Annotated in this window: 101 protein-coding genes and 6 pseudogenes (2 of these 107 cut by a window edge); 41 read left to right on the top strand and 66 right to left on the bottom strand. The window is 67.1% G+C overall.

Annotated elements, in window-relative coordinates:
- The 3 genes in view from J2S53_RS04595 to J2S53_RS04585 are tightly spaced (at most 5 nt apart) and all read right to left on the bottom strand, a layout consistent with a single transcriptional unit that may run on beyond the window.
- Positions 1 to 136 carry the start of a nucleoside recognition domain-containing protein gene (locus tag J2S53_RS04595; RefSeq protein ID WP_456239903.1) on the bottom strand. Its footprint begins 1,280 nt before the window's first position, so 136 of the gene's 1,416 nt are visible here — the first part of the coding sequence; its start codon is at positions 134 to 136; the stop codon falls past the left edge of the window.
- On the bottom strand, positions 133 to 981 hold the full coding sequence (locus tag J2S53_RS04590; RefSeq protein WP_456239902.1) for a FeoB small GTPase domain-containing protein: 849 nt from the start codon (positions 979 to 981) through the stop codon (positions 133 to 135). The genes J2S53_RS04595 and J2S53_RS04590 overlap by 4 nt, the downstream gene beginning before the upstream one ends.
- Positions 982 to 986: 5 nt before the next feature.
- Complete coding sequence (locus tag J2S53_RS04585) at positions 987 to 1,262, bottom strand: FeoA family protein (protein ID WP_456239901.1); 276 nt, start codon at positions 1,260 to 1,262, stop codon at positions 987 to 989.
- A 127-nt stretch (positions 1,263 to 1,389) separates the two neighbouring features.
- Here J2S53_RS04585 and J2S53_RS04580 point away from each other — a divergent pair, with 127 nt between their 5' ends.
- Positions 1,390 to 1,917: a hypothetical protein gene (locus tag J2S53_RS04580; RefSeq protein WP_456239900.1), complete on the top strand. Its 528-nt coding sequence runs from the start codon at positions 1,390 to 1,392 to the stop codon at positions 1,915 to 1,917.
- A 54-nt stretch (positions 1,918 to 1,971) separates the two neighbouring features.
- Here the strand turns inward: J2S53_RS04580 and J2S53_RS04575 are convergent, their stop codons facing one another.
- The 6 genes from J2S53_RS04575 to J2S53_RS04550 all read right to left on the bottom strand — a co-directional run bounded on the left by J2S53_RS04575 (position 1,972) and on the right by J2S53_RS04550 (position 10,661).
- Positions 1,972 to 3,534: an ArnT family glycosyltransferase gene (locus J2S53_RS04575; RefSeq protein ID WP_456239899.1), complete on the bottom strand. Its 1,563-nt coding sequence runs from the start codon at positions 3,532 to 3,534 to the stop codon at positions 1,972 to 1,974.
- 74 nt (positions 3,535 to 3,608) lie between these two features.
- Positions 3,609 to 4,076: a hypothetical protein gene (locus J2S53_RS04570; protein WP_456239898.1), complete on the bottom strand. Its 468-nt coding sequence runs from the start codon at positions 4,074 to 4,076 to the stop codon at positions 3,609 to 3,611.
- A gap of 419 nt (positions 4,077 to 4,495) precedes the next feature.
- Positions 4,496 to 5,536, bottom strand: coding sequence for a family 2 encapsulin nanocompartment cargo protein polyprenyl transferase (locus tag J2S53_RS04565; RefSeq protein WP_456239897.1), 1,041 nt, complete (start codon positions 5,534 to 5,536; stop codon positions 4,496 to 4,498).
- A gap of 72 nt (positions 5,537 to 5,608) precedes the next feature.
- Positions 5,609 to 7,006 carry a family 2B encapsulin nanocompartment shell protein gene (locus J2S53_RS04560; RefSeq protein ID WP_456239896.1) on the bottom strand — a complete coding sequence of 466 codons (1,398 nt, stop codon included), beginning with the start codon at positions 7,004 to 7,006 and terminating at the stop codon, positions 5,609 to 5,611.
- Between the two features lie 96 nt (positions 7,007 to 7,102).
- Positions 7,103 to 9,247, bottom strand: coding sequence for a terpene synthase family protein (locus J2S53_RS04555; RefSeq protein WP_456239895.1), 2,145 nt, complete (start codon positions 9,245 to 9,247; stop codon positions 7,103 to 7,105).
- 4 nt (positions 9,248 to 9,251) lie between these two features.
- Positions 9,252 to 10,661, bottom strand: a complete 1,410-nt coding sequence (locus J2S53_RS04550; protein ID WP_456239894.1) for a family 2B encapsulin nanocompartment shell protein — start codon at positions 10,659 to 10,661, stop codon at positions 9,252 to 9,254.
- 553 nt (positions 10,662 to 11,214) lie between these two features.
- Here J2S53_RS04550 and J2S53_RS04545 point away from each other — a divergent pair.
- The 3 genes from J2S53_RS04545 to J2S53_RS04535 are packed head-to-tail and all read left to right on the top strand — an operon-like array spanning position 11,215 to position 13,463.
- On the top strand, positions 11,215 to 11,505 hold the full coding sequence (locus tag J2S53_RS04545) for a helix-turn-helix domain-containing protein (protein WP_456239893.1): 291 nt from the start codon (positions 11,215 to 11,217) through the stop codon (positions 11,503 to 11,505).
- On the top strand, positions 11,506 to 12,276 hold the full coding sequence (locus J2S53_RS04540) for a bestrophin-like domain (protein WP_456239892.1): 771 nt from the start codon (positions 11,506 to 11,508) through the stop codon (positions 12,274 to 12,276). It abuts the gene before it with no gap.
- Positions 12,273 to 13,463 carry a DUF6923 family protein gene (locus J2S53_RS04535; RefSeq protein WP_456239891.1) on the top strand — a complete coding sequence of 397 codons (1,191 nt, stop codon included), beginning with the start codon at positions 12,273 to 12,275 and terminating at the stop codon, positions 13,461 to 13,463. Before J2S53_RS04540 ends, J2S53_RS04535 begins: the two co-directional genes overlap by 4 nt.
- A 36-nt stretch (positions 13,464 to 13,499) precedes the next feature.
- Here J2S53_RS04535 and J2S53_RS04530 read toward each other — a convergent pair whose 3' ends face one another.
- Complete coding sequence (locus tag J2S53_RS04530; protein ID WP_456239890.1) at positions 13,500 to 14,312, bottom strand: metal-dependent hydrolase; 813 nt, start codon at positions 14,310 to 14,312, stop codon at positions 13,500 to 13,502.
- Positions 14,313 to 14,570: 258 nt separating this feature from the next.
- Between J2S53_RS04530 and J2S53_RS04525 the strand changes: the two genes are divergently transcribed.
- Positions 14,571 to 15,830 carry an MFS transporter gene (locus tag J2S53_RS04525; RefSeq protein WP_456239889.1) on the top strand — a complete coding sequence of 420 codons (1,260 nt, stop codon included), beginning with the start codon at positions 14,571 to 14,573 and terminating at the stop codon, positions 15,828 to 15,830.
- 39 nt (positions 15,831 to 15,869) lie between these two features.
- On the opposite strand, the gene J2S53_RS04520 is transcribed toward J2S53_RS04525, so the two are convergent.
- Together J2S53_RS04520 and tnpA are read right to left on the bottom strand one after the other, a co-directional pair.
- On the bottom strand, positions 15,870 to 16,124 hold the full coding sequence (locus J2S53_RS04520; protein WP_456239888.1) for a hypothetical protein: 255 nt from the start codon (positions 16,122 to 16,124) through the stop codon (positions 15,870 to 15,872).
- Between the two features lie 226 nt (positions 16,125 to 16,350).
- A pseudogene (gene tnpA, locus J2S53_RS04515) lies at positions 16,351 to 16,656 on the bottom strand (IS200/IS605 family transposase); the annotation flags it as partial.
- A 45-nt stretch (positions 16,657 to 16,701) separates the two neighbouring features.
- Between tnpA and J2S53_RS04510 the strand changes: the two are divergent.
- Together J2S53_RS04510 and J2S53_RS04505 are read left to right on the top strand one after the other, a co-directional pair.
- On the top strand, positions 16,702 to 16,809 hold the full coding sequence (locus tag J2S53_RS04510; protein ID WP_456239887.1) for a helix-turn-helix domain-containing protein: 108 nt from the start codon (positions 16,702 to 16,704) through the stop codon (positions 16,807 to 16,809).
- A gap of 129 nt (positions 16,810 to 16,938) precedes the next feature.
- Complete coding sequence (locus J2S53_RS04505) at positions 16,939 to 17,529, top strand: pyridoxamine 5'-phosphate oxidase family protein (protein WP_456239886.1); 591 nt, start codon at positions 16,939 to 16,941, stop codon at positions 17,527 to 17,529.
- Positions 17,530 to 17,762: 233 nt separating this feature from the next.
- On the opposite strand, the gene J2S53_RS04500 is transcribed toward J2S53_RS04505, so the two are convergent.
- The 3 genes from J2S53_RS04500 to J2S53_RS04490 form a co-directional block, all read right to left on the bottom strand.
- Positions 17,763 to 18,176, bottom strand: a complete 414-nt coding sequence (locus J2S53_RS04500; RefSeq protein WP_456239885.1) for an AAC(3) family N-acetyltransferase — start codon at positions 18,174 to 18,176, stop codon at positions 17,763 to 17,765.
- Between the two features lie 134 nt (positions 18,177 to 18,310).
- A complete protein-coding gene (locus tag J2S53_RS04495; protein ID WP_456239884.1) occupies positions 18,311 to 18,892 on the bottom strand; it encodes a dihydrofolate reductase family protein in 582 nt (193 codons plus the stop codon).
- A gap of 66 nt (positions 18,893 to 18,958) precedes the next feature.
- A complete protein-coding gene (locus tag J2S53_RS04490) occupies positions 18,959 to 19,798 on the bottom strand; it encodes a helix-turn-helix domain-containing protein (RefSeq protein ID WP_456239883.1) in 840 nt (279 codons plus the stop codon).
- Between the two features lie 48 nt (positions 19,799 to 19,846).
- On the opposite strand from J2S53_RS04490, the pseudogene J2S53_RS04485 reads away from it, so the two are divergent.
- Positions 19,847 to 19,963 (top strand): annotated as a pseudogene (locus J2S53_RS04485) (recombinase family protein); the annotation flags it as partial.
- Here J2S53_RS04485 and J2S53_RS04480 read toward each other — a convergent pair.
- Positions 19,921 to 20,085, bottom strand: a complete 165-nt coding sequence (locus J2S53_RS04480; RefSeq protein WP_456239882.1) for a hypothetical protein — start codon at positions 20,083 to 20,085, stop codon at positions 19,921 to 19,923. The pseudogene J2S53_RS04485 and the gene J2S53_RS04480 sit on opposite strands and share 43 nt — an antisense overlap.
- A gap of 184 nt (positions 20,086 to 20,269) precedes the next feature.
- Here J2S53_RS04480 and J2S53_RS04475 point away from each other — a divergent pair, with 184 nt between their 5' ends.
- The 3 genes from J2S53_RS04475 to J2S53_RS04465 all read left to right on the top strand — a co-directional run bounded on the left by J2S53_RS04475 (position 20,270) and on the right by J2S53_RS04465 (position 23,115).
- On the top strand, positions 20,270 to 21,022 hold the full coding sequence (locus J2S53_RS04475) for an NPP1 family protein (RefSeq protein WP_456239881.1): 753 nt from the start codon (positions 20,270 to 20,272) through the stop codon (positions 21,020 to 21,022).
- Between the two features lie 470 nt (positions 21,023 to 21,492).
- Positions 21,493 to 22,077 carry a dihydrofolate reductase family protein gene (locus J2S53_RS04470; protein ID WP_456239880.1) on the top strand — a complete coding sequence of 195 codons (585 nt, stop codon included), beginning with the start codon at positions 21,493 to 21,495 and terminating at the stop codon, positions 22,075 to 22,077.
- 288 nt (positions 22,078 to 22,365) lie between these two features.
- On the top strand, positions 22,366 to 23,115 hold the full coding sequence (locus J2S53_RS04465) for a methyltransferase (protein ID WP_456239879.1): 750 nt from the start codon (positions 22,366 to 22,368) through the stop codon (positions 23,113 to 23,115).
- Positions 23,116 to 23,300: 185 nt separating this feature from the next.
- Here the strand turns inward: J2S53_RS04465 and J2S53_RS04460 are convergent, their stop codons facing one another.
- Both J2S53_RS04460 and J2S53_RS04455 read right to left on the bottom strand, forming a co-directional pair.
- A complete protein-coding gene (locus J2S53_RS04460; RefSeq protein ID WP_456239878.1) occupies positions 23,301 to 24,305 on the bottom strand; it encodes a LacI family DNA-binding transcriptional regulator in 1,005 nt (334 codons plus the stop codon).
- A 347-nt stretch (positions 24,306 to 24,652) separates the two neighbouring features.
- Positions 24,653 to 27,655, bottom strand: a complete 3,003-nt coding sequence (locus J2S53_RS04455; protein WP_456239877.1) for a glycoside hydrolase family 3 C-terminal domain-containing protein — start codon at positions 27,653 to 27,655, stop codon at positions 24,653 to 24,655.
- A 429-nt stretch (positions 27,656 to 28,084) separates the two neighbouring features.
- Here J2S53_RS04455 and J2S53_RS04450 point away from each other — a divergent pair, with 429 nt between their 5' ends.
- The 4 genes and pseudogenes from J2S53_RS04450 (at position 28,085) to J2S53_RS04435 (ending at position 34,349) form a co-directional block, all read left to right on the top strand.
- Complete coding sequence (locus J2S53_RS04450; protein ID WP_456239876.1) at positions 28,085 to 28,774, top strand: GH12 family glycosyl hydrolase domain-containing protein; 690 nt, start codon at positions 28,085 to 28,087, stop codon at positions 28,772 to 28,774.
- Between the two features lie 147 nt (positions 28,775 to 28,921).
- Positions 28,922 to 31,732 (top strand): beta-L-arabinofuranosidase domain-containing protein, encoded by a 2,811-nt coding sequence (locus J2S53_RS04445; protein WP_456239875.1) that lies wholly within the window; start codon positions 28,922 to 28,924, stop codon positions 31,730 to 31,732.
- A gap of 194 nt (positions 31,733 to 31,926) precedes the next feature.
- A pseudogene (locus tag J2S53_RS04440) lies at positions 31,927 to 32,283 on the top strand (LacI family DNA-binding transcriptional regulator); the annotation flags it as partial.
- 200 nt (positions 32,284 to 32,483) lie between these two features.
- The gene (locus J2S53_RS04435; protein ID WP_456239874.1) at positions 32,484 to 34,349 is read left to right on the top strand and encodes a glycoside hydrolase family 3 protein; all 1,866 of its coding nucleotides are present in this window, start codon (positions 32,484 to 32,486) and stop codon (positions 34,347 to 34,349) included.
- An 85-nt stretch (positions 34,350 to 34,434) separates the two neighbouring features.
- Here J2S53_RS04435 and J2S53_RS04430 read toward each other — a convergent pair whose 3' ends face one another.
- From J2S53_RS04430 to J2S53_RS04415, 4 genes are all read right to left on the bottom strand, one after another.
- Positions 34,435 to 35,367, bottom strand: coding sequence for a CPBP family intramembrane glutamic endopeptidase (locus J2S53_RS04430; protein WP_456239873.1), 933 nt, complete (start codon positions 35,365 to 35,367; stop codon positions 34,435 to 34,437).
- A gap of 216 nt (positions 35,368 to 35,583) precedes the next feature.
- Positions 35,584 to 36,819 (bottom strand): kynureninase, encoded by a 1,236-nt coding sequence (gene kynU, locus J2S53_RS04425; RefSeq protein WP_456239872.1) that lies wholly within the window; start codon positions 36,817 to 36,819, stop codon positions 35,584 to 35,586.
- Positions 36,812 to 37,855 (bottom strand): amidohydrolase family protein, encoded by a 1,044-nt coding sequence (locus J2S53_RS04420; protein WP_456239871.1) that lies wholly within the window; start codon positions 37,853 to 37,855, stop codon positions 36,812 to 36,814. The genes kynU and J2S53_RS04420 overlap by 8 nt, the downstream gene beginning before the upstream one ends.
- A 197-nt stretch (positions 37,856 to 38,052) precedes the next feature.
- Entirely contained in the window at positions 38,053 to 38,988 is a 936-nt protein-coding gene (locus tag J2S53_RS04415; RefSeq protein ID WP_456239870.1) for a DUF389 domain-containing protein, read from the bottom strand.
- A 196-nt stretch (positions 38,989 to 39,184) separates the two neighbouring features.
- Between J2S53_RS04415 and J2S53_RS04410 the strand changes: the two genes are divergently transcribed.
- Positions 39,185 to 40,717: an AMP-binding protein gene (locus J2S53_RS04410; protein WP_456239869.1), complete on the top strand. Its 1,533-nt coding sequence runs from the start codon at positions 39,185 to 39,187 to the stop codon at positions 40,715 to 40,717.
- Positions 40,718 to 41,229: 512 nt separating this feature from the next.
- Here J2S53_RS04410 and J2S53_RS04405 read toward each other — a convergent pair.
- Both J2S53_RS04405 and J2S53_RS04400 read right to left on the bottom strand, forming a co-directional pair.
- A complete protein-coding gene (locus J2S53_RS04405) occupies positions 41,230 to 42,168 on the bottom strand; it encodes an SDR family oxidoreductase (protein ID WP_456239868.1) in 939 nt (312 codons plus the stop codon).
- A 256-nt stretch (positions 42,169 to 42,424) separates the two neighbouring features.
- Positions 42,425 to 43,705, bottom strand: a complete 1,281-nt coding sequence (locus tag J2S53_RS04400) for a tyrosine-type recombinase/integrase (protein ID WP_456239867.1) — start codon at positions 43,703 to 43,705, stop codon at positions 42,425 to 42,427.
- A 134-nt stretch (positions 43,706 to 43,839) separates the two neighbouring features.
- Between J2S53_RS04400 and J2S53_RS04395 the strand changes: the two genes are divergently transcribed.
- The 5 genes from J2S53_RS04395 to J2S53_RS04375 all read left to right on the top strand — a co-directional run bounded on the left by J2S53_RS04395 (position 43,840) and on the right by J2S53_RS04375 (position 48,301).
- The gene (locus tag J2S53_RS04395) at positions 43,840 to 44,988 is read left to right on the top strand and encodes a hypothetical protein (RefSeq protein ID WP_456239866.1); all 1,149 of its coding nucleotides are present in this window, start codon (positions 43,840 to 43,842) and stop codon (positions 44,986 to 44,988) included.
- A 158-nt stretch (positions 44,989 to 45,146) separates the two neighbouring features.
- On the top strand, positions 45,147 to 45,641 hold the full coding sequence (locus tag J2S53_RS04390; RefSeq protein ID WP_456239865.1) for a hypothetical protein: 495 nt from the start codon (positions 45,147 to 45,149) through the stop codon (positions 45,639 to 45,641).
- 558 nt (positions 45,642 to 46,199) lie between these two features.
- Complete coding sequence (locus tag J2S53_RS04385) at positions 46,200 to 47,147, top strand: NAD(P)H-dependent flavin oxidoreductase (RefSeq protein WP_456242702.1); 948 nt, start codon at positions 46,200 to 46,202, stop codon at positions 47,145 to 47,147.
- A 96-nt stretch (positions 47,148 to 47,243) separates the two neighbouring features.
- Positions 47,244 to 47,897: a TetR/AcrR family transcriptional regulator gene (locus tag J2S53_RS04380; protein WP_456239864.1), complete on the top strand. Its 654-nt coding sequence runs from the start codon at positions 47,244 to 47,246 to the stop codon at positions 47,895 to 47,897.
- A 203-nt stretch (positions 47,898 to 48,100) separates the two neighbouring features.
- On the top strand, positions 48,101 to 48,301 hold the full coding sequence (locus J2S53_RS04375; RefSeq protein WP_456239863.1) for a ferredoxin: 201 nt from the start codon (positions 48,101 to 48,103) through the stop codon (positions 48,299 to 48,301).
- Here J2S53_RS04375 and J2S53_RS04370 read toward each other — a convergent pair.
- The 3 genes from J2S53_RS04370 to bla form a co-directional block, all read right to left on the bottom strand.
- On the bottom strand, positions 48,298 to 49,266 hold the full coding sequence (locus J2S53_RS04370; protein WP_456242701.1) for a MerR family transcriptional regulator: 969 nt from the start codon (positions 49,264 to 49,266) through the stop codon (positions 48,298 to 48,300). The two genes, J2S53_RS04375 and J2S53_RS04370, sit on opposite strands and share 4 nt — an antisense overlap.
- A 300-nt stretch (positions 49,267 to 49,566) precedes the next feature.
- The gene (locus J2S53_RS04365) at positions 49,567 to 49,902 is read right to left on the bottom strand and encodes a tRNA-binding protein (protein WP_456239862.1); all 336 of its coding nucleotides are present in this window, start codon (positions 49,900 to 49,902) and stop codon (positions 49,567 to 49,569) included.
- Between the two features lie 99 nt (positions 49,903 to 50,001).
- Complete coding sequence (bla, locus tag J2S53_RS04360) at positions 50,002 to 50,913, bottom strand: class A beta-lactamase (protein ID WP_456239861.1); 912 nt, start codon at positions 50,911 to 50,913, stop codon at positions 50,002 to 50,004.
- Positions 50,914 to 51,015: 102 nt separating this feature from the next.
- Here bla and J2S53_RS04355 point away from each other — a divergent pair, with 102 nt between their 5' ends.
- From J2S53_RS04355 to J2S53_RS04345, 3 genes are all read left to right on the top strand, one after another.
- Entirely contained in the window at positions 51,016 to 51,912 is an 897-nt protein-coding gene (locus tag J2S53_RS04355; protein ID WP_456239860.1) for a LysR family transcriptional regulator, read from the top strand.
- A complete protein-coding gene (locus tag J2S53_RS04350; RefSeq protein ID WP_456239859.1) occupies positions 51,909 to 52,811 on the top strand; it encodes a serine hydrolase in 903 nt (300 codons plus the stop codon). Before J2S53_RS04355 ends, J2S53_RS04350 begins: the two co-directional genes overlap by 4 nt.
- A 170-nt stretch (positions 52,812 to 52,981) precedes the next feature.
- A complete protein-coding gene (locus J2S53_RS04345) occupies positions 52,982 to 53,749 on the top strand; it encodes a dienelactone hydrolase family protein (protein ID WP_456239858.1) in 768 nt (255 codons plus the stop codon).
- A gap of 90 nt (positions 53,750 to 53,839) precedes the next feature.
- Here the strand turns inward: J2S53_RS04345 and J2S53_RS04340 are convergent, their stop codons facing one another.
- From J2S53_RS04340 to J2S53_RS04325, 4 genes are all read right to left on the bottom strand, one after another.
- A complete protein-coding gene (locus J2S53_RS04340) occupies positions 53,840 to 54,616 on the bottom strand; it encodes a MerR family transcriptional regulator (protein WP_456239857.1) in 777 nt (258 codons plus the stop codon).
- 3 nt (positions 54,617 to 54,619) lie between these two features.
- Entirely contained in the window at positions 54,620 to 55,447 is an 828-nt protein-coding gene (locus tag J2S53_RS04335; RefSeq protein ID WP_456239856.1) for an alpha/beta fold hydrolase, read from the bottom strand.
- Positions 55,448 to 55,680: 233 nt separating this feature from the next.
- Complete coding sequence (locus tag J2S53_RS04330; protein ID WP_456239855.1) at positions 55,681 to 56,970, bottom strand: MFS transporter; 1,290 nt, start codon at positions 56,968 to 56,970, stop codon at positions 55,681 to 55,683.
- A gap of 162 nt (positions 56,971 to 57,132) precedes the next feature.
- On the bottom strand, positions 57,133 to 57,792 hold the full coding sequence (locus tag J2S53_RS04325; protein WP_456239854.1) for an ArsR/SmtB family transcription factor: 660 nt from the start codon (positions 57,790 to 57,792) through the stop codon (positions 57,133 to 57,135).
- 78 nt (positions 57,793 to 57,870) lie between these two features.
- On the opposite strand from J2S53_RS04325, the pseudogene J2S53_RS04320 reads away from it, so the two are divergent.
- The 6 genes and pseudogenes from J2S53_RS04320 to J2S53_RS04295 form a co-directional block, all read left to right on the top strand.
- Positions 57,871 to 58,008: pseudogene (locus J2S53_RS04320) on the top strand (MBL fold metallo-hydrolase); the annotation flags it as partial.
- Between the two features lie 68 nt (positions 58,009 to 58,076).
- Positions 58,077 to 59,360, top strand: a complete 1,284-nt coding sequence (locus J2S53_RS04315; RefSeq protein WP_456239853.1) for an MFS transporter — start codon at positions 58,077 to 58,079, stop codon at positions 59,358 to 59,360.
- 316 nt (positions 59,361 to 59,676) lie between these two features.
- Positions 59,677 to 59,769: pseudogene (locus J2S53_RS04310) on the top strand (XRE family transcriptional regulator); the annotation flags it as partial.
- 255 nt (positions 59,770 to 60,024) lie between these two features.
- Positions 60,025 to 62,814 (top strand): ABC transporter substrate-binding protein, encoded by a 2,790-nt coding sequence (locus J2S53_RS04305; protein WP_456239852.1) that lies wholly within the window; start codon positions 60,025 to 60,027, stop codon positions 62,812 to 62,814.
- Positions 62,815 to 62,945: 131 nt separating this feature from the next.
- Positions 62,946 to 63,560, top strand: a complete 615-nt coding sequence (locus J2S53_RS04300; RefSeq protein ID WP_456239851.1) for a hypothetical protein — start codon at positions 62,946 to 62,948, stop codon at positions 63,558 to 63,560.
- Positions 63,561 to 63,562: 2 nt separating this feature from the next.
- Complete coding sequence (locus tag J2S53_RS04295; RefSeq protein ID WP_456239850.1) at positions 63,563 to 64,792, top strand: MAB_1171c family putative transporter; 1,230 nt, start codon at positions 63,563 to 63,565, stop codon at positions 64,790 to 64,792.
- Here J2S53_RS04295 and J2S53_RS04290 read toward each other — a convergent pair.
- Positions 64,786 to 65,304 (bottom strand): 2'-5' RNA ligase family protein, encoded by a 519-nt coding sequence (locus tag J2S53_RS04290; protein ID WP_456239849.1) that lies wholly within the window; start codon positions 65,302 to 65,304, stop codon positions 64,786 to 64,788. The two genes, J2S53_RS04295 and J2S53_RS04290, sit on opposite strands and share 7 nt — an antisense overlap.
- Positions 65,305 to 65,427: 123 nt before the next feature.
- Here J2S53_RS04290 and hrpB point away from each other — a divergent pair, with 123 nt between their 5' ends.
- Positions 65,428 to 67,908, top strand: coding sequence for an ATP-dependent helicase HrpB (gene hrpB, locus J2S53_RS04285; protein WP_456239848.1), 2,481 nt, complete (start codon positions 65,428 to 65,430; stop codon positions 67,906 to 67,908).
- Between the two features lie 9 nt (positions 67,909 to 67,917).
- Here hrpB and J2S53_RS04280 read toward each other — a convergent pair whose 3' ends face one another.
- From J2S53_RS04280 to J2S53_RS04260, 5 genes are all read right to left on the bottom strand, one after another.
- Positions 67,918 to 68,475, bottom strand: a complete 558-nt coding sequence (locus tag J2S53_RS04280; protein WP_456242700.1) for a dihydrofolate reductase family protein — start codon at positions 68,473 to 68,475, stop codon at positions 67,918 to 67,920.
- 53 nt (positions 68,476 to 68,528) lie between these two features.
- Positions 68,529 to 69,305, bottom strand: coding sequence for a GNAT family N-acetyltransferase (locus J2S53_RS04275; protein WP_456239847.1), 777 nt, complete (start codon positions 69,303 to 69,305; stop codon positions 68,529 to 68,531).
- Positions 69,306 to 69,386: 81 nt separating this feature from the next.
- Complete coding sequence (locus J2S53_RS04270) at positions 69,387 to 70,247, bottom strand: SDR family oxidoreductase (protein ID WP_456242699.1); 861 nt, start codon at positions 70,245 to 70,247, stop codon at positions 69,387 to 69,389.
- 76 nt (positions 70,248 to 70,323) lie between these two features.
- Positions 70,324 to 73,518, bottom strand: coding sequence for a UvrD-helicase domain-containing protein (locus tag J2S53_RS04265; RefSeq protein WP_456239846.1), 3,195 nt, complete (start codon positions 73,516 to 73,518; stop codon positions 70,324 to 70,326).
- A gap of 170 nt (positions 73,519 to 73,688) precedes the next feature.
- Positions 73,689 to 74,675, bottom strand: a complete 987-nt coding sequence (locus J2S53_RS04260; protein ID WP_456239845.1) for a malate dehydrogenase — start codon at positions 74,673 to 74,675, stop codon at positions 73,689 to 73,691.
- 233 nt (positions 74,676 to 74,908) lie between these two features.
- On the opposite strand from J2S53_RS04260, the gene J2S53_RS04255 reads away from it, so the two are divergent.
- Positions 74,909 to 75,628 (top strand): 3-keto-5-aminohexanoate cleavage protein, encoded by a 720-nt coding sequence (locus J2S53_RS04255; RefSeq protein ID WP_456239844.1) that lies wholly within the window; start codon positions 74,909 to 74,911, stop codon positions 75,626 to 75,628.
- 716 nt (positions 75,629 to 76,344) lie between these two features.
- Here J2S53_RS04255 and J2S53_RS04250 read toward each other — a convergent pair.
- Positions 76,345 to 77,811, bottom strand: a complete 1,467-nt coding sequence (locus J2S53_RS04250) for an MFS transporter (RefSeq protein ID WP_456239843.1) — start codon at positions 77,809 to 77,811, stop codon at positions 76,345 to 76,347.
- A 69-nt stretch (positions 77,812 to 77,880) separates the two neighbouring features.
- Positions 77,881 to 78,189, bottom strand: a complete 309-nt coding sequence (locus J2S53_RS04245; RefSeq protein WP_456239842.1) for a DUF6221 family protein — start codon at positions 78,187 to 78,189, stop codon at positions 77,881 to 77,883.
- A 209-nt stretch (positions 78,190 to 78,398) separates the two neighbouring features.
- Between J2S53_RS04245 and J2S53_RS04240 the strand changes: the two genes are divergently transcribed.
- Positions 78,399 to 78,659, top strand: coding sequence for a Prokaryotic metallothionein (locus tag J2S53_RS04240; RefSeq protein ID WP_092926716.1), 261 nt, complete (start codon positions 78,399 to 78,401; stop codon positions 78,657 to 78,659).
- 118 nt (positions 78,660 to 78,777) lie between these two features.
- On the opposite strand, the gene J2S53_RS04235 is transcribed toward J2S53_RS04240, so the two are convergent.
- The 8 genes from J2S53_RS04235 to J2S53_RS04200 all read right to left on the bottom strand — a co-directional run bounded on the left by J2S53_RS04235 (position 78,778) and on the right by J2S53_RS04200 (position 89,139).
- Positions 78,778 to 79,290, bottom strand: a complete 513-nt coding sequence (locus tag J2S53_RS04235) for a DinB family protein (RefSeq protein WP_456239841.1) — start codon at positions 79,288 to 79,290, stop codon at positions 78,778 to 78,780.
- A gap of 96 nt (positions 79,291 to 79,386) precedes the next feature.
- Positions 79,387 to 79,878, bottom strand: coding sequence for an STAS domain-containing protein (locus J2S53_RS04230; protein ID WP_456239840.1), 492 nt, complete (start codon positions 79,876 to 79,878; stop codon positions 79,387 to 79,389).
- A gap of 171 nt (positions 79,879 to 80,049) precedes the next feature.
- On the bottom strand, positions 80,050 to 82,017 hold the full coding sequence (locus J2S53_RS04225) for an aconitate hydratase (RefSeq protein WP_456239839.1): 1,968 nt from the start codon (positions 82,015 to 82,017) through the stop codon (positions 80,050 to 80,052).
- 163 nt (positions 82,018 to 82,180) lie between these two features.
- Entirely contained in the window at positions 82,181 to 83,179 is a 999-nt protein-coding gene (locus J2S53_RS04220) for an SMP-30/gluconolactonase/LRE family protein (RefSeq protein ID WP_456239838.1), read from the bottom strand.
- A 90-nt stretch (positions 83,180 to 83,269) separates the two neighbouring features.
- On the bottom strand, positions 83,270 to 84,094 hold the full coding sequence (locus J2S53_RS04215) for an SAM hydrolase/SAM-dependent halogenase family protein (RefSeq protein ID WP_456239837.1): 825 nt from the start codon (positions 84,092 to 84,094) through the stop codon (positions 83,270 to 83,272).
- On the bottom strand, positions 84,091 to 86,523 hold the full coding sequence (locus tag J2S53_RS04210; RefSeq protein ID WP_456239836.1) for an ATP-dependent Clp protease ATP-binding subunit: 2,433 nt from the start codon (positions 86,521 to 86,523) through the stop codon (positions 84,091 to 84,093). Before J2S53_RS04210 ends, J2S53_RS04215 begins: the two co-directional genes overlap by 4 nt.
- Positions 86,524 to 86,621: 98 nt before the next feature.
- Positions 86,622 to 87,287, bottom strand: coding sequence for a phosphoribosyltransferase (locus J2S53_RS04205; RefSeq protein WP_456239835.1), 666 nt, complete (start codon positions 87,285 to 87,287; stop codon positions 86,622 to 86,624).
- Between the two features lie 121 nt (positions 87,288 to 87,408).
- The gene (locus tag J2S53_RS04200) at positions 87,409 to 89,139 is read right to left on the bottom strand and encodes an ABC-ATPase domain-containing protein (RefSeq protein ID WP_456239834.1); all 1,731 of its coding nucleotides are present in this window, start codon (positions 89,137 to 89,139) and stop codon (positions 87,409 to 87,411) included.
- A 170-nt stretch (positions 89,140 to 89,309) separates the two neighbouring features.
- On the opposite strand from J2S53_RS04200, the gene J2S53_RS04195 reads away from it, so the two are divergent.
- A complete protein-coding gene (locus tag J2S53_RS04195; RefSeq protein WP_456239833.1) occupies positions 89,310 to 90,104 on the top strand; it encodes a lysozyme in 795 nt (264 codons plus the stop codon).
- Between the two features lie 81 nt (positions 90,105 to 90,185).
- On the opposite strand, the gene J2S53_RS04190 is transcribed toward J2S53_RS04195, so the two are convergent.
- A complete protein-coding gene (locus tag J2S53_RS04190; protein ID WP_456239832.1) occupies positions 90,186 to 91,298 on the bottom strand; it encodes an LCP family protein in 1,113 nt (370 codons plus the stop codon).
- Positions 91,299 to 91,483: 185 nt separating this feature from the next.
- Between J2S53_RS04190 and J2S53_RS04185 the strand changes: the two genes are divergently transcribed.
- Positions 91,484 to 92,968 (top strand): NAD-dependent succinate-semialdehyde dehydrogenase, encoded by a 1,485-nt coding sequence (locus J2S53_RS04185; RefSeq protein WP_456239831.1) that lies wholly within the window; start codon positions 91,484 to 91,486, stop codon positions 92,966 to 92,968.
- A gap of 70 nt (positions 92,969 to 93,038) precedes the next feature.
- Here the strand turns inward: J2S53_RS04185 and J2S53_RS04180 are convergent, their stop codons facing one another.
- Entirely contained in the window at positions 93,039 to 93,728 is a 690-nt protein-coding gene (locus tag J2S53_RS04180; protein ID WP_456242698.1) for a GntR family transcriptional regulator, read from the bottom strand.
- Between the two features lie 742 nt (positions 93,729 to 94,470).
- Here J2S53_RS04180 and J2S53_RS04175 point away from each other — a divergent pair.
- Both J2S53_RS04175 and J2S53_RS04170 read left to right on the top strand, forming a co-directional pair.
- Positions 94,471 to 95,394 carry an LLM class flavin-dependent oxidoreductase gene (locus tag J2S53_RS04175; RefSeq protein WP_456239830.1) on the top strand — a complete coding sequence of 308 codons (924 nt, stop codon included), beginning with the start codon at positions 94,471 to 94,473 and terminating at the stop codon, positions 95,392 to 95,394.
- 117 nt (positions 95,395 to 95,511) lie between these two features.
- Positions 95,512 to 96,504: a DMT family transporter gene (locus J2S53_RS04170; RefSeq protein WP_456239829.1), complete on the top strand. Its 993-nt coding sequence runs from the start codon at positions 95,512 to 95,514 to the stop codon at positions 96,502 to 96,504.
- 111 nt (positions 96,505 to 96,615) lie between these two features.
- Here J2S53_RS04170 and J2S53_RS04165 read toward each other — a convergent pair whose 3' ends face one another.
- Positions 96,616 to 97,344 carry a pectate lyase gene (locus tag J2S53_RS04165; protein WP_456242697.1) on the bottom strand — a complete coding sequence of 243 codons (729 nt, stop codon included), beginning with the start codon at positions 97,342 to 97,344 and terminating at the stop codon, positions 96,616 to 96,618.
- Between the two features lie 325 nt (positions 97,345 to 97,669).
- On the opposite strand from J2S53_RS04165, the gene J2S53_RS04160 reads away from it, so the two are divergent.
- A complete protein-coding gene (locus J2S53_RS04160) occupies positions 97,670 to 98,479 on the top strand; it encodes an SAM-dependent methyltransferase (RefSeq protein ID WP_456239828.1) in 810 nt (269 codons plus the stop codon).
- Here the strand turns inward: J2S53_RS04160 and J2S53_RS04155 are convergent.
- Positions 98,452 to 99,792, bottom strand: coding sequence for an MFS transporter (locus tag J2S53_RS04155; RefSeq protein WP_456239827.1), 1,341 nt, complete (start codon positions 99,790 to 99,792; stop codon positions 98,452 to 98,454). The genes J2S53_RS04160 and J2S53_RS04155 overlap by 28 nt on opposite strands.
- A gap of 59 nt (positions 99,793 to 99,851) precedes the next feature.
- Between J2S53_RS04155 and J2S53_RS04150 the strand changes: the two genes are divergently transcribed.
- Positions 99,852 to 100,559 carry a GntR family transcriptional regulator gene (locus tag J2S53_RS04150; protein WP_456239826.1) on the top strand — a complete coding sequence of 236 codons (708 nt, stop codon included), beginning with the start codon at positions 99,852 to 99,854 and terminating at the stop codon, positions 100,557 to 100,559.
- 611 nt (positions 100,560 to 101,170) lie between these two features.
- Here J2S53_RS04150 and J2S53_RS04145 read toward each other — a convergent pair.
- The 10 genes and pseudogenes from J2S53_RS04145 to J2S53_RS04100 form a co-directional block, all read right to left on the bottom strand.
- Positions 101,171 to 102,226 (bottom strand): methyltransferase domain-containing protein, encoded by a 1,056-nt coding sequence (locus J2S53_RS04145; protein WP_456239825.1) that lies wholly within the window; start codon positions 102,224 to 102,226, stop codon positions 101,171 to 101,173.
- A 725-nt stretch (positions 102,227 to 102,951) separates the two neighbouring features.
- The gene (locus J2S53_RS04140; protein WP_456239824.1) at positions 102,952 to 103,116 is read right to left on the bottom strand and encodes a hypothetical protein; all 165 of its coding nucleotides are present in this window, start codon (positions 103,114 to 103,116) and stop codon (positions 102,952 to 102,954) included.
- Between the two features lie 2 nt (positions 103,117 to 103,118).
- Positions 103,119 to 104,129, bottom strand: a complete 1,011-nt coding sequence (locus tag J2S53_RS04135) for a TerC/Alx family metal homeostasis membrane protein (protein WP_456239823.1) — start codon at positions 104,127 to 104,129, stop codon at positions 103,119 to 103,121.
- A 267-nt stretch (positions 104,130 to 104,396) separates the two neighbouring features.
- Positions 104,397 to 104,720 carry a hypothetical protein gene (locus J2S53_RS04130; protein WP_456239822.1) on the bottom strand — a complete coding sequence of 108 codons (324 nt, stop codon included), beginning with the start codon at positions 104,718 to 104,720 and terminating at the stop codon, positions 104,397 to 104,399.
- Positions 104,721 to 104,885: 165 nt separating this feature from the next.
- Positions 104,886 to 104,936, bottom strand: a pseudogene (locus tag J2S53_RS04125) (hypothetical protein); the annotation flags it as partial.
- Positions 104,937 to 104,953: 17 nt separating this feature from the next.
- Positions 104,954 to 105,247: an NAD(P)H-binding protein gene (locus J2S53_RS04120; RefSeq protein WP_456239821.1), complete on the bottom strand. Its 294-nt coding sequence runs from the start codon at positions 105,245 to 105,247 to the stop codon at positions 104,954 to 104,956.
- 187 nt (positions 105,248 to 105,434) lie between these two features.
- A complete protein-coding gene (locus J2S53_RS04115) occupies positions 105,435 to 105,782 on the bottom strand; it encodes a hypothetical protein (protein ID WP_456239820.1) in 348 nt (115 codons plus the stop codon).
- A gap of 223 nt (positions 105,783 to 106,005) precedes the next feature.
- Positions 106,006 to 108,396, bottom strand: coding sequence for an ATP-binding cassette domain-containing protein (locus J2S53_RS04110; RefSeq protein ID WP_456239819.1), 2,391 nt, complete (start codon positions 108,394 to 108,396; stop codon positions 106,006 to 106,008).
- Positions 108,397 to 108,587: 191 nt separating this feature from the next.
- Entirely contained in the window at positions 108,588 to 108,998 is a 411-nt protein-coding gene (locus J2S53_RS04105; protein WP_456239818.1) for a VOC family protein, read from the bottom strand.
- 6 nt (positions 108,999 to 109,004) lie between these two features.
- Positions 109,005 to 109,478 (bottom strand): helix-turn-helix transcriptional regulator, encoded by a 474-nt coding sequence (locus J2S53_RS04100; RefSeq protein ID WP_456239817.1) that lies wholly within the window; start codon positions 109,476 to 109,478, stop codon positions 109,005 to 109,007.
- 190 nt (positions 109,479 to 109,668) lie between these two features.
- On the opposite strand from J2S53_RS04100, the gene J2S53_RS04095 reads away from it, so the two are divergent.
- Positions 109,669 to 110,274, top strand: a complete 606-nt coding sequence (locus J2S53_RS04095) for a DUF421 domain-containing protein (protein WP_456239816.1) — start codon at positions 109,669 to 109,671, stop codon at positions 110,272 to 110,274.
- A gap of 68 nt (positions 110,275 to 110,342) precedes the next feature.
- Here J2S53_RS04095 and J2S53_RS04090 read toward each other — a convergent pair whose 3' ends face one another.
- From J2S53_RS04090 to J2S53_RS04075, 4 genes are all read right to left on the bottom strand, one after another.
- Positions 110,343 to 111,320, bottom strand: a complete 978-nt coding sequence (locus tag J2S53_RS04090; RefSeq protein ID WP_456239815.1) for a hypothetical protein — start codon at positions 111,318 to 111,320, stop codon at positions 110,343 to 110,345.
- 156 nt (positions 111,321 to 111,476) lie between these two features.
- Positions 111,477 to 112,670 (bottom strand): SPFH domain-containing protein, encoded by a 1,194-nt coding sequence (locus J2S53_RS04085; RefSeq protein ID WP_456239814.1) that lies wholly within the window; start codon positions 112,668 to 112,670, stop codon positions 111,477 to 111,479.
- 10 nt (positions 112,671 to 112,680) lie between these two features.
- Positions 112,681 to 113,121 (bottom strand): NfeD family protein, encoded by a 441-nt coding sequence (locus tag J2S53_RS04080; RefSeq protein WP_456239813.1) that lies wholly within the window; start codon positions 113,119 to 113,121, stop codon positions 112,681 to 112,683.
- 87 nt (positions 113,122 to 113,208) lie between these two features.
- Entirely contained in the window at positions 113,209 to 114,042 is an 834-nt protein-coding gene (locus tag J2S53_RS04075; protein WP_456242696.1) for a DUF3097 domain-containing protein, read from the bottom strand.
- Between the two features lie 148 nt (positions 114,043 to 114,190).
- Between J2S53_RS04075 and J2S53_RS04070 the strand changes: the two genes are divergently transcribed.
- Positions 114,191 to 114,985: a hypothetical protein gene (locus J2S53_RS04070; protein WP_456239812.1), complete on the top strand. Its 795-nt coding sequence runs from the start codon at positions 114,191 to 114,193 to the stop codon at positions 114,983 to 114,985.
- Between the two features lie 22 nt (positions 114,986 to 115,007).
- Here the strand turns inward: J2S53_RS04070 and J2S53_RS04065 are convergent, their stop codons facing one another.
- Positions 115,008 to 115,343 carry the 3' portion of a ferrochelatase gene (locus J2S53_RS04065; RefSeq protein WP_456239811.1) on the bottom strand. 705 nt of this gene lie beyond the right edge of the window, so only the last 336 of its 1,041 coding nucleotides appear in the window; the start codon falls outside the window, past its right edge; it ends in the stop codon at positions 115,008 to 115,010.

The following is a 115,343-nucleotide window of genomic DNA, read 5'->3' as shown; positions in this document are numbered from 1 at the left end:
CGTGGCGTTCGGTGACGCTGGTTTCGGTGATACGCGCGGCGTCGCTGTAGAGGGATTCGACGATCTCGTCGCGGAATCCCTCGGGTAGGCCGTCGCGCAACCGTGCGGCGTGGTCGAGGATCGAGGAGCTGGTCATGTCCCCGGCGTTTCAGAGGAGACGGCGTGTGGTGTCGGGCTACTGAGCCGGTCCAGGGTGCCGTCGGTGACGGCGCGTTCGATGCCCGGATCACCTTCCAGCAGGCGCAACGCGATCCACCTGGTGTTGGCCAGGCCGGGGTGGTCCCGGCGGAGTCGCGCGGCCAGTTCGGAGACGGCGCGTTCGGTGCGGTCGTCGCCGTGGCGGACGCGCCGGGCCCGGGTGGCCACCGTCCCCAGCGCGACCTGTTCGATCGCCTCCAGCAGCGTGTCCAGTCCTTGGCGATTTCGTGCCGTCACGGGTACCACCGGCACCCCGAGCTCGCGTGCGAGGTGGCGCTGGTCGAGCGAGAGACCGTGCCGATGGGCCTCGTCGACCAGGTTGAGCGCCACCACCACCCGGCCGGTGATCTGCAGGATCTGCAGCACGAGGTTGAGGTTGCGTTGCAGGCGGGTGGCGTCGACGACGACCACTGTCACGTCCGGCTGGCCGAACAGCAGGAAGTCCCGGGCGACGTCCTCGTCCTGGCTGTCGGACAGCAGTGAGTACGTGCCGGGAAGATCGACGAGCTTGTAGTGTCGTTGGCGATACCCGAATCCCCCCTCGGCGCCGGTGACGGTCTTGCCGGGCCAGTTGCCGACGTGCTGGCGCAACCCGGTCAGCGCGTTGAACACCGTGCTCTTGCCGGTGTTCGGGTTGCCCGCCAGTGCCACCACGTGGTCGTGTCCGGAGACGTCGACGCCGAGCGCACGCAGCTGAGCGGCGTTGTTGAACACGCAGGTCCCGCATGCCGCGCTCGCGGCGGATGGTGGGCTCGCGCTCGGGACGGGTAGGTCTTCTGCCACGGTGGTCACTCCTGTTCGACGGTGATGTGAATACCGCGGGCCTGTTCGCGGCGCAGTGCGATCACGCTGCCCCGCACGAGATAGGCGGTGGGGTCGCCGAGCGGGCTGACCCGATCGATGTGGATCCGGGTCCCGGGCAGCACCCCCAGATCCATCAGGCGTCGTCGCTGGGGCCCGTGGATGTTGACCGCTGTCACCGTGGCCGTCTGGCCTCGCTTGAGCCGGTCCAGCGTCGTGGCCGTGCTCGCCGCCTGCTGCCCCTCTGCTGCTACGTCGTGCACAACCAAAAGTTTAGGCGGGGCGAAAACTCTTGTTAAGGTGGGACGCAAAACTCGGGTGGCCATGCTGAAAACAGTTCGTGACAGGCGATTCGCCCACACCGGGCGTGGTCGATGACAACATCGGTACGTGTTCCGAACAGCATGGACCCGCCGATCGGTATTACTCGGTTGCCTCACGCTGACCGGCTGCGGGATCGCACCGGCCCCGGGTGACGATTCGGGCATTCCACCGTCGATGATCAGCTCGCAGGCGCCGTCGGCCTCCGGAACGATCGCCCAGGCCGAACCGACCCGGATGACGGGACCGCGGACGGACCGGGCCCGCCAGCACGCCGAGAACCGTGGTTTTCGGGAGCGCTATCCCCTGAACAGCCAGCAGCGACGAGCGGCCGTCGAGCCCGTGGCGCTGCTACGGTCCGAGCTGGTAGGTCTCGACGATCACCAGCGGCTCAGCCCCGGTTCAGTGGACGGTGCGCTGCGCCGTGCGGGACTGCGACCGCGTGAAGTGACCGCCGTTTCCGGCGGTGTCCACTTCTGGTCGACCGCCGGGAACGGCATCTGCGTCAACGGCGAGATCGATGACCACGACGTGTCGATACGGGCCGAGGGCCCGAGTTCGGACGGCGGCTGCGCGGAGCCCGACGGCGGTCACTGAGGCATCGGCCCGTGAGCTTCGCGGGTCACCCCGGGCAGAGGACTACCGCGGCGTTCACCACAGGCTCATGTGATGCAGGCGGGGCCAGATCTGTGACCAGGGAAGTTTCGGGTCCCGCAGCACCCAGATACGCATGTTGTCGTAGTAGGTCCGAAAAGCCGGATCCTTCTCGACCGATCCCGCCGCACGGACCGTGCCGAACAGTTGGCGCAGTTGTTGTGGATCGCCACCCAGGTAGACCACACGACGCACCGCGTCGTCGGGTCTGCCGAAGTACCAGAAGCCACGGCTGGGGCTGTAGACCTCGGAAACACCGCGCTCCGGTCCGTAGTGATGCAGTGCTCCCGCCGACCAGTAGTCATGCGTGATCACCGCGGTCGGCACGCCGTCGTCGGGCAGTTCGCGGTGGACCCGTGCCACCTGCTCGGTGATGCCGGGCCAGCCGAGGCTGGCCGTGACGACCACGTTATGAGGACTGACCCGCGAAACCGGGGTCAGTGGCAGCGTGTTCACGGCCGCGCTCAGGCTCAACGCACAGCCCCCCAGCGCCACCAGCGGCAGCGACCACCGCGTCCACCGGTACCGCGAAGTGTCGAGACGCCACCACCACTGTTGCACCACTACGGCACCGGCACCGAACAGCACGGCGTAGAGCCCGGCGGTGTAGTAGGAACGGCCGCTGAGCAGTATGAACACCAGCGTGACCACCAGTGCGCTCACACCGAGGAACCGGTACGGACGCAACCTCGGGCTGATCAACAGCCCGCACAGTCCCAGCAACGCCAATACCGTGCCCGCGGGGCCGAGCTGATTGACCGAGGCGTTGAGAAACGCCCACGCACCGTCGGTTTCGCTGTCGACGACCCGGCTCATGGCCAGCTGAGGCCAGCCGTGCCGTGCCTGCCACCACACTCCAGGCAGGACGGAGACGATCGCGATCGCACCGCCTGCCCACAGTCCGGGGCGAAGCGGTAATCGACGAGGACCGAACAACACCGCCACCGGGAGAACGACCAGCCACAGCACGGGGATGAGGAGTTTGAACTGGACCGCGACGGCGGTGGCCACCCCCGCGGCCACCAGGGTCGAATTCGCGGGTTCTCCGGCGTGGTGGCGGCGTGCCCAGCGAAGCAACAGCCATACGACCCATGCCCACAGCGTCTGGTCGAACGAGTAGGTCACCAGCAGGTGCGCCGACGCCACCAGATGTGGGGTCAACGCGGCCACCCCGGCCACGCACACCTGTGTCACGCGTGTGGCACCCAGTTCGCGGGCGCTCAACGCGGTCAGCACGATGTAGCCGACCGCGGCCAGCAGTGACGGGGCTCGCAACGCGTTCAGCGATTCGGGGAACAGGGCCTGCATGGCGCTGGCCAGCAGCGGCACACCGGGGGGCTGGTCGACGTAGCCGAACGCGGGGTGATGGCCCGCCGCCAAAAAGTAGAGCTCGTCCCCGAAGTAGCCGTAGCGGCCCGTGGTCAACGCGCACACCACGGCGAAGACGACGGCGATCACACCAACGGAGACCGCGGCGAACGGCAACCGCCCGATGTCTCGGGAGCCGGGAGCGGGCAGGGTATCGACTCTGCCGGCAGTGGCCGGTGGTGCTGTGGACAATGCGCTCCCTGGCGACAGAGGAATCGGTCGAGTGTGGACCGTTCCGATTATGCCCGATCCCAACCGAAGACGATTCAGCGTTTCTTCGGAGCCGGATCCTTGCGAAGCAGGTCCGGGCCGAGGATCCGTCGCACGACACGGCGGGCGAGGCTGCGTCGTTTCTGCGGTTGTCCGACCTCGGCTCCGTTCGACGGGGTCGAGGTTTCGGTGGTCTCGCTGGGCACGGCCGGCTGCGGTTCTCCCACTGGCGTGGCACTGACTGTAGGAGAGTCGTCCGGTGGGTGGGGAGCGGCGGTCACCGGTTCGGCGGTCAACCGTTTGGCGAACTCCGGAGTTTGGTCACGGATCGCGGGGATGAACGGCTGGGTGACTTCGAGCCGTTCCGCCCAGGGAGCCGGGGTCGGTGGCTGTTCAGGGAAGACGAGTTCCCCCTCGATCCGGGTGGTCAGCGGCCCGGCGTCGCCTGCGGCATCCCTGTGCGGTTGTTCGGTTGGCACCATGGGCTGGAACCAGGTCCGAGCACGGTCGTCTTGAAGTGTCATCCGTCTTGACTCGTGATAGGAGCAACGGTCAGTAACACCGGTGGGTGATCCCGTCCGGTGTGACAGAGCCTACCGGTAACACTGCGATAAAGCACCACCCGTCTGCGCTGGACAACGACACAGCAAGATCACAGCGGTGCTGCGGACCTCTTCGAGATCCCGCTGAGCTGGTATTGCGCGGTTCGGAGGAGGGGAGTGTGGCACTGGTTACCTCTTGTCGCCGCCGCGACGATCGGGCGTGTTCCGTGACCGTGCCGCGACTTTCGGTGCCCATGTCGACAGCACCGACACATCGGGCGGGCCCTGCGGTCACGAGGCGCGCGACCGTGGCGATCACGACCCCACGGCAGTCCACGCGCCCACCGGGGGCGAGGCTATCCCGTGTCCGAGTGGGGGATCAACGGACTTCCTCGTTCGAGTCAACGATCCCGCCGAGTGACCACCCGGGCCAGTTCCGCCAGTTCCGAACCGGCTCTCCGCTCCGTTCCCGCGGTGGCCAGCTCGGCCAATGCCAACGACAACAACCGATCGGCCTCGTCGAGACTGAACTGCCTACCACCGGCCGACTCGACGAGTTCGGCCACCCGGGCCAGTTCCGGGGCCGACAGCGGATGCCCGCCGTAGTACAAGGTGCGCAACTGCTCGGCAGCAGGGGTGGCGGTGCTCAGCGCGGCCAACACCGGCAGGGTCTTCTTCCTGGCCCGCAGGTCGGAGTGGACGGGTTTTCCGGTGCTCCGCGGATCGCCCCAGATACCGAGCAGGTCGTCGACGTGCTGGAACGCCAGTCCGAGAGACTCGCCGAAGGCGCGTAGTTTGTCCACGCGCGATCCTGTCGCACCCCCGAACGAGGCCCCGAGCGCACACGCGCATCCCAACAGCGAACCGGTTTTGGCGGTGGCCATGCTTTCGCACTCGGCCAGGGTTACGTCGTGGCGACGCTCGAAGTCCATGTCCGCGCTCTGTCCCTGTATCAGGGTGTGTACCGCGTTGCTGAGGGTGCGCACGGCTTCGGCGGCCGCGGGGTGTTCGCTGGCTACGAGCACGTCGGTGGCCGTGGCCAGCAAGGCGTCCCCGGCGAGGATCGCCTCTCCGGAGCCGAACACGGCCCAGGCGGTACGGCGGTGTCGTCGGGTTTCGTCGCCGTCGATGACGTCGTCGTGCAGCAGGGAGAAATTGTGCACCAGCTCCACGGCCACCGCCGCGGGCACGGCCGCCTCGGCAGAACCGCCCATCGCTTCGGCGGTGAGCAGCACCAGCGCCGAACGCAGCGTCTTGCCGCTCTGGCCGTTGACCGGTGTGCCGTGTTCGTCCCGCCAGCCCAGGTGATAAGTGGTCACGGCGCGGGCTGCCGGGGACAGTTGCTCGACGGTGGCGCGCAGGGCGGGAAGTACCAATTCACGGGTGGAATCGAGTATCTCGGCGCTGGATCGGATGCTGCCGGTGTCTTCGACGGTGGCCAAGGTGATCATCCCTTGCGAGGAGGGGCTCGCGGGCCGGTGGCGAAACGAGTGGTTGAGGTCGAGCCGAAGGGTTCAGCGTCCGATCTCGACGTGTTCGAGGACGCCGAGTGCGTCGGGGACCAGCACGGCCGCGGAGTAGTAGGCGCTGACGAGGTAGGAGATGATGGCCTTGTCCTCGATACCCATGAAGCGCGCGTTGAGGCTGGGGGCGCATTCGTGGGGTATGCCGGTCTGGTGCAGCCCGACGACGCCCTGACTGTCCTCACCGGTGCGCATCACCAGCACGGAGCTGGTCGCGGTGTCGCTGATCGGGATCTTGTCGCAGGGCAGCAGCGGAACGTCGCGCCAGGAAAGCAGGGTGACACCGTCACGTTGTGTGGTCGCTGGATAGACCCCCTGTCGGTTGCATTCCCTGCCGAACGCGGCGATGGTGCGCGGGTGCGCCAGGAAGAATTCCGATTTGCGGCGGCGGGAGAGTAGTTCGTCGAGGTCGTCGGGGGTCGGTGGGCCGGTCCGCGTGTGAATCCGCTGCGACAAATCCGCATTGTGCAACAACCCGAACTCACGATTATTGACCAGCTCCTCCTCCTGACGCTCCCGCAACGCCTCAATCGTCAACCGCAACTGCTGCTCAGTCTGATTCATCGGCTGGTTATACAAATCAGCCACCCGACTGTGCACCCGCAACACCGTCTGCGCCACACTCAACTCATACTCCCGCGGCGCCACCTCATAATCCACATACGTCCCCGCCAACAACGACTCACCCCAATGACCCGACGCCACATCAATCGACGCCTCACCGTGTTTGTTGTGGGGTGGGATCGGCTGGGACTCGGCCTGTCGTAGGTACCGGGACAGGTTCTCGAAGCGTTCGGTCACCTCACGCGCGTCCTGTCGGGACAGGGTGAGCACGGTGCAGGGGGTGATGGCCTTGATGGTGTGGGGCCAGCTGACTTCGTCGTCGACCAGGATTCGTTGTCCGACGTACTCGCCGTCGGCGAGCACGTCGAGAACGCTGTCGTCGCCGTACTCACCGGGACCGATCTTGTTGGCCTTACCGTGCGCCAACAACACCACCCGGTCCGCGGCCTCACCCTGTTCGGTGATCAGTTGGCCGGGGTCGTAGTGGTGCTGCGTGAACCGGTCGGCCAACACGGCCAGGGTCGACTCGTCGTCGAACCCGCGCAGCAACGGCAACTCCCGCAACTCCTGCGGAATCACCCGCACCTGCGCCCCCGTGTTGGTAAACGTCAACCGCCCATCCCCCAGCTGATACGTCAACCGCCGGTTGACGCGGTAGGTGCCTGCTTCCACTTGTACCCAGGGCAGCATCCGCAGCAACCACCGCGAGGTGATGCCCTGCATCTGCGGCGCCGACTTCGTCGTGGTCGACAGTTTGCGAGCGGCTTCGGCGGTGAGACTGGAGTGTTCGGGGGAAACGACGGTGTCCGGGTCGGAAACAGTCACGATGCGCGGTTACCAATCTGCTCGAATGCGAAAGACGTGCGTTGTGGTGCGCGGCCGCGTACGAGGGTGCGCACGCGGCCGGTGCGGCAGTGATGGTTATGCCGGGAAGGCATCCACGGTGGGATGGTCGGTGCTGGGCGGCCGATGCCGGGACGACTGGGTCGCGGGTGCGGGGTTGAGGTTGTGTCGCTCGTTTTCCAGCAGCCAACTCAACTCACCGGTGATCCAGTGGTCGAGACCGTCGAGGTAGTTGTCGAGTTGCCTGTCGGCAGTGGGGGAGAGCCGGTACTCGGCACGGACCTCGGATACGTCTCGGTTCAGCAGGGATTCGAATCGTCGCTGCCGTGTGCGAAGCAGATCGGTCAGTACGCTCACCACGTGGTGTCTTCGTTCGTCGTGCGCTCGTCTCGGTGTCGGTATCGCTGCCACCGGGGCTTCACACCGGCCGCGGTGGTGTGCGATGACGAGGTCCTCGTGCAGTGCCGTGATCTCGGCGAAGACCTGCCGCAGTGAACGCATCGCGGGGCTGCGTAGCACTCCTGGTGGTATGTCCGGGCCCAACCGCAGTTCGGTCAGAGCCAGCCGGAGGTGGGATCGGGCGGTTCGGTGTGGCGTTTCCAGCGGGGCGAGGAGATCGGCGGGCTCGCTTCCGACGGGCTCGAACGGCTCGTCCGCCGTGTGATGCAGGAATTTCCGGATGCGTTGTCGGAAACGACGCTGCGCCCGTGTCGGGATGATCGTGGTGGTGCGGGTCCACAGTTCGGCCAGTGCCTGTTCGACCGGTTCGGTGGTGGTGGGCATGTCGCCGGGATCGGGGGGCAGGAATTCGGCCAGTCGTGGCCAAGGCCGATGCTGCTGTCGGTGAGCACCGTCGTTGACGAACCGTGCCCACAGACTCCAGTCGGCGAGCAGGGCCAGCTCGGTCTCTCCTCCGTCGGGTAGCACTCTAGCCGCGAGCAGGGCGTAATCGTTGGTGTGTGTCGTGCTCGATAGTGCGTTCTCGGGGATCCCGTGTCGTTGGGCCCAGATCGAGGTGCGGGACCGCAACCGTGTCAGCAGCGGATTCGTGGTGGTCCGGTTCGTGTCGTGGCTTCGGGCGCTCCACGAGGGAAGTTCCCACCGCCGTCGGGTCTCGCCTGGTGTCACCGCTGGGCCGGTGTTGTCCACCGGGTGAGTGTCATGGACAGCGGTTGCGAAACCGACGCCGGCGGGTTGCCGTATCCGAGTGGTGTGGATCGGTCCGGTGTTCATGTAGCGAGTGGACATCGAGTGCCACTCGTGCGCGCCGGCCAACCAGTCACGCAGCCCGTTGGCATAGGCCAACACGGTTGTGCGCTGCTGTTCGGGTAGTGCGTGTTCGGTGAGCAGGGCGGGCAGACCGCGGTGCAGCGTGGTTTCGAACAGATGTATCCGTCGGGTGAGCACCGCGTTGGCGATATCAGCGGCTCGCTGGGGTGAACATTCCAGGAAACGTTCGATACTCAATACCGCGTTGTCACGTTTTCGTTCCTGCCGGGTTTCGCGTTGGTAGGAGAAGAGGTCGTTGCACAGTCGTAGCGCGTCGGCGAAGCACTCCCGCAGCAGTCGTACCGGCCTGCTGCGGGCCACGTCCGGTGGTAGGGAGCTGCCGAGGGTGTACTCGACCAGTGTGGCCACCCAGCGGGCGCCGCTGGAGTGGCGGCTGTCGCGGAGATGGTCCACGGGGTTGGGGGCGGGTGCGACTGTGCGGGACGGTTGTCGTACTCGTGCTGTCAGCAGGAGGCGGGTGTCGGCGGCCAGGCGTCGCAGCAGCCGGGGCGGGGCCGTCGCGGCGGTACGCTGCCACAACTCGGCCAACCCGCGTTCGAGTGGTGTGTTCGGCTCCGGAGCGGGCGCTGCGTGGGTTCGCAGGAATCCGAGGAGCCGCTGTACGTGTCGTCGTGCTTCCACGGAGGGATTGGTGTGCTCGTCGTGGGGCAGCAGCTGATCGTCGAGGACGAACATCCACGCGTACCAGTCGGCGAGCAGGTTCAGTGTCGATGCCGAGACGTCCGGGTGGGCATAGCCGGACAACAGGGCGTAGTCGTGGTCGTCGAATTCGGTTTCGTCGGGAATCGTCGTGGTCGAGGGGCCGATTCGGGGTTGGTGGAGCAGTTCGGTTTCCCGGGCCCACCGTGTGGTGTGTGTCCTGGCGGAGTCGACGTGCGGATTCAGCCGGGCGGGGTGGGGCGTGTAGAAATCCGGAAGTTCGAAGGGGCGCATACGATCAGCCCTGACGCCCGATCTCGACGTGTTCGAGGACGCCGAGTGCGTCGGGGACCAGCACGGCCGCGGAGTAGTAGGCGCTGACGAGGTAGGAGATGATGGCCTTGTCGTCGATACCCATGAATCGCACGGACAGTCCGGGCTGATACTCGTCGGGTATGCCGGTCTGGTGCAGCCCGACGACGCCCTGGTTCTGCTCGCCGGTGCGCATCAGCAGTATCGAGCTCGTGCGGGTGTCGCTGACGTGCAGTTTGTTGCACGGGAAAATGGGGACACCGCGCCAGGAGGGAACTTTGTTGCCGTTGATGTCGATGCTTTGGGGATAGACTCCCTGTCGGTTGCATTCCCTGCCGAACGCGGCGATGGCACGCGGGTGCGCCAGGAAGAATTCCGAGTCCTTCCACACCAACGCCAACAGTTCGTCGAGGTCGTCGGGGGTCGGTGGGCCGGTCCGCGTGTGAATCCGCTGCGACAAATCCGCATTGTGCAACAACCCGAACTCACGATTATTGACCAGCTCCTCCTCCTGACGCTCCCGCAACGCCTCAATCGTCAACCGCAACTGCTGCTCAGTCTGATTCATCGGCTGGTTATACAAATCAGCCACCCGACTGTGCACCCGCAACACCGTCTGCGCCACACTCAACTCATACTCCCGCGGCGCCACCTCATAATCCACATACGTCCCCGCCAACAACGACTCACCCCAATGACCCGACGCCACATCAATCGACGCCTCACCGTGCGCGTTGCTCGGGCGCTGTGGGCTCTGCGCGGCGGCGGTGATGTGGGAACGCAGTTCGTCAGCAGCGGGCATTTCCCAAACCGTGTGGTGCGGCAGACTCAGCACGGTGCAGGGAGTGATGGCCTTGACGGTGTGCTCCCAGTTCGTCTCCCCGTCGGCGAGCACGTGCGCACCTACGTGCTCGCCGTCGGCGAGCACGTCGAGAACGCTGTCGTCGCCGTACTCACCGGGGCCGATCTTGTTGGCCTTACCGTGCGCCAACAACACCACCCGGTCCGCGGCGCCGCCTCGCTGGGTGATCAGGTCTCCCGGCTGGTACTCCTCCTGAACGAACCGGTCGGCCAGAGCCGACAGGGTCGACTCGTCGTCGAACCCGCGCAGCAACGGCAACTCCCGCAACTCCTGCGGAATCACCCGCACCTGCGCCCCCGTGTTGGTAAACGTCAACCGCCCATCCCCCAGCTGATACGTCAACCGCCGGTTGACGCGGTAGACACCACCGTTGGCCTGGGTCCAGGGCAGCATCCGCAGCAACCACCGCGAGGTGATGCCCTGCATCTGCGGCGCCGACTTCGTCGTCGTCGCCAAATTGCGAGCCGCCTCGGTTCCCAGGCTCAGCCGCGAATACGTGTCCGCTCCGGTCGGATCCACCGTGGTCACGTCCATTCCACCAATCTTGTCGCACACAGCTTCGAAACAGTAGTGAGAAAAACCGAAGATCCGGATCCAGTTTCCGTCCCGACCTGCCTGTATTTTCTGCACGCCCGGAAGTAGATCCGTCGAAGACGGAAACTTTTTTCAACGCCGGACGATCACGAGATTAACAGCACAGGCGAGCAGCTTAAAGTCACTCGAAAGTGGAAGGATTCGGCTCCTTTCCGTTACCTGTGTTGTTAGCTGTATTTCACCGAATCAGCCGCTTGATCAGCACACAGTGTAGTCGGCAATCCGCCGAGTGCGGGTTCGTGTGGAGATCGATTGTGATTCGCGGCATCGAACGTCGCAACATGGACCGTTCGGACGGCCCTCGTGATGCTCCGTCCGAGGGAGGAAAACATCGTTGCGCCTTCCGGGGGAGCGCTTGCCAACTGCGGGATCAGTCGCTATTAATGTCCGATGATGTTCGACATTTCTCCGGTGCGAGGTTCTCGGGATTTCCGAGATTCCCTCCGGTTCTGTGAACAGGGAATGCTTTCGTGATCCGACGAAGGAGTGACAGTTGAAGTGGAATCTGCGGCTGGTGGCCGCGCATCGGGGTATCTGGAAAGCGGGGGAGCTGCAGCACAGACTGGCCGAGTACGGGCTGACCGTCTCAGCGGGCAAGATGTCGGGACTGTGGTCCGGCACACCGGTCAGTCTGAAACTGTCCGAGCTGGACATCATCTGTGCCGCACTCGACTGCGAGATCGGTGAACTGCTCGTTCCGGAAACAGCGGCGGTTCCGGTCAACGAGCTCAGCGGACGCGGCGCCGCGACAGCACATCGCGACGACCAACGTACGGGAACGTGAATGAACACCTACATCAGCGGTTTGCTGTGGGTCATCGCCGCGGCGGTCTCGGCCGGGCTGATCGGATACGCGGTACGCCGGTTCGGACTGGACGAGGGCAGGCCCGGAAACAACGACGCGGCCGGGCAGGTGTTCGTCATCGTCAGCGGCATGCACGCCGTAGTGTTGGCTTTCGTCATGGTGACTCTTTTCGACGCGGTGGGCGTGGCGCGGGAAGGGGCGTACCGGGAGGCACAGAGCCTGGTCGCCGTTTCCTGGGCGGCCGAAGCGCTGCCGGGCGACACCGCCGAGCGCGTCCGCACTCTCAGCCAGTCCTACGCCAACACGGTCATCGAAGAGGAATGGCCCGGTATGCGGCGCGACAACGACATCTCCGGCAACGGTTGGAACCAGCTCGAGCGAATACGTGGGGCCGTTCTCGACGCTCCCGCCAGCGGTGAGTGGCAGGAGGGCCGTAAGGCCGAGGCGTTGGATCGTCTCCGGACGGTCCACGAGCAGCGACAGGACCGACTGAACATGGCCTTCAACCGCGACGTGTCCACGGTGGTCTGGTTCGTTCTCATCCTGGGAAGCGTGCTCGTGGTGCTGCTGCCGAACCTGTTCGGGGGAACGCGGTTGATGCCGCACGTCATGATCGTGTCCACTCTGGCGGGCACCCTCGCGCTGCTGGTGTTCGCGATCTATCACCTGCAGAATCCGTTCGCCGGTGATTCCCGGATCGATCCGGAGGCGTTCCGCTGGGCGCTGGAACGGCTCGGTGCCGATCGATGAGGGTGCGTCGCCGCAGTCCGCGGGCGATATCCGCGCTGCTGACCACGCTGGCACTGCTGTGCCTCTCGCCCCCGGTCGTGGTGGCACAGGAGCGCGCCGCGGCACCGGAGTGCTCACTGCTGCACGTCACGAGTACGTCCGGAGCGGCCACCACACTTCGGCGCGTCACGCTGCCCGGCATGACGACCGAGGCACTGCCGCCACCTCCCGGCCCCGTCGAGGCACTGGGCTATTCCGCCGCGCAGGGTAAGGCCTACGGGCTCAGCAGCACCGGTACGTTCCCTTTCCGGGACACGAGCGTGATCACCATCGACCGTCAGGGGACGACGCACGATCTCGGTCCGCTACGCGACCTCGCTCCGCGGGTGCCACCACCGTGGACGGGCGAGATCCGGACGGGGGCCGTCGACGGGCACGAGTGGCATCTCGTCACCCGGCATCGGCTCTACACCGTCGACATCGACCCCGACAGCGCCACATACCTGTCCGTCACCCACGTCACGTGGTTGGCGCCGTGGCTCGTTCCACTGCCGATCGGCGATCTCGCCGTCACCTCCGACGGAACACTGCTCACCGTGACGACCAACTACCAGCACGAAGCGGTGCTGCTCGAACTCGCCGCCGACAACGGAACGGTTGTCTCCACCGAGCCGGTGGCACTCCCACCCGCCCGGTACGGAGCAATCGTCATCACCGACGACGGGGGCCGCTACGTCGTCGCCGACAACGTGGCCGGCCACAGCAGGTTCTACCGGCTCGGTACCGATCCCACAGAGACCGTCGAACTGGCACGGAGCAAGCCGTTGCACCACAACGACGCGGCAGGGTGCCTTCCCACCGCACCACCGCCCACGCCCCCGCCGTCCGTCACGCCGCCCCGGCCACCGTCGACGCCACCGGAAACAACCACCACACCGTCCCCACCCACCGGAACCTCTCCAGGGACGAGCACCCCACAGCCCCCCACCAACACACCGAGCCGGAGCAGTACACCACGACCGTCCCCCTCTTCTCGACCGCCGAGCACCTCCGTCCCACAGTCCCGCCCACCGAACGCGACCGCTCTACCCGTCCCGACACAGCGTAGGCCCGTGCGGTCCCTCGACACGGAGACTAAACGACAGTGGGTGCTGGCCACGCTACTGCTGATCATCGGTTCCGGAGTCGTGCTGCGACGACTACGTTGACTCTTCCGCGCTCGAGAACCACCCGTGAGGCCCGCGTCAGGCCGGTGCCGTCAACAGCGTGGTCAGGGTGGGCCAGGCCACGAACGCCGCGACCACCAGACATCCGGTCTCGACGAACTTCTCGATGCCCGCGCCGGCGGGAAACCGCAGCGATTCAGGAAGCACGTGTTGCCGGTCCCACCTAGCGCCCGGACAACCGGTGCCGCGGCGGCACCGATCGCAGGCACGTTTGAACGGCCACACGAACGGGATTCCCGAATTGGTGGCCCCGTCCCCGACACTGTGCACGATCATCCCCAGCGCCACGATCGCACCCAGCCACACACCGGCGTCGGCGACGGCATGGACATACACCAACAGCCCGGTAGCCAGCAGGGCGTACAGCGGCGGTGCGGCACGACGCTGCAGCTGCAGCGTGCCACGCACCCGAGTGGGCAGCGACCAACGCAGCGAACGCAGTGCCGCACTGGTGAGCACATACACCGCCACGATGCCCACCCATTTCGACGCCACGGTGGCACCGGCCAGCGCCGCCCCCACCAGGAGCGCGAAAACCGGTGTGTGGATGAGCCCTCGATGCTCGCCGGTCTTGCCGGAAGCCCTGGGGTCGTGGGGTAAGCGGGTACGGCGATAGGTCCACCTGGCCAGCGTTTGCAACAGCTCCGCCGCCCCTCGGGTGACAGGACCGGCGGATTTGGTGATGGTGGACTGGTCGTGGTCGATATCGGGCAGTAAGGCAGCCCCCGCCCCGGCCAGCGCACCCAGGGCTATTCCCGGTGGGGTGGGTTGGGCGAAGCTGGCCACCGTGGTGCCGGTCAACAGACCCGTGGCGGCGTGTGCACCGTTCATCATCGCAGAAAGACCGTTTCGTCGCGTTCGGAGTGAACCAGCGCCCGAGCAGCGGGCCGCCGGCCGGGCCGGAATCGACCCGGCAGAAACAAGATCACACCCGCGGTGGTGTTACTCGGTGGGGAGCCGCGGCGACTCCGGACCATTGTGGAGAGTGCTACCGTGTCGTGCCGCGTGTCACCACGCGGTCCTCCGGTAGCACTGCCGGACCCGGTAACGACTCGGGGCTACGTCGGACCCTTTTGAGGGCGAACTTCCATGAACGTCTGCGACAGGCTGCTCGACACTCGTCCGATGCGGTGCGACGCCGCTTTCCGCCGCTGGTGGGCAGGTAGCACACTGTCCGTATTCGGTGGGCAGCTGACAACCGTGGCCGTGCTGTACCAGACCTGGGAGAGCACGGGTAGCTCGCTGGCGGTGGGCAGCGTGGGGATCACACGTGCCGTACCGGCGGTACTGTTCGGGCTGCTCGGAGGGACGGTGGCCGACACCGTCGATCGAAGGCGACTGGTGCTGTTGACCACCTCGGGACAGTTCGTCGGCGCCGGAGCGCTGACCCTACAGGCACTGGCAGGTCTCGGCTCGTGGTGGCTGCTGCTGATGCTGGTCGCCGCGCAGGAGAGCTGCAGTGCCACCGGCGCTCCCGCCCGCAGGAGTTTCACCGCCCGACTACTGCCGGACCGCCAACTCACCGCCGGGATGGCGCTGAACCACCTCGGCACGCAGATGGCCATGCTCTCGGGGCCTGCTGTCGCGGGGGTGCTCATCGCCGTGAGGGGAGTGGAGGGCTGCTACCTGCTGAATGCGGTGACTTTCGCGGCAGCGTTCTACGCTGTGCTGCGCCTGCCGACCGTGCTTCCGGAATCCGGCGGGAGGCTCCGGGCACCGGCTACGATCAGGGCGGGACTGCGTTTCGTCGCGAGCAGGCCCAAGTTGCACGGTGCTTTCCTCACCGATGTCCTGGCCACCGTCCTCGCCATGCCCACCGTGTTGTTCCCGGTGATCAACGAACAGCGGTTCGGCGGAAGTCCCGAGACACTCGGCCTGTTCTGGTCCGCCCTGTCGTTGGGAGGCATCGCTGCGGGATTGGCTTCCGGCCCGATCACACGGCTCCTTCGCCCGGGGGTGGTCATGCTGACCGCGGCGGGAGTCTGGGCGGTGGCCCTGACCGGCTTCGGCGTGAGTCAGCAACTGTGGCTGCTGCTCGGATGTCTCACGCTCGGTGGAGCCGCCGACACGATCTCGGTGATCTCACGGGGTGCGCTGGTGCAACTGGCGATCCCGGACTCCCATCGCGGCAGGATCAGTGCGGTGGACCACATCGTCGGTGCCTCCGGGCCGGATCTCGGCGAGTTCCGGGGTGGGCTCGTGGCAGCGGCCACCTCGGCCACGTTCGCGGCGGTATCCGGTGCGCTCTGCTGCGGTCTGGGGATTCTCGCTCTCGCGGTGACGAACCGACCGCTGCGGCGGTTCACAGTTCCGAACCACCCGGCCGGGCAAGCACTCGAACGCGGTTGACGATGATAGCCAGTTCCTCGTCCGACGAGCTGCCGTGAATCAACGCTGCTCCGTTTCGAGGGCGGCACGGATGTCGTTGAGCCAACCGGTGAATTCGAACGCCGACAGCCCGGCCCGCTCGCAAACCAGATCGGTGGCTGTTTCGGTGGTGTGGTCCGTCCACTCCAGCCACGAACGGTCGCGCAACACCAGGGCCACCGCCAGCTGTTCACCCGTCGACCACTGCTGTGACGGATGGTTCTCGTTGTGGTCGCGTGCCCACCGGCATCGTTCGATGATCTCGTCCTTGGTCATACCGATGTTCCTTTCCGCCTGTCGTGCCGGTCCCGTGTCCGCCCCGGCCGGTCGACGGAACCACCGGGCGCCACCGACCGAGCAGGCGGCAACGTATCACCGAGCGACGCCGGGTTCCGCACACCACTCGGATTACCCAGTGACCAGGCGTTCATCGGTGTAAGTTCCGGTCTTCGGGTCGGAGTGAGTTGGTCAGGTGTGTTTGTGGTCGGGCATGTTGTGTAGGGCGTCGCTGGTTGTCCACGTACTGCTGTTTGAGTCGCCGTGATGCCACGCCTTTGAGGCTGTTCACCGGCTTCGATACCGCCATCTGTGGCGGGTATTCCACGAGTAGGTGCACGTGGTCGTCGTCCTCGTTGCACTCGCTCAGCGTCGCCCCGAAGTCGGCGCAGACCTTCGCGAACACGCCGCGTAGGACGTCGTGGTGCTGTCCGGTGAGAACGTTCCTGCGGTATTTCGTCACGAAGACCAAGTGAGCATGCGTCCCGAAAACGCAGTGCCGACCAGTGCGATAGTCCTCGGTGTTGACCATAGGCCAACATGATGCAGTGTTCAGTGGGAGGGAGGTGATCAGCCGATGCGGCTGCGGTACCGATACTGGCTTTACTCGAGCGACGAGCAGCGGCAAGCGCTCGCGCAGGCGTTCGGCAACGCCCGTGTCGTCTACACGACCCCGTACTCCTGAAGCTGTCCTGAGGGGCAGAGTAGGTCGGCGGGTCAGTCGGTGAGGAGTGCGGCGTCGAGAGCGTGAGCGCGGCCGGTGGGTCATCGGGTCTTGGCTGAGGTCTGGTCCCGTTGCAAGGTGCGGTGGACCGTGCTCCGGGAGACGGTGAAGACCTCGGCGAGGTCGGCGATGGTGTACTCGCCAGTTGCCGTACATGCGCACGAGCTCGCGCTGCTGCTTGGCCGAGAGCTTGGGCTGCTTGCCGCGCAGCTTTCCGCTGGCCTTGGCCACGGCCATGCCTTCCTTCATTCTGGCTCGCAGCAGGTCGTCCGAGTCTGTCAAGGCATGTGCACCCTGGCCATCGCCACGGTCACCCGGCGCGGCGAGCCACGCATCAGCGGCGCCGACGGGCACCTCCTGCACGGTCGTTGGATCGTCGGCACCCACCGTCGGGCCGCTAAAGCCCGTCATCTCGCGGCGCGGCCCGGCATCAGCGCGACCTTCATGCGCGGCGAGCAGCTCGGCATCTTCACGCATGGACACGCCGTTCCGCTGAACCCAGAGGGGACGAGCAGTGACCCGAGTTGGCCGACAATCCGCGACTACCTCGTCGACCACTACGACGGCGATGGCGACGATCCGTTCTGGGACGAGAACGTCTGGTATCGCATCGACCCCAGCTGGATGGTCGCCTACAGCGCCGACCCCGTCGGGCTGCTCGACCAACAACCGTCAGGCTGAAGAGAGCTCGCGCGAGTCCATCTCAGGCCGTCACTCCGGGGACAGTCGAGGTTGACATCTTCACGTCCAGAAGTTCACAGCGCGATCCATGTCGACCACGCCGATCACGGGAAACCCGAGCCTGAGCACAAGGTAAGGCTACGACGGTGCAGCTCGGGTCTCGCAAACCGATCCCTCAGCGGTAACGATGACGGCTTAGCTGCTGGTCTGCTCTTCCTTGGCGAGTAGTTCGGTCAGGCGTGGAACGGCGAATCCGGGCTGGTGGCAAATCCCAGGCGATGTTCCTCAGTAATGAACGAGGCCTGAGCGCCCACTGCGACCACGGACGCTTGCGGGGGTTGGCTACGGATGGATCCCGGCAGTGCCCGCACTGCCTCGGGGATCGCGCCCATGTTGCTGGACAGTTCCTGCTGCCACAGCGGTACGGCATCCCTGCTGGAACGAACATCATTGCTGGGCACGCCGACCGAGAGCGGGTACGGGTCGGCCACGTCACGGGTGAACGCCGGAACCACGATCGTGCCCTCGGCGCCGACGGCGGTGCGGAGGCTGTCCATGACTGTTGCAGCGCCTCCGTCGACGGTGCCCAGACTGGACAGCGAGGAGTGAGTCATCGCCGTCCTGGACTCCCGCGTTTCGTTATCCATGGACCAACTCTGCGGCCGTGACACCTTCGGTACCCGTTTCTACTGCGTGCATAGTGCACATTCCACCAGCAATGTCCGACAGCACGAGTCGGCCGCTCCGTGACGAGAGTCCAGGGCGCTCGATAGCCGATCGGTCAACGGCGCACCCGATAGCGCAGGTGAAGCACCCGGTTGCCCTGAATCACCACGTCAGGATCCTCCAATAGGTGCTGTGTGTGGACCGACCCGAAGTAACGTTTGCCGGACCCGAACACCACGGGTACGACGTCCATGCGTACTTCGTCGATCAGACCCACGGCAAGCACTTGGCTACCGATGTCGCCAGCGGCGACCTCGACCACGCGGTCACCCGTGAGCTCCTGCGCCTTGGCCATGGCTGCCTCAATGCCATCGACGAAGTAGAACGGCGCCTCGGGATACCAGCCCTCGGGTCTGCCCCGGTGGGTCACGACGACGACGTGGTCGACCCCAGCCGGAGGTGTCCCGTCCCAGCCGTTCGTCATGTCGAAGACGTGGCGACCGACGATTGTCGCCCCGATCTGGTCCCAGTACGGCCGGATGTAGTCGTAGGACGTCTGCGACACCTTCAAGACGCCGCTCTCGTCCAACGGCACGTCACCGCTGAGTAACCAGTCGAACAGCGGTCCGGGCTGGTCGTTCTCATCCGCTATGAAGCCGTCTACCGACACCGAGCTGTACATGACCACCTTGCCCACGGGGCCTCCTCTACTCTGGGGTGTCTCCAAGTTAAGCGTTTTGCGAGCTGTCGGTCTTGTAAGAAATCAATCGGTCGGCAGCGGCCAGCTATCCAATACGTGGCCAGGATGCTCGCGCAGAAACCGTCGCCGAACTTCGACGTACCGGGTCGGCGTGAGCCCGGTGAACGCCCGGAACTCGTGGCCGAAGTGGGCCTGGTCGTAGTAGCCTGCGCCACCGGCGAGGCCGCCCCAGTCGATCGGCCCGGCAGGGTTGATCGCGAACACGGCGTTGGCGAAGCGGTGAGTGCGGGCCAGCCGCTTCGGCGTGACGCCGATGAGCTCCTTGAACCGCTGTGCCAGATGAGTGTTGCTGACACCGGTTGCCACGCTCAGGTCGCCGATCGCCACCGCCCCGCTGGTCGCCGCGATGACGCTGCTCGTATGACGGACCAGCCCCAGACCGGCGGTCTCGCACAGTCGTCGCATCAGCTCCTCCTCGAGCAGCGTCAGCATCTCGCTCGCCCCGTCCGCCGTGGCCAGCCGGTCTCGCAGCTCAGCAATAGCGGGCCGGCCCCAAACCTGCTCTAACGTCACCGGCCGGTCGCAGAGCTCGGCCGCGGGCATCGGCAGGAACGGCGACAACCCCCACGGCTTGAAGTGCACGCCGACGGACCGGGTCCAGAGCGGGTAGCCGAACTCCCATGCGCGGGTAGGCATGGTGACCACGCAACCGTCGGCGTACCCGGCCGTCTCGACCTCGGTGCCAGCGCGGATGAGAAACGGTGCCCCGAGGTTGACGATGAACAACGCCGCCGGCGTCGTCGGCAGCGTCAGCCGGGCGTACGGCGGCGCACCCTCCAGGTGGTAAAGGTCGTCGATCAGCCCATCCAGCGGCGGTCGCGGCACTCTGGACACGTACTCCATACGTACAGTATCGGCTATGCCCCGCCGGCCGGCGCACCTTGATGGTCCATCGGCGTCGCCGACGAGCGGATCTATCTTGACCACGGGCTGACCGGAACCACCCGAGCCCGCCCTGGTCTCGATCAGGCACTCGCCGCCGTCCGCGAAGACGACACTCTCGTCGTATAGAACCGGATCTTGCCATTGACCTCGCGGTAACGGCCCAGCAGCTCCAAAGCCTGCATGATCGGCCGGTAGGCGGTGTTGTTGCATCGAAACTCCAACGCGGCCAACAACACGGGCAGCATCCGCCGATAATGGTTCGAATACGAACGCGATGGTTACGATCATTGCTCGTCGCCACCGCAACGAACCGAAAGGGATCGTATGCACCGCAGCGCACCAGCGACGAGCACGAGTGTCCCCTCGGGCCCGTCGGAGTCACGTCGTCGAACCCGATTTCCGATCGATCTGGGAGGAGCCGGCAGGCAAGTGTCCAAGCTGTTCTCGGCCGTTGGCGGAACGGTTCTGCTGTTGCTCGCTCTGCCGGGCACCGCTCTTGCCGAGGAGGTTCCGCCCGAGATTCCGGCCGACTTCGCCGCCGAGGACGCCAAGTGGGCGCCCGCTTTCGACTACGACGGCGACGGGTGCTATCCCAGTGTGGCCGTCGGGGTGAACGGGACCCTCAACGGGGGACTGAACAATTCCGGGGCGCTGGACGGTCAGTGTCACGATCCGTCCGACCTGGAAAACTCCAATCTCTACGCCCGAGCCAAGCGCAACAACGGGTGGCAGGCTTATCTCTACGACATGTATTTCCAGAAGGACCAGGCGGTCCCGGGACTCGACGCCTTCGGCCACCGGCACGACATCGAGCACGTGGTGGTGTGGGTGCACGAGGGCAGTGCCCGCTACGTCGCCACCTCCGCACACGGTGACTACAACGTGCACCCCGCCTCCGAGGTCGGCTGGGACGACGGCACCCACGCCAAAGTCGTCTACCACAAGGACGGGCTCGGCACCCACGCCTTTCGAACGGCAGGCAAGGACGAACAACCGGAGAATCACTGGAACGACTGGCACTACCCGGACCTGGTGAGCTGGCACCGTTTTCCCGGTGACACGCGTTCGATCCTGACCGGTGCCGACTTCGGCAGTGCCAGCCTCGCGATCAGCGACGGCGCCTTCGAGGACAATCTCAGCAACGCCAAACCGGAGGGGATTCCCTTCGACCCCTACGCGTGACCCGAGCGTTGCAGCGGCGGAGCTGGTTGCATCGTCACCGTGTCGCTCGCGACAGCTCCGCTGCGGGGACTCCTCCACGCGGCTTCGACAGTCGCGAGTGCTCGATGGCCGATGCCGGCGAACTCGACGAGGTGCCGGTCAAGAACGTGATCCGCCGGGAACACCGGCAGGACTTGCTGAGCGCTGTCCACCACAAAACGCGCCACGGCCCGGAGCTCGTCCGTGGTCAACTCGAAGTCACCGGTCGCAGTCGATCACGCATCCGATTCTGTCGTCGAAGGTGCCGGTCCGGTGACGAACACTTGTCGGTGCTCGACCGTAGACTCCTCCGGCACGAACGAGATGATCATAGGCTGCGCCCGCTGTCGGGCCATGAACGGACTCCAGCAGGCAGCTGACGAGTCTTCGCTCGCCAGAACGTCTCACACCCGTGAAGCTTCGTCACGGCTGGCAACGAACGGAACATAGTCATGAACGCTTCTCGTCGCATCGTCGCCTGGGCGGGTCTGAGCCTGGATGGTTACACCAGCGGTCCCGACGGTCCGGCCGGTGACAGCTGGCCGCACGAACAGGCGGTGCATCCGCAGACGGCCGAGTACTTCGAAGGTATCTGGCGCGGTGCCGACACGATCCTGCTCGGACGCACCAACTACGAGGGGTTCCACTCCGTCTGGCCCGGTATCACCCGGGACGAGAAGACCGATCCACGGACCCGCGAGCTGGGACGCTGGCTCGACACCACCGAGAAGGTGGTGGTCTCGCGTACGTTGACCGAAGCGCGGTGGGAGAACTCGCGCATCGTCCGCGACCTCGCCTCCGAGGTCGAAGAGCTACGTGACCAGCCTGGGCGCGATATCCTGGTGGCCAACAGTGCCAGCGTCATCGCCGAGCTGCTGCGTCTGGACCTCATCGACGACCTGCGGCTGTTCGTGATTCCCGTACTGGTCGGCGGGGGGCTACGCCTGTTCCCCGACGGTGTGAACGCACACTTCACAACGGCAGGTGTCACCGCATTGACGAACGGGGTGGTCGGCCTGCACCTCACCCGTCGTTGACCATCGCTCGGGGATGCGTTGAAAGCGGACGCACGAACGTTGAGCGGGTCGAGCCGAATTCCACTTCGCCGCCCCGGAGCGGGAGGGATTCGACTTCACCTTGCTGACCCGGGGAGTAGCGGGAACGTAACCGCGGCGTGCTTCTCGGGTGCCAGCGCGAAACACGCCTCGCTCGGTGGCGGTTCCAAGGGGCACGGAGTCGCCACCGAGCGGGCACACGGTGTGTGCGGGGAGGATTCCAGGAGAGGCGATGTTGACATCTCTATGGAAACGAATATCTTTTTCAATATGGCTGAATCCCAGATCGAGGCAGCACGAGTGGAAGCACTGCTCGATGCTCTTCCGGATCCGCTGTCCGCCGAACGGATCATCGAGCTGAACCGGCCCGGAACCGACCTGCACACCCATCGCGAGTACGAGTGGAACGGGTTGCGCTTCGACGCGCCACCGGGTGTTTTCCTGCCCGGGCATACCAGTCGGATGATTTATGACCGGCTGTTCGACGGCAGGATCGAAGTGCGTGATCGTCGCTACGTGGCGATGGAGGTCGGACTCGGTGTCGAAACCGTCGCGGCCGGACTGGCCGGCGCGCGGGAGATCCACGCCGTGGATGTGCACCCCGACAGCGTGGCCACCGCCGGTCGCCACTTCGAGCGGCACGTCGGGTCTTCCGAGCCCCCGGTCTTCACGCCCGTGGTGGCCGACGTCTTCGACGGCTTCCCCGAGGGAGTCCAGAGCGACGTCGTCACCTTCAATCCCCCCGCGGTGAGCCAGCCAATCAGCGATGATCCCGACATCGTGCGCAACGTGTGCGTGGGAGCACCACTGCTGGAGAGGTTCTTCACCCAGCTCGCCGAACGCGAGATCCTGACCCCCGGTGGTGAGGTCTTCGTCGTCGCCTCCACCACCGCCGACCTGCGTGGCATCGTGGGTCACGCCCTCGCACACGGCTTCGCCCCGGAAATCCGCGATCTGCACGACTGGCAGGACGGTGTGGTGACCCATCTCTTCCGATTCGTTCGGAAAGTCGTTTCGTGAACTGCCACCAGGGGCGCGACTCCGAGCATCCACCTCTAGGCCGCCGGAGCCGCACCGCTTGGATATCCGCTTCTCGCGGACAGCGGCTCCGAGGTGGCCCCGATTACACCCGGTGAACGAACGGACGTCGACGAGCACCGGACAGTAAGCGTTGACCACCCCGACAGTGCGGAACGGTGCGCCGCTCAGTGTCGTTGCGCGGTACTTCGGGCGGGAGTGAGTCGAGGCGAGAGCAGTCGAACCTCGGGAGACCGCACTCCTTGGAGTTCACGCATCGTCATCTCCACGGCGATCCTTCCGATCTCTTCGGAAGGAAGCGACACCGTGGTCAGCGGCACGGAGCGGTTCGCGGCCATCTCGTCGGGGGTTACCGCCACCACCGAGATGTCCTCGGGAATCCGCATGTCACGGCTGTGCAGTTCGGACAGCAAGGGGTCGAGTACCGCTTCGTTGTGCACCACCAGACCGGTCAGCCGCGGCTGGTCGGTGACAATCCTGTCGAGGCAGTCACGCACCCCCTCGTAGGAGGGTAAGCACGCCTGGCTGGTGGCGTGCAGTCCGCGTTCCCGCGCGGCGGAGGTGAATCCCCGCAGGAACCGGCCCGCGAAGCTGGTGCCGCGTTCGTATACCACGGGTGAGGGACCGACCAGGGCGACTTGTTCGTGTCCGAGATCGGCCAGGTGCCGAACGCATCGTTTCGCCGCGGCCGAGAAATCCAGATCCACGCAGGACAAGTCACCCGGGTCGTTCGGAAGCCCTATCAACACCCCCGGACAGGACAACGACTGCAACACCGGTACCCGGGAGTCCTCGTCCTCGACGTCCATCAGCAGCAACGCGTCGGCCATCGCCGAATCAGCGACCCGCCGCAATCCGGACGGTCCCTCGTCGTTGGTCAGCAGCAGCACGTCGTAGTCGTAGTTCCGGGCGGTGGTGACCACCGAGTTGACGAACCCCATCAGAACCGGAACGTCTATGTCGGTGCGCAGCGGCATGATCAGTGCCAGCACACTGGTGCGGCTGCTGGCCAGCGCACGGGCCCCGGCGTGGGGGTGATACCCGAGCCGGTGAATGCTGGCCTCCACCCGGCGCTGCGTCTCCGAGGAGATCGAACGCTTTCCGGACAGCACGTAGGACACGGTGCTGGAGGAAACCCCCGCATCCCGGGCTACGTCGGCGATGGAGACCATCTCGTCCTCCGGCGTGGTGCGTCGAATCGCATCGAACGATATCGTGCCGAACGGCGCTGGCCGGACCGGCTCGCGCACCGGCAGTGCTGTCGTTCGGCGACAATCACACTCGGTGGGAGAACGTGTCGGGACAACACCGCTCACCGGCATCGTACTTCGCTCGACGTGCTCGCCTTCGTCCTCGTGCGATTCGTCGGTGCGGATCGAAGCGATTCACCGTGAACGGCTCGGTCTCGTGCGAAAACGCGCCGCACCCACCCGTGCTCGGGAGCGAACCGGCGGCACTCGTGGTCGAGTTTCCGGACACCTGAACACCACGGCTCGAGGCGGGCGCCATCGCGGGCCCGTCACCCCTCGAGTCGGAACTCGGCGAGACCGACCCCGCTCTCGAAAACCAGGCAGAGATCGTGACGGCCGTGTACCCGCGCCAGCCGGGACCGCACCGTTCGGTAGGCGTGTTCACCGCCGGTGGGCGGAACGCGCAAGGTCCCGAGCCGTCTCCCCTCAGGGCCGTCGAGTCGTACGCGCACGCGCGCGGTGTTCGCGGAGCCGTTGGCCACCAGCGCGGTGATCGCGTTCGCACCCGCCGCGAGGTCGACATCGCGGAAGTGGATCCAGCCACCTTCAACCGAGGCAGTGACCGTGGTGCGGTGCTGTTTCGTTCGGTCGTTGAGCGTGATGTTCGAATAGTCGTCGAAGTTGACGGCCTTGGTCCGATGGTACGGATTCCGCGGGGGGATGTTCTCGCCCAACACCCGCAGCGCGAGTCGCCCGCGGACGTCGGTGCTGGAAGCACCGAGCATCAGGTCGTGCGTCGCCGCTTCGACCACCCACTTCTCCCTGGTGACGTCCCAATGCGCGAGATCGGTGGCACGTAGCGTGAAAGTCACGGTCCGACGTTCACCCGCCGCCAGACTGACTCTGCGGAAGGCGCGTAACCGCTTCCGGGGCTGTGGATCGCGGGACTCCCGCTGGTGCGTGTAGAGCTGCACCACCTCGTCGCCGGCACGTCGCCCGGTGTTGCCGACCGTGACACTGACGCTTACCTCGCCGTCGGTGTGGATCACCGGGGCGCTCGTGCGCGCCGCGGTGTAGTCGAAGGAGGTGTAGGACAGGCCGTGCCCGAAGGGATACAGCGGTGTCGCGGTGGAGTACTGGTAGGTGCGTTCGGCCTTGACGATGTCGTAGTCGAGGATGTCGGCGAGGTCTTCGGTGGAGCGAGGCCAGGTCTGGGTGAGCCGCCCTGCGGGGTTGGCCGCGCCGAAGAGCACATCGGCCAGCGCGTTGCCCGTTTCCGCACCGGCGTGCGTGGTCCACACGATGGCGGGCACGTTGTCCTGGGCCCAGGTGATCGTGGTGGGATAGCTGTTCTGCAGCACCAGCACGGTGTGCGGATTGGCCCGGTACACCCGTTCCAGCACCACTTGCTGCGTCGGAGCCAGGTTCATGTCCTGGCGGTCGTCGTTCTCCCGTCCGTTGATGAACGGCATGCTGCCCGCCACGACGATCGCCACGTCGGCGCCGGTGGCGGCTTCGACGGCGGCATCGCTGCCGCTTCGTACCACTTCGCGGGTGAAGGTGGTCGCCGCGACCGGTGAGGAGGCCGTGACACGCAACCGCCCTTCCCCGTCGACGACGACGTAGGTGCTGTCCCCGAACCACGACTCCTCGGTGTCGTTGCCCGCGTACCGCAGCACGCATCCCCCGTCGTGGTCGATCAACTCGAACTGCTGCCGCACGTACCAGCCGTTGGGCTGCTCGGCGTTGTTGACCAGGGTGCTGTTCTCGCCGAACGAGACGTACTTGCCGTTGGATGCAGCGCGCAGTGTCACGATCCCCTCGCCCCAACCGAACACGTCGAACCGCGTCGCCGCGTCGGACTCCGTGGTGACCGCCAGCGGTTCCTCGCCTGCCACCGCGGTCACGTAGCTGCCGTCCGGTGTTCGCAGTGCGATCCTGTCGACCCCTTCGGTCGAGGAGACGGTGGTGTTCGGCCCGAGCGCGGCGGTGACGCCGCTGAGCGGAGTCACCTCGTAGGGCAGATCGGCGGAGTACCAGTCGGTGTAGAGCGTCTCGCTGAGCTGGCCGATCACCGCGACGCGTCGTACTCGGTGTCGGTCCAGTGGTAACGCGTCCCGGTCGTTCTTCAGCAGCACGATCGCCTCGGTCGCGGTTCTTCTGGCCAACGCCCGATGGGCGGGGCTGTCCACGACCCGCTTGTCGATCCGGCCGTACGGCCCACCGTATGGATCGAACTCGCCGAGGCGGAACCGCATGTCCAGTATGTGGCGGACGGCCTCGTCCACGTCGTTCTCGGAGAGCAGCTCCCGTTCGAGCGCGGTCTTGACCGCGGCGATGGTCTTGCCGGAATCGGTGCCGTCGACGGTGAAACTGTCCAGCCCGGCCTTCAGAATCGCCGCGTTGGCCTCCGGTTGGCTCGCGTAGTAGTCCTGTGCACCGGTGAGGTTGTTCGGCCCCCCCGCGTCGGTGACATTGCACAGCGTTCGTCGTGCCCAGCCCCGCACCACCTCGTCGATGTCGTGGTGGACAGTCATCGGCCTACCGTTGACCAGGTTGTAGGCCGACATCACCCCGGTGGCGGCGTCCGCCGACAAGGTCTGCCGGAAAGCGGCCTCGTAGTACTCGTGTCTGACCCGCGGCGGCAGCATCGAGGAGGTGGTGTGCCGATGGACCTCGTTGTTGTTGGCCAGATAGTGCTTGAGTACCGGTGCGGCACGTATCCGATCGGGATCATCACCCTGGATACCGCGCCCGTAGGCGGTGGCGATCGCACCGGTGAGGTACGGGTCCTCGGAGTAGCCTTCCTCGTTGCGGCCCCACCTCGGGTCACGTAGTAGGTTCACCGTCGGTGCCCACAGTTGTAGTCCCCAGATGTCGGGGGACTCGGCGTGATATCCCCGTGCTTCGGTGCCCACGGCCGCACCGACCCGTTCGATCAGGTCGGGATCCCACGTGCTGGCCAGCCCGATGGCCTGCGGGAACACCGTGGCCGTCGCGGTGACCACCGCGCCGTCCGCCGCTCTGTCGTTCGACCAGGCGAGGCCGTGCAGCGCCTCGGTACCGGTTTTGAACGCCGTGATACCCAGCCGGGGAACGGCAGGTTGGTACTGGTGCAGCATGGCGACCTTCTCATCGAGGGTCAGCCTGCTCAGCAGGTCCTCGATCCGTGTTCCTCGAGCAAGGGCGGAGTCACGGAACCCGGATGTACCGACCGGCTCGGCCGAGGCGCCGTGCCCCTCACTCCCTGCCAGCGCGGATCCGGCGGCGAGACCGGCGACCAGGGACAACACGCGGCGGCGGGAGAGCAGTTGGGGCGGAACGGAACGCATGGACGCAACCCACTTCCCGAAAATATCGAAATACATCGAAGCGATTCGACTAATTTTCGACGGCTTCGCTTACACGACAAAAACGATAACGGGAACTGTGACACCAAGACGCCTGCAGGTCAACAGCTCTTTTTGCAGGAATGCGCCCTTCCTCCAAATGCTTCCCGAGTGCTGTCTTGTGTGATGCGCCATACTGAACTAGCGTCGTTTCTGTTGGATTAATCGATGCGCTTCGACGATCCGCACTGTTGAGGTCATCGACGGACGCTCCGACAGCACTACCGCGCGAAAAGGTTCGTAGTCGGTGAGAGAACTCCGCTACATCCCGGGCCGGGACACATCTTCGGATCCCTGCCTTCCATGATCGCCGCGGGCGTGCGTCGCCTTCGCGTCCGAAACGACAACCGGCGACAGCACTGGAGAAACAGCATGCGACTGTCCCGAGTGGCCGTCACGTGTGTGGCCGTTCTCGCCACCCTCGGCCTGACCACCACCGCCCATGCCGCAACCTGGGGATCCTCGGCCAAGTTCGCCACCTGGTCCGACGATGCCTACACCGTGCGCAACAACGTGTGGGGAAGCGGAGTAGGGCCCCAGTCGATCTGGGCGAACTCCCCCGGAAACTGGGGAGTGTGGGCCAACCACCCCGACACCGGTGGGGTCAAGTCCTATCCGCACTCGGCCAGGAGCATCGACAGCCCCATCAGCGATCTCGGCGATCTGACCAGCGAATTCGATGTAACGGTCCCGAGTTCCGGGGCGTATGCCACCGCCTACGACATCTGGGTCGACGACCACAGCTACGAGATCATGCTCTGGATGAATCAGCACGGTGACGTGGGCCCGATCGGTTCCCGGGTGGCCACCGTGGACGTCGGGGGCCACACCTGGAACGTGCACCGGGGATCCAATGGCTCCAACGAGGTGTTCTCCTTCGTTCGGCAGGCAGATACGACCACGGCCACCGTGGACATCGACTCGGTGATGGCCTGGATCGTCGAACGGGGATGGCTGGACGCCGAGGCGTCGGTGGGCGAGGTCCAGTTCGGTTTCGAGATCACCAGCTCCAACGATGGACTGGATTTCGTAACCAATGACTACTCGGTGACGCCCGGCTGAGAAATCGCGGCGTACATCCCATGGCGGGGAGGCACCGCTCGTCGCACGAGCCCTCCTCACCACGGGACTCGCTTCGTGTTTGTGCCAAGACGACTTCGTGCGACCGCTGCCTGATGCTCAGTTCCACTCCGACGGCAGGAAAACCCCATGGCACGCCACTTCAACCGTCGAAACGCTCTCCGTATCGGGGCAGCCTCGGCGTCCCTTTCCCTCCTGACTTCCACCGCCTCTTCCGATGCCGCCGTCTCCGCGACAACGCGAACCGAAACGGCGAGCGCCGAGCCACCGTTACGGGGGTTCTCCCTGTCCGAGGTGCGGCTCGGGCGTGGTCTGTTCGCTCGGAAACGTGCTCGAATGCTGGATTTCGCACGCGGCTACGACGAGAACCGGCTGTTGTTGGCCTTCCGCGCGAACGCGGACCTACCCACCCACGGCGCTGTCGCACCAGAGGGTTGGGAAAGCCTGGAGGGGCAGGGCAACGGCAATCTGCGAGGTCATTTCGCCGGGCACTTCATGACGATGCTGTCCCAGGCACACGCCGGCACCGGGGAAGCGGTGTTCCACCGCAAGCTGACCACGATGGTCGCCGCACTGCACGAGTGCCGCCAGGCGCTGAATCGGGAGCCGACCATCCGCGGCGCGGCCGGTCCGCTCGCCCGCGCCGTCGAGGTCCGGCGCGGGTCCTGCCTGTACTTCGATGTTCCCCCCGAAACGGTCAACGAACTACGGGCCATGACCTTCGCGGGATGGGTTCGCCCGGCGACCGCCGACGAGTGGACCCGAATCTTCGACTTCGGCAACGACACCGACACGAACCTCTTCCTCACCACGCGGGACAGTAGCGGCGTACCGCGGTTCGCTATCACCCGGGCAAGTGGCGGCAGCGAGGAACAGATCGTCGGTTCCGAGCCGCTCCCGGTGGGGGAGTGGAGCCACGTCGCTCTGAGCCTCTCCGAGGGCTCCGGTGCGCTCTATGTCAACGGCAAGGAGGTAGGCCGCAACGCGGAGCTGTCGTTTACCCCGGCCGAGCTCGGCAGCCTCGCGCACTGCTGGCTCGGCCGGTCACACTACGACGATCCCGTCCACTCCGGCGGCTACGCCGACCTCAACCTGTGGTCGAGCGTGCTGACTCCGCAACAGATCGAACAACTCCAGCACACCGAAGCGGCAGCGAGCACCGCCGGTCCCGGCGACCGATTCTCGTACCCGTGCCGGGAGCGGGGCGGAACCGTACTGCACGACCGCTCTGGCGCCCACCGGCACGCCACCTACGCCCGAACCTGGGGAAAACCCAGTCACCCCGGTTTCCTGGCCGCCTACCCGGAGACCCAGTTCATCCGGCTCGAATCGCTGACCAGCAGCAGCTATCCCGTGGTGTGGGCGCCGTACTACACCGCGCACAAAATCCTGCAGGGACTACTGGACGCCTACGAAACCACCGGAGACCGGCGCGCGCTCGATCTGGCCTCCGGGATGTGCGACTGGATGTACTCACGCCTGAGCGAGTTGACCGAGGCCGATCGCCAGCGGATGTGGAGTCTCTTCTCCAGTGGGGAGTACGGCGGTGTCGTCGAGGCGATCCTGCGTACCCACGAACACACCCGTGAACCGCGCCATCTGCGGCTCGCCCGGTACTTCAATCTGGAGTCGTTCATCGACGCCTGTGCACACAACACGGATGTTCTCGATGGCAAGCACGCCAACCAGCACATCCCGATCCTGACCGGCCTGGTGCTGCTGTACGAACGAACGGGCGAGCAGCGCTATCTGCGGGCCGCACGCAACTTCTGGGGCATGGTGGTACCCACCAGGATGTTCGGGATCGGAGGAACCGGTGAGGGCGAGTTCTTCCATCCTCGTGGGCGGGTGGCCCAGCTGTTGAGCCCCGACGCCGCCGAGACGTGTTGCGCCTACAACATGCTCAAACTGACACGCTCGTTGTTCCGGTGGGAGGGCGAACGCGGTTACGCCGAGTACTACGAGCGCGCTCTGTTCAACCAGATCCTCGGCTCCAAACGCGACGGCGACGACCCCGAGAAACCGTTGACCACCTACTTCGTCGGACTCGGCCCCGGAGCGATCCGTGACTTCACTCCCAAGAACGGCACCACGTGTTGTGAGGGGACGGGCCTGGAAAACGCGACGAAGTACCAGGACTCGATCTATTTCACACGTGAGGATCGAAGCGCGCTCTACGTGAACCTCTACTTGCCTTCGACACTGCGGTGGAGCTCCGGGGAAGTGACGATCGAGCAGGTCACGAGCTTTCCGTATGAGCAGCACAGCAGGTTGCGGGTGACCGGTTCGGCGCGGTTCGAACTGCATTTGCGTGTTCCGGAATGGGTGGGGCCCGGTTTCGTCGTCCGGATCAACGGGCTCCGCCAGCCGGTCGAGGCCGGTGAGCGGGGCTACGCCGTCCTCTCGCGGCAATGGCGAACCGGCGACACTGTCGACGTGGAACTTCCGTTCCAACTGCGCGCGGAAGGCACGCCTGACGATCCGACGGTGCAGAACCTGATGTACGGGCCACTCAACCTCGTGGCGCGGGACGAACGCTCCGAATTCCTTCGGTTCACGTTGTACGACACGGCGCGGCTGTCCGGGGATCTGTCGCCAGCGTTGACCGAATTGCCGGACAAACCACTGCACTTCCTGCTCGAAGGGGTGGAGCTGGCTCCGTTCTTCGAGGGCACGAAGGACTCCTACCACGCCTACTTTCGCAGGCAGGAGCCGCGAATCGTGTTCGACTCGGTGGACTCCGGTGTGCCCAACCGCGGTTCCTCGGATGGTGTCACCTTCCTCGACGAGATCTGGTCAGCGGCGCCGTTCGAGAACAGGGGTGAGTTCACCAGCCGCGTTGCCCGTGTTTCCCGACGTTGGCAGCAGGACGGGGTGTTCACCGACTCCGAGCGGGGACGGATCGTCTCGACCGCGGCCGAGGCGCGTTTCGACGGCTGAGCCGCGCCGGGGTCCACCGCCGACCCCGGTAGCGGACCCCAGTGCGGGGAACTGGAACCGGTTTTTCCCGGTGAGGTCGTTCTCCCGTCGCGAGCGCCCCTCGGAACGCGCGAGGATCGATTGCGGCCACACAGGGGAACGACCCCGCGGTGAGCGGTACCGTCGATCCGGCACCGCCACCGTGGAGGTTGGGAATGCCCCGGAACGGCACCTCACCGCAGCGTCCGGCCGTGATGGCCGATGTCGCCCGACTGGCGGGGGTGTCCCACCAGACGGTCTCCCGGGTGCTCAATGAGCACCCCTCGGTGTCACCGGCAACCCGAAGTCGGATCCTCGCCGCGATCGAGCAGCTCGACTACCGTCCGAACTCGGCCGCTCGTGCGCTGGTGACACGGCGAACGAAGGTCATAGGCGTCGTCAGTTTCACCACCACTGTCCACGGTCCCGCCAGTACGCTGTACGGCATAGAACAGGCTGCCCGGCGCGCCGGGTACTTCGTCAGCGTCGCAAGCGTGCGCGATGTCGACAAGGACGCCATCAGGCAGTCCGTGGGAGACCTCCGGGCGGTAGTACTGACTGTTCAGTTCACGTTGTGCAGCGAAGGCACGACGACCGGCCCGTCGAACAGGTCGGGAACAACTCCGGGTGGAGCAGTGCCGGTGACGACGACCGGCCGATTGGTATTGGGAGCGCTCACGCGCATGCTACGAGCGTGCAACCCGAATCGTTCACGTTCCTGTGAGGAGCCTTCATGTCGCATCGAGCGACCGGTCGCCGCCTTCGGCGATCGCTGCCCGCGGTGGCGGGCATGGCAGTGGTCACGCTGCTGGCCGGCGCGCTTGCCCCCGCCGCGGCGCACACCACGCATCACCACGACCCTCACCCGCACCATCCGCGGATGCCCGTGCCGGACCGGGTCGACGAACTGATGTCACGCATGTCCTTGCAGGACAAACTGGGACAGATGGTTCAGATCACGCGGGGTGCGGCCAGTCCCGCCGAGGTCGCCGAACTCCGGATCGGTTCCGTGCTCAGTGGGGGCGGATCCGCACCGAGCCCCAACACGCCCGAGGCGTGGGCAGACATGTACGACCGATATCAAAGTGCCGCGCTCGACACCCCGCTGGGGGTTCCGATTCTGTACGGCGTCGATGCCGTGCACGGGCACAACAACGTGCGGGGAGCCACGATCTTTCCGCACAACATCGGCCTCGGTGCCACGCGCGACCCCGAGCTGGTACGCCGGATCGGTGCCGCGACCGCCGAAGAGGTGGCGGCCACGGGTGTCGACTGGACGTTCTCACCGTGCCTGTGCGTGGCTCGGGACGACCGCTGGGGCAGGACCTACGAGTCCTTCGGGGAGACCCCGGAACTGGCCTCGGCGATGAGCAGCGAGATCACCGGCTATCAGGGCGCCGCCCTGGGCGGGGACCCGACCTCGATCATGGCTACGGCCAAGCACTACGTGGGTGACGGCGGAACGACCGGTGGGGTCGACCAGGGAAACACCCAGCTCAGCGAGCAGGAACTGCGTCGGATCCATCTGCCGCCATTCCGCAAGGCCGTCGAACGCGATGTGGGATCGGTGATGGTTTCCTACAGCAGCTGGAACGGCGCCAAGCTGCACGAACACGAATATCTGATCAACGACGTGCTCAAGGGTGAGCTCGGTTTCGACGGCATCGTGCTGTCCGATTACAACGCGATTCACCAGCTCGACGGCAACGACAGCACGCTCACTGCCTCCGAGGTGCGGCGTTCCGTCAACGCGGGCCTGGACATGATCATGCTGTCCAAGGACCACGAGAAGTTCCTGGGCCACCTGCGACAGGAAGTGGAGTCCGGCCGCATTTCGATGCAGCGTATCAACGACGCCACCCGCCGAGTGTTGACCAAGAAGTTCGAGCTTCGGTTGTTCGAGCACCCGTACGCCCAGCGTGATCTGCTGTCGACGGTGGGAAGCGACGAGCATCGTGAACTGGCACGTCAGGCGGTGCGCGAATCGCAGGTGCTGCTCAAGAACGAGGGTGTGCTGCCGTTGTCCTCGGGAACGGACAATCTGTTCGTGGCCGGTTCCAATGCCGACGACATCGGAAACCAGAGTGGCGGTTGGACGATCTCCTGGCAGGGATCCAGCGGTGACATCACCGAGGGAACCACGATCCTGGAGGGGATTCGCGAGGTCTCGGACTCCTCGGTGACTTACAACCGTCACGGTGACGGGATCAATGGCAGTTACGACGCCGCGATCGCGGTCGTGGGGGAGAAACCCTACGCCGAGTACCAGGGCGACCGCCCCAACGGGCTCGAACTCTCCCAGGAGGATCTGAGCACCATCGCCAAGCTGCGCTCCTCCGGGGTGCCCGTGATCGTCGTGCTCGCCTCGGGCCGTCCCATGGACATCGCCTCCGAGGTCGGTAACTGGGACGCGCTGCTGGCCTCCTGGCTCCCCGGAACCCAGGGTGGTGGTGTGGCCGACGTGCTGTTCGGCGAGTACGAGCCCACGGGCGAACTTCCGATGACCTGGATGCGCTCGTTCGAGCAACAACCGATCAACCGGGGAGACGGTAAGGATCCGCTTTATCCCTACGGCTACGGGCTCAGTTATCGCGACTAGAAAGCCGTGATCGACCCGGCGTTCCGGCCCGATGGTCCAACTCCGGGCCGGAACGCCGTTTCCACACGGCATTTTTCGGTTCAACTCAGCGACCGAGCCAGCCGAGCAGTAGATCCACATAGGCGAGATTCACAACGATGTGAACCGCGATGACGATCCAGATGTTGCGGTACCGGGACCACAGGTAGCCGCAGAGCACGCCGAACAGTCCTTGGTAGACCAGCACCGTGGCCAGTCCGGTGACCACCGATCCCGAGTGCAGGTGGGTTGGCAGGTGCATCGCGGCGAACAGCAGTGATGCCACCATGATCGCGGGCCAGCGCCCGACCAGGCTCTCCAGCCTGGTCTGCAGGAAACCACGGTAGAAGATCTCCTCGAGAACACCGGCGGTGAGCAGCGTCACCAGCGAGGCCATCGCCAGAGTCACCGGGTCCGGCAACGCGGCGGCAGGGTAGGGCGGCGGAGCCAGTGGGCTGATTCGCGACAGATAGAACCACGCCAGGACAGCAGGCAGCGGGGCCAGCCAACGCAACCGGGGCACTCGGACCGCGATCGCTGAGGTGGGCTGCTCCGCCCCTCGGAGCAGCCGGAAGGCGACAAGCGGCACCACGAGGAACAGCAGGACTTTCAATACCGCGTACCACAATCCACGGGATATGCCGGCGGGCAGCACGGCCATCACGGTGGGAAACGCGATAGCCGTTACCAGAACCACCCACATATCCCGGACCACCGATGCGTGTCGGGACCGCGAGAGCGGATCGGTTACCGATATCCGGAGTGGCACCAGCCGTGTCAGTACGATACCGACCAGTGGCGGCAGCATCGCCTGCCACAGCGTCATGGGAGGCGCACCTTCGTCCGCCGAGCCTCGAAAGCTGGTGTGCCCGGTAAGCAGCAGCCACAGCGGGGCGGCCACCAGCAAAGCGAGTCCGCACACCGTCAGCGCTCGTGCTGTCCTCCTCGTGGCCGACGGAGTTCGTACGTCATCGTCGTCGACGGTGTCGGAATCCCCCATCGGTGGGTGCATTACCGTCTTGTCCCTTCTTTCCGATCCAGCGCTGCCTCCCGGTTCGGCGAAGCGTGCAAAGTGATCGCGGACCCACAGCGCATCACCACAGCCGGGGTCGAGTACGGGTCGGTTCTCCGCGCCGCCATACGAGATTTCCCGTGGTGCCAAGACGGGTGTGCCGGGAGCCGTCCCGAGATCACTCTTCGCTGCGGCGGAACGGGGTCATCCGTGCCGCTCCGCGGCGACCTCTGCGAGCGTGGCCATACCCGTGTGCACCTCGGTGAATCGGGTGCTCAACGGTGACAGTCCGATGCGGATCCCGTCCGGGGCACGAAAATCGGGAACGACGCCGCGCCGACGCAGCTCTTCGTTGATCACGTCGAAGTCGCCGCGGCACAGCGTGATGTGTCCGCCCCGCCGAGAATGCTCACGCGGCGATGCGAACCGTACTCCCAGTGGTGGCAGCCAGGCATCGGCGAGCTCCAGTGCGAAATCGCTCAGCAGCAGCGACTTCGCTCGTATCGCGTTGATGCCCGCCTGCTCGACCAGCTCCAACCCGGTCAGTAACGGCACCATCCCCAGTATGGGTGGCGTACCGCTGAGCACGCTCCGAATGTTCGGGGCAGGCTCGTGGCCGGGTCCCATCGTGAAGGGGTGACGGTGCCCCATCCACCCCTGGACAGGTTGGTGGAGCGCGTGCTGGTGGCGATCGTTCACGTACGCGAAAGCCGGTGCGCCGGGACCACCATTGAGATATTTGTAACCACATCCGACGGCGAAATCCACGCCCCAGTTGTCGAGTTCGACGGGCACCGATCCCGCCGAGTGGCTCAGATCCCAGAGCACGAGCGCTCCGGTTTCGTGCGCGAGTCGCGTTATGGCCGCGGCGTTGGCGAGATAGCCGGAGCGATAGGCCACGTGGCTGAACACGGCCAGTGCCGTGTTCGGACCGATCGCGTTCGCGACCTGGTCGGGTGTGATACCCGCGTCCGGATCGGTCTCGATCCACCGCAGGGTCAGTCCGTGTTCGTCGGCGATGCCTTCGACGACATAGCGGTCGGTGGGGAAGTTGTCGGTGTCCAGCAGGATCTCCCGACGTTCGGGACGAGCACGCAGCGCGGCTCGTGCCAGTTTGTACAACAGCACGGTCGTCGAGTCGGCCACCACCAGCTGGCCGGGTGCGGCCCCCAGCACAGCTTTGCCGAGTCGATCTCCGACAGCGGTGGGCCAGTCGAGCCACTCGTCGTCCCACCCCCGGATCAGTCGTGCTCGCCACTGGTGGCGAACGAAGTGGTCCATGCGCTCGGCGGACACTGCGGGAGGGCGTCCCAATGAGTTTCCGTCGAAGTAGGCGACGATGTCGTCGTCGGTCGGCAGGAAGCGGTCCGGGTAGTCGCCGAGCGGGTCGGCCTCGTCGAGCTCGCGTGCTTTGGCCGCGAAATCCGTCCGGTCAGTCATGAGCGCGCCTCTTCCCGGGATGCTCCTCGTCGGTCAGTCGCACCACCTGGGCAGTCGACAGCGCCGTCGCCAACGCGGTCGGGTCGGAATCCAGGCCTTCGGGGATGACGCACGGTGGTGCGGACAGATCCGGGTCGGTCATGGCCAGCAGCACGTCATCGACCGACATGCCGGCTTGTTGCAACGCCGCGACCTCGCGAGCGTTGACGCCGAGTGGCAGTGGGCCGTTGCCCAGATCGGTTCCGTAGCGCACCGTGCCCCCGTGCTCCCGGAAACGACGCAGGTTGTCCTGCGCGCACTCGAGCTCTGCCGTGCGGTGGCCGTAGCCGTGGATGTCCAGCGTGCTGATCCAAATCATGTCGCGGGCCGCGGCCAGTGCCGTCTCGCCGATCCGTTCGGTCCACGGGACGTGGGCGAGCCGGTCGACACCGTGCAGCAATGCCGTCGAGAACGTATCGGCTCCTTCGGTGTGCGCGACGACGTAGAGGTCGTTGTCGTGAGCGGTGTCCACGAGCACCCGCAACACGTCGTCCCCCAGTACCGGCCCGGCACGGGTGTGCAGGGTGATTTTGATCGAGTTCGCACCGAGATCCCGCTGTTCGGCCACGGCGAGGCGTGCGTCGCGTTCGGAGGCCACCTGGCGGTAGAGGTCCGGCTGTGCCCAGCCCCGCCTGCTCGGATAGCCGCCGGGGGCGGTGAGCATCGCCCCGGCGAACCGGCAGACCGGCAGGGACGAGTCCTCGTGGGCGAGCAGTTCGGCGATCCGGCTCGGGCTGCTGCCGAGGTCGTCGACTCGCGCGATTCCGCCGGCTCGAACCTCGCGCAGCTCGACCAGCCCGGAGTGCACGTGCGCGTCGTGAAGTCCCGGCAGCAACGTCCCGGGAAGATACGTTGCCCGCGCCGAAGCCGGCACCTGCTCCCTCGCGCGTGGTGGTCCGGCGGGGAGGCCGTCGTGCAGCGGCAGCGCGCAGCGCCCCCACCACGTGTCCTGCCCCCACCAGGCGGAATCGGCGAGCAACCAGCAGTACTCGGTCATGTACCTCCGACGGCGGGCTCGTCGCGGATCACACACGTTCCGACGATCCGGGTCGGGTGCTTTCCGGCGATGTCGCTGTGCTCGACGTGACTCTGATGGACCCGGTAAGGGTACGTCGGACAGTTACGATTTCGACAGTTTCCGGCACGAAAAGTCCTGTCCGGCGGTGAGAAAGTTCCGCGGCCGGTGGGAACTTCCTACCGGGGGGCGTTTCGGGGCGTGTCGGGGAGTACACGATGCTGGCGAACGAGCAGGGTGAGGACGCCTGCCACGGTGATACCGCCCAGATTGATCAGCAGCTGCAGCATGGCCTCGCCGCAGTGGACCCAGTGGCCGGCGACGGCGGCGAGTGCGGCGAAACCGGCGGCGGGCACGGTCGTCACCGAGATGAACACCCCGATGAGGATGCCGGATTTCTCGGAAGTCAGCGCGAGCATGCCCGCGGTACCGGCGAGCAGTGCGATGATGATCGAGTAGGGGCCGATGTGATAGATGAAGGATGCCGTGTGTAGCCGGCCGAGTTCGGCGGTGTCGAAAATACCGACCACACGTCCCAGAACGGCCAGCACGACGGTGACGAGGATCGCGACGGGGTAGCCGACGCCGAGCGCGACGCCTGCCCGGGTTGCCAGGTCGCGGCGATTACCGATGGTGGCTACGGCGAGTGCGGCCAGCGGGCCGAAGTCGGGGCTGACGACCATGGCACCAACGATGGTGATGGCCGAGTCGGTGAGCACACCGACAGCGGCCAGCAAGCAGGCCAGGGTGAGAAACGCCAGGAAGGTCCCGTTGAGCCGGGATTCCTCACCGGTGGTCGCCACCAGTTCTTCCCAGATCACGGCGTCGGCGGGTTGGCCGGGGGTGGCTGCCTCGACGCTGTCGGCGGTGCGGGACAACAGTGTGTCGATATTGTGCAGACTGATTTCACCGCTGTGGCTCACCCCGAGCGAGGTGAGCTGGTCGAGCACGTGTTCGGCACTCTCCCGGGCGATCGCTGCCTCGATCAGGTCTCCGGCGGGCCGGACGGCCACCCCGCGGACGACGACCAGGTGCGCGATGCCGGAGTCGGTGCTCAGCAGGTCGATCACCGAGTCGGTGTGTTCGCACGGGCACACCACGCGCAGGTGCAGCATTGGTCCAGTCTGTCCGCTGTCGCTGTGCTTCGCACCGATCGGCACACGGCGATTCGAGTACCGAGGTCGCGATCCGGCCCCTTCCTCGAAGGTCTCACCGACTCGCGCCGACAAGCTGTGGATGGAACCAAACGTTTCGTATAAGATGCGGCGTCACGACTCGTACAGTTGCGGGCTACTGTGATCTGGAGGCCCCGTGTTCGTTCCGTTCAGCGTCTCCGACTTCATCGATCGTGCCGCGCAGGTCTACGCCGACCGCGTCGGTGTCGTCGACGAACCCGACCAGCCGGCACCGTCCCTCGGTGAGCTGACCTATCGTGAATTCGCGGGGCTGGCGGCACGGCAGGCCGCTCATCTCGATGAACTCGGCATCGGAGTGGGAGAGCGGGTTGCCGTTGTCAGTCACAACAGCGCGCGGCTGCTCACCTCCTTCTTCGGTGTGGCGGGAACGGGTCGGGTGCTCGTCCCCATCAATTTCCGGTTGCGCCCCGACGAGGTGCGCTACATCGTCGAGCACTCCGGCGCGCGAGCGCTGTACGTGGATCCGGCCCTCGAAGAGGAACTCGGGGCGGTGACGGCCGAGCATCGCTACACGCTGGGCCAGGACGAGGACCTGTACGCACCGGCCGGTGCCGAACCACGTGCCTGGCAACCGGACGAGAACGCCACCGCCTGCATCAACTACACCTCCGGCACGACGGCTCGCCCGAAGGGCGTGCAGATCACCCACCGCAACATCTGGGTCAACGCGCTGACGTTCGGGCTGCACGCGGGTTTGACCGACCGCGACGTGTACCTGCACACCCTGCCGATGTTCCATGCGAACGGGTGGGGGATGCCGTTCGCCACCACCGGGCTCGGCATCAAGCAGGTCGTGCTGCGCAAGGTCGACGGAGCAGAGATTCTGCGGCGTGTCCGTGACCACGGGGTCACCGTCATGTGCGCGGCCCCGGCCGTCGTCGCGGCCGTGCTCGACGCGGCCCGCGACTGGGAGGGGCAGATTCCCGGCCGCGGCAGCGTTCGGATCATCGTGGCCGGTGCGCCGCCTCCCACCAGGACGGTCGCGCGAGTGGAGGAGGAGCTCGGTTGGGAATTCGTCCAGATCTACGGGCTCACCGAGACCTCCCCGCTGCTGACCATCAACCGCTCCCGCTCCGAGTGGGACGATCTCGCCACCGAGGAGCGGGCCGCCAAGCTCGTCAGGGCCGGTGCTCCCGCACTGGGTGTACGGCTGGGGGTCTCCACCGAGGAGGACAACGAAGGGGAGATCCTGGCCCGCTCCAACGTCGTGCTCGACAGCTACTGGCAGCAGCCCGAGGAGACCGCCGCGGTGCTGCGGGACGGTTGGTTCCACACCGGCGACGGCGGCACCATCGGTGAGGACGGTTATCTCACGATCAGCGACCGCAAGAAGGACGTCATCATCACCGGAGGCGAGAACGTCTCCTCGATCGAGGTGGAGGACGTTCTTTTCTCACACCCCGCGGTCTCGGAGGTCGCTGTCATCGGCGTTCCCAGCGACAAGTGGGGCGAGACCATCAAGGCACTCGTGGTGCTGACTCCCGAGGCCGAGGAGCCGACCGAAGGCGAACTGATCGCCTGGTGCAAGCAGCGGGCTGCCGGCTACAAGGCCCCCACGTCGGTCGAGTTCCGCGACGAGCTCTCGCGTACCGCAACAGGTAAACTCCAGAAGTTCAAACTGCGGGCTCCGTTCTGGACGGAGGAGTGACCCGGCAGGGCATCGTTATGTTCGAACGTGGTTCGACAGGCTGAGGGCGTGTGCTTGCGTGCCTCGGCTCAGCGTTTCAGGAATACCTCTCCCGAACTCAGCGACGGTAGCGGGCGAGCCACACTCCGATTTCGACTTCTTTTCGGACCACAACCACGCCCCGATGGGCGGCAAGCTCGCTGGATCAGCCCGCCCATCACCGAACGATTCGCTTCACAGCGAGTCCTCGCATCGTCTTCCAGGACGAATGCCACTCGGCGCACGGACAGCTGTATACCGATGCCCACCCGCACTTGTCCTCGGTTCTTTCCCTCAACACGATCCAGCCGATTCATTCCAACGACCAACATCCCGGGTAGTTCATGCCGGATCCGCAAGGCCCGCGACGTTGAACAGCGAGGACTACCGCGCTTTCCGCGTTGATCCGGGCCCACATAACCATGCACGGCGCATCCAGACCGACCATGAACAGCCGCTTCGACCTCGGCAGGACGCCTCCGTAAGCGTATCCCTCATTGAACAGGGTCTTGTGTGAGTTCGCCGACGATGGTGTCGAGTTGAGGTGCGAGTGTGTGGCGGAAGTAGCGGCCCCAGTGTGGTTGGCTGCCGTCCGTGTCGGTGAATCCGTATTCTTCCGCCAGATCCCACGTTGCCAGTGACTGTCCGGTCTTGGACAACACGTCGGGATCCGTGGCGAGGGCGACCACAGCGCGGCCGAGGAAGGCCGGTGTTTCCGAATAGGCGAAATGCGGGTCTTTACCGATCCCGTCACGCCAGGTGCGTTCGGTAACGCCGAGGTGTTCGAGCACGGCTTCCGAACGCAGGAAACCGGGGGTCAGCGCGACAGCGGCGACACCATGCTTGCGTAGTTCCGCGGCTTGGATTCGGGCCAGTCGGATCACGCTTGTTTTGGCGAGGTCGAAAAACGGGCTGCCGCGGTAGCCGTCGGGAAACAGCGCGTTGGTGGCTTCGTCGCCGTCGGTGACCTCGACGACCAGGTCGGCGCGGCCAGCGGTCATCAGCGGCAGCGCGAAGTGACTGGTGATCAGGTGTGTGTCGATCGCGCGATGCAGCAGGGTCAGGCCGTCTTCGAGCGGGTGTTGCCACAGCGGCGTCCAATGCACCAGTGCGTCGCCGCCCCACACATCGTTGACGAGGATATCCAGGCGACCATCCTGCTCGGCGTTGATGCGGTTGATCAGGTTCTTCGCCTGGTGGGCATCCGCGTGGTCACACTGCACAGCGATACCCGTGCCGCCGGCGGCGGTGACGTACTCGGCGGTGTCCTCGATCGTTTCGGGACGGCCCAGATCGGATTCGCCGGCGCGAGTGCTGCGGCCGGTGACGTATACCGTGGCACCGGCGGCACCGAGTTCGGTCGCGATACCACGTCCACCACCACGGGTGCCGCCGGCAACGAGGGCAACATGTCCTGCCAAGGGAAAGTTCATGATCCAGGCTTACCAAATACCCACGACTATCTTCTTCGAGTCCCATCTCGTTGCAGGAACCCCTCGCGCACATTTTGAACATGTCCCGGTGACGCACCTCGAATAGACGAAACGCTGACCGGGGCTGTCTCAGATACCCGGTACGACGAACAAGACTTCACCACCCAACATCAACGACTCGAAAACTCGGCGTCGCCGAAGATCCGCATATCCGTCACCGTGACTTTATTGCCTCGTGGAGTTTCACCTGCATTTGTCAGTCCTCTTCGGCCTCATCCGGTTCCGTCGTAGGGTCGGTGACCTCGGTGGTCGATTGCAGGGTGGTGGCGACGAGGTCGGCGGCACTGCGCTCGGGATGGCGGGCCGCGTGGTTGTAGACGCTCTGGGTGGTGGCGATGCTGGTGTGACCGAGGTCGGCCTGGACATCGGCGAGAGCGGCGCCGGATTCGACGGCGGTGGTGACGTAGAAGTGGCGCAGCGCGTGAGGGTGGAGCGCTTCGGCGATCTCGCGCAGTTCGGGGCTGGCTCCCGCCAGTCTGCGCAGCAGCTGCCACAGCCCCTGGCGGGTGCACCGACGCCCGCTGCGAGTACTGATCAGAGGTTGGGGACCGGAGCTGGTCTGGCCGCGTGGGGCGGGGCGGTTGCTCTGCTGGGTGGCGTCGCGGGTGTGCAGGTAGTCGGTCAGGGTGGTCTCGACGCTCTCGGGTAGGTAGACGATGCGGGGTTTGTCGCCCTTGCCGGGGACGCGCAGCGCGCGGCGACCGCGTGTGGTGTGCAGGTCGGAGCGGTTGAGAGCGCACATCTCGCTGACGCGCAGCCCCAGGGTCAGCAGGGCGACCACGGTCGTGGCGCGGGCGGTGTCCTGTGGGGAGGCGCCGCGTCGAGGAGTGGCCGCGGCGGTGTAGAGCGCGCGCACCTGCTCCACGGTGAGGTTCAGCGCGTGGCCGGTCTCGCGGTTTCCGGACAGCCCGAGGCGGCGACGGTTGAGCGCTGCCGGGTTACCGCTGGTCAAACCGGTTTCGGCGAGGTGTGCGTAGAGGGCTTTGAGGGTGGCGAGCATGCGTTCGCGTGTGGTGCGGGCCGCCTCGGCGGTGACCAGTTCGTCCAGCCAGGCTTTGACGTGGGCACTGTGGGCGGACAGGGGATCGATCCGGTGAGCGGCGCACCACCGCAGCCAGTGCAGCTCGCGCAGTTTTCCCGGAGCCGCGGGCGGAGGGCGTCGGGTGGTCCTCGCCGGAGTCGGTGTCCGCGGGTCGAGGCCGAGGACGGCAGCATAGGCATCCACCGTGGCGCCCCAACCGGGTGGGCCTGATTCCGCGGCGGCCCAGTCGGCCAGTTCCTCGGGTCCCGCGGGCAAGCCGAGGCCGGTGGCGTAGGTGCGGCGGGTGGCGACATTGCCGTAACCGGCCAGCCAGTCGGCGATGGCGGCCAGCAGTCGCACCGGTTGTTCGGCGCCGGGCCACGGCTCATGGGGGTGCCCAGTTTTCGGTGCCCTCGATGCGGCTCGCTCCAGCGGGCTGTTCTTAGTCATTTTCATCTTTCGAATCCTCCTGTGGCACGTCCCATCCAGGTTAGCAACAAAACAACACTTTCGTAGCAAAGGTAGTTATGTATATCTAAACTCAAAACCAAGGTTGCGATATATATAACTTAAAACTAGGCTGATGGGTCATGGAAACCGCCACCGACGACACGGCCCCGCAGAGCCGGTGCAAGCTGGCCGCCTGCCGCGCCCCACTGCCTCCCGCCGGCCCGCGCGGTGGCCGACCGCCCGAGTACTGCCCGGACCGCACCTGGCCCGGCGGAAAGACCTGCAAACAACTCGCCGCCGCCCAATCCGCCCTGCACGAGGCTTTCGGCGACACCCCCGGTGCCACGCTGGACAGCGCGGCCGGCGACTTCGCCCGAGCCGCTGACGCCCTCGCCGCTCCACTGTCCGAGCTGCACACTGCCCTGGAACAAGTACGCGGCCAGGTCACCGAGGAGCTGACCACCGCCGCGGCGACCGCCACCGGCGCTCGCGCCGAAGCCGCCGAAGCCCACGAGACAACCCGACTCGCTGAGAACGCTCGTACCGAGGCCGAACAGGCCCAAGCACTCGCCGAGCAAGCCCGATCCGAGGCCGAAACCGCCGCGACCGAAGCCCGCGGGGAAGCCGAGCAAGCCCGATCCGAGGCCGAGCAGGCCCGTTCGGAACGAGCCGCCGCCATCGACGCACAACACCGAGCCGAAACCCAGGCCGCCGCGCACGAAGCCACCGCGACAGCCGCCACCGACCGCGCCACCACGGCCGAGGAACGAGCCGCGACCGCGACCGCCGAGCTGACCCAGGCGCGCGAACGCATCGCCGCTCTGGAAGCCGAACGCGACGCGTTGCGGTCCACGCTGGAGACCGAACGTCGAACGCACGAGGCCACCGAGGCAGACCTCCGACAAGCCCGCGACACCGCCCAGACGGCCGCCCAGGCCGCCGAGACCCGCGTCGAACAGGCCCAAACCCACCTCGACCAGGCCCTGACCCGCGCGGACAACGCCGAGACCCGCGTCGAACAGGCCGAATCCCAGCTCGCCCACGTCCACCAGCGAGCCACCGACGCCGCTGCCGACGCCGCCACCGCCCGAGCAGGTGCCGAGACCGTCACCAGTGAACTGACCCAGGCCAGGGCGCGACTACGGAACCTGCACGAGATCCTTCTCGAACCGCACGAGACCGACGAACATCTCCGGAACCGTCTGCTCGCGTCCCTGCTCCACGAACCGGTCGAGCAGCCTCCGGACCCCGACGAGAACAGCGCACCTCCGACCGGGGACACGCCATGAGCGCCCACGGTCATTCCACCCGCCGATCAACAGGTCGTTAGCGCGGCATCCGTGGCGGCGAAGTTCCCCGGTTCCTACGTCGGGCCGCGGGTTAGGACTGCTCGATCGTGGTGTGCGCCGGTGTGTTCGGCGCCGACAGCGCGTTAGCCTGTCGAGGTATGTGCCGGATCGCGGTCGTCGGGAGTAGTGGGGCGGGGAAAACGACGTTCGCCCGTGAGCTCGGGCGTCGTACGGGGATCGCTGTGGTCAACCTCGACGAGTTCTACTGGCGCCCCGGCTGGCGCCGTCCCGACCGCCAGTGCTGGCGCCGGCGGCAGGAAGAGGTGCTGGCCGGTGAGTCCTGGATCGCTGACGGTAACTACTGGTCCACGCTCGACATCCGATTGAGTCGGGCCGATACGGTCATCGTCCTCGATCGACCCCGCTGGGTGTGCCTGCTACGGGTGTTGCGAAGAAACTGCTGGCATCACGGGAAATCAGTGCAGGCCGCCGGCTGTCCGGAACGGGTTTCTTGGGACTTCCTGCACTACCTGTGGTCCTTTCCCCGACAGCACCGGCCACTCCTGTTCACCGAGATCGACCGGCACATCCCCGATCACGTGATACTCCTTCGGTCGAACCGGGACGAGCAGCGGTTCCTCGCCGCGGTGTAAGAGCGACCGGGGAACCTGGCGCAGTCGTCGTCGACCTGGAAGAGCCGAGACCTGCGCCTCTCGGAGGACGAACTGGTCAAGTGGTGCGTGCGGATGTTCGTCACCGTCGGCGACACGTTCCGAAACGCAGGTTCCGGGGCCATTCGTCGCCGCGTCCGGGCCGAGCTCCTCTCGGGAACCGCGGCTGGACGTTCTTGACACCCACCGTTCCGGGCCATAGCGTGAGATCATTACTTAGCGAGCGATAAGTAAGCTTCGCGAGTGCCCGGTCGAGACACGACCTCGACACGTGGCGGGTCCTCCGTCGGGGACCGCAGGAAGCACCCACCGGGCCGTTCGGGAGGAATCGGGATGCTGATCGAGGGAAGTTCAGCAGTGGTGGCAGGTCGAAACCCCATGTTCAACGGGGAAACGAGCCGACTGGACGGCGCCCTGCGCATGGCACCGCGCTGACCGGTGACCTCCGCCACCCGTATTCCGCTTTCCCCGAGCGTCCCGAGACCACTACGTCGCCGAGTAGGCACCAGGAGACATGCCGTGCGAACGCGCTTCTGTGACATGTTCGGAATCGAGCACCCGATCACCCTCGGCGGGATGCAGTGGGTGGGCCGCGCGGAACTGGTCGCGGCGGCAGCGGAATCCGGAGCGCTGGGATTCCTCAGCGCACTCACCCAACCGAGCCCCGAGGACCTGGTCAAGGAGATCGCTCGGTGCCGGGAGATGACGGATCGACCGTTCGGTGTGAATCTGACGATCCTTCCCTCCATCAACCCACCACCGTACGAGGAGTACCGCCAAGCCATCGTCGAATCGGGCGTGCCGGTGGTGGAAACGGCCGGGGCCAACCCGGCCGAGCACGTGCCGGTCTTCCACGAGGGCGGAGTTCGGGTACTGCACAAGTGCACGAGTGTTCGACACGCCGTCAAGGCACAGCGCGTGGGAGTGGACGCGGTCAGCATCGACGGTTTCGAGTGCGCGGGCCATCCGGGTGAGGACGACATCCCCGGCTTGGTGCTGATCCCGGCGGCGGCGAACGCGATCGATGTTCCGATGATCGCCTCCGGCGGCTTCGGAGACGCCCGCGGTCTGCTCGCCGCGCTGGCTCTCGGTGCCGACGGGATCAACATGGGAACCCGATTTCTGTGCACCAGCGAGGCCCCCGTTCACGAACGGATCAAAGAACAGATGGTGCGAGCTTCCGAACTGGACACCGAGCTGATCTTTCGACCGTTGCGCAACACGGCACGTGTCGCGCGGAACGCGGTCAGCCGCGACGTCGTGCGGATCCTGGACTCGGGCGGGGCGTTCGAAGACGTCAGGGAACTGGTTTCCGGGGCACGGGGCAGCCAGGTCTACGAGACCGGTGACCCCGACCACGGGATATGGAGCGCCGGTCTCGTGCTCGGGTTGATCAACGACGTTCCCACCGTCGCGGAGCTGGTGGACAGGATCATCACCGAGGCGCACTCGATCCTCGACGAGCGGTTGAACGTGCTCGCGAACTGAAGGATTCGCCTCGCTTCGCCGCACAGGGGCGGAGTCGGCGGGTACGTGTGTGATGGGATGTCTGCCGTGCGAGCTTCACGGGATCCCGCCGCGGACGTGTCAACATCCGATTGGCGCGTATTCGCCGGTGAGGAACTGTCACCGATCCTGCGTGGCGCCCTGGAGATGTTTCACGAGCACGGGTACCACGGAACGACCGTACGGATGATCGCCAACAGGGTAGGGGTCACCGTACCCGCGCTGTACTACCACTACGAGAACAAGCAGGCGATGCTCGCCGCGCTGCTGGAGTCCGGCCTCCGGGAACTGGTCACCCGTGCGCACCAGGCGGTCGCCGAAAGCAGCGAGGACCCCGTGGAACGGTTCGCGAATCTGGTCGAGTGCCTCGTGCTGTGCATGACACATCGATTGCAGTGGGCCTCGTTGGACTCCGAGCTGCGGCACCTCGACTCCGTCAACCGGGAACACTACGCGGCGCTTCGCAAGGAGATCGAGACCCTGTTCGCCACGATCCTGCACACGGGTACACAACGGGGGATTTTCGACACCGCTGGTGTCACGGACACCGCACGAGCGCTGCTCGGCATGTTTCAGGCCATCGTGACCTGGTACGACCCGGCCGGTTCAGTATCGCCGGAGGAGCTCGCCGAACGCTACGTCGGGATAGCCGCTCGCTGTGTGGGCGTCAGCGAGCAGATGCTGCGACGGCTCGATTCACGGGGTGGTACTCGTCCGGATCGGACCGAGTAGCACCACGCGCCGTGCCGCCCGGCCCGCGCGGGGCCTCGACCTGGCGGTCGGTCGCCCTCGGACCCATCTCAGGGCCGGTGGTGACGTTCGGAGTTTCACTGTCACTTCGTGCACGCCTCTGTTGAGACGATCTTCTCGGAAATGATGCCGCGTACGATTGAGACGGTTTTCTGTCCCACTGGCGAAGAACCAACGGAGGCACGATGAAAATCGAGATCGACGAGGAGAAATGCATCGGCGCCGGGCAGTGCGTCATGAGCTCCCCGGAAACCTTCGACCAACGCGACGAGGACGGGGTCGCGTTCCTGCTCGAGGAGTCACCGGCACCGGAACGTCGGGCGCGGGTGCGTGAAGCCGCGACACTGTGCCCGGCCGCCGCGATCACGGTTGTCGAGGACCACTAGATCTGGTTCCTCGGCAGGGTGTTCTCCCGGAGCCAACTCAACACCTGCCCGGCGTGCTCTCGCGGCGCGGAGATCGGGTGGAAGACGTGCTCGACCAGGCCCTCGTGCACGATCAGGGTCAGCCGCTCGTACAGCCGCAGCCCATCCGCCCGGAACGTGGGAAGCCCGAGTGCTCGGGCCAGGTTGTGCGTGGGGTCGGACAGCATCGGAAACGGGAGGTCTAATCGCTCGACCAGTTCACGCTGGTACTCGGAGTGCTGGCTGGACAGGCCGAACACCCCTGCCGCGCCCGCTGTCAGCAGTTCCCGGTGGTGATCGCGGAAACCGCAGGCCTCGGCAGTGCAGCCGCGTGCTCCGGGAATCGTGTCCCAACCGTCGGGCAGATCGACCCGCGGGCTGCCGGTGAGCGGGTAGACATAGATCACCGTGCGCCCCGCCCCGAGTGCGTCGAGGCGGACCGTCCCGCCATGGGTGTCACGCAACGGTAGATCCGGCATCCGCGTGCCGGGCAGCTGCTCGGCGCTGCCACCGTCAGGGGTGGGCGAGTCATCGGGCGGGGCCGGGCACCCGGTTCCCGCGTGCCGAACCGCGTCGGCCGACGAGTCGGCATCGCCCCGGTTGGCGGCCCGCGCGAGCTGCTCGCGCAGCGCGGCCCGCCGGTTGGTCAGTTCGTCGATACGCCGCGTGAGTTCGTCGATGGCGTCCCGGTAGGTGGCAAGTGAGGCGGGGCAGTCGTCGGCGTGCCCGTGACCGGCCGTGAGGCAGTCCAGGAACGGCCGGCTACGTCCTGCGGAGATTCCGAGCTCACCGAGCTCCCGGATCTGCCGCACCAGCCGCACGTCGTGCTCCCCGTAATTCCGATAACCATTGGCCAGCCGCGCGGGATCGAGTAAACCCAGCGACTCGTAGTAGCGCACCGCTTTGGTCGTCACGCCGGCCCTGCGGGCCACCTCACCGATCCGTATCCCTGTCACCACCACGAACGCTAAACCCTGCCCCCGAGGGCAAGGTCAACTCGAAACCACCGGGCACGGCATCGCGGACGCCGTGCCCGCGCACTGCTCTGGGAGCGTGCCGTTCGCCCGAACCCGGATGCTTCAGAACGCCGCTGTGCGCGGACAGCGTGTCGACGGGCGCGCACGGAACCGCCACGTGTCGGCTGGGAGACATCACCGACGAACGGGAAGAATGTTCCACCGCCGTCGGTGATGTCGACGCAGCAGGATCCGGGGTTCATGCTCGCCGAAAAGTCCGCGCGAGCCGCCTCAGACGAGACGATGGCCGTTCGGGACGGGGAACTCGAAGCCGGCGAGCACGACACCCCCTTGGTCGTCGTGAACACCGGTGACCAGCACTTCCGATTTCACACCCGCTACGCGTCTGGGTTCGAAATTGCAGACGCACAGCACCTGCCGCCCCAGCAGGTCCTCGGGCGTGTAGTAATCGGTGATCTGGGCGCTGGACGTGCGCACGCCGTGCTCACCGAGATCGACCGAGAGCACGTAGCAGGGGTTGCGTGCTGCCGCATTCGGCTCGGCGGCGACGACGGTCCCCACTCGAAGCTCGACCCGTTCGAAATCGGACCACTCGATCGTCGTCATGCCATACCCGTCAACATCGGCCCGTCACGTCTCCGAGGACAGTGCGTTGTCCTCGCCGAACGGAGTGTACTGGTGCCACTGGCACCGATGTCCGAACGATCAGCGGAACGACCGCAGCGCCACCTCGGCCGCTCGGGCGATGAGCGCGTTGTCGTACTCGGCGTCGGCGGCGTCCCGGTCGGACAGCACCGCGAGCACGATGGGTGCCCGTTCCGGTGGCCACAGCACGGCGATGTCGTTGCGGGTGCCGTAGTCGGCGGCGCCGCTTTTGTCCCCCACTCGCCAACCGTCGGGGGCCCCGGACCGGATGAGCTCGTCACCGGTGGTGACGTTGCGCAGCATCCTGTTGAGCACGGCGCGTTCGTCTCTCGGCAACGCGTTTCCGACGGTGAAAGCACGCAGGCTGGTTGCCAGTGCGCGCGGAGTGCTGGTGTCTCGGATGTCACCGGGCTCGGTCGCGTTGAGGTCGGGCTCGATCCGGTCGACGTGGGTGGTGGCGTCACCGATCTCGCGCAGCACCGCGCTGAGCCCCTCGGGGCCGCCGAGCTCGTCGAACATGAGGTTCGCGGCGGTGTTGTCGCTGTAGCGCACGGCGGCGTCGAGCACGGAACGCAGGGTCATACCGCTGTCGACGTGTTTCTTCGTGACCGGCGAGTACGCCACGAGATCGGAGCGATCGTAGGTGATCCGCTTGTCCAGTCCTTCCAGCGAGGTTCGCCGCAGCACCGCTGCCGCCGTCAGCGCCTTGTGCGTGGAGGCGTAGGCGAAGCGCTCATCGGCACGGTAGGACAGTTCCCGTCCCGTCGCCGTGTCGACGGCGTAGACACCGAGGCCGGCGTCGAATTCACGTTCGAGTCGTTCGAAGTCCTCGTGGGGGACCGATGCGGCGGAGGGCACGGTCGTCGAATTCTGTGGCGGAGCTGACTGCTCGGCCTCGACACCGGTGCAGCCGACCAGGGTGAGCAGGGCCGCCGAAGCCAGGAGGGCTCCGCGGGCACGCCGTACGAACAAGGCGGTTCCTTTCGTCGTCGCTTGTCCCGAGCAGTCTCATCGGCCCCGACTCATCCTGTCCAAGTCACGAACGGATGATTCGATGCCGAATGCGTATAAGCTGTGGCTGTGGACCTGGTGGGCAGTTGCAAGGCGTTCGTGGCAGTCAGCGAAGCGGGAAGCTTCACTCGTGGGGCCGCCCTGGCCGGCGTCCCCCAGTCAGTGGCCAGCCGTCGGGTTTCGGCTCTGGAAGGCCATCTCGGCGAGCTGCTGTTCGACCGTTCGAGCAGGAAGGCGGTACTGACACCGTTCGGCAGGGACATGCTTCCCTCCGCACGACGCCTGGTCCGACTCGCCGACGCGATGGAGCAGGACGCCCACCACGCCAGGTTCCGTCCGCTACGGATCGCCGTCCCTGAAACCTGCACCACTCGCGACCTGGCCGAACTCGACTCCGAAGCACGTGCTCACGAGCTGTTCCTCGAGTTCCGCCCGGCTCCACCCGGCGAACGTTCCGAGCTGGTTCGCACGCACCAGGTACGGGCGGCCGTCACGGCGGTGCCCGCCGATACCGGTGTGTGGACCGTTCCACTGGGGCTGGCCGGCACTACCGCACTGGCCCCGGGTTCGCTCTACTTGGAAAGCCTGCGTGTGGGACGATCCGGCCGGTTACCACGGCGTCGGGTCTGGATCCAACCGGAGGACGATGTTCCGCACATCCGGGACCGCCTCGTGCGAACCCGCGACGCCGTCGGACTGCGGCCCGCCCAGGTCACCGTCGCCGACTCGCTGACCGCGGCCACAGCCGAGGTGCTGGGCTCGGCGGACCTGCTGGTGTGCTCGGCCGCGCAGGCCCGTGAACTCGGAATGACATGGCGGGCGCTCGGTGAGCTGCGGGTCGAACGTGGTTTCGACATCGAGGCCGTTGTCGCCGCCGACGCCACACGCATCCGGGAACGGCTCCGGCACGTCGTCGCGCGAGCACTCGGAGCCACAGTGGGCGGACAGGAGACGGCATGAGCATCGAATCACTGACCAGGGGACTGCGAGCGGAACTCGACAACGGGGGGCTACGGGGATCATTCCTCGTACGCGACCTGCACTCCGGTCACGAACTCGGCATCGCCCCGGACGTGTGGTACCCGATCGCCTCATTGATCAAGATTCCGCTGGCCGCCGCCACACTCGAACGCATCCGCATCGGCGAGCTCGACGGCTCCACCACGGTCGAAGTGCGACCAGGCCGCATCACCACACCGGGCCCGACCGGACTGAGCCGGTTTCACCACCCGGCCCGCGTGGCGCTCGACGATCTGCTGTACCTGAGCACTTCGATCAGTGACGGAACGGCCGCCGACGCACTGTTCGACCTGACCCCACCCGAGGAGGTCACACGGCTGATGCGGCAGTGGGAACTGCACGGCATCACCGCACGCCACCGGATGAGTGACCTCGCCGACACCCCTGCGGAACGCCTCGATCCCACCGAGGTCTCCCTCGCTCACACACTGGCCATCACCGCAGGTACCGCCGGGAACGGTCACCCGGTGTCCCAACTCGACGTCACCCGTGCCAACGCGGGCTCGGCCAGAGCCCTCGTCGACCTGCTACAGGCACTGTGGACCCCCTCCGGCATACCGCGAAGCATCGGCACGCGGATACGCGAACTCATGACCAACAACCTGCTGCGACAACGCCTGGCCCCGGAATTCGTCTCCGATGCCTCGACATGGGCGTCGAAGACCGGAACACTGCTCAACCTGCGCCACGAGATCGGCGTGGTCGAACACGCCGACGGACGATCCTTCGGAATCGCCGCGCTGACCGAATCCCGGGTGGCCGCTGCCAACCAGCCCGAAGCCGACGCGCTGATGGGATGGGTGGCGCGAACACTGCGCGACCAGCTGCGGCGCGGCTGACCCGAACACTCCCGCCAGAACAGCGGTGTGCTCGCTACCGGCACGGCGCGGTGCTCTCGACCTGGATAGGCTGAACGGCCGCGACGGTGTGAAAACCGGTGCGGAACGGTTGTTCGGGTCCGGCTCCTCGCACCGTTGCCATCACCGTCTCGGACGAAAGGACAGGGTTGATGACTGCCGTACAGGGAACCATGGTGGACGTACCCACTCCGGACGGAGGCGCCGACGCCTATCTGACGCATCCCGACGACGGGGCCGCGCATCCTGCCGTGCTGTTGTACATGGACGCCTTCGGAGTACGTCCGCACCTGACCGCGATGGCCGACCGGCTGGCCGCCGCCGGCTACACCGTGCTGGTGCCCAACGTCTTCTACCGCCACGGGCGTGCCCCGGTCGTGGAGCTGCCCGAGTTCATCGATCCGGGCAGGCGTCCCGAGATCTTCGACGAGATCGGCCCGATGATGCGGGCGCTGACCCCTGAACTGGCGATGCGTGATGCCGGTGTCTACCTGGACTGGCTGCGACAACGGCCGGAGGCCGACGGGGGAGCGGTCGGTGTCACCGGCTACTGCATGGGGGCGGTACTGGCGTTGCGCACGGCCGGGACCTATCCGGACCAGGTGACCGCCATGGCCGGTTTCCACGGTGGTGGTCTGGCGAGCGAAGAGCCCGACAGCCCGCATCTGCTGGCCGGGAACATCACCGCGGAGCTCTACTTCGGCCACGCCGACCAGGACCACGCCCTGCCGCCCGAGCAGATCGAGCGGCTCGACCGGGCGCTGGCGGAAGCCGGGGTGTCCTTCCACAGCGAGGTGTACCCGGGTGCCGGACACGGCTACACCCAGGCCGACACCGCCGCCTACGACGAGCAGGCCACCGAACGGCACTGGGCGGCGTTGCTGGACCTGTTCGGCCGTACGTTGAAACCGGGCTCGTAAGGTCAGCAGCCCGTAATGGGCAGCGGGTGCACATTCCCGATGTCGGGCCGTGTTCGTCGGTTGGTCCCGTGGCGCGGCCCTGTACTTTCCTCATTGGTGGGGGACCGCTACGCCCGCCGAGCGGAGTTCGGCCTCGATGAGCGCGGTCAACCGGGCCGAGATCGGCATCCGGTCCTGCCGGTGGTAGTTGATCATTCTGTATTGCGGAACAGCGTCGGACCAGGTCCGCAGACCGGTGGGATCCCCCAACAGAGTGGGGTTGGCGAGAAAGTGTTCGGCCACGTCGGTCGCGAGTTCCTCGATACAGGGGTCGTCGGGCTGCCAGTTCTCGGCCTCCCAGCAGCGTTTGGCCAGGTTAACGTAGCCGGGGTCGTCGAGCCGGCGTTCGAGCAGAGTCAGGAAACTGTCGAAACCCTCGGGTACCAGCGCCAGGGACAGCACCAGGGCTTCCCGCTGGGTGGTCACATAGTCAGCTTCGAATCCGAGGTCGGACATCCGGTGCAGCAGGTCGAGAGCACGGTCGGGCAACAGGGCCCGGTCTCCCTCGGCGAGCTGGTGCAACGTCTCGCGCCGCGCGATCAGCTCCGTGATCTGTTCGGTCAGGCGCCGCTGCACATCGGCGATCGCCGCACCGAACTGCTCGACATCCGCGTCGAGCACGGCCCCGACCTCGGCCAACGGCACGCCCGCGGCCGCCAACGTACGGATCTGAACCAGCCGCAGCAGCTCGTCCGATTTGTACCGCCTGTAGCCGGAGCGGTCACGCGGTGGCTCCTCGAGCAGGCCGATCTTGTGATAGTGCCGCACGGTCTTGACCGTGACGCCTGCGAATGTCGCCGCCTGGCCGATCGTGACGCCATAGGCCATCTGTCAGGTCACCTCCCGGGCACGTGGGGCTTCGCGGGTGGAGGCGATCTCGCGAACCGCGTCGGCGACGGCCCGGAAATCCTTGCGCAGGATCTTCGAGTGATTGCTCGCGACCTTCGAGCTCACCTCGAGGTGCGGGTTGCGGGTGAGTGCGGGGGTGAGAGTGGCGCGAGCCCGTTCCATCTCCTCGGCTCCGCCACCGAGATTGCCTCCCGAGGCGATCACCCACCGGCCCGGGCAGGCCAGGCCGTCCAGCACGGGACCGAGGGCGCCGAGGCTCTCGTTGATCTCGATGTTGACCTCGGCGTGCTGCTCGGCGGAGAACCGTGCCGCCAGGCCCAACCGACGGGCGATCGGAAACATCCAACTCAACCGGTGGAACAATGTCCGGATCCGTTCCCGGGCCGCGTCGTCGATCCAGTCGTACGGCATCGCACCGTCGACCGGGACCACCCCAAGGACGCGGTCCGGGTTGCGGTTGGCCCAGTGCACGGCGAGCGCGGCCCCGTAGGACCAGCCGACGAGTATCGGCCGGTCCACGTTCCTCGCCTTGAGGACGGCGTCGATGTCACGGACACACGCCTCGAACGAATAGTCCGCGGACCGCTTCGATCTGCCGCGGGCACGCTCGTCATAGGTGATGTGTCGCCAGCCGCTGCCGAGTTCACCGATGACGCGCCGCCAGTGCGACTGATCGGCATAACAACCGTTGAGATAGACCACGGGACAGCCGGGTCCACGCGTATCGGTCACGGCGAGCGCGGTGTCTTCGACCGGCACCATACCGGTCCAGCTCGAATCGGACGAACAGGTCGAGTTCGAAAGGTTCATGCGAAAAAGTGTGACCCCTGACCCTGGGTCAACCTCAACACGTGCCGCGACCCTGGAGAAGGGATTCGGGACTTGAGGAACATCCGAACGACAACGGCGCTAAGCCGTGAACCGCCATTCTGTTCATTATGCTCGGCCGCTACTCATTCCTCCTGCCGGATCTGGCTGGACTGCGGCCACTGCGTGGCCCCTCGGTCCTGGATGCCGATGAGAATGGCTGATCGAGTGGTGGCTCATGGGCTGGTCGATGGGGCTGCTGGCTGATGACCGCCGGAGGGCGAGGTGCTGTTGGTTCGTGTGGCGAGCACGAGGAGGGGCAGCAGGATCACGGCGAGAAGCCCTCCGACCAGGGACAGCAGGGTGTAGCTTCCGGTGGCCACGATCATGCCGGAGGCCAGTCCGCCGCCTGCTCCGGCGAGGGCGATGGTGACGTCGACCAGGCCTTGGATTTTGGCGCGGGTGACCAGTGAGGTGTTGTCGGTGATGATCGCGGTGCCGCTGACCAGCCCCAGGCTCCATCCCAGCCCCAGCAGTCCGAGCGCGATTGCCAGCAGCACGACTGACTGTGGTGGGGCGAAGGCGGCCACTAGGCCCGCCGCCAGCAGAGTGAGGCCGGAGGCGCCGGCGATGGGCATTCGGCCGTAGCGGTCGACGAGGAAACCGCTCAGGGGAGACGGCAGGTACATCGAGGCGATGTGCACCGCGATGACGGCTCCGGCCGCTCCGACGGAGTGTCCGTGGTGCTGCATGTGGATCGGGGTCATGGTCATGATCGCGACCATGACCAGCTGGACCAGGACCATGACCGCGGCCCCGAGCAACACGAGGCGCCTGTTGTCGCCCGAGGAGCTCGGGGCTGCGGGGCTGTGCCCGGGTCGGGGTGTGTCCGGGTCGTCCAGGGTGCGCGCTGTGAGCAGGGGGTCGGGGCGCAGCAGCGTCCACAGCACGACTGCGGCGGCGCCGTAGGCGACGGCGGCCAGCAGGAAGGGTCCGGCCAGCGGCGGGATGTTCCAGGATCTGGCCAGCGTGCCCAGCGGGGTGACCAGGTTGGGGCCGACGACGGCGCCGAGGGTGGTGGCCACCAGCACGGTGCTCAGCGCGCGAGCACGGTGGCCGGGGGTGGCCAGGTCGGCGCCGGAGTAGCGGGCTTGCAGGTTGGTGGCGGTGCCGGACCCGTAGATGATCAGGGCGATGAACAGCAGCGTGACGTTGTCGATGGTGGCGGCGACCACGACACCGAGCGCTCCCAACGCCCCGACGGCGTATCCGGCCGCGAGGCCCGTGCGACGTCCCCGGTTTTGGGAGGTGCGTCCGATCACCGCGGCCGCTGCGGCCGATCCGGCGGTGAACAGGGCGCTGGGCAGGCCGGACAGGCCCGTGGTGTCGAGCATGTCTTCGGCCAGCAGGGCACCGACGGTGATGCCGGCGGCCAGCCCGGCCCCGCTGAGGATCTGTGCGGCAACGAGGACGGTCAGGATGCGTCGTTGGGCAGTGTGCAGTGCGGCCGCGGTCGCGGTGTTCATCACGGTTCCTTCAGGGAAAGTGGTGGATCAAGCAGCGGTGCCGGGGGCCGTCGTGGCAATTCCGCGTCCAGTTGACCGACGTCGCGCTCGGCGGCCTTGCCGTCGGCAGGCGGGGTCGGCTCGTCAGCGGGCGCGCTGCGGACGCGGGGCGTGTGGTGCTTATCAGGTCGTGACCACGGGCAGGTCGGCGAGTCGCCATTCGAGGATCCCGTCGTCCAGGCGGTGGGCGGTGCGCCCGTGGGTGGTCAGCAAGCGCACCGCGTCGTGGGCGAGCACGCAGTAGCGGCCGCGGCAGTAGGCGACGACCTCCTGGTCGGCCGGGATGGTGTCGAGCTTGCCGGCCAGTTCCTCCAGCGGGATCGAGACCGCGCCGGGGATATGTCCGGCCTCGTATTCCTCACGGGGGCGCACGTCGAGCACGATCACGTTATCGTCCTGGGCTCGGCGGAGCAGTTCCTCGCGGCTGACGTGCTCGGCATCGTCCGGGCCGAGGTAGGCGGTGCTGGCCGTGGCTACGTCGGGCAGGTGAGCACTGGCCACGTTGCGTACCAACGCGTACAGCGCGGCGACGTCAGTGCCGGCCAGCCGATAGTAGATCTTGGTGCCCTCCCGGCGGGTGGTGACCAGGTTCGCCTGCTTGAGGGTCTGCAAATGCGCCGAGGCGGTGGTGGTGCCCAGCTGGGCCGTGCGGGCCAACGACTCCACGGTGCGCTCGCCCTGGGCGAGCAGATCGAGCAGTTCGAGCCTCTTGCCACTGCCCAGTGCCTTGCCGACGCGGGCGAACTGGTCGAACAGCGCTGCCTTGGCATAATGATCAGCCATCTTTCCTCCAATATTCCGTGGAATAGCGTATAACGGAGACTGCGTCAGGAAAAGCCCACTCCGACGGGAGGTGTTGCGATGAGCACGGTGGATCTGGTTCCGCTGGTCGATGAGGGGCTGGGCAACTCGGCCTACTTGGTCGATGTCTCCGGCATGCGCCAGCTGGCGGCCACCGAAGGCACCCAGGTACTCGCCTCTGCGGCCGGGCACCGCGACCTCGCCGTCCTCGAAGGCGGCCCGCAGGACTGGACCACAACCACTGGACGTTCCCTGGAGGAAGGGGAATGAGCACCACCGCTCTGCGGTTGGGTCTGCGCGCCAACCTGGCCCAGTTCAGCCTGCTCGTCGTTGTCAACGCCCTGGTCGGCGGCATGGTCGGCCAGGAACAAACCGTGCTGCCGCTGCTGGCCGAGCAGGAGTTTCACCTGACCGGCTACACGTTCCTGCTGAGCTACGTGCTCGTGTTCGGGCTCAGCAAGGCCACCACCAACTACTTCGCCGGCACCTGGTCGGATCGCTTCGGCCGCAAACCCGTGCTGATCGCCGGCTGGCTGATCGCCATTCCCGTGCCAGCGATGCTGATCTTCGCTCCCAACTGGAGCTGGATCGTCGCCGCAAACCTCCTGCTCGGCATCAACCAGGGGCTGACCTGGTCAACCACTGTGATCATGAAAGTCGACCTCGTCGGACCTCGCCAACGTGGACTGGCGATGGGCTTCAACGAAGCAGCCGGATACGGCGCGGTCGCGGTCACCTCGGCCCTGGCCGGCTATCTCGCCGAGCACTTCGGGCTGCGCCCCATACCGTTCCTGCTCGGCGCGGCCTACGTCGTGCTCGGCCTCGCCCTGTCGACGCTGGTGGTCCGCGAAACCCGCGAGCACGCCCGCCTCGAAGCCGCCCACCACGGTTCCGACGACGGCCACACCGAGCTGACCAACCGGCACGTCTTCACCCGCACCACCCTCACCGAACCGGCTTTGTCCTCGGCCAGCCAGGCCGGCCTGGTCAACAACCTCAACTTCGGTTTGTCCTGGGGCCTGTTCCCCCTGCTGTTCGCCGGCGCCGGACTGCCCGTCGGCCAGGTCGGCCTGCTGGTCGCGCTCTACCCCGCGGTCTGGGGAGCGGGCCAACTCGCCACGGGAGCGCTGTCCGACCGGTGGGGGCGCAAACGCCTCATCACCGTCGGCATGCTCACCCAAGCCGCGGCCCTGGCGCTCATCGCCGTCGCCGGCACTTTCCCCACATGGGCACTGGCCACCGTGCTGCTCGGTACCGGAACAGCGATGGTCTACCCCACACTGCTGGCCGCCATCGGCGACGTCGCCCACCCCAGCTGGCGCGCGCGCTCCGTCGGCGTCTACCGCCTCTGGCGCGACAGCGGATACGCCGCCGGTGCTGTCCTCGGCGGCATCGTCGCCGACCTCACCGACCTACGCGCTGCTGTCTGGGCCGCCGCCTCCCTGAGCCTCGCCTCCGCCTGCGGCCTCGCCCTGCGCATGTACGAAACCCATCCCCGCACCCAACGGCGAGCCTGCTCCCAGGTCGACGAGCACACTACCCGCAGATGATCATGCCTTGTCTGCGGAACCAGCACACAGCCTTCAGCACGCCAACAGACAGAGTCTCCGACCAGGAGCGTGGGCGCTTAGCGCCGTCTGTCGTTCGATGGCAAGCATCCCGTGAACACCTTCCCGATCCCTCGAGGTCGAGACCGTGGCATTCACCGGTCCCCGCACTCCACTCATCGTCACCGTGACGAAATCATTGCCAACCCCTTCATCGTTCTTCTGCGCCAAGCTCGAGATCCACTCGCGCGGGGGCCTGCCTGAACCCGCGATCATCAGACCCGGCGTCAGGCGTTCCAAGGCCCGATGCGATCCAGGCGGCGACGCACCGCACACCTACCTCGGAACGGGCACCGAGGTCTGCCGTCTGATCATGACCGTTCACCTGCCGCCTGCTCCTGCTAGCACCTGAGCCGCGCAACGCACGCGAGGATCACACGGGCAGTGGTTCTGCCACGGCAGCTGGACCATCCGCGCATAGCGGAAGTCACCAGACCCAAACCGCACCAACACGATCCGCACCCCTACACGGTCGACGACCGCTAGCCCTGCACTGTCCACTGGGTACGAAGGTGCGGTTGTCCGGTTTCCCGAATCAGACACAGCGGACGACTCCGGCGAGTAACATCCCCCGACACGTTCACGCAGCCGGATCCGAGGGGGCTCAATGGAGTCTGATCGATCCCTCCCGCATTTCACGGGGTTGCACGCGCTTCTGACACTGATCCGGAACCTGTACCACCGGCCACGGTTGTTCACCGCGCCGTCACCACACGATCGGCGTGGTGACCAGCCTCTTCCGCTCGTCTGCCTGCACCGGGACCACTCGGTCACGGATTTCCTGCCGACGCTGAAGGAGTCCCTGGACACCGCACTGCCGCAGGTTCCCCACGCCCTCATCGACGCGGACGAGGTCGTCGACACCACCACCGACGATCCAACCCAACGTCTGCTCCCCCTCCTGCACGCGATCCAGCAGGAACTCGGTAAGGACGAGTTCACCTCCGGCGGCATCGGCGAATTCGACAACTACAAGCTCATCGAGTGGCTGACACGGCAACACCTGCCGCCGGAACAGGGAAAACGCGACAAACCCGTACTCCACCTGCTGCGGGAGTGGACCGGCGGCCGCCCGGGAACCGGAGGGTTGCGCACGCTCATCTCCGAAGTTCCGCACGCTCTGACCCGCTTCGTGCTGAGCGTATTCCTCTGGATCGGCCAACTCCTCGGGATGCGGTGGCTGGCGGGCAGAGTCCCGGGCCTCGGCCGCGAAGCACGCTGGATCATGCGTCAGCCGTTCATGGTGCCGCGGCACTCCATCGGCCTCCAGGGCTTCGCCGAGCGCCTAACGCTCGACCGGCGCGCCTCCGAAAGCCAGGAACAGATCAAGAAACTGCTGCTGCACGCTTTCCTGGAGGACCTCCGCATCGCCTACCGGCGCAGACGATTGCGAATCCTGCCGCACAGGGCCGGCTGGCGCCGTACCACCTACGCCACGGTTCTACTGGACAACGTCCGCGACACCAACGGTGGCTGGGAATTGTTGCGACTGATCAACGAAGTACGCAACGAGACCGGCAAACTCGATCCGCTCCTCGTCGTCGCGGCCACCGACGACCCTCCCCAGGCCCCGCAGGACCCCACCCCCTCGCTGACCGCCGCCGTACACGCGAACGAAGCCCTCTCCGAATGGCAGCGACGGCTGCCCACCCGGCGGCAGAAACTCGCTCCCGACGCGCGCTACCTGCACATCGAACTTCCACCCGCCACACCCGAGCCCGAAACCACCGGCGAGGACCGACAAGCCTGGCAGGAGGCGGCGAGCTGGCATCCCCGACGTGCTCCGCTGCTGGCACGACGGTACGTGTGCGAGGCGCTCGTGCTGGTCCTGCTGGCCGCGGGGCTGATCCAGCCCGCCATCACAGTCAGCCAATCCTGGACATCGAGCTGCGCCGCGTTCGAGCGATGGGCGGCAGGAACGGTAGCCACCCGCGTGAGTCGGCTGGGTGCCGCCGGCGAGCAGTGTCTCGGCTACAGCGACAGCACCGCACAGGTGTTCGGTGCCAACGAGCGGCTGCGTTACGCGCAGTCCGCCGTACACACGCAGAACGAACGGGCGAAACGGCTGCATGCCGGTAACCCTGATCGGCCTTACGTCACACTGATCTATTTCGCGGGGTTGACCAACAGCCGGTTCGGTCCCCGCACCGATCACGCCGTGGCGGAAGAACTGGAAGGACTGCTGCTGCGCCAGCGAGAACAGAACAAACGGTCCGCGACGGAGCCGCTGCTTCGGATCATCATCGCCAACGGTGGGACGGGAATGCGGGGTGCGCCCGAGGTGACACGGGAGCTTCTCGTGCCGCTCATCGAATCCGATCCCACCATCCTCGGCGTTGTGGGAATGGACCGCAGCGTGACCGAGACCGAACAGGCCATCCGCATCCTCGGCGAGCACGGCATCCCCGTCCTCGGCTCCACACTGACCAGCACCGAGCTGGCCGAGCTCACTCCGCTCTACTTCCAGCTCGTGCCGGGAAACGAGAAACAGGCCGAGCTGATCGTCAACTACGCGGCACACCTCAACTCGCCGAAGGTCACCCTGTACCACCCGTCCACGAGCGGACGGAACATCTATGCGGCGACGCTCGTCTCGGCGCTGACCGAGAAGTTCGACAGTATCGACATCGCGCTGGAAGAGCGCACGTGGCAGCGTTCGGTCAGCGAGTTGGCACCGTTGTGCGCCGAGGACACCGACCGCAGCCGGGAGATCGCGTTCTACGCGGGCCGGGAGAACACTTTCGGCGACTTCCTGCGCACCGTCCGCCGCAACTGTCCGGACTCAGCCGAACTCCCCATGATCGTGGCTTCGGACGCGGTGTCGCGGTTCGTCTCCGACCAGCGCAGCCGCAAAACCACCGAGTTCAACGGTGTGACGATCTCCTACGTCGGCATGGGAAGCCCCGTGATCCTGGCGGGCGAGGACTGCGTGGCCGGCCGTGCCAACTCACTACCCGCGGGAGGAACACAGCTCAACGCGTTCTGCAGCGGCTACCGCAAGCTGCGCGAGACACTACGCGCACAGCTGCCGCGAACGGAAGCGCCGAACATGCCCTGGCCCGGCGAGCGGGTCGGCGGCCTGTACGACGCCGCGGGATTGTTCGTCAACACCGTCATCGCCATCCGCCACGACCGGGGGCCGACGAAGAGCGGCCTCACCCCACACCGCGCCGAGGTGGCCCAGCAACTTCGTGACACCTCGTTCGAGGGAGCCACGGGCACGATCGACTTCGGCCGTTCCCGAATCGCCGATGACCGCAGTCTCGCCCTCCTGCGCATCGACAACATCAGCGAGCTCCGCGGCCCGGCGGGAACACCGACCTGCGCGTACCTCATCGGGACCGTCTACGACGGACGGCATCCCAGCACCGCGACCGGATGCCCGCGGATCGAGTAGCACCGCGGCCGGCGGAGCTGCCGGAGGACCGGTGGTTGTCGGGCAACGTCACAAGCGCGGGTGAGCGGTCAACTCGGCGACCTCCCGGCGGGTGTGTGAACCGATGCGGCCGCGTCACCAATAATGCGATCATGAATGGTACGGATATCGACGTCGTGGGCGTGACACCGTGGTGCCTGCGCCCGCCGGACAGCGGATCGGCGACCAGCGGAGAGGGGAGTGCCACCGTGGACCGATCCGACCTGCGCGTTCGCTGTCGCAGACGGGTCGACGAGCTGCTCGGCCACATCGGTGTGCCACACCCGTGGGACATCAACGATTTCCTCGACCGGCTCGAACAACACCGCGGCCGCGACATCGACCTGTGCCCGATCGTGTGGACCCGTGGGGACAGCTCCGGGTTGTGGCAACAGCACGCCGACCACGACGTGATCGCCTACGCCGCCAACACCAGTGGTTTTCACCAGGACCACATCATCCTGCACGAGGTCGGGCACATGATCTCGCGCCATCGTGGCCACTGTGTCCTGTCCGAACAGGAGGCACAGCGCATCGCACCGGATCTGGCTCCGGCGGCGCTGGCGCACCTGCTGGATCGGGCAACGGGGGAATCGCAGGAGCACGAGGCCGAAACAGTGGCCTCGCTGCTGCACCAGCGGGCACGTCGACGTCCCCACGTGGCGGGCGAGGCCCCACCGATGACCGCACGACGCCTCGCCCGGGTCGACTACATCTTCGGAGGTTGAACATGGGCGTGTCCGTGCTGTTCCTGACCACCGGCTTCGTGGTGTTCTCGGTGGCCGGTTACCGCATCGTGCTCTGGAACCGAGGACGCAGGCGCCCCACGGAGATACCGCTGATCACGCTCGCCTGCGCACTGGGAACGGCCTTCATCACGCTGGCACCTGTCGTGCAGGCCGCCGAGAGCGCACTCCTGCCCAGTCTCGGACGGCTGCTGTCGAACATGTGCACACTCGTGGCGGCGTTCGGATTTCTGCACCTGATGCTCTACGTCGGACACCCCGCCGAACAGGTACCCCGCAAGGTCCGTACTCGCCTGCTGACCCTGCTGCTGACTCTGCTGGGCATGATCGCGATGTTCGCGTTCAGCGACCCGCCCGGCGGAACCGGTGTGTTCACCGGGCTCTACGCCACCCAGCCGACCCTGGCCGGCTACACACTGCTGTACTCGCTGTACCTGGGCACAGCCGTGATCGAGCTGATCGTGCTGACCACGAGCTCGATCCGCTACACCCGAACCTGGCTACGTGCCGGGATGGTGCTGCTGGGCGTCGGCAGCACACTGGCCGCCGGATATCTCGCGCACAAACTGTGGTCAGTGCTGTCGGAACTACTGACCGGATCGGTGGCCGAGCCCTACTGCCCCTCGGCGTTCGCCACGGTCGACTGCACCTTCGCGGTCGGTCTTCCGGCGCTGTCCGTGCTGGCCATCGTGCTGGGGGCCGCTGTGCCCACTCTCGGGCCGCGCTGCGAACAACTCGTCCGTTCACTGGCCCACCGACGCTCCCACCGGCGGCTGCACCCGCTGTGGCACACACTGCACACCGCGATGCCGAGTATCGCCTTCACCGTCGAAGACCCCGCGCGAACCGCCCCGACACCGGAACGTGGCGGTTCCGAACAGCTGTACCGACGTGTGGTGGCCATCCGTGACGGCCTGCTCCTGCTGCGGCCCTACCGATCGGTCGAGGACACCCGCGACCACCAGGCCGCGGTGCGGCGGCACGGTGTCGCCGAGCAGGACCGCGCCGCCGTCGTGGAGGCCCGAGACATTCACACCGCGCTGTCCCGCCACCACCGTGACACGCCGATCCCCGAGACCGAGCGGACACGCGCCGCCGAACCCTACGACGACCTCACCGACGAAATCAGCTGGCTCGTGCGGGTCTCGGAAGCCCTGGCTCGACAACCGGACCCGGCCGACGCGGACAACGAGCGGCCGCAGCAATCCTACTGACCACGAAAGGCGAACCGCTCGTGCAGCTGCCACCGCTGCCGCAACACCACCAGCCACGCCTCGTCCAGCTCCACCGTCAGCGGCACCGACTCCGCCACTTCCCGCCGCATCGCCGCCGCCGTCTCCTCCTCGGCCCCCATCGCCACCGTCACGTGCGGCTCCAGCACGTCGTAACGCCCCTCGTAGGGAACCAGCTCCGGCCAGTGGCGCCGGACTGCCTCGGTCAACTCCCGCAGCGGATCGAGCGGGTCGGGAAGCAGATACACGAACCCGCCCCGCCGGTGGCACCGCTCCAGCACCACCCGCAGCGGGGGCTGCCGGTCGAACAGCGTCCGCAACGTGGTGACCACCTCGGTATCGAGCTCCTCGGCGGCGAGGAACGGATACAACACCGACAGGTGCGCGGGAACCCCCTCACGCACCGCCTGCGGATACCGCTCGATCAGCGGGGCCAGCGCCTCATCGGCGGCGGGAACAGGAACGACCAGACCAGTACGACCCTCTCGTGGCATGGCTCCGTTGTACCCGATCACGAAAGCCACACCCCACCGGTTCGACCTCGGCCGCACCGCCGAGCTCCGGCCACAAGGCGCCGCGGAACAGCCCCCACTCCAAGTGGCGATACCGTCTCACCGATGACGCTGACGCTGCCCGAGCTACCCGACCTGCCGGTCCGGCCCGTTCTCGGCGACATCAACGCCGAGCTGGACCACAGCGGCACCGCAGTGCTGGTCGCCCCACCCGGAACCGGCAAAACCACGCTGGTGCCGCTGGCACTGGCCGAAAGCGGGCTGCGGGTGGTGGTGGCCGAACCACGCCGCCTGGCCACCCGCGCCGCCGCCACCCGCATGGCCGACCTGCTCGGACAACAGGTCGGCGAACAGGTCGGCTACGCGGTGCGCGGCGAACGGCGCGGCTCACCACACACCCGCGTCGAAGTCGTCACCTCCGGACTGCTCGTGCGCCGGCTGCAAACCGACCCCGAACTGTCCGATGTCGACGCCGTCGTCCTCGACGAGTGCCACGAACGACACCTCGACGCCGACCTGCTGCTGGCACTACTGCTCGACGCCCGCGACGGCCTACGCCCCGACCTGCGAGTTCTGGCCACCTCGGCCACCGTCGACAGCGACCGACTGGCCGACCTGCTCGGCGACCACGAACCAGCACCGGTCCTGCACACCACCGGCGAAACCCACCCGGTCGAGACCACCCACATCGCCCCGCTACGCAACGAGCGGACCGAAAACACCGTGGCACGCGCCGTACGCACCGCGCTGCACGAACAACCCGGCGACGTGCTCGCCTTCCTACCCGGCGCCCGCGAAATCACCCGCACCCGCGAGCTGCTCTCCGACGAAACCGACGTGGACGTGCTCCCCCTGCACGGCAGACTGCCCACCAACGAGCAGGACGACGCGCTCACCCCCAGAACACGACGCCGCGTCGTCCTGGCCACCGCCGTGGCCGAATCCAGCCTCACCGTGCCCGGCGTACGCACCGTGGTCGACTCCGGCCTATCCCGCGTCTCCCGCGTCGACCACCGCCGCGGCCTGTCCGGGCTGGTCACCGTCCGAACTCCCAAGGCGGTCGCCGAACAACGCGCGGGCCGCGCCGGCCGCGAAGCCCCCGGCAAGGCATACCGGTGCTGGCCCGAACACGAGCACAGCACCCTCGCCAGCTACCCCGAACCCGAGATTCGCACCACCGACCTCACCCGCCTCGCACTCGAACTGGCCTGCTGGGGAACACCGGACGGGCAGGCGCTGCGCTGGTGGGACACCCCACCGCAGGGGCCGCTGACAGCGGGACACCAGGTGCTCTCGGCGCTGGGAGCCCTCGACAACCACGGAAAGATCACCGAACGCGGACACCGCATGGCCGAACTCGGCCTGCACCCCCGCCTGTCCCGCGCGCTACTGGACGGCAGCGCCCGCGCCGGACGACGCACCGCCGCCGAAGTCGTCGCGCTGCTCGACGACGACACCCTCTCGACCGAGACCGAACTGAGCACCAGCCTGCACAAACTCCGCGACAACGGGCCCGGTTCCCGCCGCTGGCGACGCGAGGCACGACGACTGGAAAAAATGGTGCCCGTCACACCGAACCCACCCGAGGCCGACGACGAGGCCCTGGTGGTGGCCCTGGCACACCCCGAACGACTGGCCAGGCGCCGCGCACCCCGGTCCCGGGTGTATCTCATGGCAGGCGGCACAGCCGTGGAACTGCCCCGCTCCGAAGTACGCGAAGACCCCTCCGGCATGCCCACCTCCGAAGGACTGGCCGGCTCGGAGTGGCTGGCCGTGGCCGTGGCCGAACGCGACCCCAGCCGCGCACACGGCTTCGTACGGCTGGCCGCACGCGCCGACCAACGACTCGCCGAACAAGCCGCCCCCGGACTCGTGGAACACACCGACGAGATCGACTGGCACCAAGGCGACATACGCGCCCGCACCCTGCGCCGCCTGGGATCGATCGTGCTGTCGGACACACCACTGCGACAGCCCCCACCGGAACAGGTGCGAGCAGCGCTGCTCGACGGGCTGCACGACGAGGGACTACGGCTGCTGACCTGGGACACCGAAGCACACCAGCTCCGGCAACGACTGGCCTTCCTGCGCCGCACGTTCGGCGAACCCTGGCCCGGCACCGACGAAACCGACCTGCTGGCCACGGTCGACACCTGGCTGGAACCCGAACTCTCGGCCGCACGCTGCCGCGCCGACCTGGAACGCATCGACATCGACCAAGCGCTGCGCCGCCTGCTGCCGTGGCCCGAAGCCGGGCGGCTCGACGAACTGGCCCCGCCACGGATGCAGGTGCCGTCCGGTGCGCGGATCCACCTCGACTACGACGACGAACAACCCGTCCTGCCGGTGCGGCTCCAGGAAGTCTTCGGCTGGACCAGCGTGCCCACCATCGCCGACGGCCGCGTCACGGTGCTGATGCGGCTGCTCGACCCCGCCGGACGGCCCGCAGCCGTCACCGGCGACCTGACCTCGTTCTGGAACAACGGCTACCACCAGGTCCGCGCCGAACTGCGGGGCCAGTACCTCAAGCACCCGTGGCCGGAGGACCCGTGGAACGCCGCACCCGACCGACCGCGCGGAGGCTGACAAGACCGGCTACCGGAGACGGTAGCGCACATGGACCATGCCGTTGCCGAAACGACGCTGGTCGAGCAGCTCAAGCTCGGCAGGCACCCCGCGCGGAAAGAACGACTTACCACCACCCACCAACACCGGAGCGAAAAACAGCCCGCACTCATCGACCAGCCCCGCCTCAAACGCGTGAGCCGCCAACTCCGGGCCGCCCACGGCGAGATCGTGCTCGGCCGAGTTCTTCAGACGCCGCACCGCCTCGACGTCGAAGGTTCGTTCGATCCGGGTGCGGGTGGTGACCACCCTGTCCAGCGTGCCGGAATAGACGATCTTGTCGGCCGCCCGCCACAGTCGCGCGAACTCACCCATGGCGGGGGAGCGTTCGGCCAGCGCGGGATCGGTCTCCCAACCGGTCATCAACTCGTAGAGCCTACGCCCGTACAGATGCGTACCGACCGGCCGCTCCAGCTCGTTGATGAACGACAGGACCTCCTCATCGGGCACTGCCCAGTCAAAACGGCCGCGCTCGTCGGCGATGTAGCCGTCGAGCGAGGCCAGCGCGGAACAGATCAGCCTCGCCATGGCACTCCCGTCCTGTGCGACGTGTCCGCTGCGGGCGCTTTCCCGCGGTCTCGTCACGACAGCACTTCACTGCGGTAGTGGTACCGGCACACCTCGGTAAACCCCATGCTCTCGTACAACCGCAGCGCCGGCGAGTTGCCACCGTCGACCTGCAGATACATCCCCCCAGTTCCCAGGTCCGACGCCCAATCGGCCAACGAGCGCAACACCTCACCAGCCGCACCCCGTCCACGTGCTCGCGGCAGGGTGGCCATCCCGAACACACCGGCCCACCCGGAGTCGACGACCGCACGTCCCACCGCCACCAGTTCATCACCGTCGAACACGCCGACATAGGCGCTCGGCTGCTCCACCCGGACGAGCCTCTCCCACTCCGGCCGACAATCACCACCATCACCGTGCACCGCGCGCCACACGTCGAACCACGCCCCAGTGGGTAACTCCGTCAACCGGATCCCCGCACCGCTCGATCGCGCCCGGAATCGGACGTCGTCCACCGACGCCGCCCACAACGATATCGGAGTGTGCCGGTAGTAGCCGCGTTCGGCCAACAGCGCATCGAGCTCGACCGGGCAGACACCCGGCGTGAGCTGAAAAGTCGTCACCCTGCCGAACCCCGCGTAGAACCTCTCTGCCACCGAAACCGCACGCACCAGATCGTCCCGCCCGGGCACACCGTGCGGCAACACCGTGGCCGTCCACCACGACGAGCCGACGTCGTGGCGCAACCACCAATCACCGACACGTTCCACCCGCTCGGCGGGCAGCGCCCGAGCCACCCTCTCCTGCAACCGCCGCGCCGTCTCCGAACCGCACACGGAAATCGGCACCACCCTCGACACATCGGCAACCGGGCCACAAAGCGATACGGCCCCGCCCCTCAGCGCATCCCACCGTGGCGCACCGGACGTTCACGCGGCCAAGTGCCGCCAACTGTCCGGCTCGGCCCGCAGATACTCGGCGAAACTCCACGGCCGCCGCCCGGTGACGTGCTCGACCGTGTGGCTGGTCACCGAGGTTTCCCCCGAGGCGATGGCCAAATACGACCCCACCCAGGCGTCGACCTCCCACTGCTGGGCACCGGCCCGCGACTGGCGCGCCTCCTGCTCCGCCTCGGCATGATAGGTGATGTCACGACCGGTGACCTCACCGAGCAGCCGAGCGGTTTCGTGCAGATCCAGCGGCTCCGGCCCGGACACGTCGTAAACCCGGTCGGCGTGGTCGTCGTCGAGCAACACCTCCGTCGCCAACCGCGCCACGTCCCACCTGGCCACCCAGGCGGCCCGACCACTTCCAGCCGGCCCTCGGATCACCCCGTCGTCACCGACGAAACGCGGCACCAGGTCGGCATACATCGAATTGCGTAGCGCGGTCAACCGCATCCCGCCGGCGGCGATGGCCTGTTCAGTGGCCGAGTGCTCCCGAGCGAACGGAAACGTAGCGTGCGGAGCAGCCCCCATGAACGAGGTGTAGACGACACGACGCACCCCGGCCTCGGCCGCCGCGTCGATCACCGTGCGATGCAGCCACAACCGGGCCGGATCCTCGTGAGCGGAAACGAACAGCACCGTGTCCACACCACGAAACGCCCGCAGCAACGCCGCCTGGTCCGCATAGGACGCCCGCACCACCGAACAGTTCTCCACCCGGGGAAGACGTTCGGGGCTACGAGCCACGAGCCGCTGCGGCACACCACGCCGCTCGAGCAACCGACAGATCCCACTGCCGAGTTCACCGGTGACGCCGGTAAGCGCGATCGACTCCGCCAACATCGCACCCTTCAGCCGTGTGTGATCGATCGTATCCGACACACCACCACCACGCCGCCCACAAGGGCAACGACACGGTTCAGAGCAGGCTCAACTGCCGAGCAGCGGAGCGTTTGCCCCCCTCGTCACCATCGCGCACCGCCGTGTCACCCAGTTCGGCCAGGAACGGACTGGGCGTGCGCTGCCCCGCGGTGGACGTCTGGCCACGACGCGCCGCACGGGTCAGGTACAACCGCCGCTGGGCCCGCGTCATCCCCACGAAGAACAACCGCCGCTCCTCGGCGGTGTCGTCGCGCTGCTCGCCCGGCCAGCGCAGCGGCAACAACCCGTCCTCACAACCGGTCACGAACACAACCGGGTACTCCAGCCCCTTCGCGGCGTGCAGCGTCAAGAGCGACACCGCGTCCGCACGCGGATCCAACGCGTCGACCTCCGCGCCCAGCATGACCTCCCGGCAAAACCCGACCACGTCCTCACCGAAACGCGAAGCCAGCGGGGTCAACAACTCCACGGCCGCGTGCAGCTGTTCAACCTGCTCCCCCAGCGTCCCGGCCACAGTGGCGACGGCCTGCTCCAGCTGCCGCAGCACCGTGCCGGAGCGACGACCGCCATAACCGAGCTCCCGCAGCAACGGCTCCACCCCGGCGCGTGCCGACAGCGGGTCGTGACTGCGTTTCTGCACCGGAAATCCGTGCCGGGTCAACTCCTCGGCCAACACCCGCGACTGCGCATCGGTGCGGTAGACCACCGCGATGTCGCCGAACCCCAACGACGAGGTCTCGTAACCGTCGGCGCTGCCGCTGTCCAACGAATGGAAGGTGGCACCGCCGAGCATCCCGTCGACAGTGCGGGCCACGAACCTGGCCTCGGCCCGCTCGTCGGACGACCGATGCAGCACGATCGGGTGGTCACTGTCGGCACCCACCGGCCGCAACGTCCGCTCCGGAACCAGACTCTCCGGACGAATCGCCCGCACCGCGCCCTCGACGATGCGCCGCCCACTGCGATAGTTCCGCGTCAACGCCCGCACCGGAGCATCCGGATAGTCCCGCTCGAACCGCAGGAAAAACCCCACATCGGCGCCACGGAAACCGTAAATCGCCTGATCCGGATCACCGATGACAGTCAGATTGGCCGCAGCGGGCGCCAGCAACCGCAACAGGCGGTACTGCACCTCGTCGACATCCTGGTACTCGTCGACGCTGATCCAGCGATACCGCCGCCGATACCACTCGGCCAACTCGGGATCGGCCCCCAACAACTCGACCGGCAGCACCAGCAGATCGTCGAAATCCACCATCCCCTCCCGCCGCAGCGCCGCGGTGTAGCCGGGCAGCAACTCCGCGACCTCACCGGAAACCTCACCACCCCGACGAGCACGGGACAACCCCGAGACACACTGCCGCGCCCTGCGCTCGTCACCGGTCAACGACACCAGAATCCGGTGTCGCCGGTCGGCGTCGACGAGGGCGACGTCCTCGGGCAACCCCAGTGCGGCGTGGTTGTCCCGCACAATGCTCAACCCCAACGAGTGAAACGTCGCCACAGTGACCTCCCGGCCCTGTTCTCCCACCAACGCGGTGATCCGCCGGCTCATCTCCGCCGCGGCCCGCCGGGTGAACGTGATGGCCAAGCAGCTCGAAGCGGGCACATCCCGTTCCACGACCAGGTGAGCGATCCGGTGCGTGATCGTGCGGGTCTTACCCGTACCCGGCCCGGCAACGATCATCAACGGCCCGGACTCCACCTCGGCCGCGGCCCGCTGCTCGGCATCGAGCTCGGCCAGCATCCCAGTGGCCGGGGCCACGTCGACCCCTGCATCATCCGGGGTATCCGGAACATCCCGGGCGCCGGAGAGTTCCCGCTCCTGCTCCTCGATCGGTGCGGTGACCTCGCCAGCGAACGGTGGGGAAGTGGTGACGACCCCGTCGCCGACCGCCCCCGGTCCGCCCGCCGCGTCCGGCAGGGTAGGGGTGGTCAATTCGTCGTCGGCGAATAACGAGGCGGCACCGCCACCGCGCACCCGCGGGAGCTCTTCCGGCTCGAACACGCGAATCGTGCCGTACTCACCGTCAAAACCGGCTTCCCGGTGCACCACGCCCGTACGCAACCGCTCGATCGCCTCGGCCAACGCACCGCTGTCCCGCCGCAACCGCTCGACCGGAACATCCTCCAGAATGGCCAGTTCGGAACCGTGCCGCGCCGTGAGCTCGCTGATCTCACCGAAGACCTTCTTGCTCTTGGGCCCGACACCCCGGATCTCACCGACGATCTCCGGAAGCGGTATCAGATTGCGGTATCCCGCCGCACCGGACGGGCGCACACCCTCCGGACGATCCGCCAGCGCATCCACCCGGTTGAGCACCCCCACCGTCAACGGTTTGCCACAGTCCGGACACCTGCGCCCGTGACGCCGCGTCTCGGCCGGATCGAACCGCACCCCGCACTTGCGGTGCCCGTCGAGGTGATACTTGCCCTCCTCGGGGAAAAACTCCACCGTCCCCTCGAAACCAACACCGGTCTCCAACGCACGACGCATCGCGAAATAGTCAAGCTCGGTGTCGAACACAGTGGCTTCCCGAGCCAACATCGGCGGTGAATGCGCGTCAGAATGGCTCACCAGGGTGTACCCGTCCAACGCCGACAGTCGCCAGTTCATCTCCGGGTCACTGGACAACCCCGTCTCCAGCGCGAAAACGTGGCCCGCCAGATCCCGGTAACACTCACCGATCGAATCGAACCCGGCCTTGGATCCCAGAACGGCGAACCACGGAGTCCAGATATGAGCGGGCACCAGATACGAACCCGCCCCGGACTCCAACGTGATCTCCAGCAGATCCCGCGCGTCCAACCCCAGAATAGGACGCCCGTCCGAACCCAGATTGCCGATGTTTCCGAGTCTGCGGCTGAATTCCTCGGCCGCGTCGAAATCCGGGACATAGCACAAATGGTGAATCTTGCGGGTATAGTCCCCGTACTTGTAGATCGTGGCGATCTCCACCGAGAGCATGAACCGCACCGGAGTGTGACACTCGGTGGGCAACGTGCGCAGCACCGCACGCTCGTACTCCGGACGCAGCCGCAACAGTCCCGGCTCGGCCGGCTCCAGAACCTCACGCAGATGCGCACGCCAAGCCGGATGTGTGAAGTCCCCGGTACCCACCACCGTGACCCCCTTGCGACACGCCCACCAGGCCAGATGCTCGATGTCGCAGTCCTTGCTGCACGCGCGGGAATACTTGGAGTGGATATGCAAGTCAGCGTAGAAGCGCACCCGTCGATCTTGCCAAACCAGCCACCCCGGTCACGCCCGGGCCACACAGCACCCCGCACGAACCCGACGCGGCTCCTCTCGACAAGGCCGACACCTTCGGGGACCCCGACAAACACGCGGGGCCGGTGGAAACATCCGCAACCACCGACCCCGCACACCGCACGAACGGATCAGACCAGGCCCAACCCGCGCACGGTCTCACGCTCGTCGACCAACTCCTGCACCGAAGCGTCGATACGCGGACGGGAGAACTCGTCGATGTCGAGTCCCCGAACGATCTCGTAACGCCCGTCCCGAGCGGTCACCGGGAAGGACGAAATCAGACCCTCCGGCACACCGTAGGAACCGTCGGAAACCACACCCGCCGACGTCCAGTCACCCTCGGCCGTACCGTTGACCCAGGTGTGCACGTGATCGATGGCCGCGTTGGCCGCCGACGCCGCCGACGAAGCCCCACGAGCCTCGATGATCGCCGCACCACGCTTGGCCACGGTCGGGATGAACTCATCACTCATCCACTGCCGCTCGACCTGCTCCGCGGCGATCTTGCCGCCCACCTCGGCGTGGAACAGATCCGGGTACTGCGTCGCCGAATGGTTACCCCAGATCGCCAACCTGCGGATCTCGTCGACACCCACACCCAGCTTGAGCGACAACTGCGCCAACGCACGGTTGTGATCCAGCCTGGTCATCGCCGTGAAACGCTCCGCGGGCACATCCGGAGCGTGAGCCTGGGCGATCAACGCGTTCGTGTTCGCCGGATTGCCCACGACCAGGACCCGCACATCATCCGCCGCGTTGGCATTGATGGCCTCACCCTGCGGTTTGAAGATGCCACCATTGGCCTCGAGCAGATCACCGCGCTCCATCCCCTGCGTACGGGGACGAGCACCCACCAACAAGGCAATGTTGGTGCCCTCGAAGGCACGCCGCGTGTCATCGGTGACCTCGATACTGCGCAGCAACGGGAACGCGCAGTCGGTCAGCTCCATCGCCGTCCCCTCAGCGGCCTTGACCGCCTGCGGAATCTCCAACAACCTGAGATTGATCGGGGTATCCGGACCGATGAGCTGGCCGGACGCGATCCGAAACAGCAACGCGTAACCGATCTGACCAGCAGCGCCGGTGACAGTGACGGTAACGGGGGAACGAGTCATGGAGTTCTCTCCTGGTCGCCGGGTATTGCCGAAGCGATGCTATCCACCCGAACACCACGATCCGGGCGCCCCCGCCACGGATCACACTCCAGCCACCGGCCATACCGAAACGAAACCGATTCAGCCGAAACCCCCGCACAACGATCCAACGACACAATCGACACACCCGGTCACCACCACCGCACGACACACGTCGTGTTTCGCCACACATCACGATCCAACAGAATGAAGTCATGCTGCAGGTCTGCCTCAACGGTGCCCGGGGCATTCGGGAACACCACCACCTACCCGTGCAACCACCGAACCTCGCCGCGGCCGCAGCACACAGCGTCGCCGCGGGTGCCGAGGACATCCACGTACACCCCAAAACCCACGACGGCGCCGACAGCCTCGACGCCACCACGGTGGCCGCCGCCGTCAACGCGATCCGCGCCGCCGCCCCTGGCATCGCAGTGGGAATCCCCACCACCGCCTGGACCACCCCCGACACATCCTCCCGGCTCGACGCCATCGCGAGCTGGACCGTCCTCCCGGACCACGCCTCGGTCGACTGGCACGAACCCGACGCCGAACGAATCGCCCAGGCACTGCTGAAACGCGGGATCGGCATCGAAGCCGGCATCCACTCCGGAACCGATGCGAGCGAACACTTCGCCCAATGGCCCCACCGCGAGCAGGCACTCCGCATCCTCGCCGAGGTCGTCGACCCCACCGCCACGGGCGCGACAGCCACCGCCGAAACACTGCTGGCACGAATCCGCCCCACCCGCACACCCATCCTGCTGCACGGCAGGGCCGCCGGTGCCTGGCCGGTACTGCGCCTCGCAGAACAACAGGGCCTGCACACCCGAATCGGGCTGGAAGACACCCTGCTGCTTCCCGACGGCACCATCGCCGACGACAACGCCCAACTCGTCACCGCCGCACTACACATCAGAACGGCACGTGGCTGACCCCACGGCACGACTCTTCGCAGGGACTCGTCGCAGGGACTCGTCGCAGGGCAGGGGAGCAGTAGTACCGCGTTTTCGGATCACCGCCCCGTACGCCGCGCTCGAGGGGATCGCACTGTTCTACAACGGACAGGCACCACAACCGGACAACCGTTCTCGCAGCGGGCAGTAGACCGCACCGCGGGTTCCGAGGAGCACGACCACGAACCACGCATCGGCGCTCTACCTGCTTTCCCGGGCCCGTACAGGACAGGGCGCAGCTCGGGAGGAGAGCGGACCCGCCACTGCGAAATCCATTACTTAACATAATGTGTATTATCGGCTAAATTGGTGCCCGGCGTATCCGATGGTCGCGGCGACCGCTCTCGGCGTTCTTTCACCTTCCAACTGTTGGCGGTGCCCGCAAGGTGCTGAGTGCCCGCTCAGAGGACCCTGAGGACGACTCCGACGGTGCTTCCGCTGTCTGGCGGGCCGGGACGATGATCTCGGGATGTCCATGGGTCCGTGGAAGTGCGGATTCGTCACCGTGATGACGCTGTCTCGTGCGGAGAGAAATCGGAACGTGTCACCGTGCTTGTGCCGATGTCGGCCGAGAGACACCGACACGTCCCCACTCCGAGCCGACCCTCCGTCCCCTCCCGTGAAACGTGGATAACAAATATTATCCATCATTTTGGGGTGTCGACTTTTCACGCCGAGGTCGACCGGTGACATGCTCACCGAGGGTTCCGGGTGCACGGATCCTGGCAGGCGTGGTTCACCGCCGGCAGCGGCAGTGAACGCACCCGGGCGGCGTTCTCGACCCCGACCGCCGCTGTCACCGCCCCCGCCACGCACAGTCCGGCGGAGATGAACATGGCTGTCGCGTACCCCTGCCCCAGCGGTTGCCCCGCGGCGATCCCGGAGAGCCCCGCCAGCGGCGGCAGTACCGCCACCGCCAGCAGCCCGGCCATCCGCGATATGGCGTTGTTGACGCCGGAGGCGACACCGCCGTGTTCGCGTCCGACCGAGGCCAGCACGGCCGAGGTCAGCGGTGCCACCGTGACCGACAGTCCGAGGCCGAAGACCAGCACGGCGGGCAGCACGGTCGTCGCATAGTCCGTTCCGGGCATCACACGTGTCATCAGCACGAGCCCGCAGGCACACACCAGCGGGCCGATGGTCATCGGCCACCGCGGACCGATCCGCTGCGCCAGTGCTCCCATTCTGCTGGACAGCAGCAGCATGACCACGGTGATCGGCAAGGTGGCGAGTCCCGCGGCCATCGCCGAGTAGCCGAGCGTCTGCTGCAGCTGCAACGACAGCAGGAACAACGCCGAGCTCAGGGCACCGTAGACGGTGAACGTGGTGAGGTTGGCCCCGACGAACTGGCGCGAGCGGAACAGCGACAGCGGCAGCAACGGTGCGGACTGCTTCGCCTCGACGAACGGGAAGGCGAGCAGAGCCACCGTCCCGACGATGGCCGCGAGCACGGTGATCGGGTTCCAGCCGTGCGCGGGGGTTTCGATCAGCGCGTACACGGCACCGGTCAGTCCGAGCGTGACCGCCATCGCGCCGATGAGGTCGGGCGGTCCCGAGATGGTGGGATCGCGGGTCTCGGGAACGTGGCGCCGGGTGACCAGCAGGGCGATCGCGGCGATGGGAAGGTTGATGAGGAACACCCAGCGCCAGGAGGCGGTGTCGACCAACCAGCCGCCCACGAAGGGTCCGATCGCGGCGGCGATGCCGGTCAGTCCCGCCCAGGTGCCGACGGCTTTACCGCGGTCGTCCTGGCTGATGGAGGCGTTGATCAGGGCGAGGCTGCCCGGAACCAGCAGTGCACCACCGATGCCCTGCACCAGCCGGGCCGTGATCAGTTCCGCTCCCCCGCTGGCGAGTCCGCAGCCCAGTGAGGCCAGGGTGAACAGCACCAGTCCGGCGCTGAAGACGCGTCTGCGGCCGTATCGGTCCCCGAGTGCTCCTCCCAGCAGCAACAGGGAGCTCAGTGTCAGCAGGTAGGCGTCGAGCACCCACTGCAGCAGGGCGAAGGTGCCGCCGAGGTCACGGCTGATGGCGGGCAGCGCGACGTTGACCACCGATCCGTCGAGGAAGGCGACTCCGGAGCCGAGCATGGTGGCGAGGATGATCCACCGTCCTCGTGCGGAGCGCAGTGGCACGGGGTCGTCGGCGCGGTGAGCGCTCATCGGGTGAGGATAACCGTTGTGGGCGGCTTCGGCCGGGGTGTTGTCGCGGACTGTGGTTCCTAGTGGTGTTCAGGGGCGCCACCGGTGGTGGTAGCCGGGGCGGTCGTTGTAGGGCAGCCCGAGCAGGGCTCGGGTGAGACATCCGCGTTCGTCCTCGTGGGGGAACGAGGTGTTGAGGGCGTCGCAGGGGCCGTGACCGGTGCCGCAGTATCGGTGCTGGTCGAGGACGCGGGCTTTGAGTTCGCATTCGCGGAATCCCCGGGCGATGCGGGTGGTGGAGCAGGTGGCGGCTCCGGATTCGCCGTCTCGTCGGGCGTCGGTGAGGCGTTCCAGGTCGTGCAGGATCTGTGTGCGCAGGAATTCCCGGAACCGGTCCACGATCGCCCTCCTCGCCTGGTCCTGGCTTCGGCCGTCCCGTTCGTGGTGCGGCCACGGGCATCATTGTCGATCATGGACCGGGGCGGGTTCGGGTGTGGTGCGGTCAGTCGGGACACGAATGCGCTGGGTATCGGCGTGTGTGGTTGTCGTGATCAGGGTGGGGGTCGCATGCTGTGGTTGTTACGGTCGTTGGTTCCGAGGGGGGCGTCATGGCGTCGTGTGAGGTTTGTGGCAATGACTACTGGATGACCTTCGAGGTGCGTACGGCGGGTGACCAGGTGCACGTGTTCGATTCGTTCGAGTGCGCGGCGCACCGGTTGGCTCCGTCCTGCGAGCACTGTGGGTGCCGTGTGCTCGGGCACGGTGTGGAGGATTCGGGGCAGTTCTTCTGCTGCGCGCATTGTGCGCGGCAGGCGGGTGCGTCGATGGCCGACCAGCTGCGGGACGCGGTGGGGGCTCATCCGGGTTGAGCGGGCCCGGTGAACGTCGTTCCGGCCGGTTTTTCGGTGCCGATGTGTCCGGGTGCCCCCCGGTAGGGGTTTCCCGGGCATCGGCTCGGCGTCGCCGGTTGCTTCGTGGTGGGTGTGGCTAGATGCCGGTGGTGCTGTCGAGGCGTTCCCGCAGTAGGTCGGCGTGGCCGTTGTGGCGGGCGTACTCCTCGATCATGTGCACGTAGATCCAGCGCAGGTTGACGTCCTGGCCGCCGAGGTCGCCGGTGTCGGTCAACGAGTGCTCGCGGCAGCCGCGGCGGGCGTGTTCCACCTCGGTGTGCCAGGTGTGCAGGGCGTCGTGCAGGGTGGTGTGCTCGGCCAGTTCGAATCCGCCGTCGGTTCCGTCGGTTCGGGCCTGCTCGGTGTGGGTGGTGGCCAGTTCCTCGGCGTCCAGGATCCGGCGGAACCAGGTGCGTTCCACCTCGGTCATGTGTTGGACGAGGCCGGTCAGGGTCAGTTCGGACGGTGGGACGGTGGCGGTGGCCGCCTGGGTGTCGTCCAGTCCTTCGCATTTTCGGGCGAGGGTGGCGCGGTGGAAGTCGAGCCACCCTTCGAGTACGGCGCGTTCGTCGGCGTCGAGGGGTGGCATGGGGCGTTCGGTGCTATTCACCGGTTGATTATCGCACCTGGTGTGAGGAATTCACTTTTCAGACTGGATCGGTGCGTTTGCTTCGGCGTTTCGTGTGACGATGTGTGAGTGAGTCGGCTACTGCTCGCGGGCGTGTGCCAGCGCGGCGCTGACGCTGTCGTGGCAGGTCAGGCTGGCGTTTATGCCGGTGAGGTCGAGCAGGCGGGGCACGCAGCCCTGGCCGGGGACCACGTGCATGTCGATGCCGCGTTGGTCGGCGCGGCGTTGGGCTTTGAGGAGCAGTTCTGCTCCGGTGGTGTCGATGAACGAGACCATGCTCAGGTCCACGATCAGTGTTCGCAGGGCGGCTGCGGTGAGGCGTTGCCGGATGAGTTCGGTGACTCGGGGGGCCGCGGCGAGGTCGATATCTCCGTTCATGCTCACCACCACCACACCGGGGGCGGGGCGTTGCACCGACATGCGCAGCGCTGGGTCGAGTCGGTGTTGCCCCTGTGCGAGTTCCTCTTCACCCGCTCGCCTGGTGGGCACGGTCGGCTGGGGCGGGTTCGCCGGGGTGGTGTCGGGCTGGTCGCTGTGGACCGACTGTGGTGTGGGTCGAGAAACGATCACGTTTCCTCCTGCGGCGTCCGCCGGGTGGCGAGGAGGTGGCGGGCACGGCGCGTTGCTCGGTTACGCCGTGTCGCGTTTTGACTACTTTTCGCCAGATGTGGTTCCCACCGTAGTGGCCCCGTTGGTGGTGCTACAACCGCTGGGGCGTCGGGTCGGCGGATACATGCGGGGTCAGGTGTCGCGGTGGGGGGTGGTTTCGGCGAGCATGGGGATGATTCCCCCGGCCAGCACGGCGTTGACCTGGCGGGGGGACAGCCGGTGGCCGACTCGGTAGTCGGTGCCGCGGGTGGTGTTGTGCAACGTCAGGGTGTGGTGCTCGGGCAGTTGCCGGTGTAGGTCGTCGAGGTGGAGCACATCGCCGTGGTCGATGTCGTCGTAGTCGGCCGGGTCGGTGAATTCCAGTGGCAGGATGCCGAAGTTGATCAGGTTCTGCCAGTGGATCCGGGCGAAGGATTTGGCCACCACCAGCCGTAGCCCCAGGTGGCGGGGTGTGATGGCGGCGTGTTCCCGGGAGGAGCCCTGTCCGTAGTTGTCACCGCCGATCACCGCGTGCGGGTGGTGGTGTCGGCGGGCCCGCTGGGGGTAGTCGGGGTCGAGTCGGGTGAAGGTGTATTCGGCCAGTGCCGGGACGTTGGAGCGCAGCGGTAGTGCTTGCGCACCGGCGGGTGAGATCTCGTCGGTGGAGACGTTGTCGCCGGTTTTGAGTAGCACGGCCGTTTCGAGGTGTTGCGGTGGTGGCGCCAGGTCCGGCAGTGCGGAGATGTTGGGGCCTTTGACGGGCTGGATGCGCAGCGCCTCGGTTTCCTCGGGCGGTGCCAGCAGCATGGCGGTGTTGACGGAGCTGTGTTCGGGTTCTTCGACGGTGTCGTCGGTGAGGCCGAGCCGCTCGGCCAGTTCCCGGGGGTCGGTGATGCTGCCGGTCAGTGCGGCGGCAGCGGCGGTTTCCGGTGAGCACAGCCACACCGAGTCCTCGGGGGTGCCGGAGCGGCCGGGGAAGTTGCGGGGAAACGTTCGTAGCGAGTTCTGTCCCACCGCCGGGGCTTGGCCCATGCCGATGCAGCCCATGCAGCCGGACTGGTGGATGCGTGCTCCCGCGCCGATCAGGTCGGCGACGGCGCCGGAGCGCGCCAGGTCCTGCAGGATCTCGCGGGAGGTGGGGTTGATGTCGACGCTGACCGCGTCGCTGGTGGAGCGGCCGCGCAGCATGCGGGCGGGGACGGCGAAGTCGCGCAGCCCCGGGTTGGCCGAGGAGCCGATCACGGTTTGGCTCACTTCGCGGCCGGCGACGTCGCTGACCGGGACGACGTTGTCGGGCGCGGAGGGTTGGGCGATCAGCGGCTGCAGGCCGGTCAGGTCGATTTCGTCGGTGAGGTCGTAGGTGGCGTCGGGGTCGGCGGCCAGCTCGGTGAAGTCGTGTTCGCGTCCTTCGGCGCGCAGGAACCGCCGCACGGCCTCGTCGGCGGGGAACACGGTGGTGGTGGCGCCGAGTTCGGCGCCCATGTTGGCGATGACGTGGCGGTCCATGGCCGACAGCTCGGCCAGGCCGGGGCCGTGGTATTCGATGATGCGGTCGACTCCCCCTGTGACGGTGTGTCGGCGCAGCATTTCCAGGATGACGTCCTTGGCCGAGACCCAGGGGGGCAGGTGTCCGGTCAGGCGCACTCCCCAGATTTCGGGCATGCGCAGGCGCAGGGGTTCGCCGGCGATGGCCAGGGCGACCTCGAGTCCGCCCACCCCGATGGCGAGCATGCCCAGTGATCCGGCGGCGCAGGTGTGCGAGTCGGAGCCGACCATGGATTTGCCCGGGATGCCGAACCGCTGCATGTGGGTGGGGTGGGACACGCCGTTGCCGGGTTTGGAGTACCACAGCCCGTAGCGCTGTGCGGCGGTGCGCAGGAATTCGTGGTCCTCGGCGTTTTTCTCGTCGGCCTGCAGCAGGTTGTGGTCGACGTACTGCACGCTGACCTCGGTGCGGGCGCGCCGCAGCCCCAGTGACTCGAGTTCCTGCATGACCAGTGTGCCGGTGGCGTCCTGGGTCAGGGTCTGGTCGACCGACAGCGCCACCTCGTGACCGGGAGTCATGTGGCCGTCGACGAGGTGTTCGGCGATGAGTTTGTGCGCCAGGGTGCGTGCGGGCACGGCGGGACTCCCCTTTCGTGATCGTGCGCTCACCGGGTGCCGGCGCCCTGGTTGGGGCTCGGCCCGGGTGGGCCGTGTTCGGGTTACCCGCCGTGGTTGGTGTTGAAACGATCAGCCGGGCAGCACGCGGCGCGGTCGGGGATGTTCACCGCCGGTGGGTGCGTCAGTGTGGGGTCGCGGGCTCCAGCGGCAGGGTGGCTACGGCGCGGCTGGTCAGGCTGCCGAGGTAGAGCGTGCCCCGGTGCTGGCGCACTCCGGTGACCATCCCGAAGTCGCCCACCGGCGCGGCGAGTTCGTGCATCACTCGCCCGTGGGTGTCGACGGCCAGCAGCCACAGCGTTTCGGCGGGCTGTGGTTGCAGCGGTTGCGGTAGTGCGGCGGCCAGGCGCAGCAGCGCCGGGGCGTGGGTGTGGGCGGTGTCGAGCAGGCGGCTGCGTGCCGCGGCCTGGGTCACCCAGATCAGCCCGTCGGTGCCGGTGGAGATGTTGTCGGGGAAACCGGCCATCGCCGACAGCATCGTGTCGCTGCTGCCCGCGCGGGGCCCGGTCAGCATCACGCGGCGCAGCCGGTAGGCGCCGGTTTCGGCCACCACCACGCTCGTCTCGTCGGGGGTCAGTGCCACCCCGTTGGCGAATTGCAGCCCGTCGAGCAGCACCTCGGCGGGCCCGTCCGGCGGTAGGCGCCACAACCGGCCGGTGCCGGAGTGTTCCATGAGGTCGTGCCGCCACCGGGACAGTGGGAATCGGCGGGAGGAGTCGCTGAAGTACACGGTGCCGTCGGTGGCTACGGCGGCGTTGTTGCACAGTGCTGGCCGTCCCGGGCCGCCGCCGGGGAGCAGGGTGTGGACGTGGCCGTGCCGCGGGTCGATTCGCAGCAGCCCGCGTTCGGCGTCGCAGACCAGCAGCGCCCCGTCGGGCAGCGTTTCGATGCCCAGCGGACGGCCGCCGGTGTCGGCCAGCACCCGCAGCTGCCGCCCGTCCTGGTCGAGGGCGAGCAGGCGGCCGTCGTCGACGCCGGTGATGATCCGGTCGTGTTCGTCGAGCACGACGTCTTCGGGCCCGAGGCCGTTGACCGGCAGCAGGCGCGGGGCGGCGAGCCGTCGTGGCTGGGTGCGGCGGGCTCGGGGTGGGCGCCACCCACGGGGGCGGATCCCGGTGGTCATGGTCGGCTCCTGGTGTGTGGGCGGCGGTGTGGGGACAACGACGGCGCTGCCGTCGGGTGACGCGGCGGTGGCGTGGCGGGTCCGTGGTGGTTATGTGTCCTGGTCGGCGGGTGTGATGTCGAGGATCTGGTCGCGGTCGATGTCGAGGTGGGCGGCGGCCGAGGCGGTGTTGACGGCCACGGCCAGATGCCCGGCCGAGTCGGCCAGGACCAGGCAGTCGCCCTCGGCGACGTCGCCGAAGGTGCGGCCGTACCGGGCGGTGAACCGGCCTGTGGGGGTGGTGATCAGCAGCGGGTCGCCGTGGTTCCAGGGTGCCCGCGTCGCGGGCAGCGCCAGCTGCAGGTTGCCGAAGTGGTCGATGGTGATCACCTGGGCCCGCACGTTGCGGCCGTGGCTGCTGGAGTGGGGTGTGGGGGCTGGCACGAGTTGTTCGGGAGAGAGCACGGGTCCCGCTGTGCGGATGTCGGCGCCCAGCGCGGCGGCCGCGGCCACGGGGGCGAAGACGTCGCGTCCGTGGAAGGTGGCCGAGACGTCGGGCAGCCACCAGTCCGGTTCGGCCAGTTCCACGGCGGTGGTGATCCCGCCGAGCCGGTCGGCCGGGGCGAGCAGCACACCGTTGTCCGGCCCGACGAGCAGGCTGCCGGAGGTGGTTTCCAGTGCGATGCCGCGCCGGGCGGTTCCCACACCGGGGTCGACGACGACCAGGTGCACCGCGGTGGGCAGGTAGGGCACGGTCTGGGTCAGCACCGCCGAGGCGGCGGTGATCGCCTGTGGGGGAATGTGGTGGCTGATGTCGATGACCGACGCGCCGGGGGCGTGGCGGGCCAGCACTCCTCGGCAGGCGGCGACGAACCCGTCAGCGGTGCCGTAGTCGGTGGTAAACGAGATCCACGGGTAGCGCGGTTGATCGTTCATGGCTCCATCGTGGCACCGTCGCCGCCGGCCGGGGTGGTGACCGGTGTGCTCGCTCGGCCCGGCTCGGTGGGGCGGTCGCCGTCGGTGTGCCGCTGTGCCCCGGCCAGCCGCACGGTCAGTGTTTCCTGTTCGTCGAGGTCGACGTGCACGGTCTTGCCCTCCGGGGCGGGGTGTTCGGTCAGCAGGGTGGCGATGCGGTTGTGCAGTTCCCGTTCGATGACCCGCCGCAGCTGCCGCGCCCCGAACTCGCGGTGTTCGCCGCGGTGCACGAGCCATGCCACGGCGGGCTCGGTGATCTCCAGCCGCATACCCCGGCTGCGCAGCCGCTGCCGGGTGTGCTCCAGCAGCGACTCGGCGATGTCGACCAGCGCGTCGGTGGTCAGCGGCTGGAACGGCACGATCTCGTCGATGCGGTTGACGAACTCCGGTCGCAGCCGCGCGCTCAGCGCGGCGACGGGGTCGAACGGAGACTGGTCGGGCTCGGCGGCGAGCAGTGCCTGCTCGGCTCCGATGTTGGAGGTCATGATCACCACGGTGTTGCTGAAGTTCACGGTGGTGCCGTTGGAGTCGGTGAGCCTGCCCGCGTCGAGCACCTGCAGCAGCGTGTTGAGGATGTCGGGGTGGGCTTTTTCGATCTCGTCGAGCAGCAGCACGCTGTAGGGGTGGGTGCGGATGCTGTTGGTGAGTTGGCCGGGTTCGTCGTGGCCGAGATAGCCGGGTGGGGCACCGATCAGGCGGGAGACACTGTGCTTTTCCTGGAATTCGCCCATGTCGAACCGCACTGTGCGGTCGCTGTCGGAAAACAGCGCGGCCGCCAGCGCCCGCGCCAGTTCCGTTTTGCCCACCCCGGTGGGGCCGGTGAACACGAAGCTGCACAACGGGCGGTCCGGGTCGGACAGGCCGGTGCGGGCGCGGCGGATGGCGTCGGCGACGGTGCGGGTGGCCTGTGGCTGGCCGATGACGCGTTCGGACAGTCGGGTGTCGAGTTCGCGGAGTTTGCCGCGTTCGGTGGTGCCGAGTTCGGTCAGCGGCAGGCCGGTGCGCTCGGCGACGACTTCGGTGACGGTGTCGGTTCCCAGTAGTGGCCGGGTGGCGGTGCCGGTGGGCTCGCGGTCGTGCCGTAGTCGCAGGCGGGCGCAGGCCTGGTCGAGCACGTCGACGGCCTTGTCGGGCAGGAAACGGTCGGGGATGTGGCGCTCGGCCAGCGTGGCGGCGTGCCGCAGCGCCCGTTCGTCGATGCGGATGCGATGGTGCTGCTGGTAGCGCTGCCGCAGTCCCCGCAGGATCGCGGTGGTCTCGGCCACCGTGGGTTCGGGCACCGTGACGGGGTGGAACCGTCGTTCCAGGGCCGGGTCCTTTTCGATGTGCCTGCGGTATTCCTCGGTGGTGGTGGCGCCGATCAGGGGAAGTTCACCGCGTGCCAGGGCGGGTTTGACCACGGTGGCCGCGTCCAGCGCGCCGTCACCGGCTCCGGTGCCGATCAGCGCGTGGATCTCGTCGACGAACACGATCAGGTCCTGCCGGTGTTCGGTGACTTCACGCAGCAGTTCCCGCAGTCGTCGTTCGAAGTCCCCGCGGTGTTGCGCGCCCGCGACGAGGCCGGTGACGTCGAGGGAGACGAGTCGGCGGCCCGCCAGCAGCGGCGGCGCGGTGTTGGTGCTGATGCGGTGGGCCAGCCCTTCCACGATGGCGGTTTTGCCCACTCCGGCCTCCCCGAGCAGCACGGGGCTGTTCTTGCCGCGCCGTGCCAGCACCTCCACGATCTGGTCGATCTGGTGGTCCCGTCCTGTCACGGGGTCGATGTCGCCCGCGGCGGCGCGGGCGGTGATGTCCACACCGAACTCGTCCAGCCACGGCGTGGCGGGGTGCGTGGTGTCGTGGTGGTCCTGCTCGGTGTGCTCGGCGGGGCCGGCGCGGTGGTGCTCGCCCTGTTCGATCGCCCGTGCCAGTGCTCGCCCCGCCGCGGAGTCGGCGTCGGTGGCCACACCCAGCAGCAGGTGCCGCGTCCCGAGCTGGGCGGCGCCCTCGTGCCGCGCCTGCCGGTAGGAACCCAGCAGGGCGTGCCGTGCGGCGCTGGTCAGCCAGGGGCGCGGGTCGGCCGAGCCGCCGGTGGCCTCGTGCGCCCCGGCCAGGGTGCGCAGGCTGCGGGCCAGCCGGTCCACGGCCACCCCGGTCTCGCGCAGCATCGAGGCGGTGGGGCCGGTCTGGGTCAGTGCCCACAGCAGGTGGGTGTCGTCGAGGGCGGTGTGGCCCCAGTCGCGGGCGGCGTGCACGGCTGTGGACAGCACCGTGCGGGCCTGCTCGTCGAGCACACCGGTCTGCCCGCGGTGGGTGGTGTCGCTGCCGGTGTCATCGCCGCGGGCGCGCAGCAGTTCGTCGAGCAGCGACTCGACACCCGGTGACGGTTCGAAGGCCCGGCCGCTACTCACGTCGCACTCCCGATCGGCGTGGCTGGTCGTGGTGTGGTCCCACGGTGATCACGCTGTCCATCCTGGCCAATACCGATGTGGCGGTGTGCGGGTGGTGCCTATCCCGGCACGCCGTGGCCCAGCAGCCGGTGCAGCTCCTCGTCGGTGACCGGCCGGAAGTCGCGGTACCACTGCCCCACCGCGGAGAACGCGGTGGGAGTGCTGGGGCACACCAGCAGGTCGACCTCGCCGGACAGCGCCGCCACGGCCTCGGGAGAACCGACCGGCACGGCCAGCACGACGCGGGCCGGCTCGTCCTGGTGGACTCGCCGGATCGCGGCGCGGGCGGTGGCGCCGGTGGCCAGCCCGTCGTCGACGACGATCACGTCCCGGCCGGACAGTTCCACCGGCGCCTCGTGCTGGTAGGCCCGCTCCTGCCTGCGGGCCTCGGCCCGTTGCTGCTGGCACTGGGTGCTGAGCTGTTCGGCGTCGAGCCCGAAGGCCCCCAGCAGCCGCTGGTCGTAGGTGGGCGGGCCCTGCGCGGCCACCGCGCCCAACGCCAGTTCCGGCTGGCCGGGTGCGCCGATCTTGCGGGCCACGCAGGCCCGCACCGGGGCGTGCAGCGCCGCGGCCACTTCCGCGGCCACCGGCACCCCGCCGCGGGCCAGCCCCAGCACCACCGGCTCGACCAGCCGGTGCTGGGCCAGTTGCCCGGCCAGGACACGCCCCGCGTGGGCGCGGTCGGTGTAGACCGTGTCGCTGTCGAAGGCATCGCGGTTGCCCATGGTCGGCCTCCTTCGGGCCGCGGTGCGGGTGCGGCGCCGTCGACGTCCCGAGGTCCCTGGTGTCAGGGTGCCCACCTCGATGTGCGGGGAAAACCCACCTGACACGGTGCGGGCGGGGTTGTCAGTCCCGGAAGGCCCCGACGCGCAGGGTGCGCAGCCGGTTGAGCGCGGCGGCGAGTTCGAAACGACGCGGCACGGCGAAGTCGCCGACGTAGCGGTCGTCGACGGCGTGGATGCCGCGTTTGGCGACTTCGGCGTCGTAGGCGTCGAGCACCTCGTGCACGGTGCGGCTGCCGTCGAGCATGCCGGAGCGGGCGCAGGTGACCAGCGCCAGGCCGATGCCGGTGACCTGGCTGGGGTCGACCAGCTGTTCCACGGCCCGCAGTTCCACGGTGGACTGTCCCAAGGTCAACGCGTCGGTGCCGCGCGAACGCACCTTCGGCCGGTCGGTCTCGATCGACCTGGGGTCGGGCACGCGGGCACGGGTGTCGGGAAACGTCTCGGCTTCCCGATGCCGCCCGGTGGGGGTGGTGGCCAGGGCGCGGGCTCGGTCGGTGACCTCGTAGCAGCGGTAGGAGTCCAGCATCAGCACCCGGTCGGCGACGTCCATGTAGTCACCGGAGCCGCCCATGACCATCACGGTGGACACCCCGTGCCGCTGGTGCAGCGGGCGGATGAGGTCCAGGAACGGTGTCAACGGCTCGGAGTCCTTGGCCACCAGTTCCTGCATCCGCGCGTCGCGGATCATCAGGTTGGTCGCGGCGGTGTCCTCGTCCAGCAGCAGCGCGTTCGACCCGGCTTCGACCGCTTCGACGATCGAGGCTGCCTGCGAGGTCGAGCCCGAGGCGTTGTCGGTGGAGAAGTCGCTGGTGTCCGAGCCGGTGGGCAGGTGGCTGACGAAGGGGCTGACGTCGACGCGGTGCACGCGCCTGCCGTCCTCGGCGCGGACCTTGACGGTGTCGGGGGTGCACACCACCAGCTCCCGGCCGTCGCCGGGAACATGGTCGTAGATGCCGTGTTCCAGGGCGCGCAGCAGGGTGGACTTGCCGTGGAAACCACCGCCGACGATCAGGCTGATGCCTTCGGGGATGCCCATGCCGGACACGCGCCCCCGGTTGGGCAGGTCGAACTCCACCCGCAGCGATTCCGGGGAGGAGAAGGGCACTGCCTGCTGCAGCGGGCGGTCGTCGATGCCGCTGCGGCGGGGAAGCACCGCGCCGTCGGCGACGAAGGCCACCAGGTTGTGCGGGGCGAGTTCGCGCCGCAGCGCGTCGGTGTCCTCGATGGAGTCGACGAACTCACGCACCCGGGACTGGTCGGCGGTGTGCCACCGCAGCGCGGCCTCGACGGTGTCGGGCAGATCGCGGCACAGCGCCTGCTCGGCCTGCTTGCCGTCGATGCTGCGTCCGCGTCCGGGCATGTCGATGCCCAGGCGCAGGACCACGGTGCCGTCGACGATCTGGCAGGCGCTGCGGTCGAGGACCTGTTGCCTGCCCGCGTCGACGCTGAGTTTGCTGTCTTTGAGTCGGCGGTGCACCGCCCGCACCAGCACCCCGGCGAGCCCGCGGGCTCGTGCCGGGTTGGACCACAGGTCGGGGGGAAACCCGGCGTGTTCGGGGGTGACGCGGACTTCGCAGCGGCTGGCCGGGGCGTAGGGGTCGGGCTGGACCCGCTGTATCTGCAGCGTGAACCCGTCGAAGGACCAGGTGCCGGTCAGCGACTTGTAGCGCCCGTAGCTGGCGCCGTGCATCGACCTGAGTTGGTCGCGTAGCCCCTGGGCGGTGCGATTGGTCGGTTCGGCCGATTGACCACGCCCACTCGGGCCACGATTGTTACTCGCTCGTTGTGCCATCCCCCGATGGGTACCCGAGCCGTCGGTGAATATCCAATCGAGTTCTCCCCGGCGCGTGTGACAGGGCCTGACGGGGCGCTTTCGGTAGCCTCCCAGCCGGGTCACGGCGACACGGTGCGTGTTTGAACGCGCGATCGTCACCACCCGAATCATCGAGGAGGATCACCGTCGTGAGCGATGTCAGCTCCGCAGCCAGCCGATCACGTCGACACCCCGGGACGAAACCGCGCCGCGCGGCCCGCCTGGCGGGTGTGCTCGCTGTCACCGTGGTGGGACTGGCCACACCCGCCGCAGCGGCCACCCACGCCCCCAGCCCTCTCACCTCCGGCGCCACCGTCGCCGGGATGGACGTCAGCGGGCACCAGGGCACGGTGAACTGGAACTCCGCCTGGCGCCGGGGCGCCCGATTCAGCTACGTCAAAGCCACCGAAGGCACCGGGTTCCGCAGCCCGACCTTCTCGTCGCAGTACGAAGGGGCGCTGCGTGTGGGAATGCTGCGCGGGGCCTACCACTTCGGCCGCCCCGACCTGTCCGGCGCGGCCGAACAGGCCCGGTTCTTCGTCGCCAACGGCGGCGGATGGTCCCCCGACGGGCACACCCTGCCGGGAGCGCTGGACATCGAGTACAACCCGTACGGGCCCGACGACTGCTACGGGCTCTCCCCCGCCGCCATGTCCGACTGGATCGCCGAATTCAGCGACACCTACCGTTCGTTGACCGACCGTTTCCCCGCCATCTACACCACCCGGCACTGGTGGAACACCTGCACCTCGGCCAACCCGGACTTCGCGGGCAACAATCCCCTGTGGGTCGCGCGGTACGGCCCACGGGTGGGGGAGCTTCCCGCGGGCTGGGGCAGTCACGCGATCTGGCAACACGACAACCGGGGAACGTTTCCCGGCGACCAGAACCTGTTCAACGGCGACATGGCCGCGCTGAAACGGTTCGCCACCACGGCCCCGTGACACCCGCAGTGTGAGACCAGCAGCCCCACATCCCGAGTCCGGACGGGCACCGGCCCCAGCCGGTGCCTCCGGTGGCCGCCGCTAGCCCAGCATCTGCTCGGAAACAGCCCGGTCGGCGGCGATGGCCTCGAACAGCCGGGACGCCCGCTGCGAATCCCACTGCACCACCGACTGGCCGTTGAGACTGTCGAACCCGGCGATGGGCACCGTGCCGGACAACCCCTCGCCGGAGGAAATGTCGCCCATCGCTCCCGCCAGCCCCGCCAGGTGCCACACGTGATCACCGTTGTCGAGCAGGAACGTGTCGCCGGTGGCCGAGATCAGCGGAAACGTCCGGAACGGGTTGAGCAACGTCGTCGGGCTGGTGGTCTTGTCGATCAACGCCCCCAGCAGTTTGCGCTGGTTCTCCACCCGCTGCAGATCCCCGTCGGCGTAGGCGCGGCTGCGCACGAAACCCAACGCCTGCGACCCGTCGAGCCGCTGGCACCCGGCGGAGAGGTTCACACCCGCCTTGGGGTCGTCCATCGGCTGGTCCAGACACATCTCGACCCCGCCGACCGACTCGACCAGATTGGCGAATCCCCCCAGGCCGATCTCGGCGTAGTGATCCATGTGCACCCCGGTGATCGTTTCCACCGTGCGCACCAGCAGCTGCGGGCCGCCGAACGCGAACGCCGCGTTGAGCTTGTTCCGCCCGTGCCCGGCGATGGGCACCGAGGAGTCCCGCGGCAGACTGACCAGTACCGGTTTGCCTCCACCGGCGGGAATGTGCATCAGCATCATGGTGTCGGTGCGCCTGCCTCCGGCATCGCCCGCCGAAAGCTCCTCACGCTGCGACTCGTCGAGTCCCTCACGGCTGTCGGAACCCACCAACAACCAGTTCGTGCCGGGCGTGTCCTCGACCCGCCCCGAGTAGTCGGCCAACGCGTCGGTGCGCTGCAGCGAACTGTCGACATAGACCACGAGGCCCACCAGCAGCAGCACCACCAGCAGCAGCGTGAGACCGATCCCGCGGCCCCACCGTCGTTTCTTCCCGCGCTTGGGGGTCGAAGCCGAACCGGAACCGGAATGCCCGCGGGACGACGACCTCCCCCCGCGCGAACCGCCGGCACGGTAGTAGTCGTATCCGCCCCGTTGCTGCCCGCGGGACGCCGAGCCTCGCCCGTTCGGCTGCTTCGCCGACCAATCGCTCATGCCCGGTAATTTATCCGCGTCCCCCACCCTCGCCGAAACGGGCCATCACCCGACAGACACCCGGAATCACCCGACAAGCCCCACAGCCCCACCGGTCACCACACAACGCGCCCGAACCGACACCGACCGCCACCATCGGCCCTGTCGACTGTCCCGGCCCGAACACCGAAAGGCATCATCAAGTCATGAACACCCACGACCAGCCACACCACCCCAGGGAAACCACCGTCCTCGACACCGTGCCCCGCGGTCTGCTCATCGACGGAACATGGCAGTCCGCCGCCGCGGAACGCACCTTCACCGTCGAAGACCCCTCCACCACCACGACCCTGTGCGCCGTGCCCGACGCCACCGCCGACGACGCGCTGCGCGCACTCGACGCCGCCGACCGGGCCCAGTCCTCCTGGGCTTCGTACCCGCCCCGCCACCGCGGCGAGATCCTGCGGCGCGCCTTCGAGACGATCACCAGCAGGCACGAGGACCTGTCCCTGCTGATGACGCTGGAAATGGGCAAACCGCTGGCCGAGTCCCGCGCCGAAGTCACCTACGCCGCCGAATTCTTCCGCTGGTTCGCCGAGGAAGCCGTCCGCATCGACGGCGATTACGCCGTCTCCCCCAACGGCAGCGGACGGATGCTGGTCACACGCCAACCGGTCGGACCGTCACTGATGGTCACCCCCTGGAACTTCCCCATGGCCATGGGCACCCGAAAAATCGGTCCCGCCGTGGCGGCGGGCTGCACCATGGTGATCAAACCCGCCCACCAGACACCGCTGACCATGCTGGCCCTGGGCGAGATCCTCACCGAAGCGGGACTGCCCCACGGCGTGCTCAACATCATCACCGCCCGGAACGCCGACGAGGTGATGCGCCCGCTGATCACCGACCCCCGCGCCCGCAAACTCACCTTCACCGGCTCCACCCCGGTGGGACGCACCCTGATCGAACAATCCGCCCGACAAGTACTCAAAACTTCCATGGAACTCGGCGGCAACGCCCCGTTCCTGGTCTTCGGCGACGCCGACGTCGACGCCGCCGTCGATGGGGCCATGCTGGCCAAAATGCGCAACATCGGTGAAGCCTGCACCGCGGCCAACCGCTTCTACCTGCACCGCGACATCGCCGAGGAATTCACCGACAAACTCACCCGGCGCATGCGAGCACTGCGCCTGGGACGCGGTGTCGGCGACAACGTCGAAGTCGGCCCGCTGATCGACTCCGCCCAACGCGACAAAGTCACCGAACTCGTCGACGACGCCGTCGGCCAGGGCGCGAGCGTACTCACCGGCGGCAAAGCCGAAACCGGACCCGGCTACTACTACCCGCCCACAGTCCTGACCGATGTCCCCCCATCCGCCCGCCTGACCAGCGAAGAAGTGTTCGGGCCCGTAGCGCCGATCAGCACCTTCACCGACGAGGACGAAGCCGTCACCGCCGCCAACAACACCGAATTCGGGCTGGTCAGCTACGCCTACACCCGGGACATGCCACGCGCGCTCCGCGTCAGCGAATCCCTGCAGACCGGCATGGTCGGACTCAACCAGGGCGTGGTCTCCAACGCCGCCGCACCCTTCGGCGGAGTCAAACAATCCGGCATCGGCCGCGAAGGCGGCAAGATCGGCATCGACGAATACCTGGAAACCAAATACATCGCCGTCGGCGGGCTGTGACAGGGGCGCACTCCCGTATCCGAGCGGCGCCGTCGCCGCCACGACGGGCCGCCCGGATACGCGGGTGCGTCTACTGCTCGAGCGAAGCCGTCAACCGCTGCAACGCATCGTTCATGTGCTCCTCCAACCGCGACAGCAACAACCCCTCGTCCCCGGCCTCGATCGCATCCACCAGCCCCTTGTGCTCATCGACCAACGCCTGCGTGTCCGCCGGATACGTATCAACCAACGCGGCCAGACACATCCGCTTCTCCACCAACAACGTCTGCGCCATCCGCTGCAGCCGAGGGCTGCGAGAAGCCGCCACGAGCGTCTCGTGAAACTCCTGATCGGCCTCGGTGAGCCCGTCACGGTCATCCTTGGCCACGGCAGCGACCATCTTGGCGTGCGCCCCGGTCAGCTCCGCCACCGCGTCCACCCGGTGATGCCGCACGATCTGCTCACACGCGCTGCGCTCGACCGCCAGCCGCGCGACATACACATCGTGGACATCCTCGGGCTCCATCGTGGTCACGAACAGACCCCGGTGGGGTTCACTGTGCAGCAGTCCTTCCTGAACGAGGCGCTGCATCGCCTCCCGCAGCGGCCCACGACTGACACCCAGCTGCGTGGCGAGATCGGCCTCACCCAGCTGACTCCCCGGAGCCAACGAGCCATACATGATCGCCGCACGCAACTGATCGGCGACGATCGCCGCCGTGGACTTGCGCTGAACCGGTTCCAACTCCCCGGCCTGGTTCTGTTCGTCGACTCCCAACATCTCGCACCCTCTCGTCATTCGAGGTCCCCACCCCTGACCGCGGGAGCGGGGCGGTTGCGGCACGTCGACGACGCGCTCCCGGAAACAAGTCCGACCGGCCACCCGGACAGAACCGGCCCCCGACCGAACAAGACCCGGTGAACACGCATGACACACCACATCCGCGTCCGAAACAGCGACAGGAACGACACCCGAACGCGGAACACCCCCGCGCCCGTTTCGCCACCCGCACAGGTCTCGGCACGATCGGCGTCTCGGTGACGGACGATCCTCGCTCGTCACGAGTAGCGGAGGCACGCGTGCCGCCAACAGCGCATTCGCGCTCGCGGTACGCGCCACCGAAAACTCCCTTCACGTGTGCGCGCCCGAACGGGCACGCACAACGGCGCCCGACCATCACAACTCAAGACGCCGATTGTTGACAATGCTACCCCCTTGGTCACCGGTGCCCTAACCACGAAGGGCACTCGACCCCGACGAAAAAACCGACCGTGACCAGAAACCCACAACCCGTCACGCGACGCTCCACAACCGGACGCGACAGCTCCACCACCACCGGGTGACGCAGAGCACACCACCCCGCCGGGCGCCAACCACAACGCACCAGGACCGGCCGGACACCACCGACAATCGAACGGACACCACCAACACCCGAAACCGAACGGCCCCGAACGCACGGATTCGCTCTCCGCGCAACACCGATCGGTGCCACACCGCCCCACACCAGTGACACGGTGTGCCCGTGACGGACGAACGGATCGAGATCTCGGTACAGGCCACCCCGGACCAAACGGACACGTGGACACAGCTGGCACGCCGCTGCGAGGACCTGGGCGTTCGGGCGCTGCTGGCAGCCGACCACCCAGGTGTCGGCGCATCACCGTTCGTGGCCCTGGCCGCGGCGGCAGCCGCCACCTCGACACTGCGAGTGGGCACCTACGTCCTCAACACCGGCGTGCGGGACCCGCTGCTGATCGCCACCGACGCGGCCACCCTGGACGTGATCTCCGACGGTCGCGCCGAGATCGGCCTCGGAGCCGGACACACCCCCGCCGAATGGGAAATGACCGGACACACCCGCCCCTCCCCGGCCGCGCGAGTGCGCAGGCTGCGCACCGTGGCCACGGCCGTACGCCAACTGCTCGACGGATCCACCGTTCCCGCCGAGGAGCTCGCGACGCTGCGCGACGTGTCCCTGCAGGCACCCCGACCGATCCAACAACGAATACCGCTGCTGGTCGGCGGCGCCAACCCGGACCTGCTGCGCTGGGGCGGGGCGCACGCCGACACCGTCGGGCTGTCCGGACTGGGCCGCACGCTGCCCGACGGGCACTCCCACACCGTGTCCTGGTCACCGCAACGCGTGGACGCACACGTCGAGCGGATCCACCGCGGCGCACGGGCCGCGGGCACGAACCGACCGAGCGTGGAGGCAATCGTGCAGCAGGTCGTGGTCACCGAGGACCGGCACGCCGCTGCCGCGCCCCTCGCCGAGCAGCTCGACACGCCGATCGAGGACATCCTGGCCGTGCCCTACCTCTGGATCGGCACCACCGACGAAATCATCGAGCAGCTCCACCCCGCCCGCCACGGGTGGGGCATCACCCGCTGGGTCGTCCGCGGCGACGCCCTCGACCGCGCCGTGCCCGTCCTCAACCGGCTATGAACCACCCACCGCCACTCCCCGCCCGGCGCACATGCGCAGCGCGGCGTTCAGAGGCCGATACGACAACCCGATAAACGGATTGCTCGACCACACGGCGAACGGCCATCGTCTCGGGACATGGACCGCGATGCCGGCATGATCCTCTCGCGGGCGGCTCGTGTACGACCCCGGCCCGCGGTCGCTCTGGGCGCGCTCGGTATCGCCACGTCCGGAATTTTCATCGACCTGTCCGCCGCGTCACCGGGCACTGCCACGTTCTTTCGGTGCGCGCTCGCGTTGCCGTTGCTGTGGCCGCTGGCCCGCGGTGAACGGCGCCGGACGGGTGGGCTGTCGTGGCGCGGCGGTGCCGTCGCGGCGGCGGCAGGAGCCTTCTTCGCCGGGGACGCGATGTTGTGGACGCAGGCGATCCTCGAGGTCGGCGCCGGGGTGACCGCGGTGCTGGTCAACACGCAGGTGATCATCGTTCCACTGCTGAGCTCACTCGTCGACCGCGAGCGTCTACCGCGCTCCTTCCCGGTCGTCGTTGGCTGCATGGGCACGGGCATCGTGCTCACCGGCGGAATCCTCGGCACCGGAGTCTCCGGCGACGCTCCGGCACGCGGAACGGTCCACGCCGTGCTGGCCGCGTTGTGCTACTCGGGATTTTTGTTCCTGCTGCGCCGCGGCGGGCGCACCGAAGGAGTGGTGCAGTCCTACTGTGGCGTGCTCATCTCGGCAGTCGCCGTCTCGGTCACCGTTGGAGTGCTGTGGCAGGGCATCACTGTGACACCCGGCTGGGCGGCGTTGGGATGGTTGGCCCTGACGGCGGTGTGCGGCCAGGTCGGCGGCTGGCTGTTGGTCGCCCTGGCGGCCTCTCGGCTGAGCAGCACGGTCAGCTCGGCTCTGCTCATGCTGAGCCCGGTCGGTGCTCTCCTCCTGGGGGCTCTCGTCCTCGGCGAACGGCCGACGCTCCCGCAGCTGCTCGGCTGCGCCCTGATACTCGCCAGTGCCTACGCCGCCTCCGCGTCCGGCTCGTTCCACCGCCGCTTCACGAACACCGGTGAGAAACCGCGTGACAGTGCCTCCTGGACCGATCGGGCTGAGCAGCGGGACCGGAACGGCCTCCCCTGACCGCACCGTGAGGGTTATTCCGATTCGGGAACGAGAGCCCGTCCCGCGCCCGACATCGCCGACGCGGGACGGACGGCCTCGCCACTGTCGGGATCCGGCAGTGGCGACAGGTCATTCGAACGTGATGTCGGACTGGTCGTAGAGGCAGTTCACCCCCGGACCGCTGCCGACCTCTTCGGGCTCGCCGGAGTCCTCGATGCCCTCGTACCAGGAGCAGATTCCCATCTCGGAACCACCGACGATCGTGATGTCGGAGAACTCGGCGGTGTCACCGTAGTTGATATTGACACCGGCCAGCGTGTCGCCGGGAGCGGTGGCGGTCACATCGTCGATGACCACGTGGCGGTCGACCTGATCGCTGCAGTTGCCGCAGGAGCGGTACAGCTTGCCGAAGTCCTCGACCCGGAAGTCACTGATTGTCATGGTTCCCGCGCCGTTGGCCTGAAACACCTTGTCCGCGGCGTACTGGGCACCGCCGCCCCGCACGGTCATCGTGGCCGAGGCGTAGTCGGCGTCGAACGTCGCGGCGTCCTCGCCGACGTCCTCCCACCACACGTTGCGCAGGGTGCAGGAACCCTCGCAGTGGATCCCGTCGGCGGCCGGGGCGCCGATGATGACGTTCTGCAGCGTGGCCCCGTCGGCGAGCTCGAAGATCGGTGGCTGCCCCTCGGTCTGGTCACCACTGCCGAGCTCTCCCTCGCCGTAGTATCGGGTCAGACCACCGTCCATCGTGCCCTCGACAGTGATCGTGGCATCCACAGCCTGCTCTCCCCGCGCATCCGGTACGGGCACTTCTGCGTGTCCGTACGGAACCGCCACCACCGTTCCCAGCACCGTCATCGTGGACAACGTCGCCAGGTACAGACTTTTCCGAATTCGGGACGAAATACCTGTCAACAAAGCTCTTACCTTTTCCTGCCGGGAAAGAAAACGCTTTCCAAAACAGGCTAGGTCGGACCTGCCCCCTGCCCCAGTGCCCGATCTTCCCCGCCGACTGCTCCGAACGCTCCGTGCGCGCTGGTTCGCACGGTCCTCACTCACGCGCCGGGCAACCATCGCGGACCGCCGAGCCCCCACCACTGTCACTGTCGAGAACTGGGCAGTCACCGGCAGCGCACGTAGAGTGTGGCCGACAAGATCACCCGACACCGAACGCGAGCACCCCATGGACGAGAAGACAGCGGAACTCAACGGGGACCGCCCGAACTCAGCCAGGCTCTACGACGTGTTCCTCGGCGGCAATCACAACACCGAAGCCGACCGGCAACTGGCCGAACGCATCAAGAAATCAGCGCCCCGCTGGTCACTGGGAGCGCAGCTCAACCGTTCCTTCCTGCGCTGCGCCGTGCATTACATGGCCGCACAGGGAATCGACCAGTTCCTCGATCTCGGTTCGGGCATCCCCACCGTGGGCAACGTTCACGAAATCGCGGCACAGCACAACCCACGAGCGCGAGTCGTCTACGTCGACTACGAAACGATCGCCTACAACACCTCCCGCGCCGAACTGGCCGACAACCCCAACGTCACGATCCTCAACGCCGACCTGCGCGACCCCCGGTCCGTCCTCGACCATCCGGAAACCCGCGAACTGCTGGACTTCTCCCGCCCCGTCGGGCTGCTCATCGTCGGTGTCCTGCTGTTCATCGGCCCGCGGGACCGGCCCGGTGACATCATCGCCACCTACCGCGAGCGACTCAGCTCCGGCAGCTACCTGGCGATCTCACAAGCCAGCGACGACGACCTGCCCGCCGACCTGCGGGACGAGATCGACCAGGTCGTGGCCTCCTACGAGCACGCCGACGAACAACTGGTGCTGCGCAGCCACGACGAAGTCGCGGGCTGGTTCTCCGGAACCGAGCTGGTTCCACCCGGACTCGTGCACTACCCCGACTGGAGTCCCGCCCAACAAGCCTTGAGCGAGGAACAGCAAAGCTGCCGATACGGCTACGTCGGAGTCGGACGCGTGCCCTGAAACCGAGCTCGCCCCCGGCCAACCCCACGGGCGCGCCGCGACTGCCGGAGCTGGCCGAGCGCGCCCACCACGATCACCAGCAACACCGGCACGTAGGCCAACCGGTAGGACGGGCCCGCCGCCAGCCCCTCGGCCACCCGCAGCACCCCACCAACGGCGAGCTGGATCAGCACAGCGGCGGTGAAGCCACCCATGTTCGCGGTACCCACCGCCAGCCCCGACCGGTGTGCCGCGTTGACCGTTCTGGCCCCGTCGAAAGCCAGCATCGCCGCCCCGCCACCGATTCCGATCAGCACCAGCAACACCGCCAGCAACGCGACGGGCAGCACTCCGGGCCAGCCGATCACGGTCAGCCACACCACGGCCAGCAGCAACGACAACACCAGCACGAACCGCTCCCGACGTGCCGGTCGCCCCGCCACGAACTGCCCACACGCCCAAGCCCCCACCAGGAACCCCGCCACACACAGCAACACCCAGTTCCCCGCCGCCGCGGCACCGTAGCCCTGCGCCCGCATCAACCACGGCGGCCCCCACAGCACCGTCACCGCCACGAACTGCCCCATCATCACGAAGTGCACCCAGAACGAGTGCCACGTGCCGGGCGTGGTCACCACAGCCCGCAGCGCCACCCGCACCGGCTCGACCTCCCGAGCCGACGATGGCCGGCCGACGGCATCACCGGAGTCCACCACCCGGGGCCGGTCTCGCACCATCGCCCAGGCCGACACCGCCAGTACCGCGGTCAACCCGGCCGCCCCCAGAAACGTGCCCAGCCACCCCAGCACACGCAGCGAGGTGGCGAGCGGAGCGGTGGCCGCCAACTGGCCCACACCGCCGACCAACCCGGTCAACGCCGCGATCCTGCCGAACCTCTCGGCCGGGAACCAATGCGCGGCCAGCCGCAGGACGTTGGTGAACAGGAACGCGTCACCGAGACCGATCAACGCACGTCCCGCCAACCCGCCCACGAGGGACGCGCTGACCGCGAACACCGCCGAACCCACGGCCAACGCCAACGTGGCCCCGGTGATCAGTCGTCGCGGGCCGATCCGGTCGGCCAGGACACCCGCCGGGATCTGCAACGCCAGGTAGATCCCCAGCTGCAGCGCCGAGAGAACAGACAACGCGGCAGGGCCGGCCGAGAACCGATCCAGCGCCGCATCGGCGGCCACCGCCAGACTCGCCCGGTGAAACAGCGCCACGAAGTAACACGCCGCCGCCACCGACCACACGAGCCAGGCCCGTCGTGACGTCGCCGTCGGGACGGACTCGGTGACCGAGGATTCCGAAGGGCCGATCGTGACGCGCACACCCACCTCCAAACTTGTATGCATCTTAGATACAAGCCGGGTGGAAGTAGAATGACACCGTGTCGAACACAACACCCTCGGAGACGGCCCCTCCCCCCTCCGGCGAGCGGCAGCGGCAACCCGCCACGGACCGCGCCTACCGGCACGTCAAAGCAGGACTGCTGGACGGCAGCCACCCCGACGGGCACCTGCTGTCCGAAGGGGAGATCGCCCAAACACTGGGCATGTCCCGCACCCCCGTCCGGGAAGCCTTCCTGCGGCTGCAGAGCGAGGGATTCCTACGGCTGTACCCCAAACGGGGTGCCCTGGTCGTACCGATCACCCCGGCCGAAGCGCATTCACTGCTGGAAGCCCGTCTCGCCCTGGAAAGCTTCGCGATCGACAAACTCGCCGCCCTCGGGGAGCGACACCTCGTCACGGTCGGACGACGGCTGCTCGACCACCCCGCCTGCGACCCCGGCGAACTCTCCGACTCCGAGATGCACGAGGCCGACCGCGACTTCCACGCACAGCTGGTCGCCGCCGCCGACAGCCCCGTGGTCACCGACCTCTACAGCGCGCTCCGCGACCGCCAACTACGCATCACATCAACCGCCCGCACCCACGAAGCATCCCGGCGTACCGCGGTCACCGAACAGCACAACGGACTGGTCACCGCCCTCCGCGACGGCGACGCGGCCGAGGCCAAACGTAGGCTGCGCGAACACCTGACCCACACGATGCGAGCCATCGGCATGAGCGAGGACTTCCCCACTCCCGGGCAGTGAGCCCAGCCCCGCCCCCGGACGACGGCAGGTGGGAGGGCAAAGACACCCGGCAAGGCTGTGTCCGGGGCGTATCCGCACCGGAAACAGCGCCTCACCTCCGGCGGGCGGCGCGCGAGCACCTGCTCGGCGACCCGCACCAGCACCTGGTTAGCACGACCTCGTTGAGCACAGCGACCTGTGGCTCCGCGGACAGGAGTTCGGCGAAGCGGCGCGCGTGGGCACACGAGGCCTCGATCAACTCGACCACACCGGCCCGCCCCAGCCCGCGCAGCGCGGCCCACACCGGAAAAGCCCGCGCACGTCGCGAACTCTCCGGAGTCCAGTCGGCCCCGTTCCGCCCCGGCTCGTGGAGCTTCCGGCACCGGCCGGATCGGACGACGATTGGGAGCGCATCGATCCCCGTTCGGCCTGGATCTACTCGGTTGGAGTCCGCGGCGGACCCTGCGGCACGCGGTACGCACCCTCTGGAGTGAGATCTCGGTGCACAGCTCGGGCAGTAGCTCAGCGGGCTGACTACGAACGTGCCGCGACGGGCCGGGAGGGCACCTCGACACCTTCCAGGTAGCCGGGAGACAATCACCGCCGCCAAACGGCGGCGGCACATGATCCACTCACCTGGTGAACGTGACGACCGATGGGTGCGTGCCGAACAGGCTCAGCCGGCGGATGTCGTGGACCTGCAGCCCGCTGGCCTTCGCCACGGAACACTGTTCCTCCACGTCGTGCAGCAGTAGCACCGCCTGCCCCGTGGCAGACAGAATTCTCCGGATCTCCGTGAAGAATCGATCCGGATGCGCGGTCAGCGAACCGTGAGCGGGCACCTGGCGGTTCCAGGGAGGATTGCTCACGATCCGATCGACCCGACCGGAATCGACGGGCAACCTGCCCGCATCGGCCAGAAGCCAGGTCGCTGCGGTGCCCATCAAGGCGGCGTTCGCCGTGGCCGCTTCCAGCGCATTCCGGTCATGGTCGACACCGAGCAGCCGTGTCCCCAGCCCCAGATCGGCGGCCTCGATAAGGATCGTACCCGTTCCGCAGCAGGGATCGAGCATGGTATCCCCCGGACTGGCACCCGCCAGCAAGGCCATGGCAGCGGCCATCGGTGGGTGCAAGGTCCCCGGCGTCGAGGCTTGTTTGTAGCGTCTGCGGTGCAGTGGCCGGTCACGGATGCGTAGGGCCAGTACCGCCTGGGTGCCCTCGATCGTGACCCTGAACGACGATGACCCTTCAGGCGGAGCACTGCCCTCTCGTCGGGAGTAGTAGGGCAGCCCGACAGCCTCCGCTAGCTCGGTACCGACGGCGTCCTCGATGTCGTAGCGGTTGTAGTTGCGCTTACCGAGGAAAGATGCGGCGACGTCCACGCTCGTCGTGGTGTCGGAGCCGCCGCAGCGGCTCCGACACCACAGCAGCTCGTTCGAATCGCTCGCCCGGGCGGCATCGACCAGCCTGGCCAGATCCGTCTTCGTGTGCCCGACGCCCTCGATGACCTCGGCCAGCAGGAACAGATCGTCGACGGTCCGAAGGTCCGACAGGCGGGGGTCGGGACGGTCCGTGGTGAACCACACCTCGCGATGACGGCTGTGTTCGACCCGGCCGAAACCAAACTCGTCTATTTCCCTGGCGGCGACGTCCTCCAACCCACGCAAGGTCCGCGCCAGTAAACGCATCGCCACCGTCCTTATCCCTTCCGTCGGCCAAAATACCAGCCGAAACCGCATGATCAGCGAGTGGAATTCCAACCCGCTTGTCGCCCGTACGTCATGGAGGCGATCTCAGCGGTTCAGGATTATGCCATAGCTGTTCAGCGGGGATGATGGTTGGGAAAGCGGGGCTCCGGTGGTGATGAGTTGCCGCGAGACGTCCGAGGCTGACCACCGACATCCTCACGGTGTCTCGGAACTCATCACTGCATGAGACATCGAATCACGCCAACCCCATCGGCGATCTCGGTTAACCGGCAAACGCCATACCCCACCCCACCAAAACACCGAAAAATGGAAAACTCGCCCCGGACAGAGAAAAATCCAACGCGGTCACAGCTTTCCCGAAATACCCGGTCGAGCGCACCATCTCCCACCTGAAAACAGGAACATCCTGGCCAGTCGCTACCGTCGCTCACTCGTTCGTCTTCAACGAAGAACCCACATCGTCACCGGAATCCAGCACCTCCGAGCGACCCCCGCTCACCGATTGAGCGCATAACCTTCACAGAACACGAACCAGGTGAAGCGCTCAGGCACGACGTGCGTCCGTTGTTACATGCGGCGCGTCTGCAGCGCCACCGGCACGTGGGGCTGTACGCGGGGATGCGCTCGAAGTCGCCTTCCTCGGCGACCAACACCCCGTGCCCCTGGATACGGGGTGTTCATGACGACCGTCGTCTCCGGGAGGATCAGGATCCCCGCGGGAACAGCGGCTGCCCGCCTCCCCTGCGGGCAGCCGCAGCCTTGCACGACGACCGCGGCGGTCGTGCCGACACCAGCACCGCGCAGCTGATCAACAGCGCCAGCACCACGAAAACGGTGATACCGACCTCGACGAGAACTTCGATGAGCATGCTCAGCCCCCGTTCGCCGACTCCTTCTCCACGGCCCGGCTCCTGGCCCGCAGGCTGGCCACCGTCACCACCACGAGGATGAGCACGATCACCGACAGCGAGACCGGGGTGGCGATCTCGGGAACGGCGGGCCAGACCCCGTGCGCCCAGTGCAGCATCAGCTTCACACCGATGAACGCCAGGATCAGTGCCAGTCCGTGGTTGAGATACACCAGTTTACTCAGCACCGAACTCAGCACGAAATACAACGCCCGCAGTCCCAGCAGCGCGAACGCGTTGGTGGTGAACACCAGGTAGGGATCCTCGGTGATGCCGTACACCGCGGGCACGGAATCCACGGCGAAGACCACGTCGGTGGCGAACACCGCCACCACCACGACGGCCATCGGTGTCAACGCACGACGGCCCGCCTGCCGCACCGTCAGGCTCGCCCCGTGGTACTCCTCCGTGACGGGCATCAACCGGCGCAGCAACCGCACCGAACGCATCTGCGACACGTCGCGCTCGACGGAATCACCGCCGAGCGCCTCACGCAGAATCTTCACCGCGGTCACGAACAGGATCGCCCCGAACACCAGGAAAGCCCAGGTGCCCGCCTGCAGCAGCGCGGCCCCCATCGCGATGAACACGCCCCGCAGCACCAGCGCTCCCACGATGCCGTACAGCAGCACACGCTGCACCAGCGCCGTAGGAACGGCGAAAGCGGTCAGCAGCAGCATGAACACGAAGAGGTTGTCCACCGACAGGGACTTCTCCACCACGAACCCGGCGAAGAACTCCAGGGCCTGATCGGAGCCGAACCACCACCACAGTCCGAGCCCGAACACCAGCGGAAGCGCCAGGTAGAACACCGACCAGCCGACCGCTTCCCGCATCTTCACCTCGTGCGGGCGGTGCGTGACCGCGAAATCGGCGATCAACAGAGCCAGCAGCACACCGATACTGATCGCCCACAACCACGGGGTGCCCACCGACTGCGGCCCCGCGGCGACCATCAGGGGGGTATCCGACATTCGAGACCTCCCGAACAACGTCGTTCGAGGTCTCCTTCACCCCTGGGCGGGGCCGCTTCCCGGGGACACCGTGTTGATGTCCGTACTGACCGGGTCAACGCGAGGAAGTACTCCCCTCTCGATGGAGTATAGGAGACGATTCGTCCGTCTCGACAACTCGGTACCTTTTGTCTTTTTTGCATCTTTTGGTTGTTTTGTTTTGTTCAGTACTGAAACCACAGTATTCGGTTACGTACAACAGCGTTCGCCACACTGACCACCGAAAGGTCAACCCCGCCGCTGTCGCCGCAGCAACCACACCAGCGCCGTTCCCGCGACGATGAGGATCCCGGCGCTCGCGGCCAATTTGCTGTACGGGACCGGGCTGATCGCGACCGGCCCCGCAGGCTCCGCCTCGCGCATGCGTTCTTCGGTCCAGTACTCGCTGGTGGTGTGCTCGGTGTGCCGCGGCTGGACGCGGTGCGAGATCGTTTCCCTGCTCTCCTCGTCCGAGGAAAGGAGCTTGGGAACCGTGAAGAGCGCCACGATCAGCGCGACCGCGACGACGGCGATCCCGGTAACCAGCCAAGTGGTACGTGCCCGTGTCCTCATGAGACTTCCCCTCCCCGGCGATTCCGGAGCGTCCCCGGGGGACCTGACGCTATCCGCCGCGGTTGTTCCTGTACATGTTGTCGCGAGGATCCGCCGCCCGAGGCGCGGCTCGTCAAGCAGCTCCGCGAGTGTCTCGGCGACGTCCGCACGAGCTATTTGGCCGTGAAATTCGGCCGGGCCGAGTGAGACGGTGCCGCTCCCCGGTTCGTCGAGCAGGAGCGAGGGACGAAGGATCAGCCAATCCAGCTCGCTTCCAGCTCGCTGCGGGAGAGCGCGATGTCCGCGTTCTTCTTCACGGCGAAGTAGTACTCCACGTTCTCGCCCGGATCCCGCTCCCGCCAGGATTCCGGGAGCACGGAGACCAGCGCGAAGCGGTCCACCCGGGCGAGGCGGGCGGCACTCACGGCTTTATCGATCCCCTCGCCGTCGATCGTCTTCGTGATCTCCTTGGCACCACCGTTGGACCCGGCGGTGAAAACGATCGTGTCGACACCGGCCAACGCCGACGCCAGCTCTTCCTCGTTCAACGCTGGGCGAGACCCTCGAAGAACTCATCGAGGCACTTCTGCACTGGAGCACCGTGAACATGCCCGCCGTCCAGCGCGCACGCGCCCGATTCGACGACGAGGCACAACCTTGACGCTCCGTCTCAGCCGGAGTCTGGCCTCTACAGCTTACAGTCGTCCCAGCTGGGGATCCCCGAACGAATGTTCCTCAAGCCCCTTCACACGGTTCGCCGGGGCCTTGTCCGGGGACGGGGCCTTGTTCGGGGATCTCGTCGGGACGGGCAGCATCGTGGGCGCGGCGCCGTGCCCACGACACGAGATGCCCGGCCACACACACGTCGGCATCCGGACGGAAGTACTGCAGCAGCCGCGCGTCGGCGCGGTCCCAAACGACCAGCAGCACGTCGAGAATGCGCCGGTGTTCGTGGTCGGCCAGCCAAGCCTCGACATCGACGACCGGGTCGGTGGCGCGGTGGTGGTACCGGGCCAGCTGGCGGGCCACCTCGTGGAGCTCGGTGCGGCGGTCGGTACGACGGTCCATAGAATCACCCGACACCCAGCACACCGCACCACAGCGCCCCAGCGATACCGATGATCGAGTACGTCGGACCCGCCGAGCGGGTGACACACCCTGGCCGCGAGCTCTTAGCGTTCGATCTATCCCGATTCCCCCTGGCCGGCTCGTGCCGCTGTCAGGAACGGACCGGTGTGCGGAAAACACCCACCTGAGCCCGAGCCGCCTCCCCCTGTCCTCGTGGGAAGGCGGTTGTGGGGCTCGGTCAGCCGCCGACGTAGGACGCCAGGTGCCTGCCGGTGAGGGTGGAACGTGCGGCGACCAGCTCGGCGGGGGTGCCCTCGAACACGATTCGGCCTCCGTCGTGGCCCGCGCCGGGGCCGAGGTCGATGATCCGGTCGGCGTGAGCCATCACCGCTTGGTGGTGCTCGACGACGATGACCGACTTGCCGGAGTCCACGAGCCGGTCGAGCAGCCCGAGCAGCTGCTCGACGTCGGCGAGGTGCAGCCCCGTGGTGGGTTCGTCGAGGATGTAGACACCGGCTTTCTCACCCATGTGGGTGGCCAGTTTGAGTCGCTGCCGCTCGCCGCCGGAGAGCGTGGTCAACGGTTGACCGAGGGTGAGGTAGCCGAGCCCGACGTCGGCCAGCCGCGTCAGGATCCGGTGGGCCGCGGGAGTGCGGGCCTCTCCGGAGCCGAAGAACTCCTGAGCTCGGCTGACCGGCATCGCCAGTACCTCGCTGATGTCACGACCACCGAGGTGGTGTTCCAGCACCGAGGCCTGGAACCGATTGCCCTCGCACTCCTCGCAGGTGGTGGCCACGCCGGCCATCATCGCCAGGTCGGTGTAGACGACGCCGGCACCGTTGCAGTTGGGGCAGGCACCTTCGGAATTGGCACTGAACAGCGCCGGTTTCACACCGTTGGCCTTGGCGAACGCCTTGCGGATCGGATCGAGCAGTCCGGTGTAGGTCGCCGGGTTGCTCCGGCGTGAGCCGCGGATCGCCCCCTGGTCGATCGACACCACCCCTTCCCCGGCGGATATCGAGCCGTGCACGAGCGAGCTCTTGCCGGAACCGGCCACACCGGTGACCACGCAGAGCACCCCCAGCGGCACGTCGACGTCGACCTCGCGCAGATTGTTCGCCGCGGCACCGCGAATCTCCAGTGCGCCGGTGGGTTCGCGCACCGCTTCCTTGAGCCCGGCCCGGTCGTCGAGATGACGTCCGGTGACCGTGCCCGATGCCCGCAGTCCGGCGACGCTGCCCTCGAAACAGACACTGCCCCCGGACGTTCCCGCACCGGGACCGAGGTCGACGACGTGGTCGGCGATCTCGATCGCCTCCGGCTCGTGCTCCACGACGAGCACCGTGTTGCCCTTGTCCCGCAGCCGCAGCAACAGATCGTTCATCCGCCCGATGTCATGCGGATGCAGCCCCGTGGTGGGCTCGTCGAAGACGTAGGTGACGTCGGTCAACGAGGAACCGAGATGGCGAATCATCTTCACCCGCTGTGCCTCACCACCCGAGAGCGTGCCCGCTGAGCGGTCGAGACCGAGGTAGCCCAGTCCGATCTCCACGAACGAGTCGAGCGTGTGCCGCAGTGTGGCCAGCAACGGCGCCACCGACGGCTCGTCGAGGTCGCGGACCCACTCGGCCAGGTCGCTGAGCTGCATCGCGCAGGCGTCGGCGATGCTGATGCCCGCGATCTTCGACGAGCGGGCGGCCTCGCTCAGCCGGGTGCCGTCGCACTCCGGGCAAACGGTGAAGGTCACCACCCGCTCCACGAACGCGCGAATGTGCGGCTGCATCGCTTCGACGTCCTTGGACAGCATCGACTTGCGGATCTTGGGGATCAGCCCCTCGTAGGTGAGGTTGACATCGTCGACCCTGATCTTGGTCGGCTCCTTGTACAGCAGCGCGTCGAGCTCTTCCGCGGTGAAGTCGCGGACCGGTTTGTCCGGGTCGAAGAAGCCGCAGCCACGGAAGATGCGACCGTACCAACCGTCCATGCTGTAGCCGGGAACCGTGAGAGCACCCTCGTTGAGCGACTTGTCGGCGTCGTAGATCTGTGACAGGTCGAAATCGGTGACCGAGCCGCGGCCCTCGCAGTGTGGACACATGCCGCCGGTGATGCTGAAGTCGCGGCGTTCCTTCACGGTTTTTCCGCCACGCTCGAACGTGACCGCCCCCGCACCGCTGATCGAGGCCACGTTGAACGAGAACGCCTTCGGCGAACCGATGTGCGGCTGCCCGATCCTGCTGAACAGGACACGCAACATCGCGTTGACGTCGGTGGCGGTGCCGACCGTGGAACGCGGATCGGACCCCATCCGCTCCTGGTCGACGATGATGGCCGTGGTCAGCCCGTCGAGCACATCCACCTCGGGGCGAGCCAGCGTGGGCATGAACCCCTGCAGGAAGGCGCTGTAGGTCTCGTTGATCAGGCGCTGCGACTCCGCGGCGATCGTGTCGAACACCAGCGAACTCTTTCCCGAGCCCGACACCCCGGTGAACACCGTCAACCGACGCTTGGGGAGCTCGATGCCGACATCGGTGAGATTGTTCTCCCGCGCGCCGTGCACACGGATGAGATCATGACCGTCGGCAGCGTGCGAAACGGGTGAGTGCGGGTGTGTTTCCTCGGTCGTGCTCATCGTGCCTCCCAGTGTTGGGCGCGTCTTCGCCATCGCTGTCGACGGTTGTGCTCCCGAACGCTTCCGAACAGTGTGTCCGATCGCGCACCGTCGACACGACCGGCGACGACTCACCGTGACCCTGCCGGTGACCTCGACGACGGTGGGGCCGCACCCCGTCGTGCGGTCGGTGTCCGTCCCCACCGGCCGCGTCAGCGCGACTGCTGAATACGGATCAGATTTCCGGCGGGATCGCGGACGGCGCAGTCACGAACGCCGTAGGGCTGCTCGACGGGTTCCTGAACGATCTCGGAATCGCCGAGTCGCAGCCTGCCGAAGGTGGCGTCGAGGTCGTCGGTGGCCAGCAGCAGCATGGCGTAGGTCCCCTTCGCCATCATCTCGGTGATGACGCGGCGTTCCTCGTCGGTGACCCCCGGTTCTGCCACGGGCGGAGCGAGAACCACGGACGTGCCGGGCTGCCCGGCGGGGCTGACCGTGATCCAGCGCATCCTGCCGTTTCCGACATCGTTGCGGACCTCGAATCCCAGCACGTCCCGATAGAAAGCCAGGGAGGCTTCCGGGTCCTCGTGCGGAAGGAAACTGGAGTGAATGGTGAGGCTCATGGCGGTTCAGACTAGTTGCGGAGGGGTGATCCCTGCTTCTCGATTCCTGATCGGTCTGCTCACCCGCTTGGCCACGCACGCGGGCACACCGGCCGTGCTGTGCGTCGCGGTGCGCCGGTAAGCACTGGGAGGCATGCCGACCAGCTCGGTGAACCGCGTGCTGAAGGTGCCCAACGAGCGGCAGCCGACCGCGAAACAGACCTCGGTGACGCTGAGATCGCCTCGACGCAACAACGCCATCGCGCGCTCGATACGCCGCGTCATCAGGTAGGAGTACGGTGACTCGCCGTAGGCGCGACGGAACGCGCGACTGAGGTGACCTGCCGACATGTGCACCCCCAGCGCGAGCGCTGCCACGTCCAGCGGCCGGTCGTACTCCCGGTCGATCCGGTCCCGGACCCGGCGCAACCGGGCCAGTTCGTCCAAATGTCGCGATACCGTGCCGCTGCTGGTCACCCGATCGATGCTGCCACGCCGCACGCGAATTTCCCACCGTCCCCCACGGCGGGAGCGGCGAACCGTGTCCTTCCCGCCACGCGACTTTCGCCGATCGAGCCGCATGAGAAAACCGGTTGACCTCGGCCGATGGTAGTTTGCGCCGGCAGAGTTCGAATCGTTCGCGGAACTTCCCGGTCCGCCCAGGGGGCAGCAAGTGATCAATGGTTTGCATGTGTCATGGCAGACGCTGGCGCTCGTGGCGCTCTCGACAGTGTCGATCTACATTTCACTGATCGCGTTCTCCCGGATCGCCGGGCTGCGTTCGTTCTCACAGATGACGAACTTCGACTACGCGGCCACCGTGGCCTTCGGGTCGATCACCGCCACCACCGCGGTCAGTTCCGAGGTGTCGCTGCTGCAGGGCATGTTCGCGCTGGCGGCGCTGTTCATCACGCAGAGCCTGCTGGCGTACCTGCGCAAGCTCCGCAGGGTCGAACGGGTCACCGACAACCGGCCGTTGCTGCTCATGGACGGTTCCCGGGAACTGCGCGAGAACCTGGACCAGGCGCAGATGACCCGCAACGACCTCTACGCGAAACTGCGGCTGGCCGGGATCACCCGCCTGGAACAGCTCGAGGCGGTCGTGCTGGAGACCACGGGAGAGGTCTCGGTACTGACCGTCGATCCCGAGGGGCGCCCCGTGGACAGCAGACTGCTTTCCAGCGTCGACGGGCCGCAACGGCCGGTACGCAGCGGGCTGCCCACCCACACCGCGGACTCCCCCGAGCCCACCGGCCCCTCCTCCGAACCGTCCACCGACCCGGAAGCGGACCGGTAAGGTAAACCCCGGGGATCAGTGTCACCGGTCCGGCACGACCGGGCAGGACCACCGGGGGCGACACGCGGCTACTGCATGGCGGTGACGCAGGGGTGCCTCCGGTCACGGCTACAGCAGTAGATCTGCAGCGTGTAGCCACGTCCGATCCGAACCCCCGGGTGGCTCTCCGGGTCAGGAACTTCACCGAGCTCAGCGTTGTCCTCGACGGCACGCCAACTGGAGGTGAAGTTCCCTCCTTCCATCATCAGCAACGGTTCGACGTCGGCCCCGCACTGTTCGCAGCCCAGCGGAATCGGATCGCAGAACGTCCACATCGATTCCCAACCGCCCACTTTCCAACCGGGCGGTATCGACAGATCGTCGTCGTAATCCATGTGCCGTTCCTGCTCCCACTCGCGGATGCGTTCCGCGAGGTTCTGCGGAATCAGATGCGACGGTGGGAATTCGATGACCCGCTCCGGATCGAGCACACACGGGTGAGGAACGAACTCTTCATCCACCACCAGGGCCGGTTCCGGTGGCTCCAGCAGCACCTGTTCGATGTCGGCCGCACGGCGCCAGTACAACCACACGTTCGGGGTGTAGTCGTCCTCGTGGTCGAAAGGACACCACAGCACCTGCAGCAGATCGGCGCCCGGAGGGCAGAGCAGGTCGGGGATCTCGGTGGCGTAGAGCTGCGCCACGGGCAACAACGGCATCGGGCTGAGCGCGTGCTCGGCTACCGGGACTCCTTCCCTCGAACGCCGCAGCGTTTCCAAATCCGCGGCCGACAACGGGCACGGCTCGCCGGTGGCGAGCCCGCGTGCGGCTCGGACCTCGTGCAACGAGGTCAACTCGGGCGCGAAACGGTACTTGTTGTGGTGACAGTCGTGGCAGTGTGGCCACGGTTCCTCGACGGGCCACAGCAGTGGCCCACCGATCGAGCTCCGCTCCACGGTGGGGTCGCCGCGTCGGGGGTGGAGCCTGGTGGTGGTTCTGGTCATCCCGGCCAGTTCCGGAAACACCTCGGCCATGTTCACCGGGCGTGGTGGGGTGGTGCGTGCCATAACGGATGGGACTCCTCGTCGTCGGTGGGCACATCCCACCACGCACCACCGACGTCCTCGCCGCGCCCACGACTGCCCCGCTCCCGTCCGGGCGAGCACCGCACCGCGTACCGGCCCGGTCGACACGCCCACGCCGACCGGGCCGGGCGGTGGGACTCACCCGTCGGCGCGCTGCTGCGAATTTCCCGCTCCCCCGAGAGCCTGCTGGTCCGCCGAGCCGCTGGCCCGTGGCGTGCTGCTCAGGTCGGTGGGAACCTCCTTGCGGGCCACCGCCTCGGCCGCGCGCACCGCCTCGGCCACCTCGGGGTTGGAGGCCATGTCGAACCAGGAGGACACCGACGGGTCGTCCTGCTCCGGGGGCTCGCTGGGCACTTCCTGCTCGGGCGGTTCGTAGCGGAACACGCCCTCCTCGTCGGGGCTGCCGAGCATGCGGGCGAAGCCCTCCAGGGACTTGCTGAACTCGCTGGGCACCACCCAGACCTTGTTGGCGTCGCCCTGGGCCATCTCGGGCAGGGTCTGCAGATACTGGTAGGCCAGTAGCTCGGGGGTGGGCTTGGCGCGTTTGACGGCGGCGAAGGTTTTCTCGATCGCCTTGGCCTCGCCCTGGGCGGTGAGGTACTTGCTGGCCCGCTCACCCTGCGAACGCAGAATGTTGGATTGGCGCTCCCCCTCGGCGTTGAGGATCGCGGCCTGCTTGGATCCCTCCGCGGCCAGGATCTGCGACTGTTTCTGCCCCTCGGCCGTTTTGATGGCGGATTCGCGTTCACCTTCGGCGTTGAGGATCATCGCGCGCTTCTCCCGGTCGGCGCGCATCTGTTTTTCCATCGAGTCCTGGATCGACGGCGGCGGATCGATCGCCTTGAGTTCGACCCGGGCGACCCTGATCCCCCAGCGGCTGGTCTCGCTGTCCAGCACCCCGCGCAGCTGGCTGTTGATCTGGTCCCGCGAGGTCAACGTCTCCTCCAAGCTCATACCACCGACCACGTTCCGCAGCGTGGTGGTGGTCAACTGCTCGACCCCCTCGATGTAGTTGGAGATCTCGTACACCGCCGAACGGGATTCGGTGACCTGGAAATACACCACGGTGTCGATGGACACGGTGAGGTTGTCCTGGGTGATCACCGACTGCGGTGGGAACGAAACCACCTGCTCCCGCAGATCGATCTTGGCGCGCACCCGGTCCAGGAACGGAAACAGCATGTTCAGTCCCGGGTGGGCCACGGTGCGGAACCGTCCCAGACGTTCGATGACAGCGCTGGTGGCCTGCGGCACGACCAGTACGGTCTTGGCCAGCAGCACGATCACCAGCAGTACGACCACCAGCAGCACAATCCACACGGCAGGATCCACATCCGCCTCCTCACGGTTCGGCCCACACCACGGCGACGGCCCCCGAAATCTCCATGACCATCACCGTGCGCCCCACATCCAGCACTTGTGTCTCGTCGAAAGAACGCGCCGACCACACGTCCCCGCCGATGCGCACCCGGCCGTCGTGGGCATCCACCGTTGCTTCCACGGTGGCGGGTTTGCCGATGAGCGCATCCACGTTCGTACGCGGTTCGAGTCCCTCGGTCGTCTCCCGCAGCAGTCTGCGTTTGACCACCGGGCGCGCCAGGAACACCAGTCCACCGGAGAGCGCGGCGAAGATCACCGCGTCCAGCCACAGCGGCGCACCCAGCGCCGCCGCTCCGGCGGTTCCCATCGCGGCGAGCCCGAGCATCAGCAGCACGAACTCACCTGAAGTGGCTTCGGCGGCCACCAGGAGCACCCCGGCGATCAACCACACCAACGCGGCCATACACCCATGGTGACAGATCGAATTCTCGTCGTGACCGGTCAAGTAGCCCGCGAGGGGTTGCTGTCGGTGGACGAAGCGGGTGGGCGGCTACTCCTCGGAGAGGGTGACGAAGTCGACGAGCCGTTCCACGGCCCCCAGCAGCGGGGCACGCAGGTCCCGGAAGTCACCGACCGCGTCGAGGATCCTGCGCCAGCCCTCGGACGGATCGGCCCAGCCCAGTTCGCGGCACACCCCGGTTTTCCAGTCCTGCCGCCTGCCGATGTCCGGCCACTCGGCGATCCCCACCGTGGCCGGGCACACCGCCTGCCAGACGTCCACGTAAGGGTGGCCGGTCACCAGCACGTCGTCGCCGCTGACGCGCTCGGCGATGCGGGTCTCCTTGCTGCCGGTGACGAAGTGGTCGACCAGCACTCCCAGCCTGCGCTCGGGGCCGGGAGAGAATTCGGTGACGTGGCGCTGCAGATCGTCCAGCCCGTGCAGCGGTTCCACCACCACACCGGCGACGCGAAGATCGTGTCCCCACACCCGTTCGAGCAGTTCCGCGTCGTGCAGACCTTCGACCCAGATCCTGCTGGCACGGGCCGTGCGCGCCGGGACGTCGGAAACCGCCACCGAACCGGAGGCCGAACGGCTCGACCCCCGGCCGGCGGTGGAAGCCACGGGCACGAGCGTGACCGGTGTTCCCTCGTGGCGGAACCCCCCGGTTCGCATCGGAAAGGCACGTTGCCTGCCGTGGCGGTCCTCGAGAATCACGTTGTGCTTGGTGAACTCGCCACGTTCCAGCCGCACGATCGCGCCGCAGAACTCACCGGCGGCGTCCTCGACGACAGTGCCGGGCTCGGCGGGCAGTTCGGGAGGGGACCGGTGTCGGCGCCGAGCGGTACCGGTGAGCACGTCGCGGCCGTAGTCGATCGAACGCACGACGATCAGCCTACCCGGCCACGGCCCCACGGTGACGGTGCCGGGCCGAGGTGCCACTCGGTTCACGGTGCCGCTCGGTTCACGGGGAGCGCGGCGGAGATCGCACCCGTTGGCGGCGATCACGGTCACATCGGTATCGTCAGTGGACATGCCATGTCCGAGCGCAACGATGGTGGTGTGGACGTCCGCGTGGCTGCACGGCGCGGCCGCGTCGGACGACGTGCTCGATGCCGCGCAGGCGTGGGCCGAGGTTCATCAGGTGTGGGCCGCCGACGAGGCCACGGCGGCGCGGTTGGGACTTCCCGCTCCCGGCGTGAACGACGCGGGGTTGGCGCTGCTGCTGGCGGCGATACGCAAGGCCGGTGGTGATTCCGGCAGCCTGGCGTTACCGGTGGCAGGTGATGTTCGCGGTCTCGACGGGGCCTCGGAATTCGCGCGGCACGCGCTGCGGCAGGGCGAGGCCGCCGTGTTCCCGTGGGCTGGGCTTGGGCTGGTGCCGGAACGTGTCGCCGAAGGAGTGCTGCGCTGGACGGTTCACGAGGTGGGTGAGATCGCCCCCGCCGAGCACACTCCCGTGGGAGAGGCCGAACACGGCATGTCCTCGGCCATGCGCGAGGCGGCCAGCACGCTGACCGAGCTGGACGTCTCACGACGCCGCCCCGGCGTTCGTGGTGAGATCGCCGAAACCGTCTCGGCACGGCCACAGCCCTCGTGGCCGCAGGGGGTGCCGCAACGTTGCCTTCGCGTGCTGCAACGCAGCACGGAAGTGGAAGCGATCCTGCGGGTGGCCACCGACGACGCCCCGGGCGGGGCGATGTCCGCCTCGGCGGACAGAGCGCGCGGTCAGGCACTGAACCCGCTGTTCGAATCGGTGCGCACCGCTCGTCGGGCAGCGGTGGACGAGATGGTGCGGGTGCTGCGGCAGCGGGCCGAGCGGCACTGACACCGCGGCGGCCGCTCCATGCTCAGCAGCACCCCTGCGGCACGCACAACTCACCGTTGACCCCACAGCCCGCCGTGACCAGCGGGGACAACTTGCGGACCCGCTGGTCCTCGACGTGTTCGGAAACCAGTTCGGCGATCATCCGGGCGTAGCGCGGGTCGGTGCCGGCGGTCTCGGCACGGGCGAAGCCCAACCCGAGCTCGTCGGCTTTCTCCGCGGCCTCGTTGTCCAGGTCCCAGACGACCTCGAGATGATCGGAGACGAAACCGACCGGGCTGGTGACCACGGCGGGCACCCCCCTGGCGGGCAGCTGCTCCAGATGGTCACAGATGTCGGGTTCCAACCACGGCACACTCGG

This window comes from Actinopolyspora lacussalsi (genome assembly GCA_030803735.1).
GTDB lineage: Bacteria > Actinomycetota > Actinomycetes > Mycobacteriales > Pseudonocardiaceae > Actinopolyspora > Actinopolyspora lacussalsi.
Note: the sequence above shows the minus strand (reverse complement) of the source record. Positions and strands in the feature narration are given on the sequence as shown.

Excerpts from the sequence above, each read along its gene's own strand:
- J2S53_RS04555 (WP_456239895.1), bottom strand. The coding sequence starts at position 9,247 with ATGCGCCCCTTCGAACTTCCGGATTTCTACACGCCCCACCCCGCCCGG.
- J2S53_RS04220 (WP_456239838.1), bottom strand. The coding sequence starts at position 83,179 with ATGACCACCGGGATCCGCCCCCGTGGGTGGCGCCCACCCCGAGCCCGC.
- J2S53_RS04250 (WP_456239843.1), bottom strand. The coding sequence starts at position 77,811 with ATGAGCGCTCACCGCGCCGACGACCCCGTGCCACTGCGCTCCGCACGA.
- J2S53_RS04480 (WP_456239882.1), bottom strand. The coding sequence starts at position 20,085 with ATGCTGCCCGTGTTGTTGGCCGCGTTGGAGTTTCGATGCAACAACACC.
- J2S53_RS04465 (WP_456239879.1), top strand. The coding sequence starts at position 22,366 with ATGGCTGAATCCCAGATCGAGGCAGCACGAGTGGAAGCACTGCTCGAT.
- J2S53_RS04290 (WP_456239849.1), bottom strand. The coding sequence starts at position 65,304 with ATGCCACGAGAGGGTCGTACTGGTCTGGTCGTTCCTGTTCCCGCCGCC.
- J2S53_RS04170 (WP_456239829.1), top strand. The coding sequence starts at position 95,512 with ATGGACCGCGATGCCGGCATGATCCTCTCGCGGGCGGCTCGTGTACGA.
- J2S53_RS04145 (WP_456239825.1), bottom strand. The coding sequence starts at position 102,226 with ATGCGTTTACTGGCGCGGACCTTGCGTGGGTTGGAGGACGTCGCCGCC.
- J2S53_RS04185 (WP_456239831.1), top strand. The coding sequence starts at position 91,484 with ATGAACACCCACGACCAGCCACACCACCCCAGGGAAACCACCGTCCTC.
- J2S53_RS04200 (WP_456239834.1), bottom strand. The coding sequence starts at position 89,139 with ATGGCACAACGAGCGAGTAACAATCGTGGCCCGAGTGGGCGTGGTCAA.
- J2S53_RS04330 (WP_456239855.1), bottom strand. The coding sequence starts at position 56,970 with ATGAACACCGCGACCGCGGCCGCACTGCACACTGCCCAACGACGCATC.
- J2S53_RS04110 (WP_456239819.1), bottom strand. The coding sequence starts at position 108,396 with ATGAGCACGACCGAGGAAACACACCCGCACTCACCCGTTTCGCACGCT.
- J2S53_RS04445 (WP_456239875.1), top strand. The coding sequence starts at position 28,922 with ATGGCACGCCACTTCAACCGTCGAAACGCTCTCCGTATCGGGGCAGCC.
- J2S53_RS04530 (WP_456239890.1), bottom strand. The coding sequence starts at position 14,312 with ATGAACGGTGCACACGCCGCCACGGGTCTGTTGACCGGCACCACGGTG.
- J2S53_RS04240 (WP_092926716.1), top strand. The coding sequence starts at position 78,399 with ATGGCGTCGTGTGAGGTTTGTGGCAATGACTACTGGATGACCTTCGAG.
- J2S53_RS04430 (WP_456239873.1), bottom strand. The coding sequence starts at position 35,367 with ATGGGGGATTCCGACACCGTCGACGACGATGACGTACGAACTCCGTCG.
- J2S53_RS04105 (WP_456239818.1), bottom strand. The coding sequence starts at position 108,998 with ATGAGCCTCACCATTCACTCCAGTTTCCTTCCGCACGAGGACCCGGAA.
- J2S53_RS04080 (WP_456239813.1), bottom strand. The coding sequence starts at position 113,121 with ATGGCCGCGTTGGTGTGGTTGATCGCCGGGGTGCTCCTGGTGGCCGCC.
- J2S53_RS04510 (WP_456239887.1), top strand. The coding sequence starts at position 16,702 with ATGCGGCTGCGGTACCGATACTGGCTTTACTCGAGCGACGAGCAGCGG.
- J2S53_RS04490 (WP_456239883.1), bottom strand. The coding sequence starts at position 19,798 with ATGGAGTACGTGTCCAGAGTGCCGCGACCGCCGCTGGATGGGCTGATC.
- J2S53_RS04325 (WP_456239854.1), bottom strand. The coding sequence starts at position 57,792 with ATGGCTGATCATTATGCCAAGGCAGCGCTGTTCGACCAGTTCGCCCGC.
- J2S53_RS04395 (WP_456239866.1), top strand. The coding sequence starts at position 43,840 with ATGGAAACCGCCACCGACGACACGGCCCCGCAGAGCCGGTGCAAGCTG.
- J2S53_RS04390 (WP_456239865.1), top strand. The coding sequence starts at position 45,147 with ATGTGCCGGATCGCGGTCGTCGGGAGTAGTGGGGCGGGGAAAACGACG.
- J2S53_RS04405 (WP_456239868.1), bottom strand. The coding sequence starts at position 42,168 with ATGAACTTTCCCTTGGCAGGACATGTTGCCCTCGTTGCCGGCGGCACC.
- J2S53_RS04415 (WP_456239870.1), bottom strand. The coding sequence starts at position 38,988 with ATGCTGCACCTGCGCGTGGTGTGCCCGTGCGAACACACCGACTCGGTG.
- J2S53_RS04315 (WP_456239853.1), top strand. The coding sequence starts at position 58,077 with ATGAGCACCACCGCTCTGCGGTTGGGTCTGCGCGCCAACCTGGCCCAG.
- J2S53_RS04535 (WP_456239891.1), top strand. The coding sequence starts at position 12,273 with ATGAGGGTGCGTCGCCGCAGTCCGCGGGCGATATCCGCGCTGCTGACC.
- J2S53_RS04335 (WP_456239856.1), bottom strand. The coding sequence starts at position 55,447 with ATGAACCTTTCGAACTCGACCTGTTCGTCCGATTCGAGCTGGACCGGT.
- J2S53_RS04180 (WP_456242698.1), bottom strand. The coding sequence starts at position 93,728 with ATGTTGGGAGTCGACGAACAGAACCAGGCCGGGGAGTTGGAACCGGTT.
- J2S53_RS04190 (WP_456239832.1), bottom strand. The coding sequence starts at position 91,298 with ATGAGCGATTGGTCGGCGAAGCAGCCGAACGGGCGAGGCTCGGCGTCC.
- J2S53_RS04305 (WP_456239852.1), top strand. The coding sequence starts at position 60,025 with ATGGAGTCTGATCGATCCCTCCCGCATTTCACGGGGTTGCACGCGCTT.
- J2S53_RS04130 (WP_456239822.1), bottom strand. The coding sequence starts at position 104,720 with ATGAGGACACGGGCACGTACCACTTGGCTGGTTACCGGGATCGCCGTC.
- J2S53_RS04420 (WP_456239871.1), bottom strand. The coding sequence starts at position 37,855 with ATGACCGAGTACTGCTGGTTGCTCGCCGATTCCGCCTGGTGGGGGCAG.
- J2S53_RS04350 (WP_456239859.1), top strand. The coding sequence starts at position 51,909 with ATGAGCATCGAATCACTGACCAGGGGACTGCGAGCGGAACTCGACAAC.
- J2S53_RS04450 (WP_456239876.1), top strand. The coding sequence starts at position 28,085 with ATGCGACTGTCCCGAGTGGCCGTCACGTGTGTGGCCGTTCTCGCCACC.
- J2S53_RS04295 (WP_456239850.1), top strand. The coding sequence starts at position 63,563 with ATGGGCGTGTCCGTGCTGTTCCTGACCACCGGCTTCGTGGTGTTCTCG.
- J2S53_RS04300 (WP_456239851.1), top strand. The coding sequence starts at position 62,946 with ATGAATGGTACGGATATCGACGTCGTGGGCGTGACACCGTGGTGCCTG.
- J2S53_RS04550 (WP_456239894.1), bottom strand. The coding sequence starts at position 10,661 with ATGGACGTGACCACGGTGGATCCGACCGGAGCGGACACGTATTCGCGG.
- J2S53_RS04525 (WP_456239889.1), top strand. The coding sequence starts at position 14,571 with ATGAACGTCTGCGACAGGCTGCTCGACACTCGTCCGATGCGGTGCGAC.
- J2S53_RS04160 (WP_456239828.1), top strand. The coding sequence starts at position 97,670 with ATGGACGAGAAGACAGCGGAACTCAACGGGGACCGCCCGAACTCAGCC.
- J2S53_RS04455 (WP_456239877.1), bottom strand. The coding sequence starts at position 27,655 with ATGCGTTCCGTTCCGCCCCAACTGCTCTCCCGCCGCCGCGTGTTGTCC.
- J2S53_RS04375 (WP_456239863.1), top strand. The coding sequence starts at position 48,101 with ATGAAAATCGAGATCGACGAGGAGAAATGCATCGGCGCCGGGCAGTGC.
- J2S53_RS04260 (WP_456239845.1), bottom strand. The coding sequence starts at position 74,675 with ATGACTCGTTCCCCCGTTACCGTCACTGTCACCGGCGCTGCTGGTCAG.
- J2S53_RS04570 (WP_456239898.1), bottom strand. The coding sequence starts at position 4,076 with ATGACACTTCAAGACGACCGTGCTCGGACCTGGTTCCAGCCCATGGTG.
- J2S53_RS04280 (WP_456242700.1), bottom strand. The coding sequence starts at position 68,475 with ATGGCGAGGCTGATCTGTTCCGCGCTGGCCTCGCTCGACGGCTACATC.
- J2S53_RS04135 (WP_456239823.1), bottom strand. The coding sequence starts at position 104,129 with ATGTCGGATACCCCCCTGATGGTCGCCGCGGGGCCGCAGTCGGTGGGC.
- kynU (WP_456239872.1), bottom strand. The coding sequence starts at position 36,819 with ATGACTGACCGGACGGATTTCGCGGCCAAAGCACGCGAGCTCGACGAG.
- J2S53_RS04400 (WP_456239867.1), bottom strand. The coding sequence starts at position 43,705 with ATGAAAATGACTAAGAACAGCCCGCTGGAGCGAGCCGCATCGAGGGCA.
- J2S53_RS04255 (WP_456239844.1), top strand. The coding sequence starts at position 74,909 with ATGCTGCAGGTCTGCCTCAACGGTGCCCGGGGCATTCGGGAACACCAC.
- J2S53_RS04540 (WP_456239892.1), top strand. The coding sequence starts at position 11,506 with ATGAACACCTACATCAGCGGTTTGCTGTGGGTCATCGCCGCGGCGGTC.
- J2S53_RS04205 (WP_456239835.1), bottom strand. The coding sequence starts at position 87,287 with ATGGGCAACCGCGATGCCTTCGACAGCGACACGGTCTACACCGACCGC.
- J2S53_RS04070 (WP_456239812.1), top strand. The coding sequence starts at position 114,191 with ATGCCATGTCCGAGCGCAACGATGGTGGTGTGGACGTCCGCGTGGCTG.
- J2S53_RS04090 (WP_456239815.1), bottom strand. The coding sequence starts at position 111,320 with ATGGCACGCACCACCCCACCACGCCCGGTGAACATGGCCGAGGTGTTT.
- J2S53_RS04365 (WP_456239862.1), bottom strand. The coding sequence starts at position 49,902 with ATGACGACGATCGAGTGGTCCGATTTCGAACGGGTCGAGCTTCGAGTG.
- hrpB (WP_456239848.1), top strand. The coding sequence starts at position 65,428 with ATGACGCTGACGCTGCCCGAGCTACCCGACCTGCCGGTCCGGCCCGTT.
- J2S53_RS04470 (WP_456239880.1), top strand. The coding sequence starts at position 21,493 with ATGAACGCTTCTCGTCGCATCGTCGCCTGGGCGGGTCTGAGCCTGGAT.
- J2S53_RS04500 (WP_456239885.1), bottom strand. The coding sequence starts at position 18,176 with ATGGATAACGAAACGCGGGAGTCCAGGACGGCGATGACTCACTCCTCG.
- J2S53_RS04140 (WP_456239824.1), bottom strand. The coding sequence starts at position 103,116 with ATGCTCATCGAAGTTCTCGTCGAGGTCGGTATCACCGTTTTCGTGGTG.
- J2S53_RS04165 (WP_456242697.1), bottom strand. The coding sequence starts at position 97,344 with ATGACGGTGCTGGGAACGGTGGTGGCGGTTCCGTACGGACACGCAGAA.
- J2S53_RS04340 (WP_456239857.1), bottom strand. The coding sequence starts at position 54,616 with ATGGCCTATGGCGTCACGATCGGCCAGGCGGCGACATTCGCAGGCGTC.
- J2S53_RS04345 (WP_456239858.1), top strand. The coding sequence starts at position 52,982 with ATGACTGCCGTACAGGGAACCATGGTGGACGTACCCACTCCGGACGGA.
- J2S53_RS04520 (WP_456239888.1), bottom strand. The coding sequence starts at position 16,124 with ATGACCAAGGACGAGATCATCGAACGATGCCGGTGGGCACGCGACCAC.
- J2S53_RS04215 (WP_456239837.1), bottom strand. The coding sequence starts at position 84,094 with ATGAACGATCAACCGCGCTACCCGTGGATCTCGTTTACCACCGACTAC.
- J2S53_RS04385 (WP_456242702.1), top strand. The coding sequence starts at position 46,200 with ATGTTCGGAATCGAGCACCCGATCACCCTCGGCGGGATGCAGTGGGTG.
- J2S53_RS04460 (WP_456239878.1), bottom strand. The coding sequence starts at position 24,305 with ATGGTCTCCATCGCCGACGTAGCCCGGGATGCGGGGGTTTCCTCCAGC.
- J2S53_RS04270 (WP_456242699.1), bottom strand. The coding sequence starts at position 70,247 with ATGTTGGCGGAGTCGATCGCGCTTACCGGCGTCACCGGTGAACTCGGC.
- J2S53_RS04435 (WP_456239874.1), top strand. The coding sequence starts at position 32,484 with ATGTCGCATCGAGCGACCGGTCGCCGCCTTCGGCGATCGCTGCCCGCG.